102 protein-coding genes and 3 other annotated features (2 of these 105 only partly in view) are annotated in these 115343 nt (G+C 36.8%); of the genes, 20 read left to right on the top strand and 82 right to left on the bottom strand.

Annotation, left to right across the window (positions count from 1 at the left end; genetic code table 11):
- From C1N55_RS13745 to zapA, 10 genes are all read right to left on the bottom strand, one after another.
- Positions 1-384: the beginning of an electron transfer flavoprotein subunit alpha/FixB family protein gene (locus C1N55_RS13745; RefSeq protein WP_137729365.1), read on the bottom strand. The gene continues 594 nt to the left of window position 1, outside the view; the window shows 384 of its 978 coding nt (coding positions 1-384); it begins with the start codon at positions 382-384; its stop codon lies off the left edge, out of view.
- Positions 385-505: 121 nt separating this feature from the next.
- Positions 506-1279 (bottom strand): electron transfer flavoprotein subunit beta/FixA family protein, encoded by a 774-nt coding sequence (locus C1N55_RS13750; RefSeq protein ID WP_137729366.1) that lies wholly within the window; start codon positions 1277-1279, stop codon positions 506-508.
- Between the two features lie 79 nt (positions 1280-1358).
- Entirely contained in the window at positions 1359-2132 is a 774-nt protein-coding gene (locus tag C1N55_RS13755) for an enoyl-CoA hydratase (protein ID WP_137729367.1), read from the bottom strand.
- Positions 2133-2321: 189 nt separating this feature from the next.
- The gene (locus tag C1N55_RS13760) at positions 2322-2903 is read right to left on the bottom strand and encodes a fatty acid metabolism transcriptional regulator FadR (protein WP_137729368.1); all 582 of its coding nucleotides are present in this window, start codon (positions 2901-2903) and stop codon (positions 2322-2324) included.
- 170 nt (positions 2904-3073) lie between these two features.
- Positions 3074-4768: a long-chain-fatty-acid--CoA ligase gene (locus C1N55_RS13765; protein WP_137729369.1), complete on the bottom strand. Its 1695-nt coding sequence runs from the start codon at positions 4766-4768 to the stop codon at positions 3074-3076.
- Between the two features lie 474 nt (positions 4769-5242).
- A complete protein-coding gene (locus C1N55_RS13770) occupies positions 5243-5656 on the bottom strand; it encodes a DUF350 domain-containing protein (protein WP_137729370.1) in 414 nt (137 codons plus the stop codon).
- A 129-nt stretch (positions 5657-5785) separates the two neighbouring features.
- A complete protein-coding gene (locus C1N55_RS13775) occupies positions 5786-8152 on the bottom strand; it encodes an endonuclease MutS2 (RefSeq protein ID WP_137729371.1) in 2367 nt (788 codons plus the stop codon).
- Between the two features lie 122 nt (positions 8153-8274).
- Entirely contained in the window at positions 8275-9978 is a 1704-nt protein-coding gene (gene polX, locus C1N55_RS13780; RefSeq protein ID WP_137729372.1) for a DNA polymerase/3'-5' exonuclease PolX, read from the bottom strand.
- 138 nt (positions 9979-10116) lie between these two features.
- Positions 10117-10656, bottom strand: coding sequence for a CvpA family protein (locus C1N55_RS13785; RefSeq protein WP_137729373.1), 540 nt, complete (start codon positions 10654-10656; stop codon positions 10117-10119).
- Positions 10657-10661: 5 nt separating this feature from the next.
- Positions 10662-10922: a cell division protein ZapA gene (gene zapA, locus C1N55_RS13790; RefSeq protein WP_137729374.1), complete on the bottom strand. Its 261-nt coding sequence runs from the start codon at positions 10920-10922 to the stop codon at positions 10662-10664.
- A gap of 179 nt (positions 10923-11101) precedes the next feature.
- Here zapA and rnhC point away from each other — a divergent pair, with 179 nt between their 5' ends.
- Positions 11102-12058: a ribonuclease HIII gene (gene rnhC, locus C1N55_RS13795; protein WP_137729375.1), complete on the top strand. Its 957-nt coding sequence runs from the start codon at positions 11102-11104 to the stop codon at positions 12056-12058.
- Between the two features lie 48 nt (positions 12059-12106).
- On the opposite strand, the gene C1N55_RS13800 is transcribed toward rnhC, so the two are convergent.
- Positions 12107-13540, bottom strand: a complete 1434-nt coding sequence (locus tag C1N55_RS13800; RefSeq protein WP_240758301.1) for a sodium:solute symporter family protein — start codon at positions 13538-13540, stop codon at positions 12107-12109.
- A 124-nt stretch (positions 13541-13664) separates the two neighbouring features.
- Positions 13665-14204, bottom strand: a complete 540-nt coding sequence (locus tag C1N55_RS13805) for a hydrolase (RefSeq protein WP_137729377.1) — start codon at positions 14202-14204, stop codon at positions 13665-13667.
- A 165-nt stretch (positions 14205-14369) separates the two neighbouring features.
- On the opposite strand from C1N55_RS13805, the gene C1N55_RS13810 reads away from it, so the two are divergent.
- A complete protein-coding gene (locus tag C1N55_RS13810) occupies positions 14370-14846 on the top strand; it encodes a nucleoside-diphosphate sugar epimerase (protein WP_137729378.1) in 477 nt (158 codons plus the stop codon).
- A 30-nt stretch (positions 14847-14876) separates the two neighbouring features.
- On the opposite strand, the gene pheT is transcribed toward C1N55_RS13810, so the two are convergent.
- Positions 14877-17282, bottom strand: a complete 2406-nt coding sequence (gene pheT, locus C1N55_RS13815) for a phenylalanine--tRNA ligase subunit beta (RefSeq protein ID WP_137729379.1) — start codon at positions 17280-17282, stop codon at positions 14877-14879.
- Between the two features lie 12 nt (positions 17283-17294).
- A complete protein-coding gene (gene pheS, locus C1N55_RS13820) occupies positions 17295-18332 on the bottom strand; it encodes a phenylalanine--tRNA ligase subunit alpha (protein WP_137729380.1) in 1038 nt (345 codons plus the stop codon).
- 178 nt (positions 18333-18510) lie between these two features.
- Positions 18511-18747, bottom strand: a binding site (T-box leader).
- A gap of 214 nt (positions 18748-18961) precedes the next feature.
- Here pheS and C1N55_RS13825 point away from each other — a divergent pair.
- Positions 18962-20332, top strand: a complete 1371-nt coding sequence (locus C1N55_RS13825) for a methyl-accepting chemotaxis protein (RefSeq protein ID WP_137729381.1) — start codon at positions 18962-18964, stop codon at positions 20330-20332.
- A gap of 64 nt (positions 20333-20396) precedes the next feature.
- Here the strand turns inward: C1N55_RS13825 and C1N55_RS13830 are convergent, their stop codons facing one another.
- Complete coding sequence (locus C1N55_RS13830) at positions 20397-21158, bottom strand: TrmH family RNA methyltransferase (RefSeq protein ID WP_137729382.1); 762 nt, start codon at positions 21156-21158, stop codon at positions 20397-20399.
- A 102-nt stretch (positions 21159-21260) separates the two neighbouring features.
- Complete coding sequence (locus C1N55_RS13835) at positions 21261-22373, bottom strand: IscS subfamily cysteine desulfurase (protein WP_137729383.1); 1113 nt, start codon at positions 22371-22373, stop codon at positions 21261-21263.
- A 142-nt stretch (positions 22374-22515) separates the two neighbouring features.
- On the opposite strand from C1N55_RS13835, the gene nadB reads away from it, so the two are divergent.
- From nadB to nadA, 3 genes are read left to right on the top strand one after another with little or no spacing between them, the layout of a single operon-like run.
- On the top strand, positions 22516-24108 hold the full coding sequence (gene nadB / locus C1N55_RS13840) for an L-aspartate oxidase (RefSeq protein ID WP_205758475.1): 1593 nt from the start codon (positions 22516-22518) through the stop codon (positions 24106-24108).
- Positions 24062-24922, top strand: a complete 861-nt coding sequence (nadC, locus tag C1N55_RS13845) for a carboxylating nicotinate-nucleotide diphosphorylase (RefSeq protein ID WP_137729384.1) — start codon at positions 24062-24064, stop codon at positions 24920-24922. Before nadB ends, nadC begins: the two co-directional genes overlap by 47 nt.
- The gene (gene nadA, locus C1N55_RS13850; protein ID WP_137729385.1) at positions 24909-26009 is read left to right on the top strand and encodes a quinolinate synthase NadA; all 1101 of its coding nucleotides are present in this window, start codon (positions 24909-24911) and stop codon (positions 26007-26009) included. Before nadC ends, nadA begins: the two co-directional genes overlap by 14 nt.
- A 76-nt stretch (positions 26010-26085) precedes the next feature.
- Here the strand turns inward: nadA and C1N55_RS21030 are convergent, their stop codons facing one another.
- Positions 26086-26217, bottom strand: coding sequence for a GNAT family N-acetyltransferase (locus C1N55_RS21030; RefSeq protein WP_137729386.1), 132 nt, complete (start codon positions 26215-26217; stop codon positions 26086-26088).
- 219 nt (positions 26218-26436) lie between these two features.
- On the opposite strand from C1N55_RS21030, the gene sspI reads away from it, so the two are divergent.
- Positions 26437-26646 (top strand): small acid-soluble spore protein SspI, encoded by a 210-nt coding sequence (gene sspI / locus C1N55_RS13860; RefSeq protein WP_137729387.1) that lies wholly within the window; start codon positions 26437-26439, stop codon positions 26644-26646.
- Positions 26647-26699: 53 nt separating this feature from the next.
- Here the strand turns inward: sspI and C1N55_RS13865 are convergent, their stop codons facing one another.
- Entirely contained in the window at positions 26700-27104 is a 405-nt protein-coding gene (locus tag C1N55_RS13865; RefSeq protein WP_370452621.1) for a MarR family winged helix-turn-helix transcriptional regulator, read from the bottom strand.
- A gap of 146 nt (positions 27105-27250) precedes the next feature.
- On the opposite strand from C1N55_RS13865, the gene C1N55_RS13870 reads away from it, so the two are divergent.
- On the top strand, positions 27251-27766 hold the full coding sequence (locus tag C1N55_RS13870) for a CarD family transcriptional regulator (protein ID WP_137729388.1): 516 nt from the start codon (positions 27251-27253) through the stop codon (positions 27764-27766).
- 353 nt (positions 27767-28119) lie between these two features.
- Here C1N55_RS13870 and argF read toward each other — a convergent pair whose 3' ends face one another.
- The 3 genes from argF to C1N55_RS13885 form a co-directional block, all read right to left on the bottom strand.
- Positions 28120-29085 (bottom strand): ornithine carbamoyltransferase, encoded by a 966-nt coding sequence (gene argF / locus C1N55_RS13875; protein ID WP_137729389.1) that lies wholly within the window; start codon positions 29083-29085, stop codon positions 28120-28122.
- A 358-nt stretch (positions 29086-29443) separates the two neighbouring features.
- Positions 29444-30532 carry a M42 family metallopeptidase gene (locus C1N55_RS13880; RefSeq protein WP_137729390.1) on the bottom strand — a complete coding sequence of 363 codons (1089 nt, stop codon included), beginning with the start codon at positions 30530-30532 and terminating at the stop codon, positions 29444-29446.
- Between the two features lie 120 nt (positions 30533-30652).
- Positions 30653-31135, bottom strand: a complete 483-nt coding sequence (locus C1N55_RS13885; protein WP_137729391.1) for a dUTP diphosphatase — start codon at positions 31133-31135, stop codon at positions 30653-30655.
- A gap of 92 nt (positions 31136-31227) precedes the next feature.
- Between C1N55_RS13885 and C1N55_RS13890 the strand changes: the two genes are divergently transcribed.
- Positions 31228-31626 carry a sigma-w pathway protein ysdB gene (locus tag C1N55_RS13890; protein WP_137729392.1) on the top strand — a complete coding sequence of 133 codons (399 nt, stop codon included), beginning with the start codon at positions 31228-31230 and terminating at the stop codon, positions 31624-31626.
- Between the two features lie 120 nt (positions 31627-31746).
- On the opposite strand, the gene metG is transcribed toward C1N55_RS13890, so the two are convergent.
- The 5 genes from metG to infC all read right to left on the bottom strand — a co-directional run bounded on the left by metG (position 31747) and on the right by infC (position 36137).
- Positions 31747-33390: a methionine--tRNA ligase gene (gene metG, locus C1N55_RS13895; RefSeq protein WP_137729393.1), complete on the bottom strand. Its 1644-nt coding sequence runs from the start codon at positions 33388-33390 to the stop codon at positions 31747-31749.
- A gap of 71 nt (positions 33391-33461) precedes the next feature.
- Positions 33462-33705, bottom strand: a binding site (T-box leader).
- A gap of 705 nt (positions 33706-34410) precedes the next feature.
- Positions 34411-34680: a DUF1294 domain-containing protein gene (locus tag C1N55_RS13900; protein ID WP_137729394.1), complete on the bottom strand. Its 270-nt coding sequence runs from the start codon at positions 34678-34680 to the stop codon at positions 34411-34413.
- 215 nt (positions 34681-34895) lie between these two features.
- Positions 34896-35255 (bottom strand): 50S ribosomal protein L20, encoded by a 360-nt coding sequence (gene rplT / locus C1N55_RS13905; protein WP_137729395.1) that lies wholly within the window; start codon positions 35253-35255, stop codon positions 34896-34898.
- A gap of 143 nt (positions 35256-35398) precedes the next feature.
- The gene (rpmI, locus tag C1N55_RS13910; RefSeq protein ID WP_097072856.1) at positions 35399-35599 is read right to left on the bottom strand and encodes a 50S ribosomal protein L35; all 201 of its coding nucleotides are present in this window, start codon (positions 35597-35599) and stop codon (positions 35399-35401) included.
- 34 nt (positions 35600-35633) lie between these two features.
- Complete coding sequence (gene infC / locus C1N55_RS13915; protein ID WP_137729396.1) at positions 35634-36137, bottom strand: translation initiation factor IF-3; 504 nt, start codon at positions 36135-36137, stop codon at positions 35634-35636.
- Positions 36138-36232: 95 nt separating this feature from the next.
- Positions 36233-36381: a sequence feature (ribosomal protein L20 leader region), on the bottom strand.
- 361 nt (positions 36382-36742) lie between these two features.
- Here infC and C1N55_RS13920 point away from each other — a divergent pair.
- Together C1N55_RS13920 and C1N55_RS13925 are read left to right on the top strand one after the other, a co-directional pair.
- On the top strand, positions 36743-37951 hold the full coding sequence (locus C1N55_RS13920; protein ID WP_137729397.1) for a glycosyltransferase: 1209 nt from the start codon (positions 36743-36745) through the stop codon (positions 37949-37951).
- Positions 37935-38666, top strand: a complete 732-nt coding sequence (locus C1N55_RS13925; protein ID WP_137729398.1) for an HAD-IIB family hydrolase — start codon at positions 37935-37937, stop codon at positions 38664-38666. Before C1N55_RS13920 ends, C1N55_RS13925 begins: the two co-directional genes overlap by 17 nt.
- Positions 38667-38719: 53 nt before the next feature.
- Here the strand turns inward: C1N55_RS13925 and thrS are convergent, their stop codons facing one another.
- The 17 genes from thrS to rbsK all read right to left on the bottom strand — a co-directional run bounded on the left by thrS (position 38720) and on the right by rbsK (position 59922).
- Positions 38720-40651, bottom strand: a complete 1932-nt coding sequence (thrS, locus tag C1N55_RS13930) for a threonine--tRNA ligase (protein ID WP_137729399.1) — start codon at positions 40649-40651, stop codon at positions 38720-38722.
- Between the two features lie 741 nt (positions 40652-41392).
- Entirely contained in the window at positions 41393-42289 is an 897-nt protein-coding gene (gene dnaI / locus C1N55_RS13935; protein ID WP_240758303.1) for a primosomal protein DnaI, read from the bottom strand.
- Between the two features lie 40 nt (positions 42290-42329).
- Positions 42330-43715 carry a replication initiation and membrane attachment family protein gene (locus C1N55_RS13940; protein WP_137729401.1) on the bottom strand — a complete coding sequence of 462 codons (1386 nt, stop codon included), beginning with the start codon at positions 43713-43715 and terminating at the stop codon, positions 42330-42332.
- Between the two features lie 18 nt (positions 43716-43733).
- Positions 43734-44204: a transcriptional regulator NrdR gene (nrdR, locus tag C1N55_RS13945; protein WP_137729402.1), complete on the bottom strand. Its 471-nt coding sequence runs from the start codon at positions 44202-44204 to the stop codon at positions 43734-43736.
- A 273-nt stretch (positions 44205-44477) separates the two neighbouring features.
- On the bottom strand, positions 44478-45497 hold the full coding sequence (locus tag C1N55_RS13950; protein ID WP_137729403.1) for a glyceraldehyde-3-phosphate dehydrogenase: 1020 nt from the start codon (positions 45495-45497) through the stop codon (positions 44478-44480).
- A 305-nt stretch (positions 45498-45802) separates the two neighbouring features.
- On the bottom strand, positions 45803-46396 hold the full coding sequence (coaE, locus tag C1N55_RS13955; RefSeq protein ID WP_137729404.1) for a dephospho-CoA kinase: 594 nt from the start codon (positions 46394-46396) through the stop codon (positions 45803-45805).
- Positions 46397-46411: 15 nt separating this feature from the next.
- Positions 46412-47284, bottom strand: coding sequence for a bifunctional DNA-formamidopyrimidine glycosylase/DNA-(apurinic or apyrimidinic site) lyase (mutM, locus tag C1N55_RS13960; protein ID WP_137729405.1), 873 nt, complete (start codon positions 47282-47284; stop codon positions 46412-46414).
- A gap of 12 nt (positions 47285-47296) precedes the next feature.
- Positions 47297-49924 carry a DNA polymerase I gene (polA, locus tag C1N55_RS13965; protein ID WP_137729406.1) on the bottom strand — a complete coding sequence of 876 codons (2628 nt, stop codon included), beginning with the start codon at positions 49922-49924 and terminating at the stop codon, positions 47297-47299.
- 155 nt (positions 49925-50079) lie between these two features.
- Positions 50080-50517, bottom strand: coding sequence for a DNA polymerase I (locus C1N55_RS13970; RefSeq protein WP_240758304.1), 438 nt, complete (start codon positions 50515-50517; stop codon positions 50080-50082).
- 166 nt (positions 50518-50683) lie between these two features.
- Positions 50684-52783 carry an ADP-ribosylglycohydrolase family protein gene (locus C1N55_RS13975; RefSeq protein ID WP_137729408.1) on the bottom strand — a complete coding sequence of 700 codons (2100 nt, stop codon included), beginning with the start codon at positions 52781-52783 and terminating at the stop codon, positions 50684-50686.
- A gap of 12 nt (positions 52784-52795) precedes the next feature.
- Positions 52796-53950, bottom strand: a complete 1155-nt coding sequence (locus C1N55_RS13980; protein WP_137729409.1) for an ADP-ribosylglycohydrolase family protein — start codon at positions 53948-53950, stop codon at positions 52796-52798.
- A gap of 14 nt (positions 53951-53964) precedes the next feature.
- Positions 53965-55431 carry an extracellular solute-binding protein gene (locus tag C1N55_RS13985; protein ID WP_137729410.1) on the bottom strand — a complete coding sequence of 489 codons (1467 nt, stop codon included), beginning with the start codon at positions 55429-55431 and terminating at the stop codon, positions 53965-53967.
- 28 nt (positions 55432-55459) lie between these two features.
- Entirely contained in the window at positions 55460-56338 is an 879-nt protein-coding gene (locus tag C1N55_RS13990; protein WP_137729411.1) for a carbohydrate ABC transporter permease, read from the bottom strand.
- Positions 56339-56351: 13 nt separating this feature from the next.
- Positions 56352-57254 carry an ABC transporter permease gene (locus C1N55_RS13995; protein ID WP_137729412.1) on the bottom strand — a complete coding sequence of 301 codons (903 nt, stop codon included), beginning with the start codon at positions 57252-57254 and terminating at the stop codon, positions 56352-56354.
- Between the two features lie 31 nt (positions 57255-57285).
- Positions 57286-57594 (bottom strand): DUF4387 domain-containing protein, encoded by a 309-nt coding sequence (locus C1N55_RS14000; RefSeq protein WP_137729413.1) that lies wholly within the window; start codon positions 57592-57594, stop codon positions 57286-57288.
- 2 nt (positions 57595-57596) lie between these two features.
- Positions 57597-58952: an acyclic terpene utilization AtuA family protein gene (locus tag C1N55_RS14005; RefSeq protein WP_137729414.1), complete on the bottom strand. Its 1356-nt coding sequence runs from the start codon at positions 58950-58952 to the stop codon at positions 57597-57599.
- A gap of 91 nt (positions 58953-59043) precedes the next feature.
- Positions 59044-59922 (bottom strand): ribokinase, encoded by an 879-nt coding sequence (rbsK, locus tag C1N55_RS14010; protein WP_137729415.1) that lies wholly within the window; start codon positions 59920-59922, stop codon positions 59044-59046.
- Between the two features lie 220 nt (positions 59923-60142).
- Between rbsK and C1N55_RS14015 the strand changes: the two genes are divergently transcribed.
- Positions 60143-61240, top strand: coding sequence for an ABC transporter ATP-binding protein (locus C1N55_RS14015; RefSeq protein ID WP_137729416.1), 1098 nt, complete (start codon positions 60143-60145; stop codon positions 61238-61240).
- A 111-nt stretch (positions 61241-61351) separates the two neighbouring features.
- On the opposite strand, the gene hflC is transcribed toward C1N55_RS14015, so the two are convergent.
- The 8 genes from hflC to citZ all read right to left on the bottom strand — a co-directional run bounded on the left by hflC (position 61352) and on the right by citZ (position 70079).
- Complete coding sequence (gene hflC / locus C1N55_RS14020) at positions 61352-62374, bottom strand: protease modulator HflC (RefSeq protein ID WP_137729417.1); 1023 nt, start codon at positions 62372-62374, stop codon at positions 61352-61354.
- Complete coding sequence (gene hflK / locus C1N55_RS14025; protein ID WP_137729418.1) at positions 62371-63342, bottom strand: FtsH protease activity modulator HflK; 972 nt, start codon at positions 63340-63342, stop codon at positions 62371-62373. Before hflK ends, hflC begins: the two co-directional genes overlap by 4 nt.
- A gap of 227 nt (positions 63343-63569) precedes the next feature.
- A complete protein-coding gene (pnpS, locus tag C1N55_RS14030) occupies positions 63570-65015 on the bottom strand; it encodes a two-component system histidine kinase PnpS (RefSeq protein WP_137729419.1) in 1446 nt (481 codons plus the stop codon).
- The gene (locus C1N55_RS14035; RefSeq protein ID WP_137729420.1) at positions 65012-65725 is read right to left on the bottom strand and encodes a response regulator transcription factor; all 714 of its coding nucleotides are present in this window, start codon (positions 65723-65725) and stop codon (positions 65012-65014) included. Before C1N55_RS14035 ends, pnpS begins: the two co-directional genes overlap by 4 nt.
- Before the next feature lie 54 nt (positions 65726-65779).
- Positions 65780-66214: a MaoC/PaaZ C-terminal domain-containing protein gene (locus tag C1N55_RS14040; RefSeq protein WP_370452622.1), complete on the bottom strand. Its 435-nt coding sequence runs from the start codon at positions 66212-66214 to the stop codon at positions 65780-65782.
- A 240-nt stretch (positions 66215-66454) separates the two neighbouring features.
- Entirely contained in the window at positions 66455-67393 is a 939-nt protein-coding gene (gene mdh / locus C1N55_RS14045) for a malate dehydrogenase (RefSeq protein ID WP_137729422.1), read from the bottom strand.
- A gap of 232 nt (positions 67394-67625) precedes the next feature.
- Positions 67626-68885 carry an NADP-dependent isocitrate dehydrogenase gene (gene icd / locus C1N55_RS14050; protein ID WP_137729423.1) on the bottom strand — a complete coding sequence of 420 codons (1260 nt, stop codon included), beginning with the start codon at positions 68883-68885 and terminating at the stop codon, positions 67626-67628.
- A 78-nt stretch (positions 68886-68963) separates the two neighbouring features.
- Complete coding sequence (gene citZ / locus C1N55_RS14055; protein WP_137729424.1) at positions 68964-70079, bottom strand: citrate synthase; 1116 nt, start codon at positions 70077-70079, stop codon at positions 68964-68966.
- Between the two features lie 242 nt (positions 70080-70321).
- On the opposite strand from citZ, the gene C1N55_RS14060 reads away from it, so the two are divergent.
- Positions 70322-71299, top strand: coding sequence for an AI-2E family transporter (locus C1N55_RS14060; protein ID WP_240758305.1), 978 nt, complete (start codon positions 70322-70324; stop codon positions 71297-71299).
- On the opposite strand, the gene C1N55_RS14065 is transcribed toward C1N55_RS14060, so the two are convergent.
- The 8 genes from C1N55_RS14065 to C1N55_RS14100 form a co-directional block, all read right to left on the bottom strand.
- A complete protein-coding gene (locus C1N55_RS14065) occupies positions 71286-71675 on the bottom strand; it encodes an FxsA family protein (RefSeq protein WP_137729426.1) in 390 nt (129 codons plus the stop codon). The two genes, C1N55_RS14060 and C1N55_RS14065, sit on opposite strands and share 14 nt — an antisense overlap.
- Before the next feature lie 136 nt (positions 71676-71811).
- A complete protein-coding gene (gene pyk / locus C1N55_RS14070; RefSeq protein ID WP_137729427.1) occupies positions 71812-73572 on the bottom strand; it encodes a pyruvate kinase in 1761 nt (586 codons plus the stop codon).
- 24 nt (positions 73573-73596) lie between these two features.
- Positions 73597-74556 carry a 6-phosphofructokinase gene (gene pfkA, locus C1N55_RS14075; RefSeq protein ID WP_137729428.1) on the bottom strand — a complete coding sequence of 320 codons (960 nt, stop codon included), beginning with the start codon at positions 74554-74556 and terminating at the stop codon, positions 73597-73599.
- Positions 74557-75021: 465 nt separating this feature from the next.
- Positions 75022-75996: an acetyl-CoA carboxylase carboxyltransferase subunit alpha gene (locus C1N55_RS14080; protein ID WP_137729429.1), complete on the bottom strand. Its 975-nt coding sequence runs from the start codon at positions 75994-75996 to the stop codon at positions 75022-75024.
- Positions 75989-76861, bottom strand: coding sequence for an acetyl-CoA carboxylase, carboxyltransferase subunit beta (gene accD, locus C1N55_RS14085; protein ID WP_137729430.1), 873 nt, complete (start codon positions 76859-76861; stop codon positions 75989-75991). Before accD ends, C1N55_RS14080 begins: the two co-directional genes overlap by 8 nt.
- Positions 76862-76881: 20 nt before the next feature.
- Positions 76882-77529, bottom strand: a complete 648-nt coding sequence (locus tag C1N55_RS14090; protein ID WP_137729431.1) for a FadR/GntR family transcriptional regulator — start codon at positions 77527-77529, stop codon at positions 76882-76884.
- 263 nt (positions 77530-77792) lie between these two features.
- Positions 77793-80876: a DNA polymerase III subunit alpha gene (gene dnaE, locus C1N55_RS14095; protein WP_137729432.1), complete on the bottom strand. Its 3084-nt coding sequence runs from the start codon at positions 80874-80876 to the stop codon at positions 77793-77795.
- Between the two features lie 17 nt (positions 80877-80893).
- Positions 80894-81838, bottom strand: coding sequence for a DHH family phosphoesterase (locus C1N55_RS14100; RefSeq protein WP_137729433.1), 945 nt, complete (start codon positions 81836-81838; stop codon positions 80894-80896).
- Positions 81839-81959: 121 nt separating this feature from the next.
- Between C1N55_RS14100 and C1N55_RS14105 the strand changes: the two genes are divergently transcribed.
- Complete coding sequence (locus C1N55_RS14105) at positions 81960-82265, top strand: YtpI family protein (protein ID WP_137729434.1); 306 nt, start codon at positions 81960-81962, stop codon at positions 82263-82265.
- Between the two features lie 166 nt (positions 82266-82431).
- On the opposite strand, the gene C1N55_RS14110 is transcribed toward C1N55_RS14105, so the two are convergent.
- Both C1N55_RS14110 and C1N55_RS14115 read right to left on the bottom strand, forming a co-directional pair.
- On the bottom strand, positions 82432-83739 hold the full coding sequence (locus tag C1N55_RS14110; protein ID WP_137729435.1) for a DRTGG domain-containing protein: 1308 nt from the start codon (positions 83737-83739) through the stop codon (positions 82432-82434).
- A gap of 146 nt (positions 83740-83885) precedes the next feature.
- Positions 83886-84563, bottom strand: coding sequence for a metal-dependent hydrolase (locus tag C1N55_RS14115; protein ID WP_137729436.1), 678 nt, complete (start codon positions 84561-84563; stop codon positions 83886-83888).
- Positions 84564-84793: 230 nt separating this feature from the next.
- Here C1N55_RS14115 and C1N55_RS14120 point away from each other — a divergent pair, with 230 nt between their 5' ends.
- Positions 84794-85885 (top strand): M24 family metallopeptidase, encoded by a 1092-nt coding sequence (locus C1N55_RS14120; protein ID WP_137729437.1) that lies wholly within the window; start codon positions 84794-84796, stop codon positions 85883-85885.
- Positions 85886-86096: 211 nt separating this feature from the next.
- Here C1N55_RS14120 and C1N55_RS14125 read toward each other — a convergent pair whose 3' ends face one another.
- The 6 genes from C1N55_RS14125 to ald all read right to left on the bottom strand — a co-directional run bounded on the left by C1N55_RS14125 (position 86097) and on the right by ald (position 92007).
- Positions 86097-86837 carry an ABC transporter ATP-binding protein gene (locus tag C1N55_RS14125; protein WP_137729438.1) on the bottom strand — a complete coding sequence of 247 codons (741 nt, stop codon included), beginning with the start codon at positions 86835-86837 and terminating at the stop codon, positions 86097-86099.
- On the bottom strand, positions 86830-87603 hold the full coding sequence (locus C1N55_RS14130) for an ABC transporter ATP-binding protein (protein ID WP_137729439.1): 774 nt from the start codon (positions 87601-87603) through the stop codon (positions 86830-86832). Before C1N55_RS14130 ends, C1N55_RS14125 begins: the two co-directional genes overlap by 8 nt.
- Positions 87603-88559: a branched-chain amino acid ABC transporter permease gene (locus C1N55_RS14135; protein ID WP_137729440.1), complete on the bottom strand. Its 957-nt coding sequence runs from the start codon at positions 88557-88559 to the stop codon at positions 87603-87605. Before C1N55_RS14135 ends, C1N55_RS14130 begins: the two co-directional genes overlap by 1 nt.
- Before the next feature lie 4 nt (positions 88560-88563).
- Positions 88564-89445: a branched-chain amino acid ABC transporter permease gene (locus tag C1N55_RS14140; protein WP_137729441.1), complete on the bottom strand. Its 882-nt coding sequence runs from the start codon at positions 89443-89445 to the stop codon at positions 88564-88566.
- 107 nt (positions 89446-89552) lie between these two features.
- Positions 89553-90707: an ABC transporter substrate-binding protein gene (locus tag C1N55_RS14145; RefSeq protein ID WP_137729442.1), complete on the bottom strand. Its 1155-nt coding sequence runs from the start codon at positions 90705-90707 to the stop codon at positions 89553-89555.
- Between the two features lie 187 nt (positions 90708-90894).
- Entirely contained in the window at positions 90895-92007 is a 1113-nt protein-coding gene (gene ald, locus C1N55_RS14150; RefSeq protein ID WP_137729443.1) for an alanine dehydrogenase, read from the bottom strand.
- A 354-nt stretch (positions 92008-92361) separates the two neighbouring features.
- Here ald and C1N55_RS14155 point away from each other — a divergent pair, with 354 nt between their 5' ends.
- Positions 92362-92805: a universal stress protein gene (locus tag C1N55_RS14155; protein WP_137729444.1), complete on the top strand. Its 444-nt coding sequence runs from the start codon at positions 92362-92364 to the stop codon at positions 92803-92805.
- 184 nt (positions 92806-92989) lie between these two features.
- Here C1N55_RS14155 and C1N55_RS14160 read toward each other — a convergent pair whose 3' ends face one another.
- The 11 genes from C1N55_RS14160 to ezrA all read right to left on the bottom strand — a co-directional run bounded on the left by C1N55_RS14160 (position 92990) and on the right by ezrA (position 104774).
- Positions 92990-93919: a class I SAM-dependent methyltransferase gene (locus C1N55_RS14160; protein ID WP_137729445.1), complete on the bottom strand. Its 930-nt coding sequence runs from the start codon at positions 93917-93919 to the stop codon at positions 92990-92992.
- A gap of 115 nt (positions 93920-94034) precedes the next feature.
- Positions 94035-94538, bottom strand: coding sequence for a thiol peroxidase (tpx, locus tag C1N55_RS14165; protein WP_137729446.1), 504 nt, complete (start codon positions 94536-94538; stop codon positions 94035-94037).
- A gap of 134 nt (positions 94539-94672) precedes the next feature.
- Positions 94673-95278 (bottom strand): RDD family protein, encoded by a 606-nt coding sequence (locus tag C1N55_RS14170; protein WP_137729447.1) that lies wholly within the window; start codon positions 95276-95278, stop codon positions 94673-94675.
- 13 nt (positions 95279-95291) lie between these two features.
- Complete coding sequence (gene sppA / locus C1N55_RS14175; RefSeq protein WP_137729448.1) at positions 95292-96302, bottom strand: signal peptide peptidase SppA; 1011 nt, start codon at positions 96300-96302, stop codon at positions 95292-95294.
- A gap of 216 nt (positions 96303-96518) precedes the next feature.
- Complete coding sequence (gene mbcS, locus C1N55_RS14180) at positions 96519-98105, bottom strand: acyl-CoA synthetase MbcS (RefSeq protein ID WP_137729449.1); 1587 nt, start codon at positions 98103-98105, stop codon at positions 96519-96521.
- 326 nt (positions 98106-98431) lie between these two features.
- Complete coding sequence (locus C1N55_RS14185; protein WP_137729450.1) at positions 98432-98641, bottom strand: alpha/beta-type small acid-soluble spore protein; 210 nt, start codon at positions 98639-98641, stop codon at positions 98432-98434.
- A 204-nt stretch (positions 98642-98845) separates the two neighbouring features.
- Positions 98846-100054, bottom strand: coding sequence for an ISL3 family transposase (locus tag C1N55_RS14190; protein WP_137727947.1), 1209 nt, complete (start codon positions 100052-100054; stop codon positions 98846-98848).
- 214 nt (positions 100055-100268) lie between these two features.
- Positions 100269-100478: an alpha/beta-type small acid-soluble spore protein gene (locus C1N55_RS14195; RefSeq protein WP_137729451.1), complete on the bottom strand. Its 210-nt coding sequence runs from the start codon at positions 100476-100478 to the stop codon at positions 100269-100271.
- 94 nt (positions 100479-100572) lie between these two features.
- Positions 100573-101781, bottom strand: a complete 1209-nt coding sequence (gene thiI, locus C1N55_RS14200; protein ID WP_137729452.1) for a tRNA uracil 4-sulfurtransferase ThiI — start codon at positions 101779-101781, stop codon at positions 100573-100575.
- Positions 101778-102926 (bottom strand): cysteine desulfurase family protein, encoded by a 1149-nt coding sequence (locus C1N55_RS14205; protein ID WP_137729453.1) that lies wholly within the window; start codon positions 102924-102926, stop codon positions 101778-101780. The genes thiI and C1N55_RS14205 overlap by 4 nt, the downstream gene beginning before the upstream one ends.
- 138 nt (positions 102927-103064) lie before the next feature.
- Entirely contained in the window at positions 103065-104774 is a 1710-nt protein-coding gene (ezrA, locus tag C1N55_RS14210; protein WP_205758476.1) for a septation ring formation regulator EzrA, read from the bottom strand.
- A 320-nt stretch (positions 104775-105094) separates the two neighbouring features.
- Here ezrA and hisJ point away from each other — a divergent pair, with 320 nt between their 5' ends.
- Both hisJ and C1N55_RS14220 read left to right on the top strand, forming a co-directional pair.
- Complete coding sequence (gene hisJ / locus C1N55_RS14215) at positions 105095-105892, top strand: histidinol-phosphatase HisJ (RefSeq protein WP_137729455.1); 798 nt, start codon at positions 105095-105097, stop codon at positions 105890-105892.
- A 72-nt stretch (positions 105893-105964) separates the two neighbouring features.
- Positions 105965-106444: a GAF domain-containing protein gene (locus C1N55_RS14220; RefSeq protein ID WP_137729456.1), complete on the top strand. Its 480-nt coding sequence runs from the start codon at positions 105965-105967 to the stop codon at positions 106442-106444.
- A 60-nt stretch (positions 106445-106504) separates the two neighbouring features.
- Here the strand turns inward: C1N55_RS14220 and C1N55_RS14225 are convergent, their stop codons facing one another.
- Positions 106505-108382, bottom strand: coding sequence for a sensor domain-containing diguanylate cyclase (locus tag C1N55_RS14225; RefSeq protein WP_137729457.1), 1878 nt, complete (start codon positions 108380-108382; stop codon positions 106505-106507).
- Between the two features lie 466 nt (positions 108383-108848).
- Here C1N55_RS14225 and rpsD point away from each other — a divergent pair, with 466 nt between their 5' ends.
- The gene (gene rpsD / locus C1N55_RS14230) at positions 108849-109451 is read left to right on the top strand and encodes a 30S ribosomal protein S4 (protein ID WP_137729458.1); all 603 of its coding nucleotides are present in this window, start codon (positions 108849-108851) and stop codon (positions 109449-109451) included.
- Positions 109452-109737: 286 nt separating this feature from the next.
- Here rpsD and C1N55_RS20580 read toward each other — a convergent pair whose 3' ends face one another.
- Together C1N55_RS20580 and tyrS are read right to left on the bottom strand one after the other, a co-directional pair.
- Complete coding sequence (locus tag C1N55_RS20580) at positions 109738-109893, bottom strand: hypothetical protein (protein WP_168193867.1); 156 nt, start codon at positions 109891-109893, stop codon at positions 109738-109740.
- 98 nt (positions 109894-109991) lie between these two features.
- Positions 109992-111260 carry a tyrosine--tRNA ligase gene (tyrS, locus tag C1N55_RS14235; RefSeq protein ID WP_137729459.1) on the bottom strand — a complete coding sequence of 423 codons (1269 nt, stop codon included), beginning with the start codon at positions 111258-111260 and terminating at the stop codon, positions 109992-109994.
- A gap of 475 nt (positions 111261-111735) precedes the next feature.
- Here tyrS and C1N55_RS14240 point away from each other — a divergent pair, with 475 nt between their 5' ends.
- Positions 111736-114723 carry a transglycosylase domain-containing protein gene (locus C1N55_RS14240; protein ID WP_137730653.1) on the top strand — a complete coding sequence of 996 codons (2988 nt, stop codon included), beginning with the start codon at positions 111736-111738 and terminating at the stop codon, positions 114721-114723.
- Positions 114724-114802: 79 nt separating this feature from the next.
- Here the strand turns inward: C1N55_RS14240 and C1N55_RS14245 are convergent, their stop codons facing one another.
- A protein-coding gene (locus tag C1N55_RS14245) for an acetylornithine transaminase (protein WP_137729460.1) crosses the window boundary here: on the bottom strand, positions 114803-115343 show its end. The gene runs 611 nt beyond the window's last position; the window shows 541 of its 1152 coding nt (coding positions 612-1152); the start codon falls outside the window, past its right edge; it ends in the stop codon at positions 114803-114805.

The following is a 115343-nucleotide window of genomic DNA, read 5'->3' on the forward strand; positions in this document are numbered from 1 at the left end:
ATCATCTCCAGATCCTTCGATTTCAGTTACATCTGAAATTAAGCCGGACTTTAAGCGTGAAGCTAACTTTGGAGATAAATCCTTTCCTAAAGAAGTATGGCCAAATACGATACCTTCTGGTTTTTCTTGCTCATATACTGCTAAAAATGCTTGGCTATAGCCATCTGATGTATATGATTTTAAATGTGGGTGTTCCACTGTTACAACTCTGTCTGCACCATAAGCAATTAACTCACTTGCAAGCTGTGTAACACTATCACCAAGTAATACCCCTACTACCTCTCCACCATCAGCAATTTGTTTTGCTGCAGCGACTGCTTCAAATGAAACGTTACGTAAACCACCATCACGAACTTCGCCTAATACTAATACTTTGTTTGCCATTTGAAAATCCCTCCGTTACCGTCTTTGTTTACGACTAAGAACGTATATAACTTTCTTAGCGCATAAGTCCAACTGTAGCTAATCGCTTTAGATCGTCACGAATAGCCGAGCTTTCTAATCTTTAGATTACTTTTGCCTCTGAATGAAGTAAGTTAACAAGTTCCTTCACTTGCTGTGAAAGTTCTCCTTCTAATACACGACCAGCTGCTTTTTGAGGTGGTAGATAGATGTCAACAATTTCAATTTTCACTTCTACATCATCCTCATCAAGATCTAAATCATCTAGCTCAAGCTCTGCAAGCGGTTTCTTCTTCGCTTTCATAATCCCTGGCAGTGATGGATATCGCGGTTCATTTAACCCTTGTTGAGCTGTCACTAATAACGGTAAAGAAGTTTCGATAATCTCTGAATCCCCTTCAATATCACGAACAATCTTTACATCAGTGCCATCAATTTCTAAGTCAGTAATTGTTGTTACGTAGTTAATACCTAGTAAATCTGCAACACGCGGCCCAACTTGACCAGTACCACCATCGATTGCTACGTTACCAGCTAAAATTAAATCTACCTCTTTATCTTTTAAATATTCTGCTAGAATTTGTGCAGCAGAATATTGATCTAATTCATCTAAGTCATCTTCTGTATTAATAAGAACTGCTTCGTCAGCACCCATTGCTAAAGCTGTTCTTAGCTGCTTCTCAGCATCTTCTCCACCGATTGTTACAACTGTTACTTTTCCACCCTTTGCATCACGAACTTGAATTGCTTCCTCAATTGCATATTCGTCATAAGGATTGATGATATATTCAGCACCATCATCTTGAATTTTGCCATTTGCAATAACAATTTTTTCCTCTGTGTCAAATGTACGTTTAACTAATACAAAAATGTTCATTTCCACTTACCTCCCAATACGATTATCTGATTGCTTGTACAATCTATGATTTATTTTGCTAAACTATGAAACTTACAAATTACTTTCCTGTAAACGTAGCTTTCCGTTTTTCAAGAAATGCTTGTATACCCTCTTTTGCATCATGTGATTCAAAAACAGTACCAAAGCTATCTGCTTCTGCCTTAACACCATCATAATAAGTTTGATGTTTACCGAATTGCAGCATCTCTATGGTTGCCTTTAAAGTAACCGGGCTTTTTAAAGCAATCTTTTTAGCAATCTCTAGAGATTTTGGTAGAAGCTCTTCTGTCGTAAATACCTGAGTGGCAAGACCTGCTTGAACAGCTTCCGTTCCCGATATCGGTTCACTAGTAAAGAGCATTTCTGCTGCTTTAGCTACCCCGACATAACGAGGTAATCGCTGTGTTCCTGCAAACCCAGGAATCAAGCCTAACTGTAATTCTGGTAAACCCAGCTTTGCATCCTCTGATACATAGCGAATATGACATGCCATCGCAAGCTCTAAGCCACCACCTAAAGCCGCTCCATGAATGGCAGCAATCACCGGTTTAGAGAACGTTTCCAATCGTTCAAATACCTTCTGACCAATTGAAGCTAATTTAGTAAATTCTTCACCTGATGAAACTTCTGTAAATTCTTTAATATCTGCACCAGCAGAGAAGAATCGCCCGTCACCGTGAAGAACGATTACACGAATCGCATCATCATCTTCTACAGCACTTAACATTTCATCTACTTCTAAAATTAAACCACGTGATAATGCATTTGCAGGAGGTCGTTGAATTGTTACAATTGCTACCCCTTCTTCAACTTTCCAACTTAGAAATTCCATTCTCCCACTCCCTATTTAAGAACTTACTCACTATACTTATCGCTAACCCCTTTAGCGTATAAGCTTGTCTTGCTTGTTTAGATATGAAGAGCTCACAATATATTATCTGCAAGCTTTTTGCCTCATAGAATCTATCAAGAAGCACAAGGCTTCGACAAAACGATTAGTCGAAATTAGACTTTCGTTTTGTTAACCTTTTAAACCATTTAACAGTAGATGCCTTACCTTAGGCGCTGTCGCTAATAAATCGTATCGGAATTCATTCATGACCCAACTTGTAATCGTTTCATCAATTGTTCCAAATACCATTTGTCGAGCAATTCTCACGTCCATCGTAGAATTAAACTCTCCTTTAAACATTCCCTCGATTAGAATCTCATCAAGTAGCTTTAAATACTCTTTTAATATGGAGTTAATTTTCAACCTGATTTCTTTGTTTGACTGCCTTAACTCTAATTGCGTTACTGTTGCAAGGTGGCGATCATTTGCTAAAACATTAAAATGGTTATCAATCATTTTTGATAATTTATCAGCTGATGACTCCCCATATTGAATGATTTCTTGTAAGGATTCTACGAAGACACCCATTTTCTCTTGAAAGACGGAAATCAAAATATCCTCTTTATTTTTGAAATATAAATAGATTGTTCCGTCTGCAACTCCCGCTTGCTTTGCAATTTTTGAAATTTGTGCTTGATGATAACCATTTTCTGCAATTGCAATTACGGCAGCATCAATTATTTGTTTATATTTGGGTTTATCTCGTTTCATGCTGTTCACCACCATTAAAAACTTGGCTTTTTGTATGTGTTTTTCAAAAGCCTTTACCGTATTTTTTAGACAATTCATTTGTTCTAAAAAAAATACGAAAATATGAATGATGATTCATTCATATTTTCATATTATAATTTAATAAAGATTCTGTCAATCATTGCACTAAATTATTTTGCTTGTAATTCAGCTAATTTTTGTTTTTCCTCATCTACGAGTGATCGTCTTAAAATTTTTCCAACAGCTGTCTTTGGCAATTCTTTACGGAATTCATATTGTCGAGGAACTTTATAGGCTGCCAGGTTTTCACGACAGTATTTATTTAATTCTTCTTCCGTCACCTTTTTTCCTTCACGCAGCACAATATAAGCTTTAACAGTTTCTCCACGATATGGATCAGGTATACCCGCTACCACACATTCTAAAATCGCTTCGTGCTCATAAAGCACTTCTTCCACTTCACGTGGATAAATGTTGAAGCCACCAGCAATAATCATATCTTTTTTTCGATCGACTACATAGAAATAGCCTTTTTCATCCATATATCCTAAGTCACCTGTTAAGAACCATCCATTCACAAACGTCATTGCTGTATCTTCAGGTCGATTCCAGTAACCTTTCATCACTTGTGGACCTTTCACTGCAATTTCCCCTACCTCACCTGGAGGTAAAAGCTCTCCCTCAGCCGATTTAATTATGGCAGCATCTGTATCTGGCCAAGGTACTCCTATCGAACCCGATACTCGATTTTCCCAGATGAAGTTCGCATGAGTCACGGGAGATGTCTCTGTTAATCCATATCCCTCAACAAGTTTTCCACCCGTAACAGCTTCGAACTTTTGCTGTACATCTATAGGTAAAGGGGAAGAACCACTTAAACATGCTTTAATAGACGAGAGGTTGTAATTACCAATTTCCGGATGATTTAATAGCCCAATATACATTGTCGGTGCTCCCGGGAAAAGTGTAGGCTTTTGCTTTTCAATCGCTTTCAATACCTGTACTACATCAAATTTAGGTAGTAAGACCATTTTAAATCCTTGCATAACCGATAAAAGAAGTACCGTTGTCATTCCATATACGTGGAAAAATGGCAATACACCTAAAATGATTTCTTCTCCCTCTTTGCATTGATACATCCAAGCATCACACATTTTCGTATTGGCAATTAAGTTTTTATGTGTCAGCATAACACCCTTTGGCGATCCCGTTGTACCTCCTGTATATTGCAGCAGTGCAATTTCCTCTTCAATATCCACCTCTTCTTGTTCTAATTGTGTCGGCTCGCTGATGCGCATAATTTCAGTAAATAGGTGTGTAACCCCCTTATGCTCAACCTTCACACTAAAGCCATATTGTTTTTTCTGAATAAATGGATAGACTAGATTTTTGGGGAATGGTAAATAATCCTTTATTCCCGTTATGATAACGTTTTCAATTTTTGTGTCCTTTAACACTTTGGTAATCCTTGGGTATAAGATATCCATTGCTAATATTACTTTTACCCCTGCATCAGCCATTTGGTACTGGAGTTCACGTTCCGTATATAGTGGATTTGTCTGAACAACGATTCCACCAGCATATAAAGTACCATAGTATGCTATAACGGATTGCGGACAGTTGGGAAGCATTATTGCCACTCGATCCCCTTTTTCCACCCCTAAACGTCTTAAATAATTTGCAAACTTCAATGAAGATTCATAGAGCTCTTTGTACGTTACATCTCTCCCCATAAAATGTATCGCCACTTTTGTTGGGTAACTCTCGTATGCTTTGGTCAGAAAGCTTTGAACAGGAACATTTTCGTAAGTCATGCTGCGAGGTATTTCTTTCGGATATTGGGAAAGCCAAACCTTCTCAGTCATTAACAACTCCCCTTCGTTCAATGTTTTAAATATTCTTACAATTAATTATAATGGAAAAGGAAAGTTCTTTCAAACTATTTTTATAAAACTTTCAAATTTTAGCTAGAAAATACGACATATTTCTATCTTAAGTATGATTTAGTAGACAGAGATTTTCGACTTCAAATATTTTCTTAGTAAAGCTCCATTAAGAATAAGTTTAGTATAGGAGAGCTACCTACTCTGTAAACTCCGGAATATAAGCATTCAATTTAGCAAACCCTTTTTACAGTTGGCCGTTACATAAATACTAAGACAAATCCTTCTCAGAGACTTTTAGTTGAACTAACACCAAATATAAAAGGCAAGTAGACTATCAATATCTACTTGCCTCTCAAATCGTTTTATAGAGTTGTTAAATAATATATACCGACTAAAATAAATAAAATACAGACTACAATTAAAACTTTTGCTAATTTTTCCATCTCATTGCTCCTACAATATACTTGCACCAATTACAAAGGACAGGCCCAATGAAATTGTGAAAGAAATAAAGCCAACTGAACGATTCTCGTTTGCAATTTCTTCATCTACTTTGAAACGAGGTGTTAAAAACTCGAAAAGTAAGTAGGCAAAGATTAGTAAGGTGAATCCAAACAAACCCCACCCGATCATTTCGAGTAAAGTAGAATGACGTTCAATTGAATACCTAAAAATATTACATATACCAAGAATCTTACCGCCTGTTGCAAGAGCAACGGCAACATTCCCTTTCTTTATTTCTTCCCAGTTTTTATACTTTGTAACCAGTTCGAATATCACCATCGAAACGATTAAACAAAGAACTACTACACTAAAATAACCAGCTGTTTCGACTAAAGGATGTTGCCAAAACCTCGAATCTAGCACCAAAGTCAACTCCTTTTACTCATTTCGATTGTGAATAGCAAATTTCAATTTAATTTTACCCGAGTAGGCTCGGGTAAAATTCATCATAAATTTGGCGATTACCAGGGATATACACAGTAGCACAACTAATTATTTTAACTCTACTACCGTTACCCCGAATCCACCTTCTCCGGCTTCACCATAACGATATGATTTCACACGCTTATGACCCTTCAAGAAGTTTTGGATCCCTTGTCTCAGTGCACCTGTCCCTTTACCATGAATGATTGATACACGGGGATAATTAGCTAAAAGTGCATCATCGATATATTTCTCTGTTCTTAAAATGGCTTCTTCATAACGTTCACCGCGTAAATCTAATTCTAGTTTAACATGACCACTGCGATTTTTCACATTTGTCATGACAACTGTCTGCTTTTCTTTTTCAGGCTTTACATATTGTAAATCTGATTCTTCCAGTTTCATTTTCAGTATACCAATTTGAACTACCCATTCAGTTTCCGATACTTTTTCAACTAACGTTCCTTTTTGGCCATAACTCAATACCTTTACCTCGTCCCCAAGCTTTAAGTTTTGGGCACGCTCTCGAATTTGTGCTTGTTTTTTTAGTACCTGATTCTCTTGTGGAGCAGCTGCATCGAGTTTTTTCTTCGCTTCAATCAGCTCATGCTCTTTTACAACTTTACTTGCATTCGCACGCATCTCGCGGAGTTCAGCAATTACTTTATCAGATTCCATTTTTGCTTCATCGATAATTTTGCGGGCTTTTTCTTTTGCTTTTTTTTCTAATGCTTCCTTCTTCTCATCATAAGTTCTTAGCCGCTCTTCTAATTGTTCATGCAATTGTTGAGCTTCTTCCAATAATGCATGGGCTTCATCTGCCTCGCGTTCGGAACGACGTCTACTTTCCTCTAATGAGGCAATCATTGATTCAACTTCATGGCGATTTGAGCCTGTAAAGCTACGGGCTTGTTGAATAATCGATTCTTTTAAACCAAGTCGTTTCGAAATTTCAAATGCATTTGAACGTCCAGGCACACCTATTAATAATCGGTAGGTTGGACTCAATGTCTCGATATCAAATTCTACACTTGCATTGACAACACCTGGACGATTGTAGCCATATGCCTTTAACTCAGGATAGTGAGTTGTCGCCATTACTCGTGCACCACGTCCAACTACTTCGTCCAGGATGGAAATGGCTAAAGCAGCCCCTTCTTGTGGGTCCGTCCCAGCTCCTAATTCATCAAATAACACAAGTGATCGAGCATCAAATTTCCCTAAGATATCAACAATATTGACCATATGAGAAGAGAATGTCGATAAAGATTGCTCGATGGATTGTTCATCTCCAATATCCGCAAATAACTGATCAAAGACTGCTAATTCTGAACCGTCCAATGCCGGTACAGGTAATCCTGCCTGTGCCATTAAAGTACATAGGCCAACAGTTTTCAAAGTAACTGTTTTACCACCTGTATTTGGACCAGTAATGACGATTGCTGTAACATCACGTCCAAATTCTATCGTATTTGGGACAGCTTCCTCAATAGAAATGAGAGGATGTCTAGCGCGAACTAAACGGATATAACCCTCTTGATTCATCTTAGGTTTAGTACATTTAAATGCTTGTCCAAATTTCCCTTTGGCTAGGATAACATCAATATCTCCCAGAATTTGAACAAGAACAAAAAGATCATGCGCCACTTCCTGCACCTTCGATGACAATTCTAATAAAATACGCTCAATTTCCGCTTTTTCCTTCACCTTTAGACGTTGTATCTCGTTATTTGCCTGTACAACTGATTCTGGTTCAATGAAAAGAGTTTGTCCTGAAGATGATTGATCATGAACAATCCCTCCGTAATGACTACGATACTCCTGTTTAACTGGTATAACAAAACGATCATTACGTATTGTTACAATGGCATCTGAAAGCATTTTTGTAGCGTTAGATCCACGAGTCAAGCTTTCTAATTTTTGTCTTACTTTTGCTTCCTCTGCACGAAGAGATTGTCGAATCGATCGTAATGTAGTGCTGGCAGAGTCTAAAACTGCCCCATTGTCATCAATACAATCATTAATCTCATGCTGTAATGCAGTTAAGATTGGCATTTGCTCTTTTCTTTCAACAAAATGAGGAACTGTAATATCTTCTTCCTGCTCAATATCTTCAATAAAATTTCGAAGGATTCTGCTTGCACGGATGGTACTTGCAATTTCCATTAACTCCATCGGGCTCAGCATACCACCGATTTGTGCACGTTTAGCTTGAGGACGGACATCAAAGATACCGCCCATTGGTACATTGCCTTTAACTCGTAAAATCGAGAGCCCTTCATCCATCTCTTCTAACAGTTCAACTACTGTATCAAAATCCGTTTCGGGTATTAGTTGCTCTATTGTACTTTTTCCCAATGAGGATGTGCAAAAATTCGCAACTTGTTCCCGTACTTTATCATATTCTAATGTCCTTAATGCGCGTTCAGCGATCACTTCTGAACACCTCCTGGCTATTCAATTGGTTCAATTACATGTTTCATTAAAAAGCTTGACTAACCTTAAAGCTTTTAATGTTTAGTCATAGTTGCACTAATGCTTGGATGATATATACTTTGTTAACCGCGAATAAAAGATTCAAATTGCTTTAATGACCATGTATTGACAATTAGTTCTTTTCTCAGCCACGCTTTTTGAGCATACTTTGTCCCAATTTCCATTACATTTAGCTGTTCAATCGCATGGGCATCCGTGTTAATGGCAATTGGAACATTTAGCTCCATGGCCATTATTAAGTGTTCGATACGTAAGTCTAATCGGTACGGGCTTGCATTTAGTTCAAGAATTTTGCCATATTCTGCAGCCCATTTTATCAATTGTGGTATATCTGGATTATAACCTTCACGCTGGCCAATAATTCGACCTGTTGGATGCGCAATCATATGAACATATGGATTTTGAATTGCTGTATAAAGTCTTTCCATAATTGTTTCCTGTGATTGGGAGAAACTCGAATGGATTGATGCAATAACAAAATCCAGTTCTTTTAGAACATCCTCCTCAAAATCTAATGAACCATCCGGTAAAATATCCATTTCAGTTCCAGCAAATAGGCGGAAATTTGGATGTGCTTCATTAAAATCAATTATTTCTAGACGTTGTTTTTCTAATCTTTCTGGTGTAAGGCCATTTGCAACCTTTAGATATTGTGAATGGTCTGTGATAACACCATGTGTATAGCCACGTTCAATTAACGCTTCACCCATTTCCTTTACTGTATGGGCACCATCAGACCATGTAGTATGCATATGCAAATCTGAAACAATTTGCTCAAGAGTAACTAGTCCATCCAGTTCATCTAAACGCTCTAACTCTTTCCCTGATTCACGAACTGTCGGCGGGATAAATGGCAGGTCGAAATGGTCAAAGAAAGCTTCCTCAGAGTCAAAGGTCATCATGGAGCCATCTGGTTGTTCTACTCCATATTCACTTATTTTCTTCCCTTGCTCCTTGGCCAATTGTCGCATGCGGACATTGTGATCCTTTGAACCAGTAAAATGATGAAGGGCTGTTGCGTATTCATTTAGCTTAACTAGTCGGAAATCTACACTTACAGGATCTTCAGCATCTAATATTACAGACACTTTTGTATCTCCGGCTGCCACAATTTCTTTTACATGGAGACTTTTGAGCAATCGCTCTTTTACCACCTCAGGCTGTTTAGTAGCAACGATAAAATCAACATCCTTGCTCATTTCACTAACCCTGCGGAAACTTCCTGCCACGGAAAACTTTTGAATTTCATCAATTGAATACAATAATTCATTGATCTCCGTGACGATTTCTTGAAGATACCATATTGGTAATCTCTCGCTTCGTTCTCCAAAGTGCTCGAGTTCTTTTAGTATTTTTTCTTCTGATTTTGGTCCAAAGCCAGCTAATTTTTGAATTTTTTTTGTTTCACACGCTTCTTTTAAGCTTTCCACACTATCAACACCTAGCTCACTATAAAGTTTTGCTAATTTCTTACCGCCTAAACCCGGTAGTTTTAATAGTGGAATTAAACCTTTAGGCACTGCTTCCTCAAGTTCTTTCAGTTGAGATGAAGCACCCGTTTCAATTAGCTCATGAATAACGGTTGCTGTACCTTTTCCAATTCCTTTTAGTTTTGTGATATCTTCTATTTCATTTAAACTACGTTCATCTAATTCAAGGGCATTGGCTGCCTTACGAAATGCAGAAACTTTAAAAGGATTTTCACCTTGAAGTTCCAATAATAAGGCAATTTTCTCAAGAGTTTTAATGACTATTTTTTTATTCATGATTTACCTCCTAGTAAAAATCCTTGATTGATCAATACTTTCCTTTGTTCGTGGAAAAAGGAAATGCCCCAAACAGTCGCTTTGGGACATTTCCTTAAAAATCGATTATCTACGACTAACGATAATCCAGCACTTATTTTAATCTTTAGGGATATACCACCAATCTTGAACCATGCTTGTGAAAACTGGGGTGTGCTCTAACATCAGTTTTGCAATGATGGAACCATCCAAGAGATTTTGCAGAGATCCTATTGGAAGCAATGCTAACACATACATGCCGATAAACACTATCAAATAGAATTCAACAAAACATAGAACAGCACCCAGCAAACGGTTTACTGAATTTAAAATTGGTAAGTAGGTTAAAAAATCAAAGATGGAACCGAGAATTTGTAATGCAATTTTTACTCCAAAGAAAATTACAGCAAAGGCGATGATTCGGTAAAATGTTTGGTCTACATTCAACTGATCAAGAACAAGCATCATTGATGAATCGTCTGTAACTCCTGGATACGGAATCCATAAAACAAACTTTTCTGCTAGCGGTTTATAATAGATATACGCTACAATAAGTGCAACAAAAAAGCTAAGAAGGTGGATGGCCTGAACAATAAAGCCACGTTTAAGTCCTACTAGTATACTAGCAGCAAATATAATAAGTAATATAATATCAAGCATTCAATTCAACCCTTTAATTTTTTCAATTCTTCTTCAAGCTGTTCAACTTGTTCTTTTAATTTTAGTAATTCATGTACGGTATTGACAGCTGTTAATACGGCAAGCTTGGAACTATCTAATGAAGGATTATGTACACGTATTTCTCTCATTTTGTCATCAACTATAGATGCAACTAATCGCATATGGCCCGTAGACTCAGTACCAACCATTTTATAGGAATGGCCATAAATTTCTACGGATATTCGATTTTTTTCTTGGTCAGCCATGCAATACCTCCTAAAACTTTAGCAAAAAACATTGTAATCCTGATTATCAAATCATGAGAATTATTCATAGATTTGTTTATTTTTTCTTCATTAGAATATATTAATAAAATTTATAATACATATCATACCATGAAATTGTTTTTGATGTGAACCTTAGATGGAAGAAAGGAACGAACTAAATGTCAAATATTGTGTTACAGCTTTCAATGGAAGAACAAAATAAAGTGAGATCCTATTATGCTTCTTCGACTATACAACGCAATGCACCCGGAGTAATTTTTGCAGCAAAACTTCCGGATACAGCTATTACCCTCTACAAATCCGGAAAGGTAATGTTCCAAGGAAGTGGAGCCACAAGAGAAGCAAGCCGTTGGGGTGAAGTCAAATCCCCTTCTACTCAATCAACAATTACTACAAATTCAAATAAAACGGTTAAAACAAAGGGCGATATACTTCCTGAAAATTTCGCAACGATGTCAGTGCTAGGGTCAGATGAAACTGGTACTGGTGATTATTTCGGACCAGTTACTGTTGCAGCTGTCTATGTACCAAAAGAAAAAATAGACCTTATTTATGAGCTTGGTGTTAAGGATTCAAAAATGTTGAATGACCAGATCATGCTCAAAATTGCTCCTGACATTATGGCTGTTTGCCCTTACAGTATTTTGACATTACGAAATGATAGATATAATGCCATCCAAGCCAAAGGATATTCACAAGGGAAGATAAAGGCGATGCTTCATAACCAAGCTCTAAAACATGTCTTGACTAAAATAGAGCCGGAAAAACCTGAGTATATTTTAATCGACCAATTCGCAGAAAGAAACATCTATTATAATCATATAAAAAGTGAAAAAGAAATTGTTCGTGAGAATGTCTTATTTTCAACAAAAGCCGAGCAGCTTCATGTGTCCGTAGCCGCTGCATCTATTTTAGCTCGTTACGCTTTCTTAAAAGAAATGGACAGATTGTCAAAATCAGTAGGAATGAATCTGCAAAAAGGTGCAAGTGGAAAAGTAGATGATATGGCAGCACGGATATGGATAAAACATGGCGAGGAGACTTTGAAATCCATCTCAAAGTGGCATTTTGCTAATACGGAAAAGGCTAGAAGGCTAGTAAATAAAAAGAAATAGTCCCTAGTAGAGAAACGCTTCAAATAATAGCGTTTCTCCTATTTATTTTCATGCACTTTCAAATTCTGGCGTTCTATTTAAATCTGTTTTATTTGGAAGAATGAACGAAACAATAACCGTTAAGACTGTTGAAATTAGCACTCCCCAAAGGATTCCAAATAACACAGACGCAATAGCTCCCGAAAGTAAACCGATTCTACCTCCCCAAACCGATACACGACTATTTTGTGTTCCCATTTCAAATTTTTCGTGTTTCCGTTTCTTCCATAAAAGTCCAACAATCAGTACCGGTACAACCCCACCACCAGTTAGTGTATAGGCAAAGGAGAACAAGCTAATGATGGATTCAGAATAGTTCGCTGCTAATGTTGAAAATATCCCCACTAAAACAACCAACCATTTCGATAGAACAATTAACTTCGCATCCTTCATTTCCTTTGAAAAGGGGATGATCAGGTCATTTACAATAACAATGGCTGCAGAATGCAACAAGGAGGACGCACTTGAAATGGCGGCTAAGAAGATTAATATAAAGAAAACAAGGGCCGCAGTTTGGGTCATTTCATTTAAGATTAACCAGGGAACTGCATTAGCAGAATCTACATTAGGATTCAATGCTTTTACAATCATTCCTGAAACGGAGGCTAAAATGGTAAATAAAATTGCAGCAATCCCGCTGTACAACATAGCTCGACTAGCTGCTTTGGGATTGTTTGCCGCAAAACATCGTTGCCAATACATTTGAGCAGCTAATACCCCAAAACACCCCGTTACAAAGAGTGTGACAACTTCCCAAGGAGAAATGCTAATTTGTGTCAGGTGACTAGCATTAACCTCAGCTAACATTGTTTTTAACGTTGAATAGCTAAAATCGATTTTTGCGTAAACTTTGATATAAAACCAAATCGCTATACCCAACAATAAAACTCCTTGTATAAAATCAGTCCAAACAACGGACAACATTCCGCCTACCGTTGTATAGATAATAAAAACAGTGGAGAAGAAAAAGATTAATGGCAGAGGATCTGCGCCTGTGAATACGGAGAAAAGCTGACCCATACCTTTTGCTTGCCCCCCAATCCAGGCAATCATGATGGCTGAAGTTAAGATTCCTACAATAGCTCTTGATACTTTATCCCTTAAGATTAAATCATTTAATAATTCTGCAATACTTTTATAAGTAAACCTAGCAGCAAACCCTGCAAATAATAAGGCAAAGAGTATTTTTGCGCCTTGCTCTCCGATAATAAACGGTATATTGGCTATGCCAATTTCAAACCCATTTGAAGAGTGACCGATAAAGTTTCCTACACCCATAATAGTCGCAAGATCAGTAAATAAAAGTAAGAAAAATGGCAATGTTCCTCCAGCAATTGCAAATTGAAGAAAGCTTTCTTTTGACTTCTTTCTAAATCTCAAAGACATTCCAATAAAAAATAAACTTAAAACAACAGTCACAATCCAGGTCCAGGTTGCGAGCATTAATTTCCCCCCTTGTAAAGTAGTTAATTTATCCCTATGCTCTCTACCCTTCATATAGAAATTAAAAACCATACAATCTGCCTGTTAATACAAGGCCTTGTATGGTTTTACCTTATCTAATATATTATTTTACAAGCTTACTAATTGCTTTAAACTGATCTCCTTTTGCAACCTGAAGCATTTCAAATAGGGCCATTTCTACAGTAGTCACCTTTACACCCAGCTGCATCATTTTTTGAAGTCCGATTTCATGAGACTTTGATGTGCGTGAAGATACACAATCTGCAAGTACTTCCACTTCATAACCATTTTGAATTAAATGTGCGGCTGTTTGGTATACGCAGATATGTGTTTCGATTCCAGCAAGCAGAACCTTTTTACGCTTTGTTGCTTCTAATCGTTCAACAAATTCGGGTGTATCATATGCGCTGAATGTTATTTTTTCAATAGGTTTTTGATTAGGCAAGGTTTGTGCAATTTTCTCCACAGTTGGTCCAAGCCCTTTAGGATACTGTTCCAGCCATAAAACTGGTAATCCTAAAATCTGGACCCCTTCTGTTACCTTTGCTAAATTGGAAATCACAAATTCACTATCATGAACGATTTCTGCTAGTTTTCCTTGAATATCAATTAATACTAATACTGTTTCTTCTTTTGTAAGCATCTCTATATCCCCTTTGTTCAATATTTCCACTTACTTATTATATATGATTTGATTTAGATATAAAATTCTCCAAACTACGTATTTTCAGTCTATACTTTTCCCCTCCACTCCATTTGAAACAAAATGGCAGGACATGTATAGTACTTATTAGAAAGGATGATATTGTTGATTCGATTAAGTTGGTTAATAAGTCTTGGGATTTCGCTGCTCGGCTTTCTCATAATAGGACATTTCTTCACAATTCAACCCGAAGAATCTGTGGGTAGTGAAAGTTTAGGTTTTATCGGGATAATATTTGTTTTACCGTTTTTATTGCTCAGTATGTTTATTACATATCGATACATTTTCAAGTTGACAAGGAATACAAACGATCGATTAATGAAGTCTTTCTCGGTTGCTGGAGGATTTTTGTTGATTTGTGTACTCGTGTACTTTTCACTAGGTTATAAAAATGAAACTTTAGCTAAATTGGATGGAGCTAACGTTGGCAGGATATTTAATTTACCAGAATTAAATGAGTATACATATTCGATTTATTTTAATTTTTATACCTTCGCATTCATTCACGCCGTTGTCGGTGTAATCGCTGCATTGGTTGGAGTATTAAACCCTGGAACGAAAAAAGAAGAGTTGCCCGAGTAAACCCGCGCAACTCTTCTTTTTTAAACCTTTTTATCGAAGTTCGGCACCAGCTTCAGTTAAAGCTTTTAACACTTTGTTATGTGCGCTTACTACTTCATCGTCCGTTAATGTACGATCTGGATCGAAGTATGTTAATGAGAAGGCAACGGATTTTTTACCAGCCTCCATTTTCTCTCCTTCATAAACATCGAAGACTTTTACTTCTTTTAATAATTTTGTTCCAGCATTACGGATAATTTGGATAATTTCGCCAGCTGGTTTTGAACGATCGAGCTCTAAAGCAATGTCACGTGTCATTGCCGGGAAACGCGGAACAGATGTGTAAACTAATTCCTCAACTTCAGCTGTAAGAATCGCATTCAAGTTTAATTCTGCTACAAATGTATCTTTTAAATCGTATTTTTTTCGTTCTGAAGGGTGTAAACCACCGATTATTCCTACTTTTTCTCCGTCAAGTAGAATAGTAGCCGTTTGACCAGGGTGAAGTCCATCAACACTTGCTTTTTCGAAAGATAGGCGTTCAGTTAAGCCAAGCTTTTCAAATAAGCTTTCTACAATTCCTTTGGCAACAAAGAAATCTACTGGTAGCTTCTCGCCTTGCCATGCATTATCTACCCATTTGCCTGAAACCACTAGAGCAAGATGCTCTTCTTCATACGGAAGTTCTTCTGCTGTTTTACCAAGGAATACAGAACCAATTTCATATAAAGCTAGAGAATCCGCTTTACGAGCCACGTTATAGCTTGCTGCTTCTACTAAATGTGGAATTAAGCTTTGTCGTAAAGTTGAACGTTCTTCACTCATTGGCATTAATAATCTAGTTGTATCTTCGGCTTTAAGTGCGAATTTTTGAGCAAGCTCATCTGATGTTAATGAATATGTGACTGCCTGGTAAAGTCCGGCACCTTCCATTACATTGCGAGCGATGCGACGTTTTCCTTGGTAAGGAGTTAAGCCGCCAATTTGCTCATTGCCTTCCGGTAATGTCATCGGGATTTCATCATATCCATAAAGTCTCGCAATTTCTTCCACGATATCTTCCTCAATTTTAATATCCTGACGACGTGTAGGTGCATCAATAATTAATAAACCATTTGCTGCTTCCACATCGAATTGTAGACGATTTAGAATGGATAACATATCCTCTAGTGAAATTTTCATGCCAAGACGATTGTTGATGAAATCTGGTGAAACAACAACTCGTGCAGGCGATTTATCTAAATCATCCACGGCTACAGTTCCTTCTAGAACCTCTCCGCCAGCAAGCTCCGCTAAAAGCTGAGCAGCACGTTCTCCTGCAATAAGTACGCGGTTTGGATCTACCCCTTTTTCAAAACGAGCAGACGAATCAGAGCGCAAGCCTAATTCCTTTGATGTACGACGAACGGAGAAACCATCGAAATAAGCTGCTTCGATGACAACTGTTGTTGTGTCACTTGTAACCTCAGAGTTCGCACCACCCATAACACCTGCAATTGCAACGGGTTCTTTGCCATTTGTAATAACAAGATTATGACCTTTTAAAGTACGTTCCTGATCATCTAAAGTTACAATTTTCTCGCCTTCATTTGCTAAACGGACAAGGATTTCGTTTGAGCTTAATGCATCATAGTCGAATGCATGTAGAGGCTGACCATATTCCATTAAAATATAGTTCGTTATATCAACTACATTGTTATGCGGACGTACACCCGCAGCCATTAAGTAGTGCTGCAGCCAAAGTGGAGATTCTTCGATTTTCACATTTTTAACAACTTTCGCTGCGTATAATGGATTTTCTTTTGCTTCCACACGAACTTTAATGAAATCTTCAGCTTTTTCTGAAACTGTATTGTACTTGATTTCAGGTAATTTTACATCTTGTGATAAAATTGCAGCTACTTCATAAGCAACCCCAAGCATAGAAAGGGCATCTGAACGATTTGGCGTTAAACCCAGTTCCAATACAGTATCACGAAGTCCGATTAATTCTAATGCGTCACTACCAGGAACTGTCTCTTCAGGTAATACATAAATCCCTTCTGCATAGGCTTTTGGTACAACTCGACCTTCAACACCTAATTCTTGTAGAGAACAAATCATTCCGTTTGATTCTTGACCGCGCATTTTCGCTTTTTTAATCTTTACCCCACCTGGAAGACGTGCACCAGGTAAAGCGACGATTACTTTTTGCCCAGCTGCCACATTAGGAGCACCACAAATAATTTGACGGATATCCCCTTCACCTACTTCCACTTGGCAAACATTCAATTTATCTGCATCGGGATGCTTTTCTTTTGAAACGACATGCCCAGCTACAACATTTGTCATTCCCTGGGAACGATCGATTACCGCATCCACTTCAATCCCTGAACGCGTAATTTTTTCAGCTAACTCTTCTGGTGCAATACCATCTATATCAACATATTGTTTTAACCAATTTAATGAAACTAACATAGTTGTACCCCCTTACCCTTCTGTTCTATGGAATTGTGATAAGAAACGACTATCATTTGTATAGAAATGACGAATATCATCTACTCCGTATTTCAACATTGCGATACGTTCTGCCCCAATACCAAATGCAAAGCCTGATACTTTTTTCGAATCATAGCCAGCCATTTCAAGTACATTCGGATGGACCATACCTGCACCTAAAATTTCAATCCAGCCTGTATGCTTACAGACGTTACAGCCCTTACCGCCACATTTGAAGCAAGAAATATCCATTTCTACAGAAGGCTCTGTGAATGGGAAGAAACTTGGACGTAAACGAATTTCACGATCATCTCCGAACATTTTCTTCGCTAACGCATCCAGTGTTCCTTTTAAATCACTCATGCGAATATTTTCTCCGATTACGAGACCTTCAATTTGCATGAACTGATGTGAGTGAGTTGCATCGTCATTATCGCGACGGAATACTTTCCCTGGGCAAATAATGCGAATTGGTTCACCTTTTTTTAATTCCATTGTACGAGCTTGCACTGGAGAAGTGTGCGTACGTAAAAGCGTTTCTTCTGTGATATAGAAAGTGTCCTGCATATCACGAGCTGGGTGGCCTTTTGGCAGGTTTAACGCTTCGAAGTTGTAATAATCCTTTTCAACTTCTGGCCCTTCCGCAATTTCATAGCCCATAGATACGAATAAATCTTCAATCTCTTCAACAACACGTGTTAATGGGTGACGGTTTCCTTGACGTACTTTACGTCCTGGTAAAGTGACATCAATGGATTCCTTCTCTAATTGCTCTTGGATTGCTTGTTCTTCCAGTACAGCCACTCTTTCTTCTAATTGGACTGTTACATTTTCACGTACTGCATTTACTAGAGCTCCCATTTTCGGACGTTCTTCAGGAGATAATTTTCCCATTCCTTTTAATAAATCTGTAATCGGACCTTTTTTTCCTAAATACGCAACACGAACGTCATTCAACTCTTTTAAGTTGGATGCAGCTTGTAGCTTCGCCAACGCTTCTTGTTCTAATTGCTTTAATTGTTGTTCCACGTGTATACCCTCCTTGTTAAAATACCATTTGCTTTGTTTTTTTGTGGTGGTTACGAGCCGTCGTTTTCCATGCGAGTTTTGCTGTTTTACGTGCGTTCGCCGTTTTAACCTAATCAACACAATTACTAAAGTTCCGCCTCGCCCTTTCCATAAGAAAACACAAAAAACCTCGCCCCTAAAAAGGGACGAGGACTAGATTCGCGGTACCACCCTAGTTATTGCAAGCAAAACATTGCAATCACTTCATTGACATAACGACTCGATTGGCCGGCATTCCTTTCACAAAACTTGATCCCGGAAGCTGCTTGCGGGGTGAACTTCAATACTTTCGACCATACATAAGCTTTCAGTCTAAGGCTTATGCTCCCTGGATAGTCACTTCACTATTTACTCTTCCCGCTACAAACGCATTTAAAAAGTTATTTGTTTTTAAAGTCCTCATTATTTTACGGCAAAACAGAAAACGTTTCAAGTATTGCAAACAATAAGTAACTAAACCTTTTATCTAGTTTCTAAAATAGGTAAAAAGAAATGAATTTAAACTTTCTCTATAGAAAAATTTACTCATATGGTATATTTTTAATAACCACATGTTAGATTTTATGACATTACTTTCAAGGAGGGGTATCATGTTATTTTTAAAAAGAAAAGAAGAACTAAATAATCACTCTTCACCGGAAGAAGCATCTCGGGATATCGATGGACAAATTCAAGTTGCAGTTGACCAACTAAAAGGGATTGTGGAGCAAGTGAATATTGCTTCGATAGACCTGGAAGAAACATCATCATCAAGTAAAGATAAAATAAGTAGTTTATTAGACCATAGTATGCAAACTGCTGATAATACGCACCAGGTAGCAATAAAAATGAGCGAAATCGAATCTTCAGCCTTACATATTTCAGCTTTTTCACAGGAAATTTTATCAAATAGCCAAACCTCAAATGAAGAACTAGTGATATCCGTTGAATCCTTTCAGTCCCTTCAAAGTAAATTTGACGCATTAAAACAAAGTCATCATTTGCTTCTACAGCAAATGAACCAGCTGGTAAACAATTCTAAAAACATACATGATATTGTCCATACAATTGGTTCCATTTCACAAAAGACTAGGATTCTCGCTTTAAATGCCTCAATCGAAGCAGCAAGAGCTGGTGATCATGGTAAAGGTTTTGCAGTTGTTGCAAACGAAGTAGGAAATTTAGCGAACCAAACTTCAATTGCAGTGGAACAAACCCGAGAAAACTTGGATTTAATATTAACAGGGATCAATAGCTCCACTGACATGGTTGTAACAGAAACAAAGCAAATAGAAGAAGGGTCTACTGAGCTTCAGGAAATCTTAAAATCCATGCAATCCTTTAAATCCCGTTTAGTTTCTATTACAAGTATGGTTTCTGAGTCAACAGAATCTGTAGACGGACAACGTGAAAGTATTCAAGAAATTTCTAAAATCCTTCAGGAAATCTCGCAATTGGCCCATGAAAATAAAGAACATGTCTACCAAGTTACAAATGATTTAGATAAACAACATGAAAACGTGGAAGAAATCCGTTCTATTAGTCATGCATTGAACACAACTTCTGAGGAATTGCAATCCCTCATCCACAAAGATGCAGTTCTAATGAACTCGAATATTGACCTCACTTTAGTGGAAAATTCAAAAGAAATTCTTCTTAAAACTATTCGGGCAAATGAATTAATCTCTTTGAATGCAGAGGTACATCAGATGCAACTAGATACAATTTTAACAGCCAATATACAATTTGAAGCCATATGGTCCAATCGTTTGGATGGATCATTTATATATTCAAACCCGACGGCAGCCCTTGTAAATGCAAAATTACGTCCATGGTTTATCGAAGCCTCTGGAGGGAAAACCTTTACCTCTGACGTTTATATTTCTGCCCTTACAAAAAAAGCTTGCATTACACTCTCCATGCCAATTTTAGATGGAAACAAGATTATTGGCGTTCTTGGAGCTGATTTAGCCGTTTCCTAACTTATCATGGAAGCTGCACAACAAAAACACCGACCACAAATTAGTGAATCGGTGTTTACCCTATTTATTTTGCAAATTGATATAGCAAGATGCCTGTTGCTACTGCTACATTTAAAGACTCAGCTTGTCCAAAAATTGGAATAATGACATTTTGATCAGTCTTATCTAGAAGCTGTGGATGGATACCACTGCCTTCATTTCCTACGATTAAAGCAAAGCTACCTGATGTATTAACTTCTGTATACACTACAGCCTCTTGAAGAGCAGTACCGTACACTTTAACTTCCCGATCTTGTAGATCTTCTATCCAATCAGCCAATTCCCCGCGAACAATGGGGATATGGAAATGAGAACCTTGAGCTGAACGTAATGTTTTAGGATTATATGCATCGGCACATCCCTTCCCTAAGACCACCGCATCAATTCCTGCAGCATCTGCCGTGCGAATCATTGTTCCGATATTGCCTGGATCTTGAACTGCGTCAACCAGTAAAAGTTTTCTCCAGCTCGCTAAAGCATTCGAATCTACTTCTAATTGTTTGCAATGGGCAAAAACGCCTTGAGAGTTTTCTGTTTCAGCAAGTTCTGTTGCAATTGCTCCAGTTATTTCAACCATCGCTACATTGTCGATATCCCAAAGTAATGGTAAATCCACACCCTCACGAACAATTATTTGAACGATTTGCTCTTTATTCTTTAAAGCTTCTTCCACTAAATGAAAGCCCTCTACGATAAATTCTCCTGATTTTTCACGTTCTTTTCTTGTCGTCACAAGCTTTTTCCAATGCTTGACTAAAGCATTCTGTGGTGATTCAATTCGTTTCATAATTGTACGTTTACCGCCTTTTCCTTTTCGTTCTATTGCCTAATTTTACATGAAAAGTCGGTCAGTGTAAAAAATGATCTTCCTCACAGAAAATTTCTTTGTTTACAGCCTTACTTCCCGAGCAATACTCTTTAAGCTATCTCCTAATTTATCAATTTCTAGTTTAGTTGTCCCTTCTCCAAAGGATACACGGAAAAACTGTCGTGCTTTTGATAAGTTTTGCCCCATTGCTAAAATGGCTTTTGTTCCAGAGCTGCTAGTAATATCACAGGCACTTCCTGTAGAAATGGCAATTCCCTCCTCATTTAACCTCAGCATCACAAATTGCCCCTCTACCCCATTTAGACATATTCCTAATATACTTGGAAGCTGATAATCTGCCTCGGCTTCAATAAAATCACAACCTGCATCCTTTAAAATCTGTTTTAAGCGATTACGATAAAGTTGAAAAGTCTCTTTTTGATAGGCAAATTGCTCCATTGCTGTCACCATTGCAATAATTGCTGGAAGATCTACTGTCCCTCCACGGATTCCCTTTTCATGGGTTAGACCAGGAAAAACAGGGACACATCGTTTCCTCGGATTTAGATAAATCGCTCCACACCCTTTTGGACCTCCAAATTTATGTGCTGAGATGGTTATAGCATCGAGTTCCTTTGCTAAATGCTCAATTGGCAATTTACAGAAGGATTGAACACAATCTACATGAAAGGGAATGTCTTTTTTTCGAGCAATTTTTGCAATTCGTTCTACTGGCTGAATGGTTCCAATTTCTGAATTTACATGCTGAATTGAAATTAACACCGTATCTTCACGTATCGATTTAACAAGTATATCAACATCCACTATTCCATATTCATTTAGTGGGAGCTTCGTAACCTCATAGCCATCTCTTTCAAGTGTAGTCATGGCTGCATGAACGCTCGTATGCTCTGCTGCAGATGTAATCACATGTTTTCCTTTACCAGCTCTGGCTAGAGATAATATGGCAAGAAGATTCCCTTCTGTCCCACTGCCTGTAAAAATGACCCCATTACGATTAATCCCTAATTTGTTTGCAACTCTAGTTCGAGCCTCCTCTAATAAAAAACTAGCATTGCCCCCTGCATCATGTAGGCTGGATGTATTTCCAAAAACAATCTTTGCAGCTTCTGAATACGCTGCAATTGCTTCATCTGTCATCGGTGTTGTTGCTGCATAGTCAAGATATATCATGATGAAATCCCCTTAGTTTTATAGTCTGAAAACCAAGCTATTCCGTTTAATTCTCTATGAAACTTACATACTTCCAATACTTGTTTTCCACTTCATTTTATGTAAAGATAGGTGTAAAGACAACTGTAAAGAAGGTAAATCTATGAAAATCGAAACAGACATCGTCATTATCGGTAGTGGAATTGCAGCTCTTCAGGCTGCCCAGGTATTATCTCGGCGTTTTACAGTCCACATTATTACGAAGTCTGATATTAGAAACGGTAGTTCCTATAAAGCTCAAGGCGGTATTGCAGCTGTAATAAGTCATGATGATCATTCGACTCTTCATATCCAGGACACGCTTCTCGCTGGTGAACATCATCACGTGGAGCAACATGTAGAACGATTAGTCGAAAAAGGAATAGAAACAGTTCATCAACTTATCAATCAGGACTTTCCTGTGGACCGTACAAATCAAGGGGCAATATCACTTGGTCTCGAAGGTGCACACAGTAAACCGCGCATACTCCATTCCGGTGGTGATGCAACAGGCAAAGCATTGGTCGAACACTTAATAGCAGAGTTACCTGAAAATGTAATTGTCCATGAACATGAAATTGCCTATGAACTACTACTGAATACTCACGGTGAATGTATCGGAGTAAAAACGAAAAAAATCGATTCGAGGGATTCAACTTACTATACCTCTTACGTCATCCTTGCTACAGGCGGAGCAGGAAGTGTTTATGCTTGCACTTCTAACTGTCCAGATAGTGTTGGAGATGGGATTGCGCTTTCTTATCTTGCAGGTGCACAAATTACTGACATGGAATTTGTTCAATTTCACCCTAGTTTACTTTATATAAATGGTGCTGCTAAAGGGCTTGTCTCAGAGGCAGTGCGCGGTGCTGGTGGGTATTTTATCGATCAATATGGACACAGGTTAATGGAGAATAAGCATCCACTAGGAGATTTAGCACCTCGTCATGTAACTGCATTTGAAATATATAAAGAACGGGCTAAAGGAAATGAAGTTTTTCTCGACATTTCTGCCATTTCTGACTTTAAGAGCAAATTTCCAACCATTTCTCAAATTTGTGAAGAAAATGGGATTGCTATTTCACAAGGACGCATCCCAATCGCACCTGGCAGTCACTTTTTAATGGGTGGTATTTCAGCAGATTGCTATGGGCGTACTAGCATTCCAAGACTGCTTGCTACAGGAGAAACTGCATGTACCGGCGTCCATGGGGCTAACCGTTTAGCAAGCAATTCCTTGCTTGAAGGTATTACCTTTGGAAAGCTGATGGCGGAGAATCTATTATCATATGGAACTAGGCAAAACCATTTTCAGGAGTGCCCTACTTTAAACAAAGATAAAAAGTTAACACTTCTTTCTGCAAAAACGCTACAAGAAGAAATGCTAAAAAATGCTGGAATCATTCGAAATCGAGAAGACTTAACCAAATTGCAAGAGCTCCTGCCGACGTATGATCAAGTAAGATTCTTTGATTTAAGCAAATGTACGAAACAACAAATTGAGCTAACTTTTATGCATATTACATCCTCTTTAATAGTGAATGCCGCTCTTTTGCGAGAGGAATCTCGTGGTGCCCATATCCGCGAAGACTTCGCACGCTTGCACCAAGGTTGGCAGAACAAATGGGTCGTGTTTGAAAAAGAAAAAACATATGTGAGGGAAGGACTTTATGAACAAAATCAAACTGCAAACAATGTTAAAGCAATTTTTCAATGAAGATATTGGAGATGGAGATCTTTCAAGTGAATTATTATTTACTTCATCCGATAAAGGCTCTTTTACTTTTTACGCGAAAGAAGCGGGCATCTTTTGTGGAGCTGAAATTATCCAAACCGGTTTTAAAATCTTGGATTCTTCCATAGAAGTAACTCTATTAAAACGAGATGGAGAAAAAATTGAAATAGGTGATGAGATAGCAGTCATTGAGGGTTCTTTACAAAGCTTATTAGCTGGTGAACGAGTTATTTTAAATTTAGTTCAACGAATGAGTAGTATAGCCACAAATGCTTATAAAGCTGTCGAGTTAACGAAAGGAACAAATGCAAAAATTTGTGATACTCGAAAAACGATACCTGGACTTAGAATGCTGGATAAGTATGCAGTTCGTACAGGGGGGGCCTATAATCACCGGAGTGGCCTATATGACTGTATTATGTTGAAGGATAATCACATCTCTTTTGCGGGAAGCATCTCTAGAGCTGTATCTGATGCGAAATCAAAAATCGGTCATACTGTTAAAATCGAAGTTGAAATTGAGTCGAAAGAACAGCTCATCGAAGCGATTGAAGCAAAAGCAGATATTATTATGTTCGATAATCGAAGCCCTGAGGAAATCCGCAATTGGCTGCCGTTTGTCCCTTCGTCCATCATCACGGAGGCTTCAGGTGGCATTACATTTGATAATTTAAAAGATTATGCAAAAAGTGGTGTGGAGTTTATTTCGTTAGGTGCTCTCACCCACTCTGTGAAAGCATTGGATATAAGTGCTCTAGTACAGTTGAAAGGAGAAAAGATTAATGGGTATCACTAGTTTACTCGGAAGCAATATGCTGCCTGAAAAATATCGTACAATGAAGCGTTCTGAGATGGAACAACGAATACTCGAAATTAAAGAAACGCTTGGAGATCAATTATTCATACCAGGCCATCATTATCAAAAGGATGAAGTTATTCAGTTTGCGGATAGTATAGGAGATTCATTGCAGCTTGCAAGAGTCGCAGCAGCAAATAAAAAAGCACAGCATATCGTGTTCTGTGGTGTACATTTCATGGCTGAAACTGCCGATATGCTTACGACAGATGACCAAATTGTATACTTGCCAGATATGCGTGCAGGATGTTCAATGGCGGATATGGCGGATATCTATCAAACGGAAGAAGCATGGATCGAACTCCAGAAGCTGCTTGGCGATACAATCATTCCTTTAACGTATGTCAATTCAACAGCTGCCATTAAAGCATTCACAGGAAGAAATGGCGGGGCTTGTGTTACATCATCTAATGCTAAGAAAATGGTGAAATGGGCATATACTCAAAAAGAGCGTTTATTCTTCTTACCTGACCAACACCTAGGACGAAATACAGCATACGAATTAGGCATTCCTTTAGAGCAGATGGCTGTCTGGAACCCGATGAAAGGCGAACTTGAGTATGAAGGTAACCTAGCAGATCTAAGGGTCATTTTATGGAAAGGCCATTGCTCAGTTCATCAAGGCTTTACCGTATCAAATATAAAAAATGTACGAGAAAGATATCCCCAAATGACCATCATTGTTCACCCAGAATGCTGTCGTGAAGTTGTTGAAGCATCTGATTTAAATGGCTCAACAAAATATATCGTGGACACAGTTAATTCTGCTCCAGCGGGTTCAAGCTTCGCTATCGGAACAGAGATGAATCTGGTTAAACGTATTATTGCGGATCACCCAGATAAGCAAATCATTTCACTAAATGAAAATATGTGTCCATGCTTAACAATGAATCGAATTGATTTACCCCATCTCTTGTGGGCATTAGAAATGATTACAGAAGACGTGCCGGGAAATATCATTAAGGTTGCTCCTGAAGTAACTAAGGAAGCAAAATTGTCACTTGATCGGATGCTTGCATTAGCTTAATAAACCAAGAATCTACATTTGTTCGTGCATACCATATGTAGGTTCTTTTTTCGTCCATTATAATCAGTTTCCCACTCTAAAATGCAATAACTTTATTTAGTCCAATGACTTCGAATCCACATGATAAAGTTGCGCGGGCTGCTTCAGTGGCAAGTCCATGATTTCTATATTTACTAGAAATCCCGTAGTATATTTCAGTCGCATTCATCTCGAAATCATCTGGAACTTAACCACAATAGCCAATCACTCTTTGGTCTTCTATATGTAAAATAGAAAGATTAATCGAAAATAATAAATTCCGCAGTAACAAATTATTGTGGAATTATTATTTTTTATTATTTGATTAGACAACTTTGCCGAATTACTTAATTTACTATGTATAGTTTCCTTTTAGTGATGCAGACTAGTCATTAAGGAGGCGATTGTTATGAATTTTCAAATTAGACAAGCCATTACTTCAAATGTACAAGGTGATAGTGCTGCCGAGTTCCGCGATACTGTAGAAGATGCAATTACGCGTGGAGACGAGCATTTATTACCTGGTCTTGGCGTATTTTTAGAAAAATGGTGGCATGCATCTTCACCAGACGAACAACAGCAATTTACTGAAAAACTTTCAAAAGCATTTCAAAACTAATGAAATGTAAGGCTGGCTTGCTTGAGTTTTCATGTCTTGGCAGCCTTCTACCTTTATATTCCCCAATCACTTTTCAATATTTTATTTAATTGTTCAAGATCAACTTTTTCCGAGATTTTCTTTTCAATGTCCATCTTCAACAGATTGTACTTATCAATGCAAATTTGTCCTAGGTCTGTTAATTGAATACATTTATCACGATTATTACTACCTGGTACTAATTCGACTAATCCCTTAGATGCTAATTTCTTAACAAATTTATGGGCTGCTTGCCGAGATATTTGTACGTTTTTAGCAACCATCGATATTGTTGGCTGATGGTTATTCACCTTTGACATGATGTACCATTCTGAATTCGAAATGGAAATATCACTCATTTCGTTCCATTTTTCTTCTAAAATTCTTCGTATCGTACCGTGTCGCTCACTAATAAGATCAAATAAGTCTAATGGTTCCACGTCAATCAATCATTCCCTTGCATCTCATTTTCGAGAATAATATACTCAATCACGCACCATTTGTCAACTAAGTTGACATTTTTCTTAAAATAACCTATAATGAAATTAGTCAACCTAGTTGACAATATGTACTTGGGGGCGAAATAATGTTTAATATTGGTGATACGATTATCTATTCTGCTCATGGATTATGCCAAATTGACGGCATCAGTGAAAAGACTATTTCAGGTGTAACAAAAACCTACTATGTACTGCATCCTCTTAATAATGAAAAATTAGAAATCAGTACTCCTGTTGATAATAAAACCATTTCAACACTTATGGCTAAAGAAGAAGCTGAAGAAATTTTGGAATTGTTTACTGAACCAGGCATAGAATGGATTGATAAAGGCAACCAACGTACACAAGGCTATTCTCTCATTGCCAAAAAAGGTGATCGAAAAGAAATTGCTAAAGTGATTAATACTTTACTTGTGAAAAAACACGAGATAGAAAATAATGAAAAGAAATTTCCGGAACAAGACCGCAAGCTGTTGGTTTCAATGCAAAGTATCTTATTCTCAGAGCTTGCCCTTTCTTTAAACACAACTACTGAGGAAATATCCCAAAAAATTGCTCACTTATTAGAGATTGACGGAGAAGTGATCCTTACAAATGAATAAGTACCGTCTCATCAGGCAGCCTCTTAAAGTATGTTTATTTAAGGGCTGTTTTTCTGCTTACAAACAGTTGTGTAACCATATTAAAAAGCAACCCAGCGTCTCCCAGGTTGCTTTTCTTATGTAGCGATGAGGCATTCCATCCTGAACAACGACATCGCATGAAATCGCTACAGCGAGTCCCCCGTAGACAAATTTCTTTTTTATTCATTAAGTAAAAATATACAGCCCGTATATAATTTTTACTTTGCTAATTCATTTAGTTAAAAATATTGCCTTTTGCGCATGGAGTCTTTTCTCCGCTTGCGACTGTCGCTGGCTTTCGTCGCAGAGCCAATATATTTTTAGTTACGCTTTTATGCTAAAATTGATGCCAATACTGCCTTTTGCGCATGGAGTCTATTCTCCGCTTGCTCAAAGATAAATGAATTCGGGCCATCGATAACGGAAGTTGCTACTTCTTCTTCACGGTGTGCTGGCAAGCAGTGTAAGAACATGTAGTCAGCTTTTGCATGAGCAACTAATTGATCATTAATTTGATAGCCTTCGAAATCTACTAAACGTTTTGCCGTTTCCTCTTCTTGCCCCATACTAGTCCAGACATCTGCGTAAACCGCATCTGCATTTTTAACAGCAGCAACTGGATCATTCGTTACACTTACAAGACTACCATTCTCTTTGGCAATTTTCTGTGCCTTTGCAATCACTTCTTCATTTGGTTCATAACCAATAGGCGTTGCTACAACAATATCCATTCCCACATGTGCAGCTGCCACCACTAAGGAATGTGCCACGTTATTACCATCTCCAACGTAAGCAATTTTCAGTCCTTTTAAGTCCCCTTTGCATTCTGCTATTGTCTCTAGATCTGCCAATGCCTGACACGGATGATAGATATCTGTTAATCCATTAATAACTGGGATTGAAGCATGATCAGCTAATTCTTTCACCATTTCATGTGAGTTTGCACGAATCATGATTGCGTCAAGATAGCCTGATAAAACATGTCCTGTATCTGAAATCGGTTCACCACGTCCAATTTGCATATCGCGGGAATGCATAAACATTGCTTTTCCTCCAAGTTGATTCATGCCAACTTCAAAGGAAATACGCGTACGTGTTGAATGTTTTTCAAAAATCATTCCCAATGTCTTACCTTCTAGTAATCTCGGACATCTTCCGGCCTTCGTAATCTTTTTTAATTGTGTAGCTAATTGGATTAACTCCTGAACCTCTTCACTTGTATAGTCTAATAATGTCAATAGATCCTTCCCTTTAAGGCTTGACACTAACTTAAGCTGAACCTCTTCTAATAATTTCATAAAATGTTCGCCCCCAAACTTCCGATTGATGATGAGTTCATTATACATATGTATATTTATTAAATCAAGTGTATTTTTATAATTTATCTAACTTTTTATAATTCATTGATTATGCAAAAAACAAGATTTATTATTCATTAAAATGAGAAAAATATCCACATCACCTTATAAAAATTCAATATCACACTTTTCATCACTTTTAAATATATGCACAACACAATTAATTAGTCACCAATAGAAAATAAAAAAAGAGCAATAGTTTACTCTTCCACAATTATTTATAAAGAAATCCACAGCAATTAAAAATTTTTATAAAAAAACAGGAGACAAAAATTCTGTCCCCTGATTCTTTGTTAAATTAATCAAAAATTATTTTGTTCACTGTGTCACGATCTAACTTTTTAACGAGTTCGACAATTAGCTTTACCGTATTTTCGTAATCATCACGATGTAAAATGGCTGCATGCGAGTGGATATAGCGTGTAGCTATACCAATTGCCATTGCCGGTACTCCGTTTGCAGTTAAGTGGATGGAACCTGCATCTGTTCCCCCACCTGGTGTTGAATCGAATTGATATGGGATATTATTTTCTTCTGCAACATCTACAACAAAATCACGAAGACCTTTATGTCCTACCATTGAAGCATCGAAAATTATTATTTGTGGGCCTTCACCAATTTTCGAAGTCGATTCCTTTGGTGTAATTCCTGGCGTATCACCTGCTACACCAACATCCACTGCAAAGCCGATATCAGGTTGGATTTTAAATGTTGCCGTTTTCGCTCCACGAAGGCCAACTTCTTCTTGTACATTTCCTACACCATATACAACATTCGGATGCTTAGTATCTTTTAATGCTTTTAAAACATCAATGGCAATGGCACAACCAATTCGATTATCCCAAGCTTTTGCTAAAAGCAATTTTTCATTTTTCATCACATTAAATTCAAAGTATGGTGTAATCATATCACCTGGACGAATACCCCATTCTTTTACTTCATCTTTTGAGCTTGCACCGATATCGATAAATAACTCTTTTAAATCCATTACTTTCTTGCGTTGTTCTACAGGTAGAATATGAGGTGGTTTTGAACCGATTACCCCAATAATCTCCTCACCTGAACGAGTTGTGATTGTCACACGTTGAGAAAGCATCACATGACTCCACCAACCACCAACAGTTTGGAATTTAATGAAGCCTTTTTCATCGATTTGAGTGACCATAAAACCAATTTCGTCTAAATGGCCAGCAATCATTATTTTAGGGCCATTTTCATCGCCTACTTTTTTAGCGATTAAACTTCCTAAATTATCTTGTTCAATCTTATCTGCAAATGGCTCAATATATTTACGCATTACTGCACGAGGAGCTCGTTCATTACCCGGGATTCCATTTGCATCAGTTAGTTCTTTTAACATTTTCAATGTATCATCTAATTGCACCATCTATTCGCCCTCCTAAATTGACTCTCCCTAATTATACCTTTATTATTTCGGTTATTGAAATACATTATCCTCTTTTTTACCTTTTCATTTTGACAAAAATAGAATCTATGGAGTTTCAGCTTAATAGCCGTTTCTCTGACGCTCATAGTTCTTTTCATTTTTGGCGAAATAGGCTTTGATAATATCTTCCAAAGTAAAGTCTAAATTAAAAGCCAATACCCCATAATATTGCCATACATCTTGATAACTATTCCTAGTAGGATTTTGTATAAATGTTAAAATCGCTTCTTGTGTTCGTAAAAACCAATTTGTTAAATCCTCTTTTACTTTAACTTCTGGCCATTCTTCTAAAGATAATCCCTTAGCGTTTCCAAGTGAAAGCAAAAAGTGAATCGAATCCACGAATTCTTCCAAAATAACTTCATGCTCCGAAGGACCTTTCGTACTCCAGAATTTAAAGCATCTTGTTTCATTTGCCAGTTCTGCCAGTTCAATCATTAAAGCAAGTCCTTTTTCTTTAAAGACATCACGGTTAATACCTTGTGTTTTTTCGATAAAAGTATCTAATTCTCTCTGCATTTCAAATAATTCTTTAAATTTCATAAAAAAATCCCTCAATTTCTAAATAAAATGAAACCTATCGTGCCACTTAATCGTAAAGGAACTTACAACGTTTTTACAAGGGGGAACTTGAATTGGCTCTTCTACTTTTCCGTTTGCTTATTATCGTATTAGTCGTTTACATATTTTACAAAGGTGTTCGGTACCTTACTGACCCTAAGCGAAAACTAGATGAAGCTTTTGAAAACGGCGAATATTATTTCTATGACGATGTAAAAAATGTTCGTAAAAACTTTTTCATTTCTTATAAAGGTGCTCTTTTTGAGGGTGAGAAATATTTAGGAACAACGGAAAATGCTTTTGAAGTTGTATCGATCTTCGTATGGGTTCATGATACGATGAAGCTTCAAGGGTTAACGAAAGATGACTTTTACTATTTGGAGAAAGAAATTCAAATGAGCTATCCTAAAGCTAAAATCAATTGGAAAAATCCAATAGAGCAGTTGATGAAAGAACAATCGAATGAGCTTTAAATCACCTTATTGCTTCAAAATTTCAATTTGATGATAATCTGGCTGCACTTATCCATCTTCTAAAAATAAGGATTGTCTAACACTGCTCCTACTATGCATGTAAGACAATCCTCTATTTTATTATTTAATGCTCGATTTCGCTAGTAACTTTTCGAGCTCTATTTCAATCAATTCAAGATCTAAACGTTCATAAAGCGGTTTAATGTCATTAATAATAGCTCTCGGTAAATCCTTTTGAATGGTCCATTCATTATTTTGTATATCAAGCATTGTTTTTATTTTCGTTGAAGCAAAGGGTAAGAACGGCTGTAGAACTTGCGCAAGATTTTGAATGATAAAGACACATGCTGAAAGCGTTTCTTTACATTCCTCTACCTCCTCCTTAACTTGAATCCACGGTTTTCGCTCATCAAAATATCGATTGGCAATACGGACATAATGAAAGACTTTTTCCAACGCTTGTTTAAAATGCCCCCCTTCTATTAAAGCTCCTACTTCATCATATAAATCTTTTGTTTTATCATAAATGTCTACATCTATTTTGGTATGCGGGATTTCCCCTTCAAATGATTTTTCAATAAACTTCAGGGTCCGATTAACAAAGTTACCAAATGCTCCGAGCAACTCGCTGTTATGGCTATAGATAAACTCTCGCCAAGAAAAATCTGTATCACGATTCTCCGGTGCATTTACAGATAAAAAATAGCGAATTGAGTCTGGATCATACTTTTGTAAAATTTCAGGTAGCCATACAGCCCAGTTTTGACTTGTTGATAATTTTCTTTTCTCCAAAGTTAAATATTCATTTGAAATAATATGGGTTGGCAAATTTTGAAGATTGATTCCTAAAAGAATTGCTGGCCAGATGACTGTATGAAATGGGATATTATCTTTTCCATGAATGTAATAGGAGATAGTAGTTTCATTCCACCATTCTTCTATATTCTCCTGGTTCTGCCTCGCCCATTCGATACTTGCTGTTAAGTATCCAGACACAGCCTCGATCCAAACATAGATTTTCTTCCCTTCAAAGCCTTCAACCGGTACATCTACTCCATTTGGTAAATCTCGTGTTACAGCTCGATCTGGGAGTCCTTCAGCTAAGTACCTTTTTGTTAAACTAAGTGCATTTTTTCTCCATAGATTTTCTCGTTCTGCCTTTTCTGTATATGCTTCGAGCTTATTTTGGAAAGCACTAAAGCTAAAATAGAAATGCTCCGTTTCTTTTATAACAGGCTTTGTTCCACATATTTTACAGTGTTTATCGATTAAATCCAGGGGATCTAAAATCTTGGAGCAATTATCGCACTGATCTCCTCTAGCTTTCACTCCGCAGTTTGGGCAAATCCCCTCTACGAAACGATCAGGAAGAAACTGCTGATCCTGCTCACAATAGGCTTGTTCAATCTTCTTTTTATATAAGTAACCATTCTCCAATAATGTCAAAAAAATTTTTTGAACAGATTTATGATGATGTGGCACGTCCGTTCGAGTGTATAAATCATACGAAAAGCCTAGCTTGTTAAATACTTGCTCGAATTCCTCATGATATCTGTCAGCAATGGCTTTAATTGTTGTCTTTTCTTGGTTTGCGCGGATTGAAATAGGGGTTCCATTACAATCGCTTCCCGAAACATATAATACCCTCTCCCCCTTTTGCCGATAATATCTGGCTAATATATCTCCTGGTAATAATGCAGCGATATGCCCTAAATGCAATGAGCCATTTGCATATGGCCATGCACCACCTATTAAAATTGTCATGTTTCCTCTCTCCTTTTAATAATCTTCATCTTCTAAAAATTGACCATAAAAAAACGCCCTAATCGAAAAACGATTAGGACGAGTGTTCCCGTGTTACCACCTAAATTCACAAACAGTTCACACCATTTGCCTCCATCAGTACGTGTTCATACTGCTGCTGTTGTAACGAGTGCCTTTCTCGTCGTAGCCTACACAACTGTTTCGGTACGAAGCTTGAAGGGTCATTTTCAATAAGGATCGTCTGCTTCATTTCCACCATCAGAAGCTCTCTTTAAAACTACCTCTTATTTACTTATCCTTCTCAAACGCTTTTGAATAGTAATTAATAACTAATTATAGGGGGTTAGTTATATTTTTTCAATAGTAGAATATTCGGAAATTTATAATCACGCTGTTTTGCTTATTTATAATTGGCGATTATTTCGAGAAAAGAAACAAATCCGGGGTTGGCTTTTCTTTTAGAATAAGTTTCATCGGGTTTGTCAAACGTATTTGGAATTGACTTTTTTCTTTCTGAAGGCGGTTGATGGGTTTATGGTGCACTTCTCTACCCACATTATCATCCTCAAAGTGCTTCATCCTCTCTATGATGCACTTCTCTACCCACTTTCTCTTCCACAAAGTGCTTCATCGGGCTGATGATGCACTTCTCACTCCACATTCTCTTCCATAAAGTGCTTCATCGAGCCTATGATGCACTTCTCAACCCACAGTCTCTTCCATAAAGTGCTTCATCGAGCCTATGATGCACTTCTTACCTCGCATCATCAACCATAAAGAACTTCATCGAGCCTATGATGCACTTCTCAACTCGCATCATCATAAACAAAGTGCTTCATCCACTCTATGATGCACTTCTCAACCCACAGTCTCTTCCAAAGAGTACTTCATCGAGCCTATGATGCACTTTTCACTCCATATTCCCTTACACAAAGTGCTACATCTTCACCTACCATTTGATGCTTCGCTCCAAAATAAAAACTGCCGGGCATTTTTCATGACCGGCAGTTTTGTATGAATCTAAAAAACAATAAAAATCCTTACGACAATAAAAATTTGTATAGCTGCAATGATTGGAAATCCAAATGCAAAGGAATTATGCTTTGTTTTGTGGCGGAATAAGTACATTCCTAACACACCACCGCAAGCCCCACCAAGGAAGGCTAATGTAAATAAGGATTTTTCGGAAATACGCCATTCATGATTTCTTGCTCGTGATTTATCTATATACATAAAAATACAAAGTACAATTGACATCACGGCGATATAGGCTAAACATGCAAATTCCATCGAAAACGCCTTCTTTCTACAAATAGAAAAAACGATGCACTCGTTGTTTTCCAAACCTAAATTTCTACTTTTAAATAAAAAGGCTGATAGGATGTCCTACCAGCCTTTTTATTTATATGTTCACTTTATACCTGAATGTATAAAGATAAAGTTATTTTGCACCTGTAGCCAGAGCTTTCGGTGCAGAAATAATAATTGTCGGCAAGCGACACTTATTATTTCGCTACAGCTTTTTTAGCTGCATCTGCTAATTGAGCAAATGCTTGTGCATCTGTTACAGCTAGGTCAGCTAACATTTTACGGTTAACTTCGATTCCAGCTACTTTTAAACCGTGCATTAAACGGCTGTAAGAAAGACCGTTTAAACGTGCAGCCGCATTGATACGAGTGATCCATAATTTACGGAAATCACGTTTCTTTTGACGACGGTCACGGTAAGCATATTGACCTGATTTCATTACTGCTTGGTTAGCAACTTTGTATAATGTATGTTTTGAACCATAATAACCTTTTGCTAATTTTAAAACTTTTTTACGACGCTTGCGCGTTACTGTTCCGCCTTTTACGCGTGGCATACTAATTACCTCCTGCTAATTCTTCCGAATGTTTAATATAAAATACGTTCAATGTATTACATAAAATCAATTTTGCCTCAGCGTCATTGCTTCCAGATATCGGAGCGACGTACACCTAGGGCTATATCTTCATAGGAGATAAATTATTTCATGTAAGTTAATAAAGATCTGATACGTTTGAAATCACCAGATGTAGCAACTTTCGCTTTACGTAGGTGACGTTTTTGTTTTGTTGATTTGTTAGCGAATAAGTGGCTTCCGTAAGCACGGTCAAATTTTAATTTTCCTTTGCCCGTTTTTTTGAAACGCTTCGCAGCGCCACGGTGAGTTTTCATTTTTGGCATTTCGAATTTCCTCCTAAACTATTCGTGAGTGTTACTATTTCTCGTTCTTTGGTTGAAGAACTAAGAACATGCTTCTGCCTTCCATCTTCGGTTTTTGTTCAACCGTTGCAACTTCAGCACAAGCTTCAGCAAAGCGATCTAATACACGTTGCCCAATTTCCTTATGAGTAATAGCACGACCTTTAAAACGTAAAGAACATTTTACTTTGTCGCCTTTCTCTAGGAATTTGATCGCATTACGTAATTTCGTTTGGAAATCATGTTCATCAATTGTTGGACTTAAACGAACTTCCTTCATGTTGATAACTTTTTGATTTTTACGAATTTCACGATCTTTCTTTTGCTGTTCAAACTTAAACTTACCATAGTCCATAATACGAGCGACTGGTGGCTTAGCTTGAGGGGCCACAAGGACAAGATCCAAGTTTACACGAGCGGCGATTTCTAACGCTTCGTTACGAGATTTAACTCCTAGCTGATCACCATTATGATCGATTAGACGAAGTTCACGCGCGCGAATGCCTTCGTTTACATACATGTCTTTGCTAATACGAATCCACCTCCAGGTTTGTGTCGGGAATACATGAGTTAAGAGCAAATATGCCCGGTTGAACGGTACACTTCCTAAGTATGTCCATAAAAAAAGGACGGACATTTCAGAAGATGTCCGCCCGCTATATATTCATACGCTCATTAGTCAGCGCAAAAAATTCAACGTGTCAATACCTGTTAACTGCAATAGCGTCATTCAGGTGAGAAGCGGGCAGCCTCTACTTTAACTTTAAACTGTATTCATAACCATATCAATGTTAACACCTATTCCCTCTAAAGTCAACACATTCGAACAAGTATCAACTTTTAAGAAAATCCATTGAAAATTAACAACAATTTATTTAATCATGATTCTTGCAAAAAAGCAACTCTTTTTTTAGAACAACTATACCTACCTAGAAGCAATCAGTTTGTAAATTTGTAAAGTTGCTAATTTATTTGTCAAAAAATGTTTTAACAAAAAATTTGAAGGGAAGGAAGTTTACATCTTACCTTCTCGCAAAATGAGAGGTTGGCTGAACAGATAAAAGCTTAAATAGTAAAGTGATTTCGAAACTAATCTCAAGTATAACAACAAACGGAGGTATAAGTATGAATCAAAGAAAAGTACTATTTATCTCGGATCATGGGGATCCATTAGCTCCACTTGGCAGTAAACAAGCCGGTGGGCAAAACAATTATGTTCGTCAATTGGCATTATCCTTAGAAGAAATCGGATATGCAGTGGACGTGGTTACACATTGGTGTCTAGAAGATGCTCCCCAAATTGAAAACTTCGGAAAAGCAAGTCGAGTTATTCGTTTAGAAGCTGGCAAAAAAGGGTTTGTCGATAAAAATGAATTATTTAATCTACTTCCAATTTTCTATGAAGAAATGAAACAAAACATAGATATTTCACAATATGAGCTTCTCCATACCCACTATTGGTTATCAGGTGTACTTGGCTTACAAATAAAAAAAGAATTCCAGCTACCATGGTTTCATACAAATCATTCTTTAGGAATTGCCAAACAATTAGGAACTGGCTTCAAGGACAACAGACGTCTATTTTACGAAGACAAAATTTTGTCAGAAGTCGATCAAATCATCGCTACCACTCCAAACGAGAAGCAATTAATACAGGATACCGTCACAAATCCTGCAACCATTAACGTTGTGCCTATCGGAGTTGCAGAAACATACCATCATTTATATGAAAAACCCTATGAATTCGGTAACTATTTTTTATTTGTCGGACGTTTAGAGGAATCAAAAGGAATTTTTGTACTCCTACAATCATTCCGCGAGTTGGTGGAGAAAAAGAAAATTTCAAAAGATATAAAACTGCTGATCGCAGGTGGTACAAAATCCAATGTAGATGTAAAAAATCTCTATCCAAACGATCCAAAATTAAGACAAGCAATCAAAGGGCTTGAAAATCGCATTAAATTTTTAGGTCCAAAAAATGAAAAAGAACTCGCCACACTCTTTAAAAATGCTGTTGCTACCGTTGTTCCTTCCTATTACGAATCCTTTGGTATGGTAGCCGCTGAAGCACAGGCATGTGGATGCCCTGTCATCGCTTCAAAAGTAGGCGGCCTAAAGGATATTGTTATTCCAGGTAAAACTGGTTTACATGTTACAAAAGGAAATATCTCGAAATTAGCCGAATCGATGTATCTTTTATTATCTAAACCCCAGATCGTTCAAGAGTTGAAAAATAATGCCCGTAAATTTGCACAGCGTGAATTTAAATGGCAACATATTGCAAAAAAAATCAAACATCTTTATGAGGTGACTTTATATGAGACTGTTAGGTAGTGCAATTTTAGCAACCGACTTAGATAATACATTAGTAGGACATAAAGAAAAATTAGATCAGCTCTGGCTATTCTTTAAAACACAGAAAATACCCATTTCACTAATCTATATTACTGGCAGGCACTATGATTCTGCTATGGAGCTCATTGAAAAACACAAACTGCCAAGACCAAGTATTTTAATATGTGATGTAGGTGCATCCATCTATATTGGTCCACATTTAGAAGAAGATGAACAATGGCGATTGATTACTTCTGCAGACTGGAATCCAGAGCTAATTTTAAGCGTAACAAAGCAATACGATAAATTAGAGCGACAGCCTTTACCAAATGATTATCGTCTATCTTTTACTATTAAAGACGATCCCGGATATGTAAAAGAAGTAGAGGAAATGCTAAAGCTTTATTGTTTAGCCTTCTATTTAATGTATAGTTCAAACAAGGATGTTGATATTTTACCCTCCCACACAAATAAGGGAGAAGCTTTAAAATATGTCCTTCAAAAATATGCGCCTGAACAATTCCGGATTTTAGTTGCCGGTGACTCAGGAAACGATATTGATATGCTTCGATTAGGCTTACCAGCAGTGATTGTTGGCAACTGTCAAAGTGAAATTAAACGATATCGATATCTTCCGAATGTCTATTTTGCAAAAGATTCCTTTGCATCTGGTATTCAAGAAGGTTGGAGCTATTTTTATCAATCAGCTTATTAACTCCAAGAAAAAAACTTGAATGAAATTTGACTTTTCATTCAAGTTTTTTGATTTTATTTAGTTGCTTCAGCTTTAATCATTTCCAAGAAGTTTTCTAAAGAAACTATTTCTGAATCCTTTGAACCGTAACGACGAATGTTCACATCGCCAGCTTCCATTTCTTTATCTCCTAATACTAGCATATAAGGAATTTTCTTCATTTGTGCTTCACGAATTTTGTAGCCCAGTTTTTCTTCGCGATAATCCATTTCCACACGAATACCTGCTGCAACAAGTTTTTCTTCCACTTGCTTTGCATAGTCGAAGTGAACTTCGTTTGAAACTGGGATGATTTCAACTTGAACAGGTGCTAGCCAAGTCGGGAATGCTCCTTTATATTCTTCTATTAAGAAGGCAATGAAGCGTTCCATTGTAGAAACGACACCACGGTGAATAACTACTGGTCTATGCGGTTTTCCATCTTCTCCAACATAGGATAAGTCAAAGCGTTCAGGTAATAAGAAGTCGAGCTGCACTGTTGATAAAGTCTCTTCTTTACCGATAGCTGTTTTAACTTGAACATCTAATTTCGGACCGTAGAATGCAGCTTCCCCTTCTGCTTCAAAGTACGCCAAACCAAGTTCATCCATAGCTTCTTTTAACATGCTTTGTGCTTTTTCCCACATTGCATCATCATCGAAGTACTTTTCTGTATCCTGTGGATCACGGTAAGAAAGACGGAATTTATAATCTGTCAATTCGAAATCCTTATACACATCCAACACCAATTCAACTGTACGTTTGAATTCTTCTTTGATTTGGTCAGGACGAACAAAGATATGGGCATCGTTTAAAGTCATGCCGCGTACACGCTGTAACCCAGATAAACCACCTGAAGATTCATAACGGTGCATTGTTCCAAGCTCTGCAATACGGATTGGCAACTCACGATAAGAGTGCATGCTGCTTGCGTAAACCATCATATGGTGTGGACAGTTCATTGGGCGAAGCACTAGAGTTTCGTTATCCATCTCCATTGGCGGGAACATATCCTCTTGGTAGTGCTCCCAGTGTCCTGAAGTTTCGTATAAACGCTTTGAACCAAGCACTGGAGTATAAACATGCTTGTAGCCTAAACGTAATTCTTTATCTACAATGTAACGCTCGACCGTACGACGAATAGTTGCACCATTTGGCAACCAAAGTGGTAAGCCTTGACCAACTGTTTGAGATAAAGTGAATAATTCTAATTCTTTACCGATTTTACGGTGGTCACGTTCTTTTGCTTCTTCAAGCATTTGAAGGTGATGCTTTAAATCTTCTTTGTTAAAGAATGCTGTACCGTAAATACGTTGAAGCATCTTATTATCGGAGTTTCCTCTCCAATAAGCTCCAGCTAGAGATAATAATTTAAATTCTTTTAGCTTGCCTGTTGATGGTACGTGGATTCCGCGGCAAAGGTCGAAAAAGTCACCTTGGTAATAAATCGAAACTTGCTCATCAGCTGGAATAGCTTCTAATAGCTCTAATTTATACTCGTCGCCAACTTCTTCATATATTTTTTGGGCATCATCGCGAGAAACGTCTTTACGATCAATTTCAATATTCTCTGAAATGATTTTTTTCATCTCTTTTTCGATTTTTGGGAAATCGTCAGCTGAAATTGGTTCCGGCGCATCTACGTCATAGTAGAATCCGCCTTCGATAACCGGTCCTATACCTAATTTAATACCTGGATATAAACGCTTTAAAGCTTGTGCAGTTAAATGTGCAGTGGAGTGACGCAAGATTTCTAGCGCTTCCTCTGATTTTGGCGTAATAATTTCAATTGCACCATCTTCTTCAATCGGTGTTTTTAAATCGATTAACGTCCCGTTTAATTTACCTGCTAGTGCTTGTTTTTTTAGTCCTGGGCTGATTGATCCTGCGACATCAGCAGTTGAAGTACCACGCTCAAATTCCTTTACAGCGCCATCTGGGAAAGTTAATTTAATAATTTCTGACATGTCTATTTCTCCTTTTCTATAGGTATTATTTTCTCGTTTGAACGAGCCGCTTCCACTTTTCTTGTCTAGTTGCAGCGGCTAGACTCTCGCGTCACTTCACTTTCACTTCAAAAGACAAAGAGCGTCTTTCGAGTGAAACCTCCAGTGCGGTCGAGTCTGGGCGAGCCGCTTCCACTTTTCTTGTCTAGTTGCAGCGGCTAGACTCTCGCGTCACTTCACTTTCACTTCAAAAGACAAAGAGCGTCTTTTGAGTGAAACCTCCAGTGCGGTCGAGTCTGGGCGAGCCGCTTCCACTTTTCTTGTCTAGTTGCAGCGGCTAGACTCTCGCGTCACTTCACTTTCACTTCAAAAGACAAAGAGCGTCTTTTGAGTGAAACCTCCAGTGCGGTCGAGTCTGGGCGAGCCGCTTTCACTTTTCTACACAAAAAAGCGCCATCCCTATGAAAGGGACGACGCGTATGCTCGTGGTTCCACCCTTCTTCCTTCCGATAAACAAGTTATCAGACGAAGCTCTAGGTCGGTTAACGTACCGATTGACGTTAGCGGATTATCCCCGCTAATGCTCCAAGGTAGTAAAGATGTGCTCGTTACTAGGAAGCTTCCAGCCAAGGCCTCCCTCTCTTTAAGTCGTTTCACTATCTTGTTGTCCTTTTCAAAGCATTTCTATTTTACTTAATTACAATGTAGTATACGCCCGAAGTTTTAAAATTGCAACAATCAACGAAAGATTTTTTTTTGCTTTTAAATTCTTCGATTTGTCCCCTCCATTTGAATCGGTGTGGTAGTTGATCTAATGCGTTCCATAATTCGTGCAGCTTTTACTACTTCTACTCCGCCTTTTTGTGAATTAGCCAAATGATTCTCCAACCCATCATAATCAAAATTAGAAGTGATAAAAGTCGGCAACTCTTCTGCCATACGATAATGGAGGATTGTTCCTAAAATTTCATCGCGAGTCCAGGTTGATAAAGTTTCTGCACCAAGGTCATCCAGCATTAACACAGGCGCTTTTTTAACAAAATCAACCTTATCGGAAAGTGTGTTATCTGAGATAGCTTGCTTCATTTCACTCAAAAATTCAGGAACGAAAACAACAACTGATCGTATTTTTAAACTAGCCAGTTCATTTGCAATCGCACCAAGTACAAAGGATTTCCCGACACCAAATGGACCATAAATATAAAGACCCTTCGAAGGCAACACGCCAGTTTCCTTTACTCTTTTGATAAACTTCGTTGCAAGCTCAGCTACATCCATTTGCGAATCATTATTTAATAAATCTTTTACCCTAGCTCGTAATACATCTTTTGGCATGTACATACTTGAAATCATTTTTGCCGATTCGCGTCTTTCTTCCTCAATCAGCTTTTGTTCACATTTGAAATATTCAATTTCAATTGAATTACGAATGATGGATAGCTTTGGGATAAATCCATTTAAATAGTTTGTACAGTTATCCGTATTATCGCATCCGCAGCAACTAGAATTCTGACTAATATATTCATTCAGTGTGGTCAACCCACGCTCGACCATGTCTTTATTGACAAGTTGGTCATTTTCTTCTAAGAACTTTTGAACTTGTGCGTTTTCTAAAATTTCACGTCTCAACTTTTCATATCGTTCTTGAAAAGATGGCATTTTTATCACTCTATCAATAGCTTTATTTATTGGTTCGATTTTAGTTCACCTCTCCATCCGATTGCCCTAAAGCTTCTAGAATCTTTTTACGCCTTTCTTCTGTTGACTTCTGTTTTTCAATATCAGGCAGATTGGATTCTTCTTGTTTATTTCGTTTATAAAACCATTCAGGAATTATTTCTTTACTTTGTCTAGACTGATTTTTATAGCCAGTACCACTTGATTTTGTATTTTGCACTTTGTTGTCATTTTCATTTTTCCACTTAGTATACTGATCTCTTTCAGTTCGTGCTAAGTCCATTGCCTCTTTTGCTGTCTTTAAGTTTTTCCTCATCCAATGGTCGGCAATTCTTTCTACATATTTTCGAGGTAGCTTCATATCCGTTGTAAGCATGACATATTCCAAAAGAACATTTACTACACCAATAGGCATACCATGCTTCACTATCAGATCCTCTGCTAGTTCAACTGAAGATGGCAAGGGTTCTTTTCCATTATTTATGTCTCTTAACACCTGAAGCGGTGGCGTAGTTTCGAGATAGATTTGAAGCTCTTGCTCCTTGGATGCTTTTAGCGGAACTTGTTGGATTTCACTTTGAATAAACGTTTTTTCCATTTTTGGAGCATCCTTTGAGACAGTTAATTTATAATAATCGGCGGCCGCTTTCTTTAAACGGTCATTCGAAATTTGCATATTATCATCAAGCGCTAAGATGACTACTTTTTGCATGTCCAGAGGCGATAGATGATATAGAAATGCAAGTTTTGCAATGACTTCCTTTACCTCAGCAGTAATGCTACTTGCAGGTATCAGGTTTTCCGATAACCCTGACATTAACAAATTAAAATCAAATTGTTCAAAGTAAAAGGGATAATCCTGTTTCTTGCCTTCTGCTATCTCTGAAATATCCTTTGGTACATTCATGTGTACAGGCTTGTACACATCCATAAACGAACGGGAAACCTCTTTAAAGGAATCCTTATTAATAGTTCTTGTAAAACGTCTTCGCAACTTACGATATGCCTGTTCCCCTATCTTTGAAAACAAGAACATCGAAAGTAGTGGATCTTGGAAAAAAGCCGGTGCATCTAGAGGACGACTTAATTCATAAATAAAACGCCGGCTATCTTCTTCATCCTTTCGCCAAGTACGAAGTAACCCTATGGCCTCAAGGGCAATTCTCGCTTCAAAAATTTTACCAATGGACATATTTAATACGTTCATTAAATAATAATGGGACATTGGATTATTATTATGTAGATCTTCCCCTTCTGCCCACAATGTTAAATAAAGACTAATTGGTTCTGGGCCAGTCAAGGGTTGATAGAACAATGTTAGTAATTGACGTTCATTAGTTGATAGAAAATGAGGGAGACTTATTTCAAAATGATCCGTAGGCTGTACTTCCTTATACAAAGGAACCATTTAATTCCCTCCATAATTTTATTTTTTTAAATCTGATTGTCGTTGAAGCAGCTCTTTCATCTCTGCAATAAACACATTTATATCTTTAAATTGGCGATATACGGATGCAAAACGAACGTAGGCTACTTCGTCTTCTTTGGCCAGTAAATTCATAACCTTTTCACCCACATCATCAGAACGCACTTCAGAATTGCCGATTCTTCGTAAATCCTTTTCTACAGACATAGCAATTCCTTCCAAAGTATCTAAGGATACTGGGCGTTTTTCACAAGCTCTAATAAGGCCGCGCAATACTTTTTCTCGACTAAATTCTTCCCTCGAACCATCTTTTTTAACAACGATTAAAGGTGTTTCTTCAATTTTTTCAAATGTAGTAAAACGAACTCCACAGGACTCGCATTCCCGACGGCGTCGAATTTCTTTATTATCATCAACAGGTCTAGAATCGACAACCCGTGTTCCATTAAATTGACAAGCTGGACATCTCATAGTATTTCTCCCGTCTCACTCTTTTTCGGTATTACTATTATAACAAATCTCATTTATATAGAAAAATAGCAGCTAATTTGTGTTCGTAATAGTCAATTTTAATATATTTTACAGGAGAAAAACATGTTTTTCGTTAATTTTTCTTTCTTAAATAAAATTTCTTAAGAATTTTTTTTTTTTATATAGGAACTGTTTAGTTGGTCAGTTTAAAAAGCAAATAAAAAAGATAGGAGCATTTTACTCCTACCTTTTCGTGTATTCTTTCGCAAATAATTATGCAGTAACTGCTTCTAAAGCTTTAACAATTTTCTTAGTTAAGTCAACTACACGAGCAGAGTAACCCCACTCATTGTCGTACCAAGCAAGTACTTTCACTTTGCGAGTACCCATAACCATCGTTAACTGACCATCAATTGTAGAAGAATACGTTGTTGTGTTGTAATCAGTTGAAACTAATGGTTCCATTGTGAAGTTTAAAATTCCTTTTAATGGACCTTCACTTGCAGTCTTGAATGCATTATTTACTTCTTCAACAGTGACATCTTTTTTAAGATCAACAACAAGATCTACCAGTGATACGTTTGAAGTTGGAACACGTAATGCCATTCCGTGCAATTTACCTTTTAATTCAGGTAATACTAGTGATAATGCTTTAGCAGCACCTGTTGAAGTTGGGATGATGCTTTCTGCACAAGCACGAGCACGACGTAAATCCTTATGTGGATTATCTAGGTTCTTTTGGTCATTTGTATATGCGTGAACAGTTGTCATTAAACCATTCTCAATACCAAATGTATCGTTTAACACTTTTGCTACAGGAGCTAGACAGTTCGTTGTACAAGATGCATTCGAAATCACATCGTGCTTATCAATATCCAACAACTCATCATTTACACCAATAACAAGTGTGATATCTTCATTTTTTCCTGGAGCAGTCAAAATAACTTTTTTTGCACCAGCCTCTAAGTGCATTGCTGCTTTTTCACGATCATTAAATTTTCCTGTAGCTTCAATTACAACATCAACACCTAATTGTTTCCATGGTAATTGCAATGGATCACGTTCACTAATTAATTGAACTCGTTTACCATTTACAATCAAAGCGTTCTGTTCTGCTTCAACTGTTCCTTCAAATCGACCATGATTTGTGTCATACTTAATTAAATGTGCTAAGGTTTCTGATGGATAACTTGCATTTATTGCAACAATATTTAATTCATCTTGAACAATTGCTTGGCGGAAAACCATTCGTCCGATACGGCCAAACCCATTAATAGCTATAGAAACTGTCATTATTTATAAATCCTCCTATATTTTGAAGTTATTATTTTTAATAGATATCTCTTAATTAGTATAACACATTTATCTAAAAGGTGAACACATTTTATCTACATTTTAAAAGTTTCTATATTCAGATAAATTAGAAATTTATTAAACGAAGCCCCATAACACTGGATTTATATAACCTATAGTAAAAGTTTCTCCTTTCTAGACTCGATTATTCAAAAATAATAAAAAGGCCGACTTTTCAAAGTCGGCCAATTGTATAACATATTTAACTAAATAATCCACCTAAAGTACAAAAAAATGTACAATTGCTAAATAACATTCCATTTACGTAAGATCGTTTCTAATTGCTTGTCAGTTTCTTCAATCGTTCCATTGTTATTAATAACAGCATCTGCTCCTTGTTCTTTCACATGGAGTGGTAATTGTGATTGGATTCGTGCTTTAGCATCCTCTTCAGTCAATTGATTTCGTTCCATTAGACGATTCAATTGTATTTCTTCCGATACGGACACGACTAATATTTTCTCTACAAAATGCTGAAGTTTACTCTCAAACAATAATGGGATATCCATAATCACTGTTTTTGACCCATTTTCAATATGCTCGTCACGTTGACGAAGCATTTCTTGTCGTATAGCTGGATGAATGATACTGTTTAACTCTTTTCTTTTTTCTTCATTGTTAAAAATAATGGAACCGATTTTTTGACGATTCATAGCTCCATCTTCAGTTAAAGCTTCCTCACCAAATGTCGCTACAATTCTTTTTAAAGTTGGAGTTCCTGGTTCCACCACAAGTCGTGCTACTATATCTGCATCGACAATCGGAAGACCATATTCTTTCAGCATTTTAGCAACGGTACTTTTTCCGCTTGCAATACTACCTGTTAAACCAATAATCATTCCCCTAACCACCTTTTAATGCTGACATTTCGGACAATACACCGAAGTACGCCCGCCGATTACTAATGATTTTGTAGCTGTATTACATTGAGGGCAAAACTTCTTGCCATACATTTTTAAACGGTTTTGCATCCCACCAGCTTCTCCGTTTATATTGCGGTAATCCGAGATTGTAGAACCACCCATCTCAATACTTTCCTGTAGAATAGTTCGAATGGCTTCAAATAATTCAAGTTTTCGCTTGCTACTGATGCGTTTTGTTTTCCTTGAAGGATGGATGCCCATTTTAAACAAAGCTTCTGTAGCATAAATATTCCCGCAGCCTGAAATGACTTGTCCGTCCATGATTACTTCTTTAATAGGCTTGTTCTGATATTTTGGCAACTCGCATTTTTCTATAAAGAAATCATATGCATCCGTTTCAAAAGGCTCCGGTGCCATTAGAAGAAGAGGCGGATGCTCCTCAAGCTTTTTAATAAAACGAAGCTCTCCAAATCGTCGTATATCTGAATAAACTAATTGCTCTCCAGAATCTAAAGTAAAAATTGCATGTACATGCTTACGAAACTTTTCTTCTGTAATATCACTTAAGCTTTTCACAACAAACCATGCACCGGACATCCCTAAATGATTGACGAAAAGAAACTTTTCTTCATTTTTTTCTATATGAAAATAAATATACTTTGACCGACGTGTAATCTGCTGAATATTCATTCCTTGCATTACTTCTTCAAAAAGGTGCGGCTCTATATTCTTGACAATGCATTGCTTGCCTAGACCAAAGGAGCTGTATATCGTTTTAGATAGTTCCACCTTCGTGATGGTCTTTCCTTCAACTGCAGGCACGAGTGCCCGAACAACACCTTCTACCTCTGGTAATTCAGGCATAATTCCACTTCCTTATTTTGCATCGTACCATGTATAGCCATAGTTGAAATCTACTTTTAACGGAACCGCAAGTTCAATTGCATGCTCCATTACTTCTGGTACAATTCTTTCTAAAATTTCAATTTCCTCTTTTGGTGCTTCAAAAATCAATTCATCGTGTACTTGCAATAATAGTTTTGACTTTAAGCCTTCTTCTTTTAAGCGAGCGTCCATATCTATCATTGCTTTTTTAATAATATCTGCTGCACTTCCTTGAATTGGCGTGTTCATGGCAGTACGCTCTGCAAAACTACGCAGGTTAAAGTTTCTGCTCGTAATATCTGGTAAATAACGGCGACGATTTAAGATCGTTGTTACATATCCCTTTAACTTCGCTTCCTGCACAATTGTATCCATATATTCTTTTACACCCGGGAAGCTTTCTAAATATTTCTCAATAAATTCTCCGGCTTCTTTACGTGTAATATTTAAACTTTGTGACAGTCCATAGTCACTGATGCCATATACAATCCCAAAATTAACCGCTTTTGCGGCACGACGCATATTCGAAGTGACTTCATCTTCTGACACATGGAATACGTCCATTGCAGTTCGGGTATGAATATCCATTCCTTCATTAAAAGCTTCCACCAAATTCTCATCATTAGACATTTGAGCCAGTACGCGCAATTCGATTTGTGAGTAATCTGCCGCAAACAATACCCATCCCTCTTCTGAAGGGACAAACGCTTGTCGAATTTTTCGACCTTCTTCAAGACGAATAGGGATATTCTGAAGGTTTGGATCTGTTGAGCTTAATCGACCCGTTGAAGTTAGTGCTTGTTGGAAGCGAGTATGCACCTTGCTATCCTCGCGATGAACCTCCTTAATAAGTCCTTCGATATAGGTTGATTTTAATTTAGCTAATTGACGATAATCTAGGATATATTGAACGATTTTGTGCTCGCTTTGCAGCTTCTCCAGGACATCAGCAGCTGTTGAATAGCCTGTCTTTGTTTTCTTTACTACAGGCAGACCTAATTTTTCAAATAAAATAACACCTAATTGTTTTGGAGAATTTATATTAAATTTCTCGTCTGCAAGCTCGTAAATCTCTTTTTCAAGAGCTGAAATTTTCTGTTCCAAATCTTCACCCATTTTTTCAAGGGTCGGAATATCAACTTTGATTCCTTTGCTTTCCATTGCGCCAAGAATCGATGCAAGTGGAAGCTCTAAATCATAATAGAGCTCGAACTGTTCATTTTCTTTTAACTTTTCTTCAACAATCGGCTGTACTGACCAAATAGCAAAGGCTTTACGGCTGACATGCTCAGCTAAATCAGATTCTGTTGGAACCGTCCATTTTGCGCCTTTACCATAAATCGTTTCATTTGCTTGGACATCTGTATAGCCGAACTCTTTTGCAAGCGTTGCAATATCATCACCTGAAATCGCAGGGTTTACAATATACGATGCCAGCAGCATATCAAATTCTACTCCACGTAGATTGATACCTACACGGTTTAAGATAGCTTGAGCTGCCTTGCTATCCGACATGTATTTTTTCTTTGTTTCATCTTCCAGCCAGCTTTTAATGGTTTTATTTTGCTGCATTGCATCAAAGGAAAGATAGAAGGTTTTTTCTCCATCTGTAAAGGCAAAACCTAAAACACGGCATGTATGGTAGTGTTCATTTTCAATCTCAACATGAACGGCCATTACATCCTTTAACATATCCTCCGTCACTTCTTGTACAATGTCGAAGTGTAATTCAGCTGTTTCTTTTACCTCTACTTGGAAGTCACTTTTTTCGATTAATGATTTAAAAGAAAGCTCCTGCCATACATTTAAAAGCTCTTCTTCATTTGGACCTGGATAGTTCAAATCCTCGAGTGTAATATCAATTGGTGCTTCCGTGAAAATAGTCGCCAGTTTTTTTGAAAGCTTTGCTTGCTCTTCATTTTCAACAAGCTTTTCTTTCATTTTGGACTTTTTCATATCTTCAATTTTTTCATATAGGGCTTCTACAGAACCGTATTCCTTTAATAATTTTATGGCCGTTTTTTCACCAACGCCCGGTACACCTGGAATATTATCTGAAGCATCCCCCATTAAACCTTTCATATCGATAATCTGAAGGGCAGAGAGTCCGTACTTTTCTTCAATATGTGCTGGCGTATATTTTTCAATATCCGTCATCCCTTTACGTGTAATATAAACGGTCACTTGATCGGTAGCTAGCTGTGTTAAGTCTTTATCACCAGAAACAATAATGACATCCATCTGTTCGTTTTCAGCTTGTTTTGCAAGGGTGCCAATAATATCATCCGCTTCGTATAGTTCCTTTTCATAACGCTTGATTTGATAAGCATCAATCAACTTTCTTATATATGGAAATTGCTCGGATAGCTCTGGTGGAGTTTTCTGACGACCGCCCTTATATTCTCCGTATGATTCATGACGGAAGGTTGTTTTCCCCGCATCAAAAGCAACAAGCATTTTTGTTGGTTTCTCTTCTTCTACTATTTTTTGAAGCATTGTAGTAAATCCATATACAGCATTTGTATGAATTCCACTGTCGTTGGCTAGTAGAGGCAACGCAAAAAACGCTCGATATGCCAAACTATTTCCATCTAGTAATAACAATTTTTCTTTACCCATTAAACGCTCTCCTTCTTAATCACACAAGTCTTTGTTTAAATATAAATAATCTCTATTTAACTTTATCCTTTCGTCGATCTTTTTTCCATTATAAAACACGTATCAGTCGAAATTACGACCAATACGTGTTGAGATAGAACATCCTGTCAAAAATTTCAACTATGAATTTTAGGAGTTTGATTGTTTGATAATTTTGGGTAGAAGATTTCTTCGTAAATAACTGTTAGTAAAAACGCATTCATAAAGGCGAATACTAAATAAAGCGGCATACCCCCAAGATCATGTACCATTAAGTTTCGGGCAAATACCTCAACAAATCCTACTTGAGTGAAGTAAAAAATCATCCCTACACCAACCTGCCATATTGGTCGCTTATCTTGTCTCTTTTCAAATCTTAAGACTTTTTTGAAGCTATTTCGTACATCCTCTACAATGAGAAGTGAAAGACCCAACATAACGATAAATAAAACTGGTATATGTATTACCTCAACTTTTAACCATTCGTATGGTGTTGCTTTGAAAATAGAGGTAATTGAACAAGACATTATGAATGCAAGAAGTATATTTTGAATCATCTGATTTACTTTGTGCAACATCCATTCCTCTTTTCACTTAATTTACTTTTATAGTACAACAGAAATTATATTAATAGATAGTAGTAAATTATGTATCTTTTATACTATTTTTTGATATTTATTTGATAAAAAACATAAAAAGGTATAACCGAAAAAGCTTAATAGGTTATACCTCTTATCAAATTTAATTTACTTTTATATTGGTATAGCAGCATTTTCCGCCTTCAAAAGCATAAAATCCCCACATACCATGTAAAAAGGTATCATCTTGTACGGTCAATAGATGCTCATCATTTATATATAAAGATAAATTATTATCTATCGCTTTCACTTTTAAATGATACAACTCGCCATGTTTCCATTTATAGTCTGTTGAGGCTAAAACAGTTGTATCAAAATTCTTTCTACCAATAGATACTTTATCGGCAGAGTCAAAACCTGCATAATAGAATTGCTCAGTACCTAGTGATCGAAATAGAATTCCATGAGAATTCCCTTTTTCAGGACTTATTTGTGCTTCAATGACAGCATCTTCCATGTAATAATGCCCTGTAAAGCTCGTGCAATTTTCATTACTTTCCATTTGCATTTTTGCTTCTTCCAGAAACCAATTTCCACGCTGATGAGCAAATGGTGTCACACAATTAAACTCAAAAGCTTGTTTTTTAAAGTCAATTTCATAAGAAGGCCTACCATAGATTCGAAACTCATCTAAAAAAATTTTACCAAATGCTCTTTCTGTTCGTGAAGAGTCCGAATGTATCATCAGACCCACTTCTTCTATTAAATCACCTTTTGTATCGGGAACTGTAAATTCAATCGTTTGCCAAATATTATTTACAATTATGGGTTCCTTTGTTTTCATTATTTTCTTATCAGAAGTAGTACGCACATACGGGGTTAAAACAATCGCTTTCCCATGTAACCTTTCTATCCTTACTTTCATGGAAACCGTTTGCCCGCTATAGGCAGTTGGCGCAAAGGTTGGAGAATATTTTTCATCCATAAAAAGATTTCGCCGGTAAAAGGTTCTATAAAATACGGTCGAAAGATCTCCTTCGTACATCCTTAATACAATAATTTCTAGGGAACCGCTTGTGGAATACCCTTTGTTTTCTGAATTACGCATAAATGTTTTAAAAGGGTAGCTCGTGTGGAATCCATGAGTTGAACCTGGTAATGTAAAATCAAAATAGATTTCCTTTTCTTTATAACTTTTTACCAAGTCAGTAGGTGGCTCTTCATTCGCTTCACGATAGCCTAATAGAGCCACTTGTTTTGCAAATGTAGGTAAATCCACAATATTTAAATATCCTGAAACACTCGATGCAACAATTGAATCGTTTATTGGCTTTCGATAATTAGGAGCAATTCCATCAATCCCATTTAATGCTCCTACAATTGAACCTACAGTACCTGCATTACAATCGGTATCCCAGCCACACATTGTAGCAATTTCAATTGTGCGACTAACATTTCCTTCACCGTATAAAAGAGCTAGAATACAAACCCCAGCATTTGGAATGATATGGCAAATTCCGCCATACTTATCGTATCCCCATTCGTCTTCTAGAAATTGGCGACAATCCCGGAAATTATTTGGGTTCTTTTTATGAAAATCAATTACTGCATGAACCACCTTTGCAAACGTACTCTCTTCTGGGATCTGCTTTAAAGCTTCAGTGATAATCTCAAGTACATTATCTTTACCAAACGCTAAGGCAATACAGGCGGCTATAAAGCGAGCCCCGAAAATCCCGTTTCGATCGTGTGAAACACTTGCTGCAATTTCTGCATATTCTGCAGCTTTATCAGGATTATTAGGGAAGATCAAACCAAAGGAATCAATAAAAATTTGCCCTCCGATTTGTTCTGCGAGTATTTCTCCATTTTGCTCAATCGATCCAGAGCGTGGTGCTGATATGCCTTTTTTCAAATTTAAATAAGCTGTATGCTCTGTACTGACTTGGTCGCCTCCCCACCAAATCATTCCTCTTCCTTCCCTCAAATAATTTAACCAGGTTTTCGCGACGTCCTGCACTTCTAATTTACGGTCCTTTGCGTGATCTAATAATGCTCTTATAAAAAATATGGGACCGTTTGCATCATCATCAGCTGAAAAAACATTATATTCTTTTAGATAGTCTTTAATCTCTCCAAAAACATCTTGAATCATATCCGATGTCCATTCAGGCGGTTCGACTGGTGCACCTAATCGTATGCCTGCGTTCATGGCTAATATACTTGCATATACTTTTTCTAAATAATTTCTTGGGATCATCATATGGCCCCCCCATTAATGCCCAATAATTCCTTCCTGTTTCCGAATGATTTGTAAATCCTTTTCAATAATCTGTTTTGCTACCGCCGTAAAGGTAGTGGCTTCTTTGGCAAAATTAATTTGATTTGTCCTAGAAAGTATGTCTACGTCTTCCTCTTTAATATATTTCGTTCCATACATCGCCCCCAAAATCACTCCCACCATTACACCGATTGAATCTGTATCTCTTCCAGAATTTATACCATCCAATATGGATTTATAATATTCACCATCGTTGTATACGATAAAGGCTAAGGCAAGCGGTAATTCTTCAATAGAGAATAATCGGCTGGGTGTATAATGATTCGACGGAATTCCAATCTTCTCAATTTTTCGGTGCACATCATCACCCATTGGCGAAAAAGGTGCAATACAGTCATGTAAGATTGTTACCAACTCATCATAGGAGCAATTGTGTTTTTTCAATTCTTTTGCTTTGTTTGTAAGCGCTATTATTGCTTGTTTTGTGCCATCCTTTGCTAAAGCAATAGCCGTTTTGACAACATCTTCCACTGAACTATTCGGAGTAAATGCACATGCCACACATGCTGCCAAAACGCCAGCTGCTTCAAGTCCATAGCTTACTTGATGACCCGAAGCAAATGCTATTGCTTCATTATATGCAGCGAGTGGATTTCCTGCGTTTACAATTCCAATGGGGGCCATATACATCGCTGCACCACAGTTCACCATATTCCCCATTCCACCTTCACGGGGTTCACAATTTGCGAGTACATGGCGCAGGAAAATATGCTTTTCTGGATAAAATAAACGGTCTAATATATGAGCGTCGCGATCAAATTCAGGAATAAATGTTTTGCGAAATGCAATTTCTTTTGTGAATTCATTGGCTAAATCATAGGCATCTAAATGACGTTCTTCCTTCTTATATACACGACAAAGGGCAAGGGTCATTAGGGTATCATCTGTAATAATCCCGTTGCCGCGTCGTTTTCCAAGTGTTGCCTCTTCTCCTAACGCTTCTTTATACCACTGTGTTTTCAAAGTGGTTACATAACCATATTTTTGATCAATCTCTTCCCGGGACAGTTTTTCAACTGGAGCACCGAGCGAATCGCCCAGTGCTGTTGAAATTAAAACACCTTTTACACGATCTTCAAATGAAATCATTCATAACAGTCCTTTTATTTAATCGTTTCATTCGCTAACTTTGTAATGTCTTCGCCACCAGCTGAATACCACTCTTCTACAAAAGTATCAAACTCATCAATCGACATTTTTCCTGTTATAATATCAGCCGCATATTCTTTATATAAATTTTCCATTGCATCCCATTGGCTAAAATATTCTTCCGGAATTGTGAAGTCATTATCTGCCACATAAGTATCAACTACTGCATTTGTAGATGCTTGACCTGGAGGGCTTAATAATGGTGTTTCAGAACTCAATGGTGTTTCTAGATTTACAGTTTGCGGCTCCCAGAAGCGAGAAAACCATTCAGAGTAAAACTTATCTGTTAACACAATCTCGTTATTTTCAATATTGTATTGCTCCCCTTCATACCCTAAAAGATCGAATTTCATCCCTTCAGGACTAGCTAGGAAATCCAAAATTTCAAATGCAATATTTTTATTTGCAGATTGCGACGAAATCGCAAGTCCACGCGGCTCTTTTGTAACGCTCGTTGCGGCATAGCCAGATGAGACACCCGAAGCACTTGGTAAGACAGTTAACTGAGCACTTTCTCCATTTACAGCTACTGTGCGAGTGTTATATAAATCAATTACTTTTCCATTTGTACCGACAATTACTCCTGCTTTGTTAGTATAGAAATCATCTTCTTTTACATCCCATTGTTTCGTCAAATACTGTTTATCTAGTAATCCATCTGCGTAAAGCTTTGCATAGAATGCCAGTTTTTCTTTTTCAGCATCAGATACTTTTTTGTACACATAGCCTCCATTCCCATCATCTAACCAAGTGGAAGTAACACCAAATGCCCGATTAAAAATGAAATCCAACTCGGCAATATCACCAGCGACCGTTATCCCATATTCTGACAATCCTTTATCAACCATCTCTTGGAAAAAGGCTTTATAATTTTCAGGAGTGGGATTTGCAAGTAAGCTTTCCGAAGCTGTCAGTTGATCTATAAAATCGGTACGGACAACCGGCACTTTATGATTGATTGGTTTTACCCAGAGCAAATATGGATAATTTTCCAATCTTGTTACATTGTGTTCATATAAAATATCCTTTAAATATTCTGACCCCTCGATATAAGGCGTCAAATCCTCCAACAACCCTTGAGCGGCAATTTGCTCATCACTTCCTTGGAAATAGATAATGTCAGGAATCTCACCGCTATAAAGGAGTAAATTTAGTTTTTCAGCATAATCACCCTGGGCAATTTCAACAATATTAAAATCTATATCCAGGTCTCGATGTTCTTTTAATGCTACTTCTAAAGCATCATAATATTTCACTGAGGCCTCACTGGAAGGACCGTCATCTTTATATGCTATCGTAATGACTGTTTTTCCATCCTCGGTTACTTCTGGTTCAGCAATACCCTCATCACCTTGATCACTACAAGCTGCTAAAAGAACCGCAAAAACTCCAAGAAACAATAATCCAAGTAACTTTTTCAACCTTTAACCCCCCATTAGATGTTTTTTCTTATTCCTTCACTCCACCATCCATAGTTCCCTTTGTAAAATACCTTAGAATTAGTGGATAAAGTAATAACATAGGAATGACAGCAACTACAATCGTTGCTGATTGCAGAGAGCCAAAATCAAGGGTTGCCAACAGTTCAGGAGTCATCCCCTCTACTCCTTTTAATAATGTTGTATTGTCTTGCGTAACAACGAATTGCCTTAATACAACCTGAAGAGGCCACTTATTTGGATCCGACAAATAAATAGTGGCACGGAAATATTCATTCCAATGATATACGCCATAGAACAAGGCTAATGTGGCAAGGGCAGGCTTTGAGAGCGGCAACATAATTTTCGTAAATATTCGAAAATGTCCGGCCCCATCAATTCTTGCAGCTTCCAAAATACTATTAGGTACCTCCTGGAAGAAACGCATCAAAATGAATAAATAATAGACATTAATTGCTTTATAAAAAATGACTGCCGCATATGAATTCAATAAGTGCAAGTCCTTCATTAGCAAATATTCCGTAATCATGGATGGTTCAAATACCATAATGGCAATTAGTACAACTAGTACAATCCGCTTTCCAACAAATTCGGTTCGCGCGAGAACATAGGCTGTAATCGCAGTTAAAAACAAATTCAATAAGGTCCCTACAATGGTGATAAAAACTGAGTTGAATATGCTTTTTAATATAAATGGATTGGACATAATAATTTCATAGTTAATCAGTGAAAATCCTTTAGGCAACACCCCGAGTCCTGATAATTCATTGACTCTAGCAGGATCTGATAGGGATATCGCGAGGATATTTAATAAAGGAATTAAGACAGCTAATGTAAATAAAAATAGAATAAATTGAATAATCGCCCTTGTCATGCCAAATTGCCCCATCTTAATCCCTCCTTTACCATACGCCTTTTCCAGTTAATCGTTTTGATAGGAAATGGGTACCTAAAATCAACACCAATCCAATAACACCTTTAAACAAGCTGGCTGCTGTTGCATAGGAATACTGACCATTTAGAATACCGATTCTATAAACATACGTATCTAAAATATCGATTACACTTAAAACGGAATCATTCATTAAGTTAAATACTTGGTCAAACCCTGCACTCATAAAAAAGCCTAAATTTAATATAAACAAAGTGACTACTGTACTCATAAGTGCTGGTATGGTGATATATCGCATTTGTTGAAAAGTAGAAGCTCCATCGATACGGGCTGCTTCATAAAGTGAGGGGTTAATTTTTAGAATAGCTGCCAAATACAATATGGAATCCCATCCCGCACTCCTCCACATTTCTGAATACACAAGCACCCAACGGATATGCTCCTTACTTGTCATATAATCTAATGTAGGCAATTGAAAGAAATTTCGAATGACATTTACTCCTCCATTTACTGGGTCAAGCAGTGTAATCCAAATACCTGCTATTACCACCCATGATAAGAAGTGAGGTAAATAAGAAACAGATTGAACATATTTTCTAAATGGACCAAAACGCAATTCATTTACTAGAAGGGAGACAAGAATTGGAATCGGAAAAATAAAAATTATCTTCATCGTACTGATGATTACGGTGTTCATCAGGACATCCTTGAATGCCGGAGAGCTAAATAACTGTTCAAAATGCTTCATTCCGACCCAAACATTTTCTCCTATAATTCTGTAATCTTGAAAGGCTAATTTCATATTAAGAATGGGAATTATATGGAATATCACAAAATAGAGCAATCCAGGTAATAGCATTAAATAGAGTATCCAATCTTTTCGAAGCCGTTTGATGCTACTATTTTTTCTCATCCCCTCACCCCTCTCTCAAAAGACCTTCCCTCTAAAGCTCCAGATTCATCAATGGGGCATGCTGCTGTGCGCCATAAACATCCCTGTCTCCTGGACTCCCGGAGGAAATTTTTCTTGCTATGGTTATTTTTATGCCAAGAGCTTGATCGAAATATACGAGATGATGGATATCTGCAAGGGACAAATTATAAATTTCAGCAATACTTTCTTTTGAAATAATCCCCGAATTCTTTACTTCCTCATAAGCTTTTTTATCATCAAATAAGACATCTAAAGTAATTTCAAATGGACCAGCATTTTTACTTCGAAGAATTTTTGCTTTTTCAACTAATTTGACCATTATCACACCTCCATTACTTCCAAAAGAAAGGGGTCCTGAGTAATGCGCATTAAATGATAGATAGAAAATTCATAAACGGGGCCAAACTCGATATCACTTGGAGCAAATGGAAAAGCTAAATTTCCTGCCGATGATTTACGTCCCTCATAGCCATAATGTAAAAAGGTAGAACGGACATTGGCACAAATTGAATTGGCAAGTTCCTGCGTTTTCGCTAATACCTCGAACATAGCCCCAATTTCATGCCCTAAGAAGGGGCTAGGCTCTTGCTCACCTAAAACTGCATCCTTCCCATAGTGATAAAAGTTTACTTGGTAATCCTCTTCAGAAATCTCTGTAAAATAACTTCTTACTTGCTGAAGTACTTCTTCTTCAACAGCTTCTAATCGTTCAATCAACAATGGGTCACGAATACCTGCGATGACAAATGTACGATACGCCACTTTTCGAGCACCCTCCAGCTTGATTCTTACTTCTTCATCTCTTTTATATTGACTGTTTCGAACCTCGATTACGCCCTCTTCTATCTCATTAAATTCACAGTTTTCTAGATTTAATGTAAAACCTGGTCCAAGTAATATAAATGGATGCTCTTTTTCATAAAAAGTGTGAGCCGCCACACTTGTCGGTGTACATTGACGAATTGGATTCAAGGCTTGAACCGTAAAAGAATCTTTATAAAGCGTACCGAGTATACTGTCCTTTGTCGTTCCGGGCTCCGCACATAAAGCACCGCACTCTAATATTTTTCCTAAATGATAAGATAAACCAGGATCCATCCCATGATAAATACCTAAAGCAGCAAATGGTGAAGGATCATAGCTTCTGCCACATAATATAATGTCACACCTTTGTTTTAATGCTTTTAAGATGGGTTCATGCCCCATTTGTGCCACAATGGTTTTTGTCTCTAAAATCTGCTGTATAGTAAGTTTAGGGATATTAACACTTAATGGCGTAATGCGTCCTTCCTCTAGTGCATCGATAATCATTTGTTGTTTAAAATCTGCCCAAATAACACCGATCCTAGCGTGGGTGTTTTGTTCAGCTAAAATTTCCTTTACAACTTCAATCGTTAGCTCAACATGCGTTTTGGCACCTGCTCCCCCCGCTGACCCTATAATTACTGGAATCCGATGCTTTAAACCATTTTCAAGGATGATGGACAAATCTTTTTTTAAAGCACGGCGACTCACAATCGATACATTCGCACCTAATTTATGTGGACCGGCATCTGTAGAACCAGCATCAACCACTATTCCATGAATTTTCTCATGAAAAGCATTTAAAAAAGATTGTTCAGGAAATCCATATCCGAGAATGCCACAAGGAGATAGTATTTTTATGCTTTTTTGCATCAATTCCCTCTCCATTTCTTTACCTATTTTGTAATCGGTTACACTTAGGACAAGTTACATTGTATCAAGTCACTTTTTTAATACTGTGTGTTTATTTTATTATTGATAACCTTTTTTCAACTTGTGCTAATGTAGGCATTCCACTTTGCGCCCCAATTTTCTCTATAGAGATGGAAGCTGCAATATTGGCAAATTGCAAAGCCTCTTCAAGAGAGAAACCCTTTGAAATCGCGTAAGCAAATGCACCATTAAACGTATCGCCTGCTCCAGTTGTATCAGTTACTTCACCCTTATATCCTGACACAAGTACCAGCTTCTTCCCATTGTGATAACAAACTCCTCTATCCCCTAATGTTACAATGACTTTGTTTGGATACTTTTCGATCATTCGGTCAACCTTCTCACCAAAAATTGTTTCAAACTCATGTTCATTTGGGGTTAAGTAGTCCACTAACTCTATCCACTCCGGCTTAAAAAAACTAGCTGGTGCAGGATTGAGAATTACTTGAATTCGATTTTCCTTACATTTATTTAGTGTGTATTCGACTGTCTCAATTGGAATTTCAAGCTGCATGACAACTATGCTACTTTTATTTATATGCTCCCAATGTTCATCAATCACCTTTGGAGTTACTTTTGAATTTGCACCAGGAACAACAAGAATTCGATTATCTCTTTCATGCAAAATAATATTGGCTATGCCTGTCGAAGTGTTAGCTCTTTTTAAACAATTCACATTTACATTTTCTTTTTCCAATTTTGTAAATAGAACTTCTCCAAAAGAATCGATGCCTACCCTTCCAACCATTGAAACCTCACCATCTAGTCTTGCAATGGCTACTGCTTGATTGGCTCCCTTTCCTCCCGGATTCATCTCAAAATAGGAACCTAATAGTGTTTCTCCCTTTTTTGGGAAAACATCCGTACCGACAATCAAATCCATATTTATACTTCCAATGACTGTGATCATCTTTATCCCCTCTCGTCGTACCCCCATACATAGTTTGATAGAAATTCTATTAAAATCGGCAAAATAAGATAGAAATGTAATCGAATCTCCATGCATAAACTAACCGTATATTCGCTCGGTAAGATATCCATCAACCCAAATGACTAATTCTATATAATATGCGGGCTTTAACTAAAATTTGAAGTAGATTTTTGAAAAGTTTTATAGAGGAGGAAGTTTTATGGAAGCTTTAGCATTAAAGAATATCTGCAAAACCTATACGGATGGTTCTCAGGCTGTGAGCAATTTTAATTTAATCGTGGAGGAAAAAGAATTTATTGTATTAGTGGGACCATCCGGCTGTGGTAAATCTACAACTTTACGAATGATTGCAGGACTTGAAGAGATTACACAAGGTGAATTGCGTATTTCTTCAAAACAAATGAATGAAGTAGCTCCCAAGGATCGTGATATTGCCATGGTATTCCAAAACTACGCGCTATATCCCCATATGAATGTCTACGATAATATGGCATTTGGTTTAAAGCTTCGAAAATTTTCGAAAAAGGAAATTGAAAGGCGCGTAAAAGAAGCAGCTGATATTCTTGAGCTTTCAAGCTTATTAAAGAAAAAACCCTCCTCCTTATCTGGTGGTCAAAGACAAAGAGTTGCGTTAGGCCGGGCAATAGTTCGAGATGCCAGTCTTTTTTTAATGGATGAACCGTTATCAAATCTAGATGCAAAATTACGTGTCCAAATGCGTGCTGAAATTTCAAAGCTCCATCAACGATTAGGTACAACCACCGTATATGTGACACATGATCAAACCGAGGCTATGACAATGGCAACAAGGTTAGTTGTCATGAAGGATGGTATCATCCAACAAATTGGTGCACCGAAAGAAGTATATGATCAGCCAGATAACATATTTGTAGGCGGCTTTATTGGTGCACCTGCTATGAACTTCTTAACCGGGAAAGTAGAAAATGGCTATTTTATTATTGAAAGTTATCAATTTAGGATTCCAGAGGATAAGTATACTAGTTTAAAGTTACAAGGTTATGAGGGCAAGGAGATGAAATTAGGAATTCGACCTGAATATATTAACCAAAATAGCAATTCTTATTTAAAAGAATCACCTAATAGGGTTAAAGAAACTATCCAAGTGGCAGAGCTAACAGGATCTGAATTATTGCTACATTCAAAGCTTTGCGATCAGTCATTTATCGCTAGAGTACATCCAGATACAATTGTGTCTCCAGGAGTTGAAATTGAACTATACTTCGAGATGGAAAAAGCTCATTTTTTTGATGTGGCGACAGAGAACCGAATCTATTGAAGAAACGGGCTAGCTCCTTCAATAGAAACTAGCCCATTTTTTATGGTATCTTTTGTATGTGATAAATGAAATAGCTAATATAAATTTTTATCCACAATGCTTAGAGCGTTTCTATTCCAGATACCCAGATAAAACTCTCGCATATGGTGAATCAGAAGGCAGGATAATGACAGTATCTTTACCGATTGTTTTCTTATACGACTCGAGTGTACGGTATAATCCATAGAATTCTGGATCGCGCGAAAAGGCAGCATTGTAAATTTGAGCTGCTTCTGCTTCCCCTTGTGCTCGAATGACAGCAGCTTCCTTCTCTGCTGTGGCTAATAATTCTCGAACTTCACGGTCTGTTTGGGCAACAATTGTATTTTTATCTGCATCCCCTTCAGATAAATATCTTTGAGCAATCGATTCACGCTCGGAAATCATTCGAGTATATACGGAATGCTCATTTTCTTCAGGTAAATCTGTTCGGCGAATCCGTACGTCAACTACTTCGATTCCGAAAGCACCACTAGCAAGGTACTCATTTACATTTTCTGTTACTCGATCATTGAGACTACCACGCTCAGAATTTTCATCATTAATAATCTGTTCGTAATTTAATTGTCCGAGCTGTGTACGAATAACAGAGTAGATAAATTCCTCCATACGGGACTCTGCATTTATAAGTGTACCTGCATTGGAAATCAGCGATTTTGGATCTGTTACATGCCATACTGCATAATTATCAATAATAATTCGTTTTTTATCCAAGGTGTTAATCTCTTCTTGCGTCATTTCATAGGTCATGAGGTTTTTCGGGAGCGTTGTCACACTTTGAATAAATGGAATTTTTATATTCAACCCTGGCTCTTCTTCGTATTTTACGACTTCACCAAACTGACGTACGACCTTGTATTCATTTTCTTTTACGACATAAATATTTCCTATGAGAATAATGATTACTGCAAATATAGCTGTTAAAAGAATTGCCGATTTGGCAAATTGTCGTCCATTAAATGGCTTCTTTTCTTTCACTATATTTCCTTCCTGTACGGTTTCGGTATTTTTCTTTTTTTTGTTTTTGTTATTTCCAAATAATGATTTAACGAACTTCTCTAAATCACCATCATATTGGTTTTTGTTGTTACTCATTGTTTATCGCTCCCTTCAGAGGATTCTTCTGAATTTGTAACTGGAGGAGTTGTTGTTGGTTGAAGAGGTAAATATTTTAATGTTTCACCTTCATCATTCATGATATAGATCTGTGTATTTGGCAGTACATTTTCTAATGTTTCTAAAATTAAACGTTGTCGAGTAATTTCTTGGTTTCCTTCATATTCTTCGTACAATTCCTTGAAGATAGCTACTTCCCCTTCAGCTTGCTGTACACGGGCTACTTTTTCACCCGCTGCACGGGACTTAATAGCACTAACTTCACCTTGAGCTTCACTTAGCTTTTGATTTTTATATTTTTCTGCTTCATTCGTTTTCGTATTTTTTGTTTCGCGAGCATCTGTTACCGCGGTAAATGCTGCACGAACTTCTTTATTAGGCAATTCAACATCTTGAAGCTTTACCCCCAAAATACTTACACCGATATCATACTTATCAACTAAAGATACTAATAAATCCCGAGTATATAATTCAATATCTGCTTTACCGTTTGTCAACGCATCATCAATCGTTGAGCTACCAATAATAGAACGAATTGCACTAGAAGTAGCATTATGTAGTATTTGTTTTGGATTTTCTGCATTAAATAAATATTTCTGTGGATCTGTAATCTTCCATTGAACGACTAAGTCTGTTAAGACAATATTTTCATCACCTGTAATCATTTTTGTTTCATCGTCATAAGCCTCAATCGAACCATCTTCTGTTTGTTCGTAACCAAACTGTAAACTATATGTCTCCTTTGAAAGTACCTCTACCTTTTGTACAGGCCATGGAAGTTTAAAATGTAATCCTGAATCCGTAATCGTTTCATCTGCTCGACCAAATGTAATGACAACAGCTTGTTCTGATTCATCCACTGTATACCAGGTAGTAAACACTGCTATTAATGAAATGACTGAAAATAAACTAAGACCTGTGATTAGCAATGTGCGTTTCACACTCATTTTAGGTCCCCCAATCTGTTAAATTTTTCTTCTTTAGTTTATTTACGGATAAATCCCCAATAAGTTTCAACAAAAGTAAAAAAGAAAATGCCCCACACATATTGGGACATTTTCTTTTTTATTTTTATGTTTATCTAATTACTTATTTGAAACAGGGGGGTTTCTGAAAATAATCATATAATAGAAGTATGAAGGATCCATAACAGAATTGTAAATCTATTGTTAAGTTACTTTTTTAATGGAATTAATACTTTCATGCAAGTACCCTTTCCAACCGTACTTTCAACATTGATTTTCCCATGATGCGCTTCCACTAAGTGTTTAACAATTGCAAGTCCTAATCCCGTGCCTCCAGAATTACGACTACGTGCTTTATCTATACGATAGAACCGTTCAAATATACGTGCAATTTCACTTTTCTCGATACCCATCCCCTGATCCTCAACTTCAATAATTCCAAACTCGCTATTGGCTTTTATGCGTAACGTTATCGTAGTGTCTTCCGGAGAATAAGTGATTGAGTTCGTAATAAGATTCGTGAAAATCTGAATCAGTCGATTGAAATCACCCATTACCATCACATCACGGACAATGTCCACATCAAACTGCATATTCTTTTCATCTAGACGAGGGGATGTTAATTCCACGGAACGAATTAAAACTTCCTGCAAACTCGTTGGCAAAATATTAACAGAGAACCCATGCTGTTCAATTTTCGATAATTCCAGTAGATCTTGGATCAGCATTTGAAGTCGATTACTTTCCTGATAAATGATATCCAAAAATGAAATAAGCATTTTTTCATCTTTAAAAGCACCATCTAGTAACGTTTCTGAAAATCCCTTTATGGAAGTAATCGGCGTTCTTAATTCGTGTGATACGTTTGCAACAAAGTCCTTACGAATTTGCTCTAGACGAATGAGTTCAGAAATGTCATGCATAACGATAACTACACCGAGCCAACGTCCATGATCACCAACAACAGGTGCACCATAAACCTGTTTATATTGAATTTCCTGTTGAATTTCCACTTCAATCTGTTTACGATATGGCAATTCCGTCAAGAATACATGGTCGATGAAGTTTTCCAACTCTGTCGGCAAACCAAGAGTTAAGAAATTATAACCCTTTACTTCATCAATGGATAACTCAAACCCCTCAAGAAATTGTCGGTTTACAATCGATACCACCGCTTCACGGTCAATCATGATAAGAGCACTACCCATATTTTCGATTAAGGTTTTTAAACGCTCCTCTTCAATTTCACGTATTTTCTCAATTTCCTGTAAGTTCCTTGCTAAAATATTAATGGAATTTCTTAACTCCACAATACTTACAGGACCAAGGGCATAGGCACGTGCACGATAATTTCCTTTTGTTAGTTCTTTTGCTGTCAGGGTAATATTTTCAATTGGGTCCAGCAAATTCCGAATGAGATGATTGGCAACAAAGCAGATCAACACAAAACTGAGAAAAATTAAAAAAGCAATAATAGAAGCAAACTGTTTTCGAGTTTCTTCTATCTGTACTGCATCAAATTGGAGATTATTTTTTATTGCAAAGTTCTCGATGATAAAAGGAAAAAGCTGACCTAAGATAAAGCCAAGGACAGCTAGTATTGAACCTGTTAAAATCATGAAGGTTATAAATAATCGGTTTCGATATGCCTTCATAGGCTTTTTGGCTCCTCAAATTTATAGCCGATTCCTCTTATTGTTTTTATGAATTTTGGTTTACGGCTATTCTCCTCGATTTTATCTCGCAAATGACTAATATGCACATCAACAATTCGTGTATCCCCAGCAAAGTCATAATTCCATACTGCACTCAGAAGCTGATCTCTTGTTAGAACACGATTCTTGTTTTCTAAAAGATAAACGAGCAATTCAAATTCTTTTGGTGTAAACTCCAAAGACTCCTCATCAAGAAAAGCTTCGAACCGATTTGGAAATACTTGCAGTTTACCGAAGTGGTAAACAGCATTTTCCGGCTCTTCCTCCTCTTGCTGTTGAACAGGTGTAAATCGGCGTAAAACTGCTTTTACACGTGCAATTACTTCACGTGGACTAAATGGTTTGGTCATATAATCGTCTGCACCTAGCTCTAAACCTAATACTTTATCAAACTCATCATCTCGAGCTGTTAGCATAATGATAGGAATATTACGTTTTTGACTACGTAGCTCCTTACATACTTCCATTCCATCCATAGTCGGTAGCATTAAATCTAGTAAGATTAAATCTGGCGAGTGCTCAATAGCCATATCAAGACCTACTTTTCCATCATGAGCAAGTAGTACTTCATATCCCCCGCGTTCTAAATTGTACTTCAATAACGTAGCGATTGATACTTCATCTTCTACGACTAAAATTGTTTTTAACATAAACAACCTCCAATGATGATTTGAAACCCCCATTTCAAATCAGAAAACAAAACTCTAATAAGGTGGTACTACTTTTAACACGCCATGCAATACCTGAACAATCTTTTCTTTAAATGCACTCACATATATTTCCACGAAATTTTGAGTTATATCAATATGCTGCACTTCAAGTAATATTTCAATTGTTTCATAATGATACACTGGCTCTAGATATATCAGGTTTTGTTCCCGAATATGAGATCCAGGTCCAGGTAGATGCTTGGATATGGCAGAAGTAATGATTCCATTTAACATGATCGCTGGAACAATCGGCTTTTTGTACGGAGTGTCTAGCGCATAGTCATGTTGAATATATAGCGGATTATTATCGTTTGTTAAACCTAAATAAAGAAGTAAATCCTTGTCTTCAATCTTTTCATTTAACTGAATTTTTTCGCCAATAGTCATTTCATCAATTTTCTTCCCTAGTTTCATACCCTTACGTAGCAGCAATTAAGCAGCAACCCCTTCTCTTTCTCGATTACCTTCATAGTATCAATTTTTTTTGGAAATAACAATCTCTAGAAGTATTGAAAAATTTTAGTTTTTGTTAGAGTAAGGCTGTTTTGCTTACTGCAAAATTCGAGTAAGCAGCCCGCCTTTTAAGTTAGCTGTTATTTTCCAGCTCTGCGGAGTCGCAAAAAAAAAAAAAGCGAGTGAGAATCTCCCACCCGATGATCAACCATATCCTTATTCTAAAACGCTCATTACTTCTCTCACCGCTTCGGCAGATAGATCTAGTGCCCTTTTTTCTTTTTCAGTTAACTCAAGTTCAAAGATTTTCTCTATTCCACTTGCGCCAAGCAATGTTGGTACTCCAAGATAGATGCCATCGTAACCGAACTCACCTTCCAAATATGCGATAGACGGTAGGACACGCTTCTGATCTTTTATGATTGCTTCAGCCATTTCTACAAGGGCTGCAGCCGGTGCATAGTATGCGGAGCCATTTCCAAGGAGGTTTACGATTTCTCCTCCACCAACTCTAGTGCGTTGTACAATTTCTTCTAAACGTTCCGGAGCTATTAATGATTCTAATGGAATTCCACCAGCATTTGAGTATCGAGTAAGAGGAACCATTGTATCTCCGTGTCCACCTAAAACAAAACCTTTGATATCTTTTACGGAGATATTTAACTCTTCTGCAACAAATGCACAGAAGCGAGCTGTATCTAATACACCAGATTGTCCAATTACACGATTTTTAGGGAATCCTGTTTCTTTAAATACGGTATAGGTCATGGCATCAACTGGATTTGTTAAAACGAGTATTGTTGCATTAGGGGAATGCATCGCAATCTCACCTGCAACAGTTTTCATCACCTTTTGATTTATTTGAACTAAATCATCTCGACTCATGCCAGGCTTTCGAGCAACACCAGCGGTAATAATCACTAAATCAGAATCAGCAGTATCAGCGTAATTGGAAGTACCCAACACATACGAATCAAATCCTTGTACTGGCGCTGCTTCCCACATATCTAGCGCTTTTCCTTTTGTTGGGTTCTCAGCTTGTGGTATATCCACTAATACGACATCCCCTAACTCTTTTTGAGCTGCCAAGAACGCTGCTGTAGCTCCAGTGAACCCTGCACCAATGACAGAAATTTTTTTACGCTTTAGAGACATAATGTAAACACTCCTTTTGGGATTGAGTTATTTAGTGCTCATTTTTTAGGGAAACAGTAACTATGCTACTCTTTTAAAACTGGATTGAGAAATTATCCATCTAAACTTAATATATCCAAAATAGAAAGAAATAAAAAGAAGGGTAGCTAATATTTCATAAAGTATTACTACTTTATTTATAAAAGCTACCCTTTTTTTATATTACAATATTAATTTTGCCAGAAGCTAAGAATTAAAGGTTTTTGATTAATTCGTTAGCGAACTCTGAACATTTAACTTCTGTAGCACCATCCATTAAACGAGCAAAGTCATAAGTTACAACTTTAGAAGCAATTGTTTTTTCTACAGAGTTAGTGATTAAATCTGCAGCTTCTTGCCATCCTAAATGTTCAAGCATTAATACACCTGAAAGTAATACAGAAGATGGGTTAACTTTGTCTTGACCAGCATATTTAGGAGCTGTACCGTGAGTAGCTTCGAAGATCGCATGTCCAGTTACATAGTTAATGTTAGCTCCTGGAGCGATACCGATACCACCAACTTGTGCAGCTAGTGCGTCAGAGATATAGTCACCATTTAAGTTCATTGTAGCAACTACATCGAACTCATTTGGACGAGTTAAGATTTGTTGTAAGAAGATATCAGCGATAGAATCTTTTACGATTACTTTACCAGCAGCTACAGCTTCGTCTTGAGCTTTGTTAGCAGCTTCTACGCCTTCAGCTTCTTTAATTCTGTCATATTGATCCCAAGTGAATACTTGATCGCCATATTCACGCTCAGCTAAATCATAACCCCATTGCTTGAATCCACCTTCAGTGAATTTCATGATGTTACCTTTGTGTACTAAAGTTAATGATGGACGATTATGTTTAATAGCGTACTCGATAGCAGAACGCACTAAACGTTCAGTACCTTCTTTTGATACTGGTTTAATACCGATACCTGAAGTTTCTGGGAAACGGATTTTGTTAACACCCATTTCTTCTTTTAAGAAGTTGATAACTTTTTTCACTTCTTCAGAACCTTGAGCATACTCGATACCAGCATAGATATCTTCAGTATTTTCACGGAAAATTACCATGTCAACATCTTCTGGTTTTTTAACTGGAGATGGTACACCTTCGAAGTGACGTACTGGACGTAAGCAAACATATAAGTCAAGTTGTTGACGTAATGCTACGTTTAAAGAACGGATACCGCCACCGATTGGCGTTGTAAGAGGACCTTTAATAGCGATTAAGTATTCGTTTATTTTATCTAAAGTTTCTTGTGGTAACCATTCGCCTGTTTGGTTGAATGCTTTTTCACCAGCAAGAACTTCTAACCATTCAATTTTCTTTTCACCATTATAAGCTTTTTCAACAGCTGCATCGATTACACGAGATGCTGCAACCCAGATATCTGGACCAATTCCGTCTCCTTCGATGAAAGGAATCGTTGGATTATTTGGTACTTGAAGTGCACCGTTTTCTACTACAATTTTAGACATAGATGTTGCCTCCCTATTTTCATAAATCTAGGACTGTGATTTCACAGTCCTAGACAATTCTAACATATTTTCAAAAAATTATCTTTCATCGATTGATACATATTTTTGCATTCCTGGTCCAACATATTCTGCACGAGGACGAATCAAACGATTATTAGCATATTGCTCTAAGATATGTGCAATCCAACCTGAAGTACGAGATACTGCAAAGATTGGTGTGAATAAGTCATGTTCAATTCCCAATGAATCATAAACTGATGCAGAGAAGAAATCTACGTTTGCAGGAAGTTTCTTTTGTTCAACAATCATGTCATGGATTTTAACTGACATATCATATAATTCTGGTTTACCAGTTAGTTTAGTTAATTTTTCGCTCATTAGGCGTAAGTGTTTTGCACGTGGATCACCTTTACGATATACGCGGTGACCGAAGCCCATGATTTTTTCTTTGTTATCTAATTTAGTTTGGATATAAGTTTCAACATTATCAATAGAACCGATTTCAGATAACATTTTCATAACTTGCTCGTTAGCTCCACCGTGAAGAGGACCTTTTAAAGCGCCGATAGCTGAAGTAATACCAGAATATACATCTGATAATGTCGCTACGCAAACACGTGCTGTAAATGTAGAAGCGTTTAATTCATGGTCAGCATGTAATACTAATGCTTTGTTGAATGCTTCGATTTCGATAGGTGCTGGTTCTTTACCATGTAACATATATAAGAAGTTTGCAGCATATCCTAATTCAGGTTTTGGTGCAATTGGTTCTAATCCTTTACGGATGCGAGAGAAACCAGTTACTACTGTAGCAATTTTAGCTTGTAGACGAATTGCTTTACGGTAGTTTGCTTCAGGAGACATTTCATCTGCTTCTGAATCATAAACACCTAATAATGAAATAGCTGAACGAAGAGCTGCCATTGGATGTACTGTATCTAGTGGGTATGATTTGAATTGGTCAAAGATAGCTTGAGGTACTTCAGCATTTTCTGCTAATTCTTTAGTTAACTCAAGCAATTCGTCTTTTTTTGGTAAACGTGTATGCCAAAGTAAATATACTACCTCTTCAAATGTAGCATTTTCAGTTAAATCATCAATATCATATCCAACGTATGTAAGTGTGTCATCGATAATTGAACTGATTTTAGTTTCTGCAGCTACGATACCTTCTAAACCACGTGTTGCTGTCATAAAAAATCGCTCCCTCTTTATAAAAAGATTTTAGTTGTAAGTGCTTTCTTTTTGTAGCACCTAGAAATAATTCTGCTCATGTGAACCTATAAGTAAATCGCTTACATCTCATATTATAATAAATTTTGACGTCTTTGTGAATGAAATTAAATGAAATTAAGAAAAAAGTGATTAGTTAATGAAAAACTCGTTTAAAGAAGAAAAAAGAGTCTGAAACGAGATATGAATTACATAAGTTAGAGGTGGGAATTTTGCAAACAAGTAAAAAAAACTCTTTTCCTTACAAAAAGCATCTAAAGTATCTACTGTTAATTTTATATTTTGTTATTTTATGGCTCATATTACCCGTATCTTTAGCCATATTTTTCGCTTATTTTTTGTATCCGATTATCAACTTTTTTCATAAATACTTAAGAATACCATACATATTAAGTGCTACCCTGGTTTCAGCATTAATATTCATATCAACATATGTATTCTTTTATATGACGATCCAAAGCATCATTTCTATTTACCCTGAAGTAAAGGTACAGGTTCAGAATCTAGATATTCTAAATTCAGGAGATCATATTTTATTGGAGACTATATTTAATAAGTCCCTTTCTTATATTGACGGTGCCATTATGGGCATCGCGAATGTATTACAGGATATCCTGTCCTATATAATTGAACTTTTTATATTTATTGTTGCTTTCTTCTTTTCGATTTTTGAATCAAGAAACAATCGATATTGGTTTTTCACTTATATTCCAAAACAATATCGCGATGAATGGAAAGGCTATTTTTCTAAAGCAACAAATCTTTTCGGCTATTTTCTTTTTGTTGAATTTCAATTATTTTTCATTACGTTCATCTTATTGAGCTGTGGACTAGCCTTATTGCAATTTGAGCATCCAATTAATAAATCCTTTTTAATTTCTTTGGCGGATGCCCTGCCATTTTTCGGAATTGGCTTATTCCTTATTCCTATTGCCATTTACTTCTTTGTTATTGGTGAAAAATTTCTTTGTTTAGCCTTGGTTATCCTCTATATTTTTATACAAATATCAAGGCAAATCGCCGAGTCGCTATTATGGGCATCAACCTTCCATATTAGGACTGTACACACATTTTTTATAAGTGCTGCATCTATCCTGCTATTTGGTGTTTACGGAATATTAATTAGTCCATTCCTTTTACTGATTGCGGTTAAACTCAAACAAAAATCTATCTATGAATAATGAACGCCTGACCATTTTTCAATTTCTTTCTTAGCCAATAATAGATGACGGGCTTATATAATTTTCTTGTAAACGGAATGATTAAGGAAAAACCAATAAGATCCGTCAAAAAACCTGGAGTTACTAATAAAACACCACCTACAAATATTAAAAACGTATCAATAATTGCTACTCCAGGTGGATTTCCTTCTGATACACTGTTTTGCAAATTACGCACTGATTGGATACCTTGCTTTTTAGCAACGATCACCCCAATAACACTGGTAAGTATTATTAACAATAAGGTATTAAATACACCTAGTGCTTTTCCCACTACTATAAACATAGCTATCTCTACTAATATTGCTGCTATAAACACGCCTAGTACTTTACGCAAGTGATTAAACCTCCATTTTAAAGAGTATTTCTATAGTATATACGCTTTCTTAGGATAAAAGTTTCAATTTGACTCTAGGATAATAAAGGGAGCATACTCAAAATTTGAGATGCTCCCTTTGAAGTACTATTCCACTCTATAATACACTCGCATGGCCTTTATAAATTACACCTGTTTCTGCATCCATTGTTATTTCCTGACCATGACGGATTAATGTTGTTGCTTCACTAACTCCCACAATGACAGGAATACCCAGGCTTAGGCCAACTACAGCAGCATGACTTGTTAGACCGCCTTCTTCTGTAATAATCCCTGCACATTTCTTAATGGCGTCCATCATTTCACGATCAGTACCAACAGTTACTAAAATAGCATCCTCAGCATCGTAGCTTCGTGCTTCTTCAGCATTTTTCACTACTAGTGCCTTACCTACAACTGAAAGCTTACCTACTCCTTGACCTTTAGCCAATAAGTCTCCAATTACATGGACTTTCATCAAGTTTGTCGTTCCAGCTTCACCAACAGGAACACCAGCTGTAATGATCACTACATCTCCATGATCAACATAGCCATACTTCAATGCTTCATCCACCGATAACTCTAAGATTTCGTCAGTTGTTGTCACTTTTGGTGTTACGATTGGTGTTACGCCCCAAACAAGAGTTAGCTTTTGAGCCGTTGAAGGGATATTCGTAATCGCAATAATTGGAACTCCTGGGCGATATTTTGCAATCATTCGTGCAGTAGTACCACTTGCTGTAGGTGCAAGTACAGATTTCACCCCAAGGTTAATCGATGTATAGGCTACAGCTTGAGATAGAGCTTCAGTCATTGTCGATCCTCGCTCTTTACTGCGTGTATTAACAATTGTTCGATAGTCCAATGAATTCTCGGTATACTCTGCAATTTTATTCATCGTAGTGACAGATTCAACTGGATAAAGACCGGCAGCCGTCTCTCCTGAAAGCATAATGGCATCGGTTCCATCAAAAATTGCATTGGCAACGTCACTTGCTTCTGCACGAGTTGGACGTGGATTACGCTGCATTGAATCTAGCATTTGAGTAGCAGTAATGACCGGTTTACCTACTAAGTTACATTTTTTAATAAGTGATTTTTGAACAAGCGGCACTTCTTCTGCTGGAATTTCAACACCTAAATCCCCACGTGCAACCATCAATCCGTCCGAAACCTCAATGATTTCATCAATATGGTCTACACCCTCTTGGTTCTCAATCTTAGGTATGATTTGAATATGGCTACCACCATTTTGTTCAAGTAGTTCGCGAATTTCAAGAACGTCTTTCGGTGTACGTACAAAGGAAGCTGCAATAAAATCTACACCCTGCTCAATACCAAATAGAATATCCTGTGCATCCTTTTCTGTAATCCCAGGAAGTTTTACTGATACGCCAGGAACGTTGACACCTTTTTTATTTTTTAATAGGCCTGCATTTTCCACAATTGTATGGATTAAACCTTTTTCTAAATCCTTAGCTAGAACGCGAAGTTCAATTAGACCATCATCTAATAGAATGCGATCATTTTGATCAACATCTTCAATTAAGTTCTCATACGTAACAGAGAAGCTGCTTTCATTTCCCAAAACTTCAGTCATTGAAATATCGATCACTTGTCCTTGTTTAAGATGCAGCTCTCCATTCTCCATTGTATGTGTACGAATTTCAGGACCCTTTGTATCAAGTAAGATCCCAACTGGTTTATTCAGTTTTTGAGCCACTTCTCGAATTGTCGCGATTCTAACTGCGTGCTCTTCATGATTCCCATGTGAAAAGTTTAATCTTGCAACATTCATGCCTGCTTCCATTAATTTAGTAAGCATTTCTGGTGATTCACTTGCTGGACCTATTGTACATACGATTTTTGTTTTTCTCATAGTTTTCTCTCCGTTTGCTTTTAATTATATTGAAAGTTCTTTCGACAATGTATAAAGACTTAAATCTGCCTTATGCTTGTTTGCAAAGGCTTCTTCTAAGTCATAATCATAAATCTCATGATTTTTAAAACCTACTGCACGGCCTCCTCTACCCTCTAACAGGACTTCTACAGCTTTTGCGCCAAAGCGCCCTGCTAAAACACGATCTCGTGCAGAAGGTGAACCACCCCGTTGGATATGTCCAAGTACTGATACTCTTGTTGTAATATCCGCTTTTTCTTTTAATATTTTTGCCAATTCACTACCAGCCATTACTCCTTCAGCCACTATGATGATACTATGCTTTTTACCACGAGCAATACCGTGTTCAATACGAGAAATAATATCATCAATATCGTAATCTTCTTCAGGAATTAATATCGATTCTGCACCAGCAGCAAGTCCTGCCCATAACGCAATATCTCCTGCATCTCTTCCCATTACCTCAACGATGAATGAATTTTCATGTGAAGTGGCTGTATCACGAATCTTATCAATCGATTCAATTACGGTATTTAGTGCCGTATCAAAGCCGATTGTATATTCTGTCCCAGGAATATCGTTATCGATTGTTCCAGGAACTCCTACACTTGGAAATCCTTTTTTCGTAAGCGCCAATGCACCTCGATAAGAACCGTCTCCCCCAATAACAACAAGGCCTTCTACTCCAGCTTGTCTCATTTTTTCAATACCCTGCAATTGATATTGATCTTCTTTAAATTCCGGGCAACGGGAAGAAAACAATTTAGTTCCGCCTCGTTGAATAATTCCACCAACAGAGCCTAAATCTAAAAGCTCCATCCTTCCTTCGATAAAACCTTCATATCCATGATAAATGCCCATTACTTCAACACCATGGAAATTGGCTTTACGGACAACTGCACGAATGGCAGCATTCATTCCTGGAGAATCTCCCCCACTAGTCAATACGGCAATTCTCTTCATTGCATAAAGAACCTCCTACTATTTCCTCTTATTAAACACATTAGCATAAAATAAAATGAATGTGATTATTTCAAAAAAGTTCTAACGATACTTTTACAATAAAATAATTAAATAAATATTGGGGAAATGCTCAAAATTTATATAATTAACTATTCTTGTGTTTATTCTACTCTTATTCTGCAAAAAACACGAGCATCTCTATAATGTGAAATTATTGTATAAACTCATGCACCGAATATTATTAGGAATGAATAATTCTATTATTGATGCTAACTAAAACCCCTTAATAAGAATTCTCTTTTTTATATTTCCTTTAAAAGTACTCTTCAATCAGGAAATTATTTAGTTACTCAGAAAGAGTTGTATATATTCAGTTTATGTATCGGCAAAAAAAACGACAAAATCCAATTTGGATTTTGTCATTTTACTTTATCAACCATCGAAATTTTAAAATAGCTGCATGCATTAAGATTGGTTAACTTCTTCTTCTTCTATGAATTCGCCTATTTTTCTGAATTTATCGTAACGATCATTAATAAGTTCTGATTCAGATAGACTATTCAATTCTGTTAATGCATTGTCAATACATTCTTTAAGTTCTTTAGCTTGAGCTTGTACATCTCGGTGTGCTCCCCCAGCAACCTCAGTGACAATGCCATCAATTATATCCATGTCTTTTAAATCAAAAGCAGTGATTTTCATAGCTTCTGCTGCTTGTTTCGCTAAAGTGGCATCTTTCCATAGAATGGATGCTGCACCTTCAGGAGATATTACGGAATAAGTTGAATTCTCAAGCATAAATAATCTATTTGCTACCCCTAATGCTAACGCTCCCCCACTGCCGCCTTCACCAATAACTACACTGATTACCGGAACCTTAAGTCCAGCCATTTCTAAAAGATTTTTTGCTATGGCTTCACTTTGACCACGTTCCTCTGCGGCTTTACCTGGATAGGCTCCCTTTGTATCAATAAAACAAATAATTGGTCGTTTAAATTTCTCTGCTTGCTTCATTAAGCGTAATGCTTTTCGATACCCCTCTGGATGTGGCATTCCAAAATTACGACGTATGTTTTCTTTTGTTGTTTTACCCCTTTGATGTCCAATAATCGTAATTGGCTGCCCATTAAAACTCGCTATTCCCCCAATGATTGCTTCGTCATCTCCAAAGAGGCGATCACCGTGTAACTCGATAAAATCAGAGAAAATTTCATTAATATAGTCCAATGTTGTTGGACGTTGTGCATGTCGAGCTACTTGCACTCTATCCCATGGCTCCATATTTGTGTAAATTTTCGCTTCCAACTGCTGGAGTCTTGTTTCAAGTGTTTCAATTTCAGATGACATATCGACTTCTGCATTTTTAGCAATTTCTTTTAGTTCATCAATTTTTTCGCGAAGCTTTACTACTGGTTCTTCGAAGTCAAGTGATTTAGACATTTGAAACTCCTCCTTTTTGGTGCAGTTTTACAATTATCGCTAATTTATCTCGCATTTCTTTACGATGGAAAATGGCATCAAGTTGACCATGTGCAAGTAAAAATTCAGCTGTTTGGAAATCATCTGGCAGCTTTTCCCGAACAGTCTGTTCAATTACACGACGTCCCGCAAAGCCAATTAAAGCTTGCGGCTCAGCAATATTTAAATCCCCTAATGATGCAAAACTTGCTGATACTCCCCCTGTTGTTGGATGAGTCATGATTGATATGAATAGTAAGCCATGATCACTATGACGTTTTAAGGCAACACTTGTTTTTGCCATTTGCATCAGTGAGATTACCCCTTCTTGCATACGCGCCCCACCACTAGCTGTAAAAATAATAAATGGCAATCCATATTCTGTTGCTTTTTCAATCGCACGTGTAATTTTTTCGCCAACTACTGACCCCATTGATCCCATTCGGAAATGAGAATCCATAATTGCAATTACTACTTGTGTCCCTTTAATACTTCCCATTCCAGTTAAAACTGCTTCATTTAATCCCGTTTTGAGTGAATCAATTTCTATTTTTTCTAAATAGGAAGGGAATTTTAATGGGTTAGAAGTACGTAAGTTTTCATCAAAAGATTCAAATGTACCTTCATCTAGCAAAATAGAAACTCGTTCCCATGCGGTCATTTTGTAGTGATGATCACAGTTAGGACATACTTTTAAATTGTTTTCTAATTCCTTAGATAAGTAGATTTTCTTGCACTCGGGACATTTTGTCATTAAATCTGCAGGAAAGGAATTTTCTTTATTGCGATCTACAATGACCCCTTTTTGTTTCTTTTTGTTAATAGATAATAAACTTCTAATTGCCACTGTTTTTTTCCCCCTTACCATTATGATGATGAATTTCTCAAAAAGTTAATCCAGTTTTCATAAGCGTTCAATGCTTCTTTTTCATAACCAAGCTGAATTGATTTAATAAGCATTTGAAGCATCGGTTTTTCTTCTCTAGTTGATACTTTTTTCAGTGGAGTTGAACTATATGCTACGAGTTGTATCCATATTTTTAAAGCTAGTCTATTACCAGATGCTATGATTAATTCTCTTAATAAGAGGTCTCTGACAATTTCATTTTCTAGCTCTAGTTTCATAAACAAGCTTTCCCAAACTGGTAAATTTCTTAAAGATTGTTCTGAACAGATGACTCTTATGGCTTCCTTTTCATGCATTCTTCTAACGATATGAACATCCTCTACAGCCTTATTTTCTTGCAATATAAAAGATGCAAGAATCTCGACCAGCTGGTTTGAATGAACAGCAGATAAAAAGGTCCCCCCGCCATGTCTTGTTTCAATAAGTCCAAGCAACTCTAAGCTTCTTAGGGCTTCCCTTACTGAAGAACGGCCAACGTTCAGTCTTTCCGATAGTACACGTTCTGAAGGTATTTTTTCTCCCGGTTGAATCCCCTCGTGTTTGATTAACTCTCGTAATTGGTGAACAATCTCTAAAAATACTTTTTTGTTTTCCTGTTTTTTATCCATAAGCACCCCGCATAACGTTAGGAACTAAAGGCATGTTTTTTTTCCGTACAATGCAAATCACATAACAAACAGTAGAATGTACGATTTTTGGCTATACTAGAGCAAATCAATAAGTTCAAAAGCTGATTTTCAAATCTAATTTTCCGAACAGCTCAAAAGTGGTCTGACCACTTTTAATTAGAATACATAATGTACTTTCATTTGTAAAGAAAAAACTGCGCAAAATTTGCACAGTTTTTGTAATTCTTCCTATTTTTCGCTCGCTATTGACTATTTTTCATCGTTTTTACCTTTATTTGCGAATTTCCATTTCGGAATTCTAAAACACCTTCAACATATACTATTTGATCTTCTTTAATCCATCCAATGACTTCATTATAACTTTGTGGAAAGAGTGTTGCAGAAATAGTTCCATACTCGTCCTGAAGCTGAATAAAGGCCATTAACTCCCCTTTTTTCGTGCGAATTTGGCGTATCCCTTCAACCATACCCACTAATTTTACAAAGCTATTAGGACGCACCTGAAATAGTCCCTTAGTGGTTGTACTGGCATCATTCCATTTTTTTCTTTCTAATGCCACTGGATGTTCCGATAAGTAGAACCCAAGTGCTTCCTTTTCAAATTGAAGCTTCATCTTATCCGGTATTTGATGAGCTTCCACATATTTAGGCTTACCAAATATTAAGCTATCTGATGCAAATAAATCATTTTCCTCTTCAGTTGGTCGGACAAGTGAAGCATGCTTTCCTGCTGCATCAATTGTGGCTAAAAGTGTGGCTCTGTCCTTTCCAAAATCATCTAAGGCACCTGATTTGATCAGTGGTTCAATTACTTTTCGAGTAAAGTGGGCCGCACTTATAGATACTGCCAAATCAAAAATATCTTCAAAGGGTTGCTCCTTAAACTTTCGAATGGCTACTATTTTTTGTAAAAGAGGTGTTGGTACACCTTTTATGGCTGATAGGCTAAAACGAATATTTTCTTGTTCGACTGTAAATACTCTTTGACTTTTGCGGATTGATGGTCTTAAAACGTCTATTCCTTTATTTCTTGCTTCTAATATAAGTTGGAATAGCTTTTCTTGATTACCTATTGCATTTGTCATTAAAGCTGCATAGAAGTTTGCAGGGAAATTCGCCTTCAAATAGGCCATTTGATAGGAGATAAAGCTATAGGCCACCGCATGACTCTTTGCAAAACCGTAATCCGCAAATCGAACGATTAACTCATACACTTCTTTTGCTATATTTTCAGGGTACCCATTCGAAACTGCACCCTTCACAAAAGCATATTCTTGTTGTTCTAATACTTCTCTTTTCTTTTTACTTACAGCTCTTCTTAGCAAGTCTGCCTGGCCAATCGTAAAACCTGCGAATACATGGGCAATTTGCATAATCTGCTCTTGGTAAACGATAACACCATATGTTTCCTGTAAAATTTGCTCAAGTATAGGATGCGGCATTAAGACTTGCTCACGTTTTGCTTTCCTTCTTGCATAGACAGGAATAAAATCCATTGGACCCGGACGATACAGGGCATTAACAGCCACAATATCCAAGAATTCTGTTGGTGCAATCTCCCTTAATGCATTTTTCATTCCATCTGATTCAAGCTGGAATATTCCTGTGGTATCACCCTGCCCTAATAACTGAAAAGTCTTCTCGTCATCGAATGGGATTTGGTTAAAATCAATCCACTTTTTATGTGTATAATAGATTGACTGTCGTATATTTTCTAAAATAGTCAAATTACGCAGGCCTAAAAAATCCATCTTCAATAATCCTACCTGTTCAACCTCCTGCATTGGCCACTGTGTTAAATAAATATCATCGTGGCCTTTTTCAATAGGCACTACATCAACTAAAGGCATAGGGCTTAGTACTACTCCGGCTGCATGGGTTGATGCATTCCTAGGTAAACCTTCCAGCTTTTTCGCTGCCAAAAACCAAGTTTTACGAATTTGTTCTGCTTCCACCCATGTCCGTAGATGTTCTGAGGAATCATAGGCTTCTTGAAGAGTGATACCAATTTTATTTGGTATTAATTTAGATATCATAGCTAAAGTTTCACTTTCAAAGTTAAACATCCGGGCAACATCTCTAGCAACAGCCTTTGCGGACAATGTACCAAAAGTTATAATTTGGGCTACGTATTGCTTTCCATATTTATTAGCTACATATTGAATAACCTCTTGACGCTTCGTATCAACGAAATCAATATCGATATCAGGAAGTGTAATTCGTTCTGGATTTAAAAAGCGCTCAAATAATAGACCATATTTTATAGGATCTACCTGAGTGATATTTAAACAATAAGCGACAAGTGAACTTGCCGACGAACCCCGACCAGGTCCAGTCAAGATATTCGCTTTTTTAGCAAAATTCATGAAATCCGCAACAATTAAAAAATAATCAGCATACCCCATCGTAGTAATAACTTGTAATTCATACTGTAAACGATTTAGATACGTTTCTGATGGACTATTTGTTTGTAACCGTTCCTTCAATCCGATAATAGCCATTTCAGTAAGAACCTTTTCCGACGTTTGCCCTGGTTGTAAGGGGAATTTCGGCATGAAATGTTTATCGTAAGTTAGCTCCACCTGACAGCTCAACATCAACTGTCTACTATTCTCCAGTAAATCGGGGTGATCTTGATACCAATTCTGCCACTCCGTTGCTGTAGGGACATACTGTTGTTCATGCTTACTATGTATTGCTTCACTCAGCTTAACACCTGTTTCAATCGCTCTGGCCACCTTGTAAGCAAAATTATCTTCACGCTTTAAAAATAAGCATTCTGAAATAGCCATACATCTAACGTTGAGATTCTTGCTGAGGTTAAATACCCGTTGCTCATTTGGTGAAATTACCCCTCCGCTGCGAGCAATCCCAAAATATAAATCAGTTTGAAAGGTCCTGGCTGCCTGCTGCATGTATCCCAAAGAGCTTTCACTTATCCATTGATCAAAGTCATTTGAAATTACTGCCGCGCACCCTTTAGAATAAGCTGCTAACCAGCGCCATGGAATCTTTTCATCCTCCCGGATTGATATACTGCTGCTGATTTTTAATAGATTCTGATAACCCTCATTATTTTTAGCGTAGATAAGTATTGGCAGTGTTACTTCCTCAGTAAATTCAACTTCAATAGACAAACCAACTACTGGATGAATACCAGCTTTTTTTAACGCATACCAAAAAGGCAAAAGCCCGTACAATTTCGTATTAACCATTGCACAAGCTATTGCCTCTTGGGATTGTAAAAAAGGGATGAGCTCTTCCATACGAATCGTACTTTTCAATAAATCTGCACTTGTTCGTATTTGTGGATATACGACTGTCACACTACATCCCTCCTATATTATTTATATTGTCGACAAATTTCTTTTAAATCTTCAATTACACGATCTGCTTCTTCCCAAGAATATGCGGTTGCACCTGAAGCAAGCGGGTGCCCTCCACCGTTATATTTCTTCGCAAGTTGGTTGATAACGGGGCCTTTAGAACGTAAACGAACGCGGATTTGATCTTTTTCCTCTACTAAAATAACCCACGCAATAACCCCTTTAATATCACTTAAAGACCCTACTAATAACGAAGTATCTGAAGGTGTTACATGAAACTTTTCTAAAACTTCTTTTGATAGTTTTATAAAGCAAGCTCCATTTTCATCTATTTCAAAATTTTCATATATATAACCCTGTAAATGTAAGAGACTTGGCTCTTTTTCGTACAAGCCATTAAATACTTCCGTACGGTCAAAATCGTATTGAATTAATTGCCCGGCAATTTCAAAGGTTCTTACAGATGCACTTGGATATAGGAAGCGCCCTGTATCGCCAACAATTCCTGAAAACAAGAGACGCGCACTTGCATCTGATAGTTTCCAATTTTTATATTCTTTTCCTTCTATAAATAATTCATAAATCATTTCGCTACATGAACTAGCATTCGTATCCACCCATAACATATCACCATACTGATCATCATTAGGATGATGGTCTATTTTAATGAGGAATGCACCCGTATGATATCGACTATCATCAATACGCCCTGTATTTGCCGTATCCGTAACAATTACTAAGCTATTAGTAAATACATCATCAGTGATTACTTCCGGTGTTTCTAAAAAAGTCAAAGATGGATCGTGCTCACCAATCGCGTATATTTTTTTATTTGGGTAGTTTGCTTCTAATAATCGTTTTAGTCCAAATTGAGAACCATAAGCATCCGGATCCGGACGAACATGTCTATGGATGATTATTGTATCATATTGCTCAATTTTGTCGATGATTTGTCGTTTCAAATGGAATTCCTCCTGTAATCTCTATTTTCCGTTATATGTGTTAGCTTTTTTTTATAAAAATCGTTACAATAATGTAGGCACTTTCTACATATTGAAATTATACACCTTTTGGAGGTAAAAAATGGCAAACTTAATATTTGTATTTTTCATTGTTGTATCATTTGTAGCTTATTTTTACTATAAAACAAAGGAATTCCGCTCCACACTACCAATTCGAAAGAAATGGTACAAAGCAAAGGCTGGTCTTGCACTAGGTATTTTTGTTATTGTATTTGGAATAAATACATGTATCGTCTACCCATCAGTTGTCGGCTTTTTGATTGCGGCAGTTTTCATTCTTATAGGGGCTGTGAAAGCCTATTCCAGCTATAAACGCGTACAGCATGAAGGTCAATTTGTTAAAGAAGAATATGAATTAAATAAATAATAATTATTTTGAATAATTCCAGAAAGTTACAATTAATTCATACTTTCTTGAAAATGCTTTGAGATGCAAGGCGGCAGTAAAAGCGACGACCCTTGCTGCATGCGAGTGTTTGTCAACAGGCTTAAGCAATATACAAGTAAATCTTGTATATTGCTTTCTTTTTTATTTAACGCTCTAATAGTTGGAACATCATCATCGCTTTTCCAACAAGCACCGTTTCATTAAAAATATCGAAATCCATTTTTACAAATTTACGACTCATATCTAAAATATGAGGAACAACCGTTAGAACACTTTCCATTTGAACTGGCTTAATAAAGTAAATCGTCATGTTTTCAGCAACTGCATCTCCACGTTTTCTACGCTTTAACGCAAATGATCCCACTTCCGAAAGTAATGTTGTAAAGGCACCATAAGAGATTGCCCCGTATTGATTGGTCATTTGTGGGGTCACTGTAAACTCCACTACAACATCCTCTTCCCCCATTACCTTCATTTCACTTTTTACTAAGTCGTCTATTGTTTCACCATGCTGTGGCTGTCTTTGTGCATGCTGCAACGCTTTTAGGACATCTTGTCGACTAATAATACCTTGTAATACGCCGTCGTCATTAACAATTGGCAATAAATCGATACCTTCCCAAATCATGCGGTGACCTGCTGAGGCTACGCTTGTTTTCATAGACCCTGATATCGGATTTTTTGTCATGACCTTATCAACGGTTTCACTTTCTTCTTTTCCAATCACATCTTTTACAGAAATCATGCCTACCAGCTTATTTGTCGCGGTTACAATGGGGAAGGCGCCATGTGAAGTTTGCAGGTTCAATTTATGGAACTCTGCAATTGTATCCGATGTTTTTAATGAATACGTTTCTTCAATCGGAACATAGATATCTTCTATTAATAAAATATCTTTTTTGATTAATTGGTCATAAATTGCACGGTTAATCATTGTAGCGACTGTGAATGTATCATAACTAGATGAAATAATCGGTAATTCTAATTCATCTGCCAAGATTTTATTTTCTTCAGTTGTATCAAAACCACCGGTAATCAAAACGGCTGCACCCGCTTTTAATGCGTTCTCATGCGCTTTGAAACGATTCCCTACAATTAATAAACTTCCTGCATCTGTATAACGCATCATATCGTCCAATTGCATTGCACCGATAACAAACTTGCCCAATGTTTTATGCAAACCGTCTTTTCCACCTAAGACTTGTCCATCTACTATGTTAACGATTTCAGCAAAGGTTAATCGCTCGATATTTTCCTTTTTCTTTTTTTCGATCCTAATTGTTCCAACGCGTTCAATGGAACTTACTAAACGGCGGTTTTCCGCTTCTTTTATTGCTCGGTATGCTGTCCCTTCACTCACATGCATCTCCTTTGCAATTTGTCGAACCGAAATTTTATCGCCTACAGGTAGAGATTCTATATATTGTAATATCTTTTCATGTTTTGTTGACACTCTATCACCTATTCCCATCTATCTTTCCTGTTATAAGTGTAACATATTTTATTTTATGTATAAAAAAAGAAAGTAGCGTAAAATTTTGCTATTTGAAATCAAGATTCCATAAGCTCTAATTTTCAAGCTACTTTCTATTTATTCAACTAAATTTGTACTTCTTCACCTGGACTTAAAATCTGTACTTTACTGTCCTTCACAAGATCGGCAAAGACTGATGGATCCTGTTTAATTACTGGGAAGGTATTGTAATGAATAGGAACTACTGTTTTTGGCTTCAGTAATTCTACTGCATAAGCAGCATCCTCCGGACCCATTGTAAAGTTATCTCCGATTGGTAAGAAGGCTACATCAATCGAATTTCTATCGCCGATTAATTTCATATCTCCAAATAGAGCTGTATCACCTGCATGATAAATTGTTAACCCTTCTGCCGAGAATAAGATTCCCCCAGGATTGCCTGTATTAACAACTTCATCTTCTGTTTCATAAACAGAGCCATGGAACGCCAGCGTATATTTTATCTTTCCGAATGGAAATTCATAAGCTCCACCGATACCCATCGGATGGACATTCAATCCTTGTTTGCCTAGATAGACCGCTAATTCGTTCGGCGCCACAACTAGTGAGTTATTTGCTTTAGCTATTTCAATCGTATCTCCTACGTGATCGTTATGACCATGTGTAAGTAGTATCACATCCGGTTTTTCTTCCTCAACCTTTAAATCTGTTAACCCGTTTCCATTAATGAAAGGGTCAATCAAAATCGTCTTTCCGTTTGTTTTAATCTTTACAATTGAATGTCCATGATATGAGACTTGCATCATTAGTCCTCCTTCAAATTGTGTTCAAGTAATCTTAATTCGATTTTAAATGGTTTTTTTCCTTCTTTTGCTATACTATAGACAGCGACTTGCAATTAGAGAATATTCTCAGTGAGCTTGAGGGCATTTTCATGAAGTAAGCCTGCGCATGTCTAGATATATACAAAAGATTACTGTATAAAACGCTGGTCATGCAATTTAAAAGACTTAGGAAAAGTAGGAGGATTTTTATGAGTAAATTACAACAACTACAAACATATTTAAAAGAAAATCAATACGATGCGGCATTTATCACAACACCAGATAACGTTTTTTATTTCTCGAATTTTAAAAGCAATCCACATGAACGACTTTTAGGAGTGATGGTGTTCCAAGAAGCAGAACCTTTCCTAGTTTGCCCAAAAATGGAAGTACCAGACGCTGTAAACTCAGGCTGGAACCAAGAAATTATCGGCCATCTAGATACAGATAATCCATGGAACTTAATTGCCCAAGCTATACAATCACGTGGCATCACACTGTCAACATTAGCTATAGAAAAGTCTCACCTTACTGTTGAACGTCTTGAAAGCTTACAAGAAATATACAGCCAAGTGAACTTTGTACGCCTAGATGACAAAATCAATGAAATGCGTGTAGTTAAAGATGAAATCGAAATTGAGAAAATGCGAAAAGCTGCTGGGCTTGCGGACTATGCTATCGAGGTAGGATGCAAGGAAATTGCAGAAGGTAAAACAGAGATGGAAATCTTAACTGCAATTGAAAATGCTATTTTAGCTAAGGGATGTAAAATGTCCTTTGAAACAATGGTTCTCTCTGGTCCAAAAACAGCATCTCCACATGGAACTCCTGGAGAACGCAAGATTCAAAAAGGGGATATGATTCTATTTGACTTAGGGGTTATTTACGAGGGCTATTGCTCAGACATTACACGTACCGTTGCTTTTGGTGAACCAACTGAAGCACAAAAAGAAATTTATTATACTGTACGCCAGGCGAATGAGAATGCGATTGCTGCTGTAAAACCGGGTGTCCGCGCAATGGAGCTGGATAAAATTGCTCGTGATACAATAACAGATGCAGGGTACGGAGAATATTTCACTCACAGATTAGGCCACGGTCTTGGCATTTCAGTGCATGAATTCCCTTCTGTTACTGGTGCGAACGAATTGGAGCTGAAAGAAGGAATGGTCTTTACAATCGAGCCAGGTGTATACAAAGCAGATGTTACTGGTGTCCGTATAGAAGATGATGTTGTAGTGACGGCAGACGGTGTTGAAGTATTAACCAAGTTCACAAAAGAATTAGTCGTTCTTTCTTAATAACAAAAGCTTAAGTCCCTACTTGCCCAGACAAGGGGTTAAGGGGCATGACTAGTGTGCATGCAATCCTTGGAAGGGACCTAAGCGACCTCGAGGAGCTAATCCAAAGCTCCAAGCATTTTAGTGATCAACCTTAGTTGCACTTATGCGTTTATAAAGTTTTTGCTTTCTTATGCTAAAAAGAGATGCGAAGCAGAACTTCGCATCTCTTTCATATTCCTTCTTTAACTGGCTCTTCTACACTTGTAGATTTTCGTCCCAAGTAGGCTTCGACGATTCTAGGATCGACAATTAAATCTGAAGCTTTCCCCTCGATGATAATTTTTCCAGTTTCCATAACATAACCGTAATCTGCAATCTTCAATGCCTGTTTCGCATTCTGTTCAACCAATAAAACAGTCGTTCCAGTATCTTTGATTTCCTTAATAATTTTAAAGATTTCAGCTACGATTAATGGAGCAAGACCCATGGAGGGTTCATCTAATAATAGGAGTTTCGGTTTTGATAATAGAGCTCGGGCAATTGCCAGCATTTGCTGCTGTCCACCAGATAAAGTACCCGCCATTTGGGTTTGTCTTTCCTTTAAAATTGGAAAACGCTTCATCACATTTTCGATTTCTTCTTTAATCCCTTTATCTTTTCGATGATAGGCACCCATTTCTAAATTATCCAAAACTGTCATGCTCGATAGGATGGCACGTCCCTCTGGAACCAATGCAATTCCTTTTCGTAATAGTTGATCTGGACGCAGCCCTGTTACATTTTCACCTAAAAACTCAACACTGCCATTTTTAGGCTTCAAGAGACCAGAGATGGTTTTCATTGTCGTGGATTTTCCAGCACCATTAGCACCCAGCAAAGTAATAATTTTGCCTTCATGTACCTCAAGATCAATGCCTTTTAACGCTTGGATTTGACCATAATAGGTTTCAACATTTGATAATTTAAGCAATTTCTTCTTCCTCCTCTTTCCCGAGGTAGGCTTCAATAACCGCGTCGTTATTTTGTATTTCTATAGGCGTCCCCTCAGCAAGCTTCTCACCGAAGTTTAATACAGTAATACGGTCACAAAGCTTCATAACGAGCGGCATATCATGCTCAATAATTAAAACAGTAATCCCTTTAGATTGAATCATTTTGATTAAATCATATAAACTATCCGTCTCTTTTTCATTCATGCCAGCTGCTGGCTCATCTAACAACAAAAGCTTTGGATTACTCGCTAGTGCCCGGGCAATTTCCAGCCTTCTTTGTTGACCGTATGCTAAATTTTCAGCCAGAGTTTCTTTATGTTCCAGCAGACCTACCAGCTCGAGCAATTCTTCAGCTTTTTTGTTTAACTGACTCTCTTCATTTTTCTGTGCTTTTGTACGAAAAACACTGCTAAAAACACCGGAAGAGCTTCTCGTATGGCCACCAACCATTACATTCTTCAAAGCAGACATTTGTGAGAAAAGACGAATGTTTTGGTAAGTTCGGCAAATCCCTTTTTCCGTAATTTTGTGAGATTTAATACCTGTTATGTTTTCATTATTGAATATGATTTCACCAGAGGTAGGCTCAAATATATTCGTTATTAAGTTAAACATTGTTGTTTTCCCAGCACCATTCGGACCAATTAATCCATAAATTTCTCCTTCATTAATAGAAAAAGAAACATTTTGCAGGGCATGAATTCCACCAAAGTTTTTTGAAACATTTTGAATTTCAAGTACCATTAGCGAATTCCCCCTTTCGAACCTTTGATCCCTTTAAATCTAAATCTTCCCAGTAAATGAATATCCAATATTCCTTGTGGGCGAACTGCCATTAAAATGACGAGCATGATTCCGTAAATAATATAACGGAATTCACTTACAAAACGTAATAATTCTGGCATTAGTGTTAAAAAGATAGCGCCAAAAATTGAACCAATGATTACTTCACTTCCACCAAATACTGTAAATATCAAAATCTCCACTGCTCGATGGTATGAGAAATCAGAAGGCGAAATATAGCCCATAACGTGTGCAAACAGTGAACCTGCTAAACCTGCTAAAAAAGCTCCTTGTGTAAAGGAAAGCACTTTAAAATACGTAATGTTGATACCCATGGATTCTGCTGCTTTTTCATCCATCTGAATCGATGCGAAGGATCTTCCAACTCTTGAATTTTGCTGTCTAACTACAAACCAGATTGTTGCGATCACGATTATAAATAACAATAGGAACACCATTAAAAAGACAAATTGGTTATTTTTCAAACCAATCATAGATGGTTCAAATCCAAGTCCTCGTACTAAATTTAAAAGCTCTCTTCCAATTTGTGGAATACCCGTTAGACCGATTGACCCTTTTGTTACCGAGTCCCAGTTTATGAAAATAACACGAATTACTTCTCCAAGCCCCAGCGTTGCAATAGCTAAATAAACACCTGTCAATCTCAAAGATGGAATCCCGATTACTATCCCTAAAATGCCAGCTACACAAGCGCCTGCCAGTACACCAATGAATATTGGCACATCAAAATTGATAGTTAATAATGCGGATGTATACGCACCAATCGCCATAAAACCGGCACTTCCCAAAGATAATTGCCCTGACGATAAAGGAACATAAACACTGATTGCTAACAAAATATTAATCAAAATAAACGAACCAATTTGTAAATAATATGGATTAATAAAATCTAACATGTTCTCACCTGCCTTCTGCCATCTTTGAGCCAAAGATTCCTTGAGGTCTCACTAAAAGGATTAAAATAATCATTATGAATGCAATGGCATCACGATAACCAGAATCACCATAAGCAACCAGGAATGTTTCAGAAAGTCCTAAAAGTAGCCCTCCAACCATCGCGCCTTTCACATTACCCATACCACCCAAGATGATGATTGCAAGACCTTTCAGACCAATTGCAAGTCCCATCTGCGGACTAACAGAGTTAAATGCCATACCGACCAATATTCCAGCAATGCCTCCCATAGCGGAAGCAATAATAACAGTTAATGTAATTATTTTCTTTGTATCTACTCCTAGAATACTAGCTGTTTCTAAATTTTCAGCTGTTGCACGCAAAGCCTTCCCAGCTTTAGTTTTTGATAGCCAAGTTGATAGACCCATCATTAAAATGATAGAAATGACAAATATAACAATTTGGACAATATAAATTGTTACCTCACCTATTTCAATACTAATCTCCGCAAAGGGTGTTCGAAACGGTTTATTCCCAGCACCAAAAATATGGTGAGATAGGTTTTCAAGTAAGATGGAAACACCGATTGTACTAATTAATGGCGCTAAATGCGATACGCCCTTCTTACCTCGTAAAGGGCGTAAAGTCATTCGCTCCAACAAATATCCTAAAATTGCCGTCACAACAATTGCTGCTATAAAAGCAAGCCACAAAGGCCAACCAAGCACCCCAGTTGTCATTACACCGACAAAGGCACCAACCATGAAAATTTCTCCATGGGCCATATTAATAATGCCTAAAACCCCGAATACTAGGGTAAACCCTAGGGCAACAATTGCATAAATGCTGCCTAGAGTAATTCCGTTAATTAATTGTTCTAATAGCAAGTTAATCATCCTTTAAAATCATTTTTGTCATCATACTTTTGCAAAAATGAAATCTATTAGTCCATTTGTAGATTCATATTTACATTGCACTGTATTTTTTTAATGAATTACTTGAATTCAACGAATTTTCCGTCTTTTATTTCCACAACTTTAACATCCATTACAACGTCGCCGATTTCGTCAAACGAGAAGTTTCCTAATAATCCTTCAAAGTCAGTTGTTTCGGCTAATGCTTCGTGGAATAGTTCACGATCTACGTCCCCAGCTCTCTTTAAAGCATCTGCATAGATATAAAGTGCATCATAAGCTTGGGCAGCAAACTGGTCAGGAAGTTTCCCGTATTCAGCTTCATATTTTTTGTTGAATTCTACCACTTTCGTTTCTTCTGATTCACCAAACCAAGGTGTTGCTACGATTAGTCCATTTGCTGCAGCACCAGCAATTTCAATAACTTGTGGAGAGTTGAAGCCATTGCCGCCAACGAAAGGTACTTCGATACCCATTTTACGGGCTTGGTCCATAATAACAGCACCTTCATTATATAAAGCAGAGGCCAGAATTAAATCTGGATTTGAATTTTTAATTTTTGTTAATTGTGCATTATAATCACTTTGTCCTTTTTGGAATGTTTCAATTGTTAAAATCTCCAAGCCCATTTCTTCTGCTGTTTTCTTCATAGTATCGAAGCCTGATTGAGTTAACACATCATCGTTTCCATAGATTAATGCTACTTTCTTTGCTCCAGTTCTTTCAACCGCTTTTTCCATCGCAGTTGGAATTGCCAATGCTTCTGGAATAGCATTTCTGAATACATAATCCCCGATTTCAGGAATCCCTTCAGCAGTTGTGGATGTACCCATAATTGTAATTCCGTTTAAATCTGCTTCAGGAGCAACTGCAAAAAATTCTGTACTTAAAGTTGGTCCAATAATTGCAAGAATGTCGTCATTACTCATTAATTTTTGAGCAGCTGAAAGGGCTTGCTCTGCTTCACCTGCTGAATCTTCTATAACTAATTCGATATTTACTTCACCTTTTTCATTAATTTCACTCTGAGCTAATTTAAGGCCCTGTGTAATTGCTTCCCCATAAGCAGCACCAGCGCCAGTCAGATAAGAAACAACCCCGATTTTTGCATTGATTGTTCCGTCTGCTTCAGTAGTTCCACCTTCACTTGCTGTGTTCTCGCCACTACATGCTGCAAGTAAAAGTAACATTAGAACAGAGAATAATGTTAATGATTTTCTTAGAATATTCTTCATATTTTCCCCTCTTTTTCTTTCTATTTTTTAAGAGCAATTCTATTAAATTACATTTTCATACAAAAGTAAATAGTAATTTCTAAATAATTCGTATTTTCTGATAATTTTTGATATAATTCAACAAAAAAAGCCACCTGCTAGATTTGAACTTCTAACAAGTAGCTTCTTTGGTTATTACTAAAAATTTTTATAAGATAGATTCAACAGGAACATACTCTCGCCCTTGGTCATCAGCAACCGCTTTGTAAACAACTTGCCCATTTAATGTATTAATGCCTTTTCTCAGTGCTTCATTTTCAAGACAAGCTTGCTTATAGCCCTTATTGGCAATTTGTAATGCATAAGGCACTGTATTGTTTGTTAAAGCAATTGTTGCCGTACGTGGAACTGCACCTGGCATGTTTGCCACAGCATAGTGTACAACACCGTGTTTAATATAAGTTGGGTCATCATGAGTTGTCACACGATCAGTTGTCTCGAAGCTTCCGCCTTGGTCAATTGCGATATCAACTATAACTGAGCCTGGACGCATTGATTTCACCATTTCTTCAGTAACAAGCTTTGGTGCTTTAGCCCCTGGAATTAACACAGAACCAATTACTAAATCAGAGTCTTTAACTGATTCAGCAATATTATATGGATTTGAGATTAAAGTTTGAACAGAAGAACCAAAGATATCTTCTAATCCGCGCAGACGCTCAGGATTTAGATCTAAAATTGTTACTTCAGCGCCCATCCCAACCGCGATACGAGCTGCATTTGTACCAGCCATACCACCGCCAACAATTGTTACTTTGCCTCGAGGTACACCAGAAACTCCGCCGAGAAGAATCCCTTTTCCACCATTCATTTTTTCTAGGTATTGTGCACCGATTTGCACGGACATTTTACCAGCTACTTCACTCATCGGAGTAAGTAATGGTAAAGAACGGTTTGGAAGCTGTACAGTTTCATAAGCAATTCCAACGACTTTGTTATCAAGTAAACTCTGTGTCAATTCTAGCTCTGGTGCTAAATGTAGATAAGTAAATAGTACTAAGCCTTCATGGAAATATTGATATTCACTTGGAATTGGCTCTTTTACTTTCATCACCATTTCTTGTGCCCAAGCTTCTTTTGCTGTGCCAACAATAGTTGCACCCGCTGCTACATAGTCCTCATCAGAAAATGAAGACCCGATGCCAGCACCTGTCTCAATAAATACTTCATGACCAGCGCTTTTTAATGTTACAACTCCAGCAGGTGTCATTGCTACACGATTTTCATTGTTTTTTATTTCCTTAGGTACTCCGATTTTCATAGCTGATTTCTCTCCCTGTTGTAGAATTTATGTATCCATTATTATGAATGCAAATCCATAATACCAATATTTTCCCCATATTGTAAGATACTAAATTCATGTTGATTAAAATTATTTTCTAAATTGTAGAAAAATAGAACTTCAAAGCAAATTCGAGTAAAAAACGAGACTATTCGTTATAAAAAAAGTATAATCGATAAATTAAACCTAACAGCAAATTGCAACATTTTAAATTCAACAAAACTATGGATAAATTTAGAAAGAAATGTGAACGTTTTCAATTTTGCACTCGATTCAATTTCAATTACTTCCTATTCTGTTATAATAAGTGTATAGAAAAAGGAGGAATTTTATATGACTCATTATAAAAGTATCGTAGTGGCAGTAGATGGTTCAAAAGAAGCTGAATTTGCCTTCAGAAAATCAATTGAAATCGCAAAACGTAATCCTGAATCAACTCTTAATTTAGTAAACGTAATTGATACTCGCTCCTTTGCAGCAATTGAAGCTTATGACCGCTCAATCGCTGAACGTGCACAAGGCTTCTCAGAAGAATTATTAAACGGCTATAAAAAACAGGCCGAGGAAGCTGGTCTTTCAAATGTAAATACAATCATCGAATATGGTTCTCCTAAAACAATTATTACAAAAGAGCTTTCAAATACAGTAGAAGCAGATTTAATTATTTGTGGGGCAACTGGTTTAAGTACTGTAGAACGTTTCCTAATTGGCTCCGTTTCGGAAGCAATTGTTCGTTCTTCGAAATGCGATGTTTTAGTTGTAAGAACTCCTGAATGATACAAACTCTATAATAGATTAGCCCTTCTACAGCGAACTTAATCTGTAGAAGGCATTTTTTTTATTTTCTATCCCCTATTCTATGTTAGTTCCTTAAATATTTTTGGTTGAACAAAACAATAAATTCAATAGATAGCAAAAAGGTATCCAGACATATAGTTTTATACACCCAGATACCTCAAAATTATTTACTTTCTTTCCACATTTGAACCTTTTCAAAAAACATAGATAAAGCTTCTTTGTTTGACATATTTGGCACTTTCGCCAGTAATACTTCACGTGGGGCCCTCTCGGACTTCGTTTGCTTTTGTAAAATTAATATACTTTTTTCATGTGCTTTCGTTGCAAATAGATTCTCAGGGAGCTGGATAACAGCTTGAATCCAAGTCGTTTTTTTCAAATATTTATGTAAATCCTTTGACTGCTCAGATTCAAACATATTTGAAGGAATCAAGAAAAATAAATACCCACCCTCTTTTGTATGATTAATCGATTGCTCGATAAATAGGTGGTGAGCATAGCTCATCCCTTCATGGGCACAAAGCTCGTATTCAACTGCCACTTCTTCATTTGGGTAATATCCAACCGGCAAATCACATACAACCGCATCAACCGGATCTACCAACAACTTTTGTAAGGCATCTTGATGGTATAGAACCACTGGTTGTTCAATCAACTCTGCACTATCTGCTGCTAGACGAATTAATAATTCATCCACTTCAATTCCAGTAGCAGATGTTTTTCCATCAAGTAAATTCATTACAGTTAATAATAAATTACCTGTTCCTACTGCTGGATCAAGAATAGTAATCGGATTATTTTTTAGTTGTTCCTCAAAAAATTGTTCAACAAAATATCCAACTAGCAAACCTAAAGAGTCTGGAGTCATTTGATGATTTGGCTGGGAGGTTTTTCTCATCCCTTTTAAAATAGCAATTTGAATTGCTTTGCGAGTTTCTTCTTTCGTTGCATTTTGAAAGGCAGACTGCTCTTTGTCGTCAAGAACATCTTCAAGTGATTGTAAAACACCATCTAAAAAAGAAACTCCATCAGCTTTTTCGTACTTTTCCGCTTTTTCATTAATAAATGAAAATATTTGCTCAAACTTTTCCATAAAAAACTCCTTTTGAAATGAACAACCCACTCTAGTTATTCTCGAGTGGGTCTGTCAATCTAAGCATTCTCCTATTGTAGACATTCATAGTCTACCATTTATCTATTAGATAAACTTAAATTAATGCTTTAACAGCTTCAATTGCTGCCTCATAATTCGGATGGCTTGTACCTTCAGAAACATACTCAGCATAGGTTACAGTACCTTCCTTGTCGATAACAAATACTGAACGAGCAAGCAAACGCAGCTCTTCCATGTATGCTCCATAAGCTTTACCAAAAGATAAATCTCTGTGGTCTGATACAGTGTGAACTCCTTCAAGGCCTGCAGCTGCACACCAACGTTTTTGGGCAAATGGTAGGTCAACTGAAACCGTATAGAAAGCCACAGCATCTCCTAATGCTACTACCTCTTCATTAAAGCGACGAGTTTGTGCATCACAAACACCTGTATCTAATGAAGGTACAACACTGATAAGACGTACTTTTCCTTCTGAATCCTTTAAAGTGACTAGTGATAAGTCGTTAGCTAATACTGTAAAGTCAGGTGCTTTGTCCCCAACCTTTACTTCATTTCCAATTAATGTTACTGGGTTATTTTTAAATGTTACTTGTGCCAATTTGGAACCCTCCTTTATATTACTTAGATAATCTTACTAAAGATAATTCCATCATTGCAAATAACTTACCTTACAAATTTTTACGGTAAAACTAAAGGAGCAAAGTTCTAGCACTTTGCTCCTTTAATACCTCATTATACACTTGTAGAAATTGAATTTTGAGAATCTAAATCATCATCACTTTGAGGATTTTCAATCATCATTTCTTTTTTACGTTTAATAAATACCTTTTCTTGAACGACAATTGTATCAGCAATAATATCGTTTAAGCCATGATTCTTTGGCATAAATGCCACCATTAAGTAGATAATCGGAATTTTATTGCTAATAAATCGTCCGATAATTTCTCTAAATAAAACGGTGAACCAATCTAACTTCTCGCCGTTCTTCCCTTTTACCTTTAAGCCAAAGATTATTTTCCCACCAGTTTGCTGCCAAAATTTTGTGGTAATCACAAAATAAGCATAGTAGAATACGCCCGATACGATTGTCATCGGTGAATACCAATGTGTTTCTTTTAAACTCCAGCCGAAGAAATGGAAAAGTGGATTAACAATTATGCCCACGATGGATGCAACAATGATAATGTCTACTACAAACGCCCAAAAGCGAATCCAAAAACCGGCCGTCTTCTCTTCAATCTGTTCAACAATATGAAATTGCTGCTTTGCAAGAGTAGTGGTCAAAGGTACATTTTGAGGAAGAGAAGCATTTGAGTCATAATTTTCATTTTCTGACATCGATTACCCCTCCTTAGTACTCACCATATAGATACATCATTCGTGGTCCACTATTTGAAGACATTAACTTTGTTAAGAATTGCTGCTCTGGAGATGGCCCGAAAAATGAACTAATTTTCATTCCAAACATCGATGTTAAACCACCGAAACTTGATTCATATTCAAATAGTTCCGCATCCTCTAATCCAAAGTCCGCTCTTACAGCAGCTATTGTATCTTCAAGTCCACCGATTCCATCGACAAAACCTGCTTTGAGAGCTTGAGAGCCACCCATAATGCGTCCATCTGCTACTTTTTTTACATCAGCTTCAGACATCCCTCTACCTTGTTCAATCACGTCAACAAATTCTTCATAGGATTCGTTAATCATCTCTTGGACCATTGCTTTTTCTTCTGGTGTAGTTGGTCTAGTTCCACCAAACATATCTTTGTGCTCACCTGATTTTATGGTTTCGAACTCAATTCCTAAATTACTTGCAAGTTCAGAGAAATTATAGCTTTGCATAATAACTCCGATTGAACCCGTAATAGTTTCTTTATGAGCAAAGATTTTATCTGCTGGTGCTGAAATATAATAACCACCTGATGCAGCATAAGAACCCATCGAAACATAAATTGGAATATTTCTTTGTTCTTTTATTTCAATTAATTTTTCGTAAATTTCAGCGGATTCTATTACCCCACCACCTGGTGAATTTACATATAGCACTACAGCTTGTACAGATTGATCATATAAAATAGTTTCTAATTGTCCTAAAAAGTTTTGGTGATCATATTCTACTGCAGCAAAAGGCGTACTTGTACCGACATCCTGAATTGTTCCATCAACGGATAATAAAGCAATTCTGTTGCCCATATCGCCTGGTTCGACCACGGTTTCAATCATTGTTTGTTCAGTTGCAGTCAGGCTATCAAAATTGGAAAAAAAGTCAGTTTTAAAAATTGAAATTACTGTATTCAATCCAATCGAAAAAAAGATTAACACTACTGCTGCACCTAAGGCAATCCATCTTTTTGTATTCATGTCATTATTCCTCCTCCATCCATACATACGTATCAACATCTTATTTGTTTCAAAAATCTTCTAATTTTTTTAGATAACCAATCCAAATAGTACCATATCATTACTCATAATAGTAAAAAAGAGACTTTAAAGCCATAGCAATTAAGCATGACTTTAAAATCCCCTTAAAAATTCGACATTATTCCCTAGGAAATATAACCGATACCAAATTATTTTTTAATTTGTTATTTCTTTTTTAAATTCCTTTTGACGAAGTTCAACACGTCTAATTTTACCTGAAGAAGTTTTCGGTAATTCATCGATAAATTCAATTGCTCGTGGATATTTGTAAGGAGCGGTAATTTCTTTGACATGATTCTGTAATTCCTTCACGATTGAAGGACTATTTTTTTGTTCAGAATCACGGAGCACTACATACGCCTTTACTATATTACCACGTATTTCGTCTGGACTTGCTACAACGGCACATTCTTTAACTGCTGGATGTTTTACAAGAGCATCTTCTACTTCAAATGGTCCTATTGTATAACCTGAAGAAATAATAATATCATCACCACGACCTTCAAACCAGAAATACCCTTCCTCATCTTTATAGGCACGATCTCCTGTTAAGAACCATTCACCACGATATTGCATATTTGTACGTTCTAAATCCTTTAAATATCCCTTAAATAATGCAGGCGTGGATGAATGCACTGCAATATCCCCTACTTCACCGACTTTTGTAGGTTCACCCAAATCGTTAATAACCTCAACAAGGTTACCAGGAGTTGGTTTCCCCATCGAACCTGCTTTTGGAGTCATCCCTAAAAGAGTACCGACCAATAGAGTATTTTCTGTTTGCCCATACCCATCTCGCACCTGAAGTGAGAAAACATTAATAAACTTATTAATTACTTCACTATTTAATGGCTCTCCTGCAGAAACTGCACTTTTAATACTTGAAAGATTATATTGCTCAAGTTTGTCTACTTTAGCCATTAAACGGTATTCGGTAGGTGTACAGCATAAAACATTTATTTGGTAATCCTCTAGTACTTGAAGATATTCCTGTGGTTCGAATCTGCCCATATGAATAAATGCAGTTGCTCCACTTCCTAAAGTAGCTAAAAACGGACTCCAAATCCATTTTTGCCATCCAGGTGCTGCTGTTGCCCAAACTATGTCATCTTCTTGTACTCCAAGCCACTGAGCTGCCGTAGTTCTTAAATGAGCATATCCCCAACCATGGGAATGAACTACTCCTTTTGGATTGCCTGTAGTTCCACTTGTATAAGATAAAAATGCAATATCAGAATCTTCAGTTTGAACGCCTTCAAAAACATTCGAAGCCTTTTCTAATTCATCCTCAATGGATATCCATGAATCTTTTGACTCTCCATAAACAAAAAGTTTTAGACCGTCTATATGTTGTGCGTCACTAAATTGATTAATTTCATTTTCAAAGGCAACTATTGCTTTAGCATCTGAATGTGTGATTCGATAATCGATATCTTTTGCTCGAAGCATTTCAGAGCTTGGAATAATCGTTAAGCCTGCCTTTAACGCTCCGATGTATGTAACATATGCCTCCTCTGAGCGAGGCACCATGATTAAAATAACATCGCCTTTATTTAACCCACTGTTTTTAAATATATTGGCTACTTTATTTGCTTTTTTTATTAATTTTTCATATGAAATTTTTTCGATTTGTCCACTCTCATGATGAATCATTAATGCAATTTTCGAGCTAGTTTTTGCATACTTTTCAATTTCATCTACAATATTGTATCTCTTAGGAGCTAGTAAATCTTCTCTTCTCATAGTTATCCCCCTTTTATGTACCAAAAAAGATACATTATACTAATTATAATAATATTCAACTAATATATCAAAATATTCCTCGAAAAAGAGAAATAACTGTATTAAATGCATATTAGACATGTATAAAGTAATAACAACTATGTATACATTCGAGGGTTTTAAGTAGTAAGATTTTACTTATTTATTTATAGTTTCAGCACAGATTTTCTATACTTCCATGATTGCTAATTGCTACCTTTGTAAAAACATGATAGAAAGTATCCTTGAATAATTTTTAAACAAAATAAAAGCTAGTAGCATTTTTTGCTACTAGCCCTTATTTTTAATTATTGTCCTGAAGTACCACGTAATTGTGATTCAGCCATTTGCACAAGACGTTTAGTAATTTCTCCTCCAACTGATCCGTTTGCACGAGCAGACGCTTCAGGTCCGAGTTGAACACCAAACTCTTGAGCGATTTCGTATTTCATTTGATCTAAAGCTTGTTCTGCACCTGGTACAGTAAGCTTGTTACGGCTACCGCTGTTGTTTGACATTTATCTCACCTCCTTGTGCATTTAGATTGTGCGAAAATCATTATTTAATACATAAAAAATAGTACTTTTTTTTAGCTAGTCCTATAGTGTAGACAATTAGTAATTTTTTTAATATTCATATTTCACTTACTTACAAATTTATAAGTTTTAAAAAAACGGTTCTATGTCAAATGTTGGGGTGATGTGTTTTTGCACGTCACCCTATTAACCTAAATGAACACCGAATTCTTTATATAAATCATTCAATAAAATCTTTGCTTTAAAATGCTTAAAGCTCCTAAAACCATAAGCATTACGTTTCATTACCTTCGATTTATTATTAATTCCTTCTAAAAAACCATTTGAATAGCCAAAACTAAAACTATTTAAGATCTCTACTTGCCAATTCTTAAAGGTTTGAATGGCTTTTATAAATGCTGGGATATTTGCTTCTTCTACCTTACGGTAATAAGCTTCTAATCTATTCTTCACTTCTGCAATATCATTCGTCGTTTTTGCCCAATCAAACCATTTACAATAGGCTTCTTTTAGTTCATATGCTTGCTTTAATTCCTTTGACATTCCCGTGTAGCGATTTAAATACCATCGATTCTTTTCCGTTAACTTATCAAAGCGTTTATATAAGACATGACGCATTTTTTTGCACTTTTTTCGATCGTATGGATGCCAATCCTTCTGCACTTTACGACGCACCTCGTCTAGAGCCCAATAAATATAACGACAATAATGGAATCGATCGGCAATAATGATAGGACGATTTAAGGCTTTTTTAACAGCTGCTTTAAAGCTTGGATTCATATCCATTACGACGACTTCTACATCTGATCCATATGTCATTAGATAATCCTTAATCGTTTCTTTTCTACGATTCGGTAAAATATCAATTGGTTCGTGCGTTTCAGCGTTGGCAATGATTAGTTGATAGGTCCCCGCATCTGTATCTCCTTTATATTCATCAATCGCAATACATTTTGGTAAATGGACCCCTTCATTTAGCTGCTCTTTTACCACCTTTTTAAAGCGACGAATTACCGTCGAACTGGATGTTCCAAGGACTTCTGCTGCTTCTTTAAATGTCTTTGCCTTTACTGAACGGATTCCAACAACTTGATTCCATTCTTTTGAGTAACGTTGATACTTATCCACGAAAGGAGATTTTTCCGAGAAGCGTTTTCCGCACTCACATACATAACGTCGACGTTTATAGAAAAGGATGGTTAATCGTTCAAACCATTTTAAATGTTTAATTTTTTGAATTCGATAATCATGTATTTTAGAGGTCATTTTATTACAGTCTGGACACTGATGTTCTTTCTTCGGAATTGAAACGTAAAGAGCGATACGCTCCCCGATCTCTTCAATCTTATGAACAGTTACACCTTTTAATCCTGGGATATTTCTGTTAAAATTCATAATGCACGTATCACCTTTCATTGCTTGTTTCTCGACAATTCAAGTATATCGAAATCGGTGATTACGTGCTTTTTTTTATTTCAAATTGTAGTAAAACCCCAACAAATATTATAGAACCAAAAAAACAAACTTATATATAAATGTAAATTTGACCAGAATTGAAAATGAAAGAGCTAGTAGCATTAAGCTACTAGCCCCATGATAATTATTTTAATTATTGTTGAGAAGAACCACGTAATTGTGATTCAGCCATTTGTACAAGACGTTTAGTAATTTCTCCTCCAACTGATCCGTTTGCACGAGAAGACGCTTCAGGTCCGAGTTGAACACCAAACTCTTGCGCGATTTCGTATTTCATTTGATCTAAAGCTTGTTCTGCACCTGGTACAGTAAGCTTGTTACGGCTACCGCTGTTGTTTGACATTTATCTCACCTCCTTGTGCATTTAGATTGTGCGCTAAGGCACTATTTAATACACATTAAAATAAAGGTAAGTATTTCCTAACAACTATTAACGGTTATAATAATCCTTCAAATTTATCTTTCACTTGATTTACTTCTGGGAATTTATAAACTTCTCTGTTTCGAACTGCACGTTCGATTAGCTCATCAAATTCAGTAAAGCTTTCATAATAAGTCACTTTTTCAACTTTAGGCTTAGTTTTCGGATTTGCAGGCGTGAAGATTGTACAGCAATCCTCAAAAGGTTGAATTGATGTTTCATATGTTCCAATTTGTTCTGCAATGTCAATAATCTCAAGCTTATCGAATGCAATTAACGGTCGGAGTATGGGCGTATTTGATACGTCATTAATAGCCGTTAAGCTTTCTAATGTCTGACTAGCAACTTGTCCTAAACTCTCACCAGTAACAATTCCCAATGCACCGATTTCTTCTCGTAGTTTGTCAGCGATTCGCATCATCATTCTTCGAGTAGTTGTCATTATCGTATTACTCGGAACACGATCTTTAATCAAAACTTGAATCTCTGTAAATGGAATTACATGCAGTCTTATATTTGCACCAAATTTCGTCAGCTCATTTGCTAGCACTTTTACTTTTTCCAATGAGTTATCACTTGTATAGGGTGGACTAAAGAAATGTATCGCTTCTAAGCGAACTCCACGTTTCATTAATAAGTACCCAGCAACCGGACTATCGATTCCACCTGACAGCATCAATAGCGATTTACCATTCGAGCCTACTGGCATGCCACCAGCACCTTGTATAATTTGAGCCATCATATAAATCGCATCTTGTCTTACTTCAATGCGCAGCTCTACATCAGGTTTTTTAACTTGTACTGAGATATTCGGATTATTTCTAAGTACATGTCCGCCTATTTCTCTTTGAATTTCATGCGATTCTAAAGGGAACGTTTTGTCTGAACGACGAACTTCTACTTTAAACGTTATCTCCTGCTCCTTAAATTGTTCCATTATGATAAGAGATAACTTCTTCATATCATCTAATTCTTTTGAACACACAGCAACTGGACTAAAAGATTGAATACCAAAAACAGTCGGTAATTTTTTCATTAAAACTTCATATTGCTCATCATTTTCGATTTTTATATGCATACGATCACGTTCAGAAACGATTTCCAGCGGAGCAATATCCGAAAATAAATGGCGAATATTAGCACGAAGACGATTAATAAAATCTTTTTTGTTACGTCCCTTTGTTGATAATTCACCATATCTTATTAAAATTTCTTTCCAAATCATTGTTTTTTATCTCCTTTTAACTCTTTCATCACATCGGTGAAGGCTTTTTTAAATTCAAGAATATCCTCGTCTGTATTTAAAGCTCCAAAGCTTAGACGGATGACTCCCTTTTTGTAATTCGAATGTATATCTAACGCTTCTACTACGTGACTTGTTTTCTTCTGCTTGGAGGAACAAGCACTGGAAGTTGAAACAATAATTCCTCTTTTTTGAAGCGCATTTATTAAAATTTCACCCTTTAAATCTTTTACACTAAAAGACAGGATATGTGCAGCACCTGTTTTTTTTGAAAGTAGGTGAATATTATCACCAAATTCAGCTAAAAATTGTAATAAATCATTATGCCATTTTCGATATTTTTCAGTTGACTGTTCCATCGCTTCAATAGCCATTCGTGCAGCTTTTGCAAGCGCAGCTGCTTGAGGTACTGCAACGGTACCACTTCGCAATCCATGTTCTTGTCCCCCACCTAAAAGAAGTGGGATAATATTCATTTTTTTACGGAAGGCAATAATTCCCGACCCCTTTAAACCATGAATTTTATGCCCAGAAATCGATATAATATCAGGTCCACCGTCGCCATTAAAAAATATAGGTAATTTTCCAAAGCTTTGCACAGCATCAACATGAAAAGTGGCACGGCTATTTTCATGGATAATTTTCGCTGCTTCTTCAATTGGTTGGATTGCACCTATCTCGTTGTTCACATGCATAATGCTTACAAGAACTGTTTCTTTTCTTAGCTTAGCTTGAAGCTCCTGCAAAGAAATTACTCCATTTTCATCGACTTTCAGATAATCAACTTCAAATCCTTCGTTTTGCAGAGATTTTACCGCCTCTAAGATTGATGGATGTTCAATCTCTGTAGTGATGATATGTTTTCCTTTATGAGTATTTGCTTTAGGAACACCGAATATCGCAAAATTGTTGGATTCGGTTCCACCCGCTGTAAACAATACAAATTGTTCTTCAGTATGAAGAAGATCTGCAATCTGACTTCTTGCTCGATCCAATAAAGTGTTTGCTTCTACACCAGCTTCATGAATTGAAGAAGGATTGGCGTAGAAAGATTCATTTACCTGTATAAATGTATTTAAAACCTCTTTATGTGGTTTAGTTGTGGCGCTGTTATCAAAATAAATCATTTTAAATCCTACCTTCTTTTCTTACAATTAGAAATTTTAGATTCCTTTTTCCAATTCATTTAAATTCGATAAGAAAGCCACCAACACAAAAGTGCGGTGGCTTCTTCTATTAATTATAACGCTCTTGTCAAGTGATGTTTAATAGTGAGATTTCTCATATAATTCATCTTGTACAAGCTCTTCTATCCGCTTAATTGCCCCTGGTTCTGCCAATTCTACAGCAGCCGCTGCATCTTCTAAAGCTTTTATGTAACGGTATTGATGGAATGCATGTTCTGATTCAAGTAAGAGATCATTTACTTTTGGGTTTGTCCCTCGATAACGATTACCATATTGAATGATTCTTTCGATTAACATAACATTTTCAACCATTTCTTGAGCGTGCTTACTTACTTCTTGGATACATTTTTCAGCATTTTCTATGTTACTTTGAACACGATTCATATTTAGCGGTATATCTTGTAAGCTTTGCATTACAATATAAATTTGTTCTTCAGCTTCTTCAATGCGAGCATCCATTTCTTCAGGAATACCAGGGATATTCGCTTTGTTTAACTGACGGTCAGTTTCTTGTAATATGCGTTTTAAAGAATCCAGCTTTGCACGGGCTTTATTTTCATCAATGCGTAAATTTTTCAAACGATTAGAGAACTGCTCCTGTTCGTCTTTTATACGATCAATTTCTTCACTGATTTCAAATAGCTCTTCTTGCAAACTTGAATAAGCTGATTTTTCATCTTTTACACGCGTAACCAGAAGTTCAAAACGTTTTTGGATAACTTCGAGTTGTTTGAGACCTAATCTTGGAATCTCCGCTTCATTTTCTGGTAAATGATAGCTGCTTTGAACGTAAACTGCTTCGTTACTAATTTCTTTTGTGACTTTAACTACTTCATTTAACGTTTGGAATGTATCATCGCAATTTTTATCAACATAATTTCTTGCAATAACTTCTTTTTCTAGTAGGTCATAATAGTTCTCAATCTCTTCAATTACTTCAGTAAGTCTTGGAGCTACGGAATCTACATCTAAATCTGCTAATTTCGATTTTAATGTTTCTAGCTCTTCTTCAAGATGGTCTAAGTACTTGGTTAACTCTAAATGATTTAAGTAATAAGATTGCTCTTCCATTTCACGTTGACCATTTCGCAACTCATGTATAGCAGCAGGTATTTTTGTTTGAATTTCTGAAAGCAACGTCGGGACTTCCGATAATAAATGATAAATTATTTGAGATTCACTATTTAAACCTAAAACTATTTCTCTTGCTTGTAAGTAATTCCCATCTACTGTTAACTCATCGAACTCTTCAAATTTTGGTACAAACTGTTCAACCTTTTTTTCTAATTCTGATAAAGCCGGACCAAATGAATACTGATGAGCAAGTAAGGTTTTTCTTGCTGAACGATAATGTTCTTTAATTTGTTCAATTTCAATGCGATTTTTTTCTTCACTACCGATTAACTCTTCCAATTCAGAGATAATTTGATTTTTACTTTTTTCACATTTAGCAATATATTCCTCAATCGCCAGTTCAACATTGGTAGCTTTTTTAAATTTGAAACGATCAATGTATTCTTCCGCATCAAAAAGCATAGAATCTATTTTGATAACGTGGACATCTATAACTTCTGTCCAAATATTACGCCAATGTTCAAACATTTCCTCTGTTTGTCCGTTCATATTTAAAGATTTTACTTTTGTTAGCTCCTCAAATATAGGATAATGCTGAATTTGCATCTTTTCTTGTTCAAGTCGCTGTATAACAACATTATGTTTACGACGGATAAGTAGTCCAACGATAAATAATGCTAATAGTACGATGACGACAATGATGATATACTGCATCATAAGCCCCCTATTCCCAAATCACTGTACCTGCTACATTTTGTAACTATAATATACCATGTTTTTTTTCATTTGTTTAAAAAATTACAGTTTTTTGCTAAAGTAAATTGTAATAAGCTCGAGTTATGTATGTAAATTTAAAATTTCCTAAACGAATTTTGATTCCCATAAGTCTTTCTACTAACAAAAATCCGCATTTCTAAACTATTATTTTAATAAGTTAGCATACATTTAAAAGATTGATTAGAATTATTTTTTTCCTATGCTTCCAAGCTTTTACGAAGCGTTGAGGTATTCAATCAATAAGGAGGTTTTAGTTTATGAAAAAAGACGGTCACATACACTCACCTTTTTGCCCACACGGTACTAAAGATTCATTTGAAGAATATATTGAAAAAGCAATCAAAGAAAACTTTTCAGAAATAACATTTACTGAGCATGCACCCTTGCCGAATAATTTTATCGATCCAACACCTGGAAAAGATAGCGGGATGATACCCAAGGATTTAACTTCTTATCTAGAAACTTTGCAAAAGCTTAAACTACAATACAAGGATCGAATTACCATTAAAGTTGGATTAGAAGTGGACTATATTGTTGGTTACGAAACTGAAACGAGAGCACTTCTAGACATTGCTGGTCCAGTTCTTGATGACGCTATACTTTCAGTTCATTTTTTAAAACATAATGATACATACACTTGCATTGACTTCTCGGATGCGGTCTATCTTGAATTTGCTCAGCAAGTAGGAGGGATTGAGGCTCTTTATAATCTCTATTATGATACCGTTATAAAATCAATCGAGGCTAACTTAGGCAGATTTAAACCGCGTAGAATCGGCCATCCAACACTTGTTCATAAATTCCAGCTTGCACATGGCGAAAAAATCGATGATAATCATCGTATCATTGAAGTATTAACAAAATTACAAGAAAAAGGTTATGAATTAGATGTGAATAGTGCTGGTTTAAGTAAACCTTATTGCAAAGAACCTTATCCACCAATGCACATGATTGAATATGCTCGTTCAATTTCTATACCAATGGTTTTTGGTTCTGACGCACACAGCGTAAAAGATTTACATCAATATTATGGAGTAATTATGAAAGATAATTAGCATCGGCGCCTAATTGCCCAGCTGATCGCCTTGCCTAATCTAATACAGGATTTTAAATTTTGGAGGTTTAACATGTTCTCACAAATCAATTACGAAGGTCCAGTTCTAAAAAAATATGAAACATTATCTAAGCAATTAGATGCTCTACTAGAAGGAGAAACAGATATAATTGCAAATTTGAGTAACGCTTCTGCCCTTTTAAACCAATTCTTAGACAATATTAATTGGGTTGGTTTCTATTTAATGAAAGAAGGCGAACTCGTTTTAGGTCCTTTCCAAGGTTTACCTGCATGTGTTCGAATTACAGTAGGTCGTGGTGTTTGCGGTACCGCAGTTTCGGAGCGCAAGACAATGTTAGTTGAGGATGTTCATGCATTCCCGGGACATATTGCTTGCGATGCAGCATCCAATTCAGAGATTGTCATTCCATTATCAAAAAATGACGAAGTAATTGGTGTATTAGATATCGATAGTCCAAAGAAAGCTCGATTCACTTTAGAGGATCAGCAAGGCTTAGAACTATTTGCCCAAACTCTACTAAAATTCATATAAAAAATAAAACTTACTACTCCAAATGAGCATTAGCACATACTTGGATTGTAGTAAGTTTTTTTACGAATGAAAAAGCATCGATTCGTCAAAAATTATAAATTTATTCTTACCTGTAGATTTAGCATTATATAAAGCTGTATCTGCATGTAAAAAGACCGACTGGAATTCTGGTGGTTGTTTGGTATTCCAAGAAATTAAACCGGCTGAAACTGTTACGGTAGGATTTGTTGCCACCGGTACAGACTCCACAATCTGAGTAGCTAATTTCTCGACTTCCTCGACCAAAATATTTGGTACGTAAACAGCCAACTCTTCTCCACCCCATCTTGCACATATACCGCGAGTTCCAATTACTTTCTTTAATTGGTCCGCAATTTGTACAAGTACCTCGTCACCAACTTGATGGCCATAAGTATCATTTACATGCTTGAAATTATCGATATCTATCAATAAGAACATGCCTGAACGATCGTTTTTTAAAGAGTTTTCCACAAATCTGTCCAGGAAACTGCGGGCATGTAATTTTGTTAAATGGTCATAATCAACCATTTCCTGCAATTTATTGCGTAGAATGGAGTTTGCAATGGCTAAAGAAGAGTGATGGATAAGCGATTGCATAAGTTTAAAGCTATCGAATGAGAAAAAGTATGACTCTCGATGTAAAACAATACTAAAGCCGTTGATCCGCTGCTCCACGATCATTGGAATTGCCATCATTGAATTATATTGAAGTTCTCTCCCGATTAATCGACTGCAGTCTGCAACAAATAATGGCTCTTGACTATTTTCAAAATGATTTGCAACGTGATTAATAAAAATAGACCCTTCATCCGTTTTAAAAAGTTTCGTTGACGCTTCTGTTAAATTTAACTCAGAACCATTTTTCAAAATAAAGCATACTTCCATTGGCTGGAATGATTTCATCAGCTGTTTTTGTAAAAACATAAACATTTCATTACTATCTAATTTCATATTTAAACGATGTGAGGTTTCATTAATAAGCTGAAGGTCGCTAATTAATCTGTGCGACTGGTGATAAAGTTTTGCATTTTCTAAAGCATTTCCAGATGCATGTGCAAGCATCCTCAAAAAATCTTCTTGCGTTTTTGAAAAAATATAATGAATGGGTGCACTTACTTGTAGGATTCCATAGATTGCCTGTCTACCTTTTATTGGGGCATTCAATAAGCAGCGATTCAATTCAACAGCCTGTTCAACTGTAATTTGACCTGAAACAAAAGCCTCAATGGCAGATGGCCTTTCAGATAGATAATCAAACGGTTTAATTTGAACCTTTGTTTGACGGTCTTGATCATTTGATAATATTAACTCTACATTAAAGTCAGGAAAGTTATCTTGGATTGTAACTAACACATTTTCTAATATTAAATCCATATCCATTGTGGAATGAAATAAATCCGTCATGTTATATAATTTACGGTACTGGTTTTCATTTTGGACTATTTCGATATTTTTACACAACACCTTCAAAACATCCGAGGCGATATCTACAAAATTTTCAAAATATTCACCTTGTAAAAAGTCTCTCCACTCTGGAGTTTCTTGAAGTAATAAAATACAATATACGCCAAAGTTCCCTGTTTTCAATAATAGCATTTGAGAAAAAGGTTCAAATTCATCTATATGTGAAAGGAATTTTGGCAACTCCACCAACTTTTTTTGTGAGAATTGTGTAGTAAAATCACTCCATAATATATTTTTAATGTCCATATCAATTGAAGACTTTATATTAAATGGTTTCAACGATTCAAATTCATATAAAAGAAAACAACATTTATCAATATCAAAATGCTGCTTTAAGCTATTTTGTATCAATAGAACATATTCATCGTAGCCGTTTTTTTGATTCATTGAGTCTATACATAAACTTAATAAATCAGATTTAATATTCGTTAAAATCTCCCGATGTTCTCTCATAAAAATCACCTTTTCTCAAGTAACAAAAATCAATTATTTATGTAACTTATTGTAAATTATCGTTTTTATGCCAATTAGACTATAAATTTCTAAGTGAGTAGGATTTTGTATTCAATTATTTCCACTTATTATAACATACATATTTCATAATTTTAACAATTCTTATAAACTAAATAACCACTTTCGTATGACATACTTTGCATTATTATTTCTTGACTCATATACTAAAAAATTATACAATAGTCTTCGTGTAAAATAAACGCAGCAGTTGTATAAGCTATGCCTGTATTTTGTTCCTCTTGGTCAACAGATGTTTTCTAAGATGGTGTATTGCGTAACCCTTTCGGCTGCAAGGGCGAAGGTACATGAAAATAAAATCCAGCAAGTGTCGGGTACAACTGGTTTTTGTTTTACTAATAGCTGACTCGATCAGTAAAAAAACCAAACTTAAAGGAGGAGACAAATTATGTCTCGTTATACAGGTCCATCATGGAAAGTGTCTCGTCGCCTTGGTATTTCATTAAGCGGCACAGGTAAAGAATTAGAAAAACGCCCTTATGCTCCAGGTCAACACGGTCCAAACCAACGCAAAAAATTATCTGAATACGGTTTACAATTACAAGAAAAACAAAAACTTCGTCATATGTTCGGTATGACTGAGCGTCAATTCAAAAACCTATTCGTTAAAGCTGGTAAATTAAAAGGTCTACACGGTGAAAACTTCATGATCCTTCTTGAAACTCGCCTTGACAACCTAGTTTACCGCTTAGGTTTAGCTCGCACACGTCGTGGAGCTCGTCAATTAGTTAACCACGGTCACATCTTAGTTGACGGTAAACGCGTTGACATCCCATCATTCAGCGTTAAACCAGGTCAAGTGATTTCTCTACGTGAAAAATCTCAAAGCCTTGCTGTAGTAACTGAAGCTATCGAAGTAAACAACTTCGTACCAGATTACTTATCATTTGATGCAGACAAAAAAGAAGGTACATTCGTACGTCTTCCAGAGCGTTCTGAATTATCAGCTGAAATTCAAGAACAATTAATCGTAGAGTTCTACTCTCGTTAATCTCTGCAGGCTGCAGGTTAAAAGACCCCTTGAAATGTTGCTATATCAACGTTTCAGGGGTTTTTTTCATTTTTCATTCTTTGGAAATCAGGTTCATAGTAATTATTATTCAATATACAGTAACTTTGATTGTCTACCTGTAAATAATAATAGTAATTGTTTAGTTAAATTCCATAAAGTATACAAAAACCCCGAATAGCCACCTTCCTTTTGCGGAAATGTCACTATTCGGGGTCAGTTTAGTATGTTCAAAACATATCTATACTGATTAATTTGTGGGAATTAATTAGCGATTTTCATTGTTGTTGTTTTTTTGATTGTTGTCAAAGTTTAGTTCCTCTGCAAATTCCGAACGATTGTTACGGTTTTCCGCTTGATTGTTTTGACCATTGTTTCGTTGGTTTTTGTCTTTGTTTTTATTTTTGTTATTGTTTTGTGCCATGTCTATCACCTCCACCGAATTAATATGAGCAGAGTTTATTTTTTTATACAAAAATGAAAAAAAACGCCCTAGTATAGCTTAAACTAGGACGCATTTATTTAACTAAATTTCACCATGTGATATTTTTTCTTTCCACGGCGGATGATGGCAAATGCATCTTCTAGACGATCCTTTGCATCAACTACGTAATCAAGGTCTGTTACCTTTTCTCCATTAATTGAAATAGCACCATTTGTTACGTCTTCACGAGCTTGACGTTTTGAAGACGAGATTCCCGCTTCAACAATTAAGTCGACAATACCCTTATCATCTTTTGACAGCTCTACAGAAGGAACTCCGGCGAAGGCTACTTTCATCTCTTCTACAGAAAGTGCTTTAATATCACCAGAGAATAGAGCTGCGGTGATTTTTTCAGCTTGTTCTAAACCTGATTCACCGTGAATGAGCTTTGTCATTTCTGCAGCCAGTGTTTTTTGAGCTCTACGTAAATGAGGTTCTTCTTTCACTGTTACCTCTAACGCTTCAATCTCATCTCGAGATAAGAATGTGAAGATTTTTAAATATTTAACAACATCGGAATCTGCTGTATTTACCCAGAATTGATAGAATTCATACGGTGAAGTTTTTTCTGCATCTAACCATACAGAACCGCCAGCAGTTTTACCGAATTTCGTTCCATCTGCTTTGGTTACTAATGGAATTGTAATCCCAAAGGCATTTGTTTCTTCTTCATGCGTTTTTCTGATAATTTCTAGTCCAGTTGTAATATTTCCCCATTGGTCTGATCCACCAACCTGGATTTTTACATTGTAGTTGTCATATAGGTAGTTAAAATCAAGACCTTGTATAATTGTGTACGTAAACTCAGTAAATGATATACCAGATTCTAAACGAGAAGCGATTGTGTCTTTTGCTAATAAGTAATTCACATTTACTAACTTTCCATAATCACGCAAGAAATCAATTACACTTAATTTCCCTACCCAGTCATAGTTGTTGACTAGTTGAGCACCATTCTCATTTTCACCGAATTCGAAAATACGCTCCATTTGTGCTTTTAAGCCTGCAACATTATGACCGATTTGCTCTTCAGTCAATAAATTTCGTTCACTAGAACGACCAGATGGATCACCAATCATTCCTGTTGCCCCACCAACAACTAATACAGGTCGGTGTCCAGCTTGCTGGAATCTTCGTAATGTAAGTAATGGCACGATATGACCGATATGCATTGAATCCGCTGTTGGATCGACTCCAACATATAGAGATACTTTTTCCTCATTTAATAGCTTCTCCATACCTTCAGCATCTGTTTGCTGGTACAAAAGTCCCCGCCATTCTAAATCTTCTATCAAAGGGTTTGTCATTATTGTTCCTCCATTCTTCTCTTTGCATTATTTATATTTACTAATGAAAATAAACAAAAAATTGCAACAAAATCACAGTACTCACAGGTCTGTTTCTATATGTTAGAAAACATAAAAAAGCCCCAACACGCAAAATTTATTGCATGCTGGGACGTTAATAAACAAATTTAACGCGGTACCACCCGGCTTGAAGAATACTCTAATAGTAGATACTCTTCCCCTCATAAACGTTTTAACGCAACGCAAGTCGTTCAAGCTCCAAGAACGTAATTCGTGTTTACACTTTGTCTAGCTTCCACCAAACGCTAGCTCTCTATATCAGGGAATGAAAACACTACTTCAAACTTATCAACACTTGAAATTATAATGATTATTCTACCCGTTTTAAATTCAATGTCAATATATATATTCGTACTATAGTGAAATATGCTATAATAAACGAGATTTTAGGGGGTGACGTTTCGTGAAAGAATGGATGAATCGTTTAATAGAATATATACGAGCATTAAATGCAAAAATAGATAGATTAGCAACGTCAAAGCAAATGAGCAGGTTAAGAATAACTGGTAGTGTTATTTGGAATTTAATCCTTATATTCTTAATCTTTACAACTACAGCAGTTGTTTTTGTCGGTGGCCTGGGATTAGGATACTTTGCTTCGCTCGTTAAAGACGATCCACTTATGTCAAAAGCAGAAATGCGTGATCAGATTTATAATTATGATGAGACAAGCGAAATCTATTTTGCAGGTGATATTTATATAGGAAAATTACGTACTGATTTGGAAAGAAGAGAAACTTCCCTTGCAAAAGTATCTCCTTTACTTATTAATGCTGTACTTGCAACTGAGGATGAGTATTTCCGTGAACACTATGGAATAGTTCCGAAAGCCGTTTTGCGCGGACTTTTACAGGACTTTACAAACTCTTCTACCCAAACAGGTGGTTCGACATTAACACAGCAATTAATTAAAAACCAAATTTTAACGAACGAAGTCTCCTATGAAAGAAAAGCAAGAGAAATCTTATTAGCCATACGTTTAGAAAAATTCATGACAAAAGAAGAAATTATTGAAGCATATTTAAATATCATTCCTTACGGCCGGAATGCATCTGGTAAAAATATTGCCGGGGTAGAAACAGCCGCCCAAGGTATTTTTGGCATTTCAGCATCTGAATTAAACCTAGCTCAAGCTGCTTATATTGCCGGAATTCCCCAAGCACCATTCGCACATACACCATTTACAAATAAAGGTGAGATAAAAGATGCTGCTGGCCTAAAGCCTGGTATTGAACGTATGGAAACAGTACTAAAACGTATGTTGGCTACCGGCTATATTACACAAGTTGAATACGATGAAGCTTCAAAATATGACATTACACAAGATTTCCGCGAACCAGAACCAGAAGCTTCAGATAATTATCCATGGCTTACTTATGAGCTCGAAGACCGAGCAAAAGAAATTATCGCTCGAATTTTAGCTGAGAAAGATGGTATTGATCCTAAACGTTTAGATGAAGAAGATAACTTAGAAGAAAAATATATGATTTTAGCAGATCGCGATGTACGTTCCGGTGGTTATAGAATTTATTCGACAATTGATAAGGGTATGTATGACTCAATGCAAGAATCTGCTAAGAACTTCAAAAGTTATGGTCAAACCTTTACAACTACCCAAATTGATGATGAGACTGGTGAAGAAATTGTAATCGAAGAACCAGTTCAAGTCGGAAGTATTGCCATTGAAAATAGTACGGGCAAGATTTTAAGTTTTGTCGGTGGTCGAGAATTTAATTTAGAACAACAATTTAACTACGCAACACGAGCGTATCGTCCAAATGGTTCGACAATGAAACCATTATTAGTATATGCACCTGCGATTGAATATGGAGTTATAGGTGCTGGTAGCCCGGTAGTTGATGTGAAATTTACACGTGGTTTTGACGGATATAGCCCATCAAACTATATTGAAAGTCAGGAGCTGGGGATAATTCCTGCCCGAGAAGCTTTAGCTAAATCTCAAAACTTACCAGCATTACGCTTATATGATTCAATTCAAGATAAAAAACCAGCCAGTTATTTAGAAATGATGGGCTTCTCAAAAGTAACAGCAGGCGATTATGAGAACCTTTCGGCTGCAATTGGTGGTATTACTCACGGTACAACAGTTGAAGAAAATACCAATGCATTCGCAACCTTTGCAAATGGCGGTCAATTTGTCGATGCTTATATGATTGACAGAATCGAAGACCTGGATGGCAACGTTATTTACAAGCATGAAGTTGAGCCAGTTCAAGTGTTTTCACCTGAAACATCTTACATAGTTACAGATATGTTAAGAGACGTTTTAGAATACGGAACAGCAACTAGAGCAAACAGTACATTAAAATTCTCTTCTGACTTTGCTGCTAAAACTGGTACAACAAATGATTTCAAAGATGTGTGGTTAGTGGGATATAATCCAAACATTTCACTAGGCGTATGGTTAGGCTACGAAAAAAATAAATCGCTATATCAATTCAATAACACTTATGGACAACCAAGTACGCGAGTTAACTTGTTGTGGGCAAGTCTAATGAATTCCTTATACGATGTAAATCCAGAGTTAGTAGATCCAGTTGGACAATTCCAAAGACCATCCAATGTTGTAAACGCATCATTTTGTGGAATTTCAGGAGATGCTCCTTCTACAGCATGCTCTCAGGCTGGTTTAGTTCGTTCAGATTTATTTAATCGAAATGTATTTTTACCTAGCAGAGTTGATGACAGTTTAAATGCATCCTCATCAGTGATGATAAATGGTAAAGCTTATATTGCATTAGACTCTACACCTAGAGAATTTGTTACAACAGGCGGCTCAGGTATTAATTCTGCATTTGCTGAAAGAATACTTGGAAGGCTTGGTGGAGATCCTACAAAATTATGGCCAACAGGAACAAGTAATGTTGTTTCATCTGCTAAGTTTAATGCTGATGGAAGTCCTCCACAGGCTGTAAATGTATCGCTGCAAGGCAATACGATAACTTGGTCTAAATCAGCCTCAAATGATGTCATTGGCTATCGAGTATATGATGTAACAAATGGTGGGCGATCCCATGTGACTACATTAAAAGACGGAAGTGCATTAAAAACCTCTATTACAAGTGGCAGGTCATATATTGTTGTAGCTGTTGACATAACTGGTCTAGAATCAGCTCAGTCAAATACAATCACAACAGTTGTTGCACCACCAACAGAACCGGTAGAACCTCCAGAATCAAACACACCAGACCCTAACGATGGCAATGGAAATGGTGGAACAGATGACGGTTCTAATGATGGTTCAAATGGGGATGGATCTTCTAATGAGAACGGCAATGGTAACGGGAATAATAATGGTGGTGGAAATGGTACTGGTGAAGGAAACGGTACTAACCCTGGTAATGGATCAGGACAAACTCCTCCAACAGATTCAAATCCATAGCAATCTTTGGCTTATCTCCAATGTCTAACAAGAAAGAAGCCAAATGGATACTATTTCCATCCAAATCAAAAAGCTCAGTCTAAGAGACTGGGCTTTTTTCTTCTACTAATATCTTTTTCAAAATTTCTACGGCTTCATCTATTTCTTGTTTTGTTACGGTTAATGGTGGTAATAATCGAAGTACTTGGGGACCTGCTGCTACTAGTAATAACCCCTCTTCTTCAGCTTTACCAACTAAGGAAGCGACGTCTTTTCCACAATCAATACCTAGCAATAAGCCTTTACCTCGAATCGCGAATTGTTCTTGTGGAAAGGCATCTCTTAATATACTAATTAAATATTGTGATTTTTCTTCCACCTCACTTAAGAAGGCAGAGTCAAATACATGATCAATGACTGTTTGAGCTACAGCTACTCCCAGAGGATTTCCTCCATAAGTTGTTCCATGTGAACCTGGGCCAAATGTTTCATATAATTCTGCTGTTCCCAAAATCCCACCTATTGGGAAGCCCCCACCTAATCCTTTCGCCATTGATACGATGTCCGGTTTTAAAACTGTTTGCTCAAAGGCAAAACGTGTACCCGTACGTCCAATTCCTGTTTGTACCTCATCCACGATC

Source organism: Lysinibacillus sp. SGAir0095 (assembly GCF_005491425.1).
Taxonomy (GTDB): Bacteria; Bacillota; Bacilli; order Bacillales_A; family Planococcaceae; genus Ureibacillus.

What these genes read in the sequence shown, in the direction of transcription:
- C1N55_RS14090 (WP_137729431.1), bottom strand. Translation starts at nt 77,529, where the DNA reads ATGGATAAAAAACAGGAAAACAAAAAAGTATTTTTAGAGATTGTTCAC.
- C1N55_RS14160 (WP_137729445.1), bottom strand. Translation starts at nt 93,919, where the DNA reads ATGGAAAAGTTTGAGCAAATATTTTCATTTATTAATGAAAAAGCGGAA.
- thrS (WP_137729399.1), bottom strand. Translation starts at nt 40,651, where the DNA reads ATGTCAGAAATTATTAAATTAACTTTCCCAGATGGCGCTGTAAAGGAA.
- C1N55_RS14170 (WP_137729447.1), bottom strand. Translation starts at nt 95,278, where the DNA reads ATGTCAGAAAATGAAAATTATGACTCAAATGCTTCTCTTCCTCAAAAT.
- C1N55_RS14195 (WP_137729451.1), bottom strand. Translation starts at nt 100,478, where the DNA reads ATGTCAAACAACAGCGGTAGCCGTAACAAGCTTACTGTACCAGGTGCA.
- rplT (WP_137729395.1), bottom strand. Translation starts at nt 35,255, where the DNA reads ATGCCACGCGTAAAAGGCGGAACAGTAACGCGCAAGCGTCGTAAAAAA.
- rpsD (WP_137729458.1), top strand. Translation starts at nt 108,849, where the DNA reads ATGTCTCGTTATACAGGTCCATCATGGAAAGTGTCTCGTCGCCTTGGT.
- C1N55_RS13995 (WP_137729412.1), bottom strand. Translation starts at nt 57,254, where the DNA reads ATGAGAAAAAATAGTAGCATCAAACGGCTTCGAAAAGATTGGATACTC.
- sppA (WP_137729448.1), bottom strand. Translation starts at nt 96,302, where the DNA reads ATGAATACAAAAAGATGGATTGCCTTAGGTGCAGCAGTAGTGTTAATC.
- nadC (WP_137729384.1), top strand. Translation starts at nt 24,062, where the DNA reads ATGAACAAAATCAAACTGCAAACAATGTTAAAGCAATTTTTCAATGAA.
- C1N55_RS13880 (WP_137729390.1), bottom strand. Translation starts at nt 30,532, where the DNA reads ATGGTGCAATTAGATGATACATTGAAAATGTTAAAAGAACTAACTGAT.
- C1N55_RS13830 (WP_137729382.1), bottom strand. Translation starts at nt 21,158, where the DNA reads ATGAAACGAATTGAATCACCACAGAATGCTTTAGTCAAGCATTGGAAA.
- ald (WP_137729443.1), bottom strand. Translation starts at nt 92,007, where the DNA reads ATGAAAATCGGAGTACCTAAGGAAATAAAAAACAATGAAAATCGTGTA.
- C1N55_RS13940 (WP_137729401.1), bottom strand. Translation starts at nt 43,715, where the DNA reads ATGGTTCCTTTGTATAAGGAAGTACAGCCTACGGATCATTTTGAAATA.
- rnhC (WP_137729375.1), top strand. Translation starts at nt 11,102, where the DNA reads ATGTCAAATATTGTGTTACAGCTTTCAATGGAAGAACAAAATAAAGTG.
- C1N55_RS13925 (WP_137729398.1), top strand. Translation starts at nt 37,935, where the DNA reads ATGAGACTGTTAGGTAGTGCAATTTTAGCAACCGACTTAGATAATACA.
- C1N55_RS13980 (WP_137729409.1), bottom strand. Translation starts at nt 53,950, where the DNA reads ATGATTTCATTTGAAGATCGTGTAAAAGGTGTTTTAATTTCAACAGCA.
- mutM (WP_137729405.1), bottom strand. Translation starts at nt 47,284, where the DNA reads ATGCCTGAATTACCAGAGGTAGAAGGTGTTGTTCGGGCACTCGTGCCT.
- nadA (WP_137729385.1), top strand. Translation starts at nt 24,909, where the DNA reads ATGGGTATCACTAGTTTACTCGGAAGCAATATGCTGCCTGAAAAATAT.
- dnaI (WP_240758303.1), bottom strand. Translation starts at nt 42,289, where the DNA reads ATGCCATCTTTTCAAGAACGATATGAAAAGTTGAGACGTGAAATTTTA.
- C1N55_RS14005 (WP_137729414.1), bottom strand. Translation starts at nt 58,952, where the DNA reads ATGCAAAAAAGCATAAAAATACTATCTCCTTGTGGCATTCTCGGATAT.
- C1N55_RS14115 (WP_137729436.1), bottom strand. Translation starts at nt 84,563, where the DNA reads ATGCAAGTCTCATATCATGGACATTCAATTGTAAAGATTAAAACAAAC.
- rbsK (WP_137729415.1), bottom strand. Translation starts at nt 59,922, where the DNA reads ATGATCACAGTCATTGGAAGTATAAATATGGATTTGATTGTCGGTACG.
- pheT (WP_137729379.1), bottom strand. Translation starts at nt 17,282, where the DNA reads ATGTTAGTTTCATTAAATTGGTTAAAACAATATGTTGATATAGATGGT.
- polX (WP_137729372.1), bottom strand. Translation starts at nt 9,978, where the DNA reads ATGAATAAAAAAATAGTCATTAAAACTCTTGAGAAAATTGCCTTATTA.
- C1N55_RS13800 (WP_240758301.1), bottom strand. Translation starts at nt 13,540, where the DNA reads ATGCTCGCAACCTGGACCTGGATTGTGACTGTTGTTTTAAGTTTATTT.
- C1N55_RS13975 (WP_137729408.1), bottom strand. Translation starts at nt 52,783, where the DNA reads ATGATGATCCCAAGAAATTATTTAGAAAAAGTATATGCAAGTATATTA.
- C1N55_RS13825 (WP_137729381.1), top strand. Translation starts at nt 18,962, where the DNA reads ATGTTATTTTTAAAAAGAAAAGAAGAACTAAATAATCACTCTTCACCG.
- tyrS (WP_137729459.1), bottom strand. Translation starts at nt 111,260, where the DNA reads ATGACAAACCCTTTGATAGAAGATTTAGAATGGCGGGGACTTTTGTAC.
- C1N55_RS13765 (WP_137729369.1), bottom strand. Translation starts at nt 4,768, where the DNA reads ATGACTGAGAAGGTTTGGCTTTCCCAATATCCGAAAGAAATACCTCGC.
- C1N55_RS14080 (WP_137729429.1), bottom strand. Translation starts at nt 75,996, where the DNA reads ATGTCTAAATCACTTGACTTCGAAGAACCAGTAGTAAAGCTTCGCGAA.
- C1N55_RS14105 (WP_137729434.1), top strand. Translation starts at nt 81,960, where the DNA reads ATGGCAAACTTAATATTTGTATTTTTCATTGTTGTATCATTTGTAGCT.
- C1N55_RS13900 (WP_137729394.1), bottom strand. Translation starts at nt 34,680, where the DNA reads ATGGAATTTGCATGTTTAGCCTATATCGCCGTGATGTCAATTGTACTT.
- C1N55_RS14120 (WP_137729437.1), top strand. Translation starts at nt 84,794, where the DNA reads ATGAGTAAATTACAACAACTACAAACATATTTAAAAGAAAATCAATAC.
- hflC (WP_137729417.1), bottom strand. Translation starts at nt 62,374, where the DNA reads ATGAGTAACAACAAAAACCAATATGATGGTGATTTAGAGAAGTTCGTT.
- C1N55_RS13805 (WP_137729377.1), bottom strand. Translation starts at nt 14,204, where the DNA reads ATGCTTACAAAAGAAGAAACAGTATTAGTATTAATTGATATTCAAGGA.
- C1N55_RS14220 (WP_137729456.1), top strand. Translation starts at nt 105,965, where the DNA reads ATGTTCTCACAAATCAATTACGAAGGTCCAGTTCTAAAAAAATATGAA.
- metG (WP_137729393.1), bottom strand. Translation starts at nt 33,390, where the DNA reads ATGACAATTTTAATAGGTGGTGCATGGCCATATGCAAATGGCTCATTG.
- C1N55_RS13755 (WP_137729367.1), bottom strand. Translation starts at nt 2,132, where the DNA reads ATGGAATTTCTAAGTTGGAAAGTTGAAGAAGGGGTAGCAATTGTAACA.
- C1N55_RS13990 (WP_137729411.1), bottom strand. Translation starts at nt 56,338, where the DNA reads ATGGGGCAATTTGGCATGACAAGGGCGATTATTCAATTTATTCTATTT.
- C1N55_RS21030 (WP_137729386.1), bottom strand. Translation starts at nt 26,217, where the DNA reads ATGAATGCGACTGAAATATACTACGGGATTTCTAGTAAATATAGAAAT.
- C1N55_RS13785 (WP_137729373.1), bottom strand. Translation starts at nt 10,656, where the DNA reads ATGCTTGATATTATATTACTTATTATATTTGCTGCTAGTATACTAGTA.
- hflK (WP_137729418.1), bottom strand. Translation starts at nt 63,342, where the DNA reads ATGAGTGTGAAACGCACATTGCTAATCACAGGTCTTAGTTTATTTTCA.
- rpmI (WP_097072856.1), bottom strand. Translation starts at nt 35,599, where the DNA reads ATGCCAAAAATGAAAACTCACCGTGGCGCTGCGAAGCGTTTCAAAAAA.
- C1N55_RS13870 (WP_137729388.1), top strand. Translation starts at nt 27,251, where the DNA reads ATGTTTAATATTGGTGATACGATTATCTATTCTGCTCATGGATTATGC.
- C1N55_RS14145 (WP_137729442.1), bottom strand. Translation starts at nt 90,707, where the DNA reads ATGAAGAATATTCTAAGAAAATCATTAACATTATTCTCTGTTCTAATG.
- C1N55_RS14035 (WP_137729420.1), bottom strand. Translation starts at nt 65,725, where the DNA reads ATGTTAAAAACAATTTTAGTCGTAGAAGATGAAGTATCAATCGCTACG.
- pnpS (WP_137729419.1), bottom strand. Translation starts at nt 65,015, where the DNA reads ATGAAGGCATATCGAAACCGATTATTTATAACCTTCATGATTTTAACA.
- zapA (WP_137729374.1), bottom strand. Translation starts at nt 10,922, where the DNA reads ATGGCTGACCAAGAAAAAAATCGAATATCCGTAGAAATTTATGGCCAT.
- sspI (WP_137729387.1), top strand. Translation starts at nt 26,437, where the DNA reads ATGAATTTTCAAATTAGACAAGCCATTACTTCAAATGTACAAGGTGAT.
- C1N55_RS14185 (WP_137729450.1), bottom strand. Translation starts at nt 98,641, where the DNA reads ATGTCAAACAACAGCGGTAGCCGTAACAAGCTTACTGTACCAGGTGCA.
- C1N55_RS14225 (WP_137729457.1), bottom strand. Translation starts at nt 108,382, where the DNA reads ATGAGAGAACATCGGGAGATTTTAACGAATATTAAATCTGATTTATTA.
- nrdR (WP_137729402.1), bottom strand. Translation starts at nt 44,204, where the DNA reads ATGAGATGTCCAGCTTGTCAATTTAATGGAACACGGGTTGTCGATTCT.
- polA (WP_137729406.1), bottom strand. Translation starts at nt 49,924, where the DNA reads ATGGGTAAAGAAAAATTGTTATTACTAGATGGAAATAGTTTGGCATAT.
- C1N55_RS13750 (WP_137729366.1), bottom strand. Translation starts at nt 1,279, where the DNA reads ATGAACATTTTTGTATTAGTTAAACGTACATTTGACACAGAGGAAAAA.
- pfkA (WP_137729428.1), bottom strand. Translation starts at nt 74,556, where the DNA reads ATGAAGAGAATTGCCGTATTGACTAGTGGGGGAGATTCTCCAGGAATG.
- C1N55_RS14190 (WP_137727947.1), bottom strand. Translation starts at nt 100,054, where the DNA reads ATGAATTTTAACAGAAATATCCCAGGATTAAAAGGTGTAACTGTTCAT.
- citZ (WP_137729424.1), bottom strand. Translation starts at nt 70,079, where the DNA reads ATGACAGCAACACGTGGTTTAGAAGGTATCGTAGCTGCAGAAACTAAA.
- argF (WP_137729389.1), bottom strand. Translation starts at nt 29,085, where the DNA reads ATGAAATTATTAGAAGAGGTTCAGCTTAAGTTAGTGTCAAGCCTTAAA.
- C1N55_RS14240 (WP_137730653.1), top strand. Translation starts at nt 111,736, where the DNA reads ATGAATCGTTTAATAGAATATATACGAGCATTAAATGCAAAAATAGAT.
- C1N55_RS13950 (WP_137729403.1), bottom strand. Translation starts at nt 45,497, where the DNA reads ATGACAGTTTCTATAGCTATTAATGGGTTTGGCCGTATCGGACGAATG.
- infC (WP_137729396.1), bottom strand. Translation starts at nt 36,137, where the DNA reads ATGTATGTAAACGAAGGCATTCGCGCGCGTGAACTTCGTCTAATCGAT.
- C1N55_RS20580 (WP_168193867.1), bottom strand. Translation starts at nt 109,893, where the DNA reads ATGGCACAAAACAATAACAAAAATAAAAACAAAGACAAAAACCAACGA.
- mdh (WP_137729422.1), bottom strand. Translation starts at nt 67,393, where the DNA reads ATGTCTCTAAAGCGTAAAAAAATTTCTGTCATTGGTGCAGGGTTCACT.
- C1N55_RS14155 (WP_137729444.1), top strand. Translation starts at nt 92,362, where the DNA reads ATGACTCATTATAAAAGTATCGTAGTGGCAGTAGATGGTTCAAAAGAA.
- C1N55_RS14205 (WP_137729453.1), bottom strand. Translation starts at nt 102,926, where the DNA reads ATGATTTATTTTGATAACAGCGCCACAACTAAACCACATAAAGAGGTT.
- C1N55_RS14000 (WP_137729413.1), bottom strand. Translation starts at nt 57,594, where the DNA reads ATGGTCAAATTAGTTGAAAAAGCAAAAATTCTTCGAAGTAAAAATGCT.
- hisJ (WP_137729455.1), top strand. Translation starts at nt 105,095, where the DNA reads ATGAAAAAAGACGGTCACATACACTCACCTTTTTGCCCACACGGTACT.
- icd (WP_137729423.1), bottom strand. Translation starts at nt 68,885, where the DNA reads ATGTCTAAAATTGTAGTAGAAAACGGTGCACTTCAAGTACCAAATAAT.
- C1N55_RS13920 (WP_137729397.1), top strand. Translation starts at nt 36,743, where the DNA reads ATGAATCAAAGAAAAGTACTATTTATCTCGGATCATGGGGATCCATTA.
- C1N55_RS13760 (WP_137729368.1), bottom strand. Translation starts at nt 2,903, where the DNA reads ATGAAACGAGATAAACCCAAATATAAACAAATAATTGATGCTGCCGTA.
- mbcS (WP_137729449.1), bottom strand. Translation starts at nt 98,105, where the DNA reads ATGAGAAGAGAAGATTTACTAGCTCCTAAGAGATACAATATTGTAGAT.
- C1N55_RS14015 (WP_137729416.1), top strand. Translation starts at nt 60,143, where the DNA reads ATGGAAGCTTTAGCATTAAAGAATATCTGCAAAACCTATACGGATGGT.
- C1N55_RS14130 (WP_137729439.1), bottom strand. Translation starts at nt 87,603, where the DNA reads ATGGTACTTGAAATTCAAAATGTTTCAAAAAACTTTGGTGGAATTCAT.
- C1N55_RS13835 (WP_137729383.1), bottom strand. Translation starts at nt 22,373, where the DNA reads ATGATATATCTTGACTATGCAGCAACAACACCGATGACAGATGAAGCA.
- C1N55_RS13885 (WP_137729391.1), bottom strand. Translation starts at nt 31,135, where the DNA reads ATGAAATTTAAAGAATTATTTGAAATGCAGAGAGAATTAGATACTTTT.
- ezrA (WP_205758476.1), bottom strand. Translation starts at nt 104,774, where the DNA reads ATGCAGTATATCATCATTGTCGTCATCGTACTATTAGCATTATTTATC.
- C1N55_RS14135 (WP_137729440.1), bottom strand. Translation starts at nt 88,559, where the DNA reads ATGTTAGATTTTATTAATCCATATTATTTACAAATTGGTTCGTTTATT.
- nadB (WP_205758475.1), top strand. Translation starts at nt 22,516, where the DNA reads ATGAAAATCGAAACAGACATCGTCATTATCGGTAGTGGAATTGCAGCT.
- coaE (WP_137729404.1), bottom strand. Translation starts at nt 46,396, where the DNA reads ATGATTATTGGTTTAACAGGTAGTATTGCAAGCGGAAAAAGTACCGTT.
- thiI (WP_137729452.1), bottom strand. Translation starts at nt 101,781, where the DNA reads ATGATTTGGAAAGAAATTTTAATAAGATATGGTGAATTATCAACAAAG.
- pyk (WP_137729427.1), bottom strand. Translation starts at nt 73,572, where the DNA reads ATGAGAAAAACAAAAATCGTATGTACAATAGGTCCAGCAAGTGAATCA.